Below are 115,343 nucleotides of genomic sequence, written 5' to 3' on the forward strand. Positions count from 1 at the left end.
AATAGGCTTATTTTACCCCTAGTGGGAAGTATGTTTTCGAGCTCGGGAGCTTTTGCCAGTGGGATGTCCGTGGATGGAGGAACAGGCCTTGGGAGTGGTGGTTTAGGGCTGGGTCTCTTCGCCTTTCTGCAAGCTGTGGTGGTGGACTTAGGGAAGCAAGCGCCCCCTGCTGCCTATATGCATTATGTCTTGTATGATCGAGATAGTGTCAAAGTTCGGGAGGGGCGTCAGTTATTGAGCAGCTCGGCACGAAATAAGCATGAGCTTTTGGAAGACAGTGTCCAGGTCACTTCAGATGGTTATTTGGAGTTATATGTTCTAAATGAGACAAGTCAGGATGCTTGGTTCGATGACTTAACGGTCAGTCAGAGTGGCCCTATTATTGTTCAGGAGCGCCACTACTATCCCTTCGGCTTACAGCTCAGTGGACTCAGCTACGATTACCAAGGGCATGATAATCGTTATCTCTACCACGGTAAGGAACTGCTGGACGACCTGAGCCTCGGTTTATATGATTACGGGGCAAGAATGTACGACCCTGCAATAGGCAGATGGAGTGTTGTGGATCCCTTAGCAGAAAGAAATCCTGACAAGACACCGTATCACTATGTCAGCAATAATCCGATAAACAGAATTGATCCCGATGGTAGGGATGATTTTGAAATCAATTCTCAAGGTGAAATTGTAAATCGGATTAAAAACAAAAAAGCGGATAACTTCTATATGGTTGACGGTGATGGTAACCGAATAGAAGGCAAATCAATAAGTTTTAAATATGGTACAATTGAGAGTGTCAGATCTCAAAAAGCTCAATATTCAAAAAGAAATGAAGACGGTAGTCGAGAGAGTGCAGTTACCAATGTAGATATTTATAAAATACGTGGTGATGACAACGGAACACAACTTTTTGAATTTGTAGCCGATAATACAGGGGTTGAATGGAGTCACATTAAAACAGGAGTTGAAGGCGATAAAGGTCTAAACTTTTTAACTACAGGTCATATCGAGTACACAGAGCCAGGGGCTACCGCTTTGTTAAATGGTCAATTACAACATGGTTATACCATTAGAGAAATGAACCATAATCATCCAGGAAATACTCCTCTTCCTTCTGGTGTACCGGGGTTAACTGGTGAGGGCGGTGATATTGGTTTTGCAAGAAGTGTAACAGATTGGTATCAAAGGAAGTATCCAGAAAGAAGTGGGTCGCCAACATTTAATGTTTATGTGCCAAGAGAGAAAAGATATGTTCCCTTTAACAAGAACTCAAAAAAATCTGATTTTGGTTATTAAGTCCATTAAATATGAAACTTCTTATTTTAACATTCTTGATAGCTCATTTTAATGCCTTTTGCCAAAACGAAAATATGGTTGAAGTAAAGATGGATAAATATATAGTCTCGGAAGAACTTGAATCAAAGATTGCAGAAATCTTAAATAAAGTTAAGCCTGAAGACAGTAAATTGACTTTCATAATCAGTGTGAGTAGTAAAGATGCTGAATATCTTATCTCAATTGGGACTGCTTATGATATTGATTTAGCGAATAATAATTATGCGGGATTCTTTTTTGTAAAAGATAAGTCGTTATTAATTTATGAGAATGTCGCAGAAGAGTTTTTTAAATATTGCGGAAAAGGAACTATATCAATAAATAAAAAGAAAAGTAAGAGTCCTGATTTAATCGTTAAACCCTATATAGATGAATTACCAAACTGGATTTTCAAGTATCGTGATGGAGAGTTTATAAATGTCTATTCTTCATATTAAATCAAAAAAACCCGGCAAGTCCGGGTTTTTGTTTTTATTGTCCAAAACAGCAATTTTTGAAGCTGTAAAAAGTTGTTGTATTAGGCAAGAAATAAATTTTAGAAATTTGCTTTACCGTCCAACAAATCCTTCATCCGTTTTTTGGTGAGCATTGAATTAATGATTTTAATCAGTGCTGGCATGATGGACATTATCGGGCTTACCGAGAAGTACATGAAAACCAACACCCATGAGGCAATCATGCATTTAAAGGAGTGGGCAGGTTATCAGCCGACCAATGGCCAATCAAAACTGAAAGAATCAGATACACTTGAACGGATCGCCATCCTAACGAAAGCCTTCAAGTACTTCGAGAACGGGGTAAAGACCAGCTAGAAAAGCAAAGCATACTTGGACAGCCAGGGGCTGATCCTGAACATCAGGAGGAAGTCCATCAGGGCCGATGATATCAATTATCTGATGGAGACTTTTAGGGATCTCTTTACGCCGGAGGGCGCACACGGTCCGGAAAGGAAACTAAACGCCCAAACCATCCAGCAGAGCGTTATCACCAACCTTTTGAAAGAGGGAAAAGATCTTAGAGTTGTCCAGGTGTTCGCCGGCCACATAAATTCAAGCAGTACGGAGAGGTACAGGCAGACGGGATTGGAGGAACTGAAGGCGGCGGTACAGAAACACTATCCGTTGGGTTAGGTTTAAAAATTTTGGAAAATGCAACTAATTACAGTTACTTTGAGTTTATGTCTAAGAAGGAAAAACTCATCGCTAGGTTTTTGGGCATGCCATCCGACTTTCATTATGACGAGATGGTGAAATTGCTTGGATACTTTGGTTTTGTTGAAGTAAAGAAGGGTAAGACCTCCGGTTCGAGGGTGAAATTCGAGAACGGTGAAGGGGTTCCTGTCATGATCCACAAACCCCATCCAAGCGGGATCATGAAGCAATACCAAATGAAACAGGTCAGAGAACTATTGGAGTTATGAAATATCTGGAATACAAAGGTTATACGGGCAGCATTGAGTACAGTCCCCAGGACAGTCTGCTCTATGGGAAAGTGTTGGGGATCAGGGGTTTGATCTCCTACGAAGGAGAGACCGGAAAACATCTGGAAGATGATTTTAGGGAGGCCATTGATGCTTATCTGGCTGACTGCAAGGAAGGTGGAACTCCCCCCGAGAAGCCGTTTAAAGGGAGTTTCAATGTAAGGATACCGGCTACATTACATCAAAGGGCTGCCATATTGGCCATGGAGGCCAAGACCTCCCTAAACAATTTTGTGGCCGAAGCGATCAGGTATAGGGTAGACAAAGAAACTGCCTGATTGTTTTTTGCCGGAATGGGAAGCTGTTCCGAAATAACACCCGGAATAACGATGACGGTCAGTAGATGCCCACCTACCCGCAAGTCCCGCCCAGCGCAGCCTGTCATGTCCTTTGCGCTCCTTCCTCTTCCTCACGGCTGTTCCCGTGTCTGCTTAGGCCGTATCCCGTCTCCGAAATCAAGGTTGGGTGCAAGAAAAAAACAAAAAAAAGAAGAACGAAGTTTGAGATGTGTTGGATGGGCTTGACCTTCTTTAAAAGTGAGTGCGGGGAGTTGGAAAGAGCCGGGAAAAGGTTGTGCGAGAGTATAGCGTTATCTCTATCAGGGCAAAGAGTTTCTAGACGACTTAAACCTAAATATTTACGATTTTCATGCCCGTGGATATGATCCTGTGATCGGCAGAACTTGGCAGTTGGACCCCCATTCTGATAAGTACCCCTCTATGTCCCCTTACAGCTGGGTAAATCATTGATACCGAATTCATCAGCGATGCAATTATTAAAGTTGGGCTGTTTATCAGAAGAAATAATATATCTGACCCGGACGTGATAGAAGATATTCTTGTTGAACTTTCAAGAACCAACAAAAGAAATATCAATAGACTCCCCGCTTATTCGATTGAAAAGGACTAAGCCCCAAACGGGGCTTTTTTCATGCGCCAGTTTCTGCTCAGGCCTTTCGGTGATGAAAGCAGAATCACTAGGTGATTTTTCTCACTTTCTCCCCACCAAAAACCCTCCATATTTGTGACTGAATCATTACCCCCCACACGCACATGCAGCACTCTTACCCTACTCTGGCCCTTCCACCCCTTAGCCTATTCTTCTGGCTGCTACTTGCCGCTTGCACCAGGCCCACCACTCCCCCACCGATTCTAGGAGAGGATCAACACACGGAAAATTTGGATAAAAGTAAAATTTTAGAATTTTTACTTGAAGGCAACACGCGTTTCTCGGAAGAACACCCTATTCATCCCGATCAAACACTGGAGAAGCTTCGCGCACTAAATCAAGGACAACATCCCATAGCTGCTATCGTTTCCTGCTCAGACTCCCGCGTCCCCCCGGAACTACTTTTCGATCAGGGACTAGGTGACCTCTTTGTCATCCGAAATGCAGGCAATATCGTGAGCGACTATGAAATTGGCAGTGTGGAATATGCCATCGACCACCTGGAAGTGCCCCTCGTGATCGTCCTGGGACATACCCAATGCGGGGCCATCGGTGCGTACGTGGCGAAAGTACAGGATACCTCTAGCCATCTCGGTACACAGGCACACCCCACATACAGTACGTACATAGAAAAAATTATTGCCTACATAGAAGCCGAAGATGAGGAAAAGGCGCTGCCGAAAAGTGCTCCCAATTTCTACGAGCAGGCCATCGTAGCTAACGTCATGCACGGTGTTCAAGCCATCCATGACGCGCTTCCAGAAGTAGAGGACAAGATAAAAAGAGGAAAATTGCGTATCATTGGCGCAATTTATGATATGGAAACCGGAAAGGTGCGTACCCTCGAAAAGAAACTATGATAGACATATTTATTTAGAAATACTACCCTCCTTGGGGGTAGTTTTTTTTTGCCCGAAAGGGCCAAAAGCTGCCTTCCCTTCGTGGCAAACATGTCCCGCTACAGTATTCTTTGCCACCGAAGGACTAGCGCTCCCCGATGACTCCTAAACTGAAAAGCGCAAAATCATAACGCACCGGATCCGCAGCGTCCAGTTCCCGTAGCGCCCGCGTCAGCTCCATGGCGGTAGCCCAGTCCGTCTGCTTGCGCTGTATTAATCCCAACCCGCGTGCCACCCGATCCACATGCAAATCACATGGACAGATCAGTTGGCTCGGCTGTATGCGCTTCCATATCCCAAAATCTACGCCCGCATCATCCGTCCGCACCATCCAGCGTAAGAACATGTTTAACCGCTTACATGCAGACTTTCGCGCAGGAGTGGCCACATGTTTGCGCGTGCGCGCTGGCGCAAAAGGATCCGCAAAAAACTGCTCGTGAAATCCGCGCAAAAGCCGCTCCATAATGTCTACCTCCCCTGCCTGATAGCCCTGTAAAAAAGCCTCCTCTAAACTGGAATGCGTCAGATAAAAACGCCTGAAAAAAGCGATAAAATAGAGCGTGTCTGTAGGCGTAAAGGTGCGATGCTTAAACTGCTCGAAGACCTTCAAGTCGCTCTCCTGGTGCTGCAGCATAAAGTCATGGGGGGCATGATCCATCAGCTCCATCCACTGTCGGCACTTGGCGATAATGGTCTTCCTTTGGCCCCAGGCCAAAGTGGCCGCTATAAAACCCGCGATTTCGATGTCCTGCTTCTTCGTAAAAGCATGGGGAATACTTATCGGATCCTCAGGGATAAATTCAGGACGATTAAAACGAGAAACATGCTCCTCTAAAAAATCTTTTAAGGCGAGTCTATTCACGATCCGACACGATTTATACCTGCACCTCTACCGTATCTCCCTGAATGCCATCAAACCACTTGAAGCGCAGCATACTTCCTTCCCGCTCCGAAAGATGCCAGTCAAAACAGGTCATGCGCGTAAGTGTGCGCAGCTTGTCCTCATCGGGGAGATACAAACATAAACTAAAGTCCGGAAGCTCCTTCGGCTCTAAGGTGTTCCACTTTTCGACCAACAAGCCCTCTTCGATGTGGTATACGCGTGCGCCAAATACATATTCTTCTAATACGGATGGTACGCCGTCCGCACGCCGAAACTTGAAGCCCTCAGGACCAAACATAATCTTTTTAAAGAGCTTGGCCTCCAATAATTGTGCGGCCGGAATCGGCCCTACTTCACTAGCTCCATGCGTAATTTCTTCGGTGGAAAGCTGCTGCTCATCGGATAGAAACCCCTGTACCTGTACGCTCTTCCACGGGCCAGCCACCAGCGTAGAAACCTCTTCCTCCCCGCTACGAAAACGAGTCAGCAGGCGCGAAAGACCGGAAAACAAATAGGTGAGCCCGATAAAAAGCAAGCCGAATGTGGCCAAAATCGGGTAAGACAGCACAAAAATCCCATTCCAAATGTACCGAAAGAGATGGTGTATGCCCGTGCTGATGGAGGAAAACTCATTCATAAAGTACAAAAATACAGGGAATGTGGCGCTTATCCAAAAAAATCCACATTCCCTGTAAATTCCTGGCCCCTAAAGGGCTTAATAGGATATCTCTACCGGAAAGCGTGCATTGACGGCCCTCAGCTGATCATAAGCTGCCTTAGAAACCTTAATTAAAAGCTTGCTATTATCCCCCGTATCGGGCAGCTTGCCCACCACGCGCGCGAATATCGTGACATCGTTTTCAGCATTACGCACACTCATGATCGTACCCACCGGTGCATCCCGATGTAGAACCAAGTATTTCTTGTGGTTACCCGTGCCATCGATGACCTCCGCCAAACCGTTTTGCTTCAGATTTTTAAAGCCCGTCGATTTATCTTCCACCTTTTCTACTGAAGCGACCGTGGGCCTATTGTTCGCACGTATAGGAACCTCTGCCTCGATCACCGGCACGCGCTCTACGGGCAGGGCTTCACGACCCACTCGCAGCTCCTGGCCAGAGGCCAAATTATTCGAACTTAAGCCATTCCATCGAATTAAATCATCCACCTTAATGTCATACCGGCTGGCGATAGAAAACAAGGTCTCCCCTTGCTTGACTTGATGGACACGCCAGCCACCGGCGCTGGTGGCCGCTGTCGGTGCAGCTCCCTCTTCACGTACCACCGGTGTCTGCGCTTCCGCTCTTCGGGCGCCACGGGTACTGCTGCGCACCTCAGCAGTAGTTTCCTCCACCTGGCGAATAGGAGCTACCACTTCTCTGCCTGCTCCTTCAGCACTTTGGGCGGCAGTAGTGGCTGCCTGACGCGAGCTTTCCGCAGCTGCAGCACGGCCTGTTTCGGCAGCCTGAGCCACAGGAGAAGTCGGCGCAGCAGCGGCTGCAGCCACCCCTTTTACCACCAGCTGCTGCCCCACACTAATATCATTTCCCACCAAATTATTCCAGCGCTTGAGATCCTCCACCGCCACCTCATAGCGGCGAGAAATCGCAAACAGTGTCTCTCCCGGCTGCACCTGATGTGCCCGGGAATCTGTCGGCAGCTCCGCAGCTAAAATAATAGGTATCCGTAGGCGCTGCCCGATTTTCAAGCCATCCTTTAAGTCGTTTTGCTGCACGATGTCATTCACCGTGGCGCCGTAGCGTCTGGAAAGCCCAAAAAGTGTCTCCTTAGGTTCTACATCATGTAAGACAAAAGACTGATTTCCTTTTCGTTCTATCCCTACAGAGTCCAGAAGTGCCGGGCTATACGCCCATAATGTTCCACTTAAAAATAAGCCGGTCAGCAGGCTAACTATACGCTTTTTCATGCTATTGTTTTGCTCTTTTTGCTCGATTTAACCACAAATATAGAAGGATTCCCCCCAAAATACGGGCCTAGATTAAAAACGTTCCGCGCACGGATTCATTTCACTGGGAGGCAACTCTTCTTTCAACGCTCTTCCTGCGGAGCTGCAGCTACCTTTTTCACCCGCAAAGAGGTGCCTTCCGTGCTGATCACCTGCACCCGTTCCCCACGATCGATAAACTCCCCTCGCGAAAAAGCATCGTATACCTCCCCCTCAATTTCGATGCGACCACTCGGCATCAAGCGAGAAACCACAAGCCCCTCCTGACCCAGCAGCTCATCCGGGTAAGTCGTAGAGGTATACCCATCGGAACGGTTCTGCGTACTCGCCAGCGCGATACTGCGAAAAGCCTGCCAACTATTTACCTTGGGCGCTAAAGTAAAAATCCCTACGATGGCCACGATCGCCGAAACCAGCACCGTAAGAAGAGCCGAGAAAAGGTCTCCCCCGGGAACAAATGTAAAATCGAACACATCATTAGGCAGCATACCTAAGGTTAGGCCCGTCAGTACGCCGATTATGCCGAGAATGCCGAAAATGCCGAATCCCGGTAGGATAAACAGCTCCACGAATAAAAAAAGCACCCCGACAATAAAAACAGCAATCTCCCAGTTGGCCGCCAAACCATTTAAATAATAGGGGATAAAATACAAGACCACCGCCACAATCGAAGCCGCCAGCGGAAATCCTACCCCCGGAGTCTGAATCTCGAAATACAGACCGCCGAGAATGATTAAAATCAAAATCCCACTCACGGCGGGGTTTAAAAACAAGGAAATCACTTGCTCCACGCCCGACTCCTGGTACTGCTCCAGGCTGTAGTCCGTCACCCCGACACGCTCCAGCAGGGCCTCCACAGAGCGTACTTCAGCCTCACAAAAGCCGTTTGCAATCGCCTCCGATACGGAAAAGGTAATGACAGACCCTTTTTCCGTTACGCCCTCGATTTCAAGGCGCTCATCCACCATGGCTTCGGCGATTTTAGGATCACGCCCCTTCGCCTCGGCCGTGCTCCGCATCATCGAACGCATGTAACTCTGATACTTGTCCGGCGCTGCTTCCCCAGAGCCCCCTTGCACCACCGTGGCCGCACCGATGCTACTCCCTGGTGCCATATAAATACTGTCTGTGGCGATGGATATTAGTGCTCCAGCAGAGGCTGCATCCTTATTAATCCACACATATACCGGCGTTTCCAAGTCCAAGAGCATGGTCCGAATGTCGTCCGCATCATTCACCGCACCCCCGTAAGTATCCATCTCGATCAAGATGATATCTGCCTCTTTTCGCTTCGCATCTTCCAGCGCCAAGCGTACCCGTCGATTCATACGCGGATCGATGTTGTCATCAATCTTAAACAGATATACCTGCTTTTTGCCCGCCCTTGCCTCTAAGACTTGCTGCTCCGCCGTCCCCTGCGTCGAGTCCGCTTCTGTCGGGTCCTGCTGCTCTGCATCCACCTCCGCCTGCACGGCCAAGCTGTCCACTACCTCCTTTTCTGCTACCTGACCCGCACTTTGGGCGAAGCCCAAAGCAGGAGCCTGCCCCAGCCCTGCGAAAATGTAACTGCCAAAAATGAAAGCCCCAAACAGGAGCCTACGATGTAGAGTAGATAGCTTCATAGTTTAGTTTAAATTGCAAGTGATCGGTCCTATATAGGTCGTCACTTACAGAACGTATGGACACCAAGTTAGTTAAGAAAAACAAAATTCCCGATATCCACTCCGTAAATTCTTTTGGGAATGGTATCTTCGCAGCATGGAAAAAGGCCAAACTGTCTATGAACACATCGGGGAAGCAGGCATCCGCCGCCTGGTAGCCCTCTTCTATCAAGAAGTACAGCGCCGACCTACCCTGCGTGCCCTCTACCCCGAAGAAGACCTCGGCCCGGCAGAGGAGCGCCTGTACTGGTTCCTGCTCCATGTCTTCGGAGGACCCCACACCTACCTGGAAAAGCGCGGCCACCCCATGCTGCGGAAGCGGCACTTTCAGTGGAAAATCGATGGAGAGATGCGTCGGCTATGGCTGGACTGCATGCTCACCGCCATGGACAAGGTGGACCTGCCGTATGAGGTGCGCGAATACATGCAAAACTACTTTATCAAAGTAGCTAACCATATGATTAACAGCACATGAAGGCCCTAAACATCCTGTACACGGCCTACGCCTTGCTGGTGTTTGCAGCTAGCTTTCTGCTGCTTTTTCCGCTGTTTCTGCTGGCAGCCTCCACCCCGAAATGGGCACCTTTCGGACGACGCGTCAACCAGCACTGGGCGAGGGCTTACTTTCGGCTTATCGGCAAAACAGTGCAACGAGAGGGTTGGGAGCAACTTCCGAAAAAGGGGCCTGCTGTGTATATCGCGAATCATTTCAGCTATCTGGACATCGCGATGATGGGACTGCTGCCTGGTGATGTGGTCTTCGTCGGAAAAAGCGGAATCGGCAAGCTGCCCTTCTTTGGCTACTATTTTAAGAAGCTTCATATCGCCGTAAATCGAGAAAGCTTGCGCAGCCGTGCCGAGGTGATGCGCCGCGCGCAAAGGGCCCTCGAACAGGGTAGCGCACTGGTAATCTTTCCAGAAGGTGGTATCCTGAGTAGTACCCCCCCGCAGATGAACCGTTTTAAAGAGGGTGCATTTCGCATCGCCTGGCAGGGCCAAGTTTCTATCGTGCCCATCACGCTTTCATATAATCACCTGATTTTACCCGATGTTTCGATTCCATTGCTTAACTTTAAGGCCGGAAAAATGGTGGTACATGCACCGATCCCTACAGCAGGCTGTACAGAAAAAGATCTCCCCCGACTGAAGGAGCAAGCTTTTACCTGCATACAGGAGCAACTTTACCGCGATAACGCCGCCCGGAAACCAGAAAAATATGAAAATAGATACTAGTACCATTCAAAAATTAGCCCACCTCTCCCGACTAGAATTTGACGCGCAAGGAGTGGAAAAAATGAAAGCCGACCTCAGCCAGATCCTCGACTGGATGGAACAGCTGAATGAAGTAGACACCGAGGGTGTAGAACCCCTTACGACCATGTCCTCCGAAGTGAATGTACTTCGTGAAGATGTGTTGGGAGAGCATCTGCCACATGAAGAGGGCTTAAAAAATGCCCCGCAGCGTGATTCCGACTATTTCCGCGTACCGAAAGTTCTTGAATAGCATGCCCTACATCGCGCCCGAGCGCAAAAACGTTTTTTTCCCCCTTCCGCTTTTCCCGGGGCTTTTGCTCTTGGTTTTGGGAGGGGGTTTTCTCTTTTACAGTTTCCTGCTAGCAGCGCCCCTGCTCCAGTATGAGCTGCGCTTCGAAACCCTCGCGCTTCCGCTCCACTTCGATGCCTTCGATTTCCCCACAGGCAGGCATCAGCCCGAAGCCATCCATGAACTGCAGCTGCCCCTTTTTAGCCCGAAAGACGCAGCACTGCCGCGCCAACTTTACAGCAGCAGCTTTTGGCTTTTCCTACTTTTCCTCAGCACTGCCCTGGCGCTGTGCACCTACCTAAGGTCTTGGCTATTTTACCTGCCCCCCACCCTACTTATCCTTAGCTTCAGCAGCGCCTCCTTCCTCGGCCTCGAACTGGAACAGTTTCCGGATTCCTACACCTGGCCTCGGAGCATCGCCCTCCTGGCCTGCCTGCTGCCCGTTTTCCTAATCCGCGTCTGGGGCCAGCACTGGACCCTCAGGCAGCGCCTCTTGGTCTGTGTAACAGGCATAGCTTGCCTGCTTTTCGGCTGGTACCTGCAGGCTCCCGAAGCTGCTGGCAGTCAAGTTTTAGCAGCCCAGCAGGGGCTTTTGCTCCTCAGCCTGATCGCCGTCGCAGGCATGTATTTTTACATAGCACCAGGCTTTATTCAAGGACTCAGCCTCCTGCTACTGCGCCTGAATACCGGTGTGGGGACCAACTTAAAGCCCGCCCTTATCCTGATCAGCATCACCTATTTAGGCCTGAGCACCGCCTCTCTCCTAGTGCTTCACGGCACCTACACGCCCATTTTCCCAGTTTTGCCGGCAGGCATCTTCCTCCTCCCCGCCCTCCTCGGCAGCGCCTACTGCTTGTATGAAAAACAAGCCAACCTAAAGGGATTTTTTCAGACACGCCTAGCCGAAACGATGAGCTTCCTCACAGGAGCGGGACTGCTACTTTTGCTTTGGGGCTACGCCCAATGGAGCGCCAACACCCCGCTACAGCGACTGCTCAGCTACCTGCTGCTCATCACGCAAATGGCAGGTACCCTCATGGCTTTTCTGTATGTAGCCATGAACTTTTTTAACTTCATCAACAGTGGCACAGCGCTGCATAAGGTCTTTTATCAACCCAAAATCCTGGAACGCATCCACATGCGACTGGCCCTACTCATGGGCTCCGGTGCGGTGCTGCTTTTCGTGGATCTGGCCCCCGCCATCCAAGCGGAGGTGGCCCTTAGCACGAATGAGGCCGGGAGGTACTGGCTGGACCGCGAGCCAGTGAAAGCAGCCATACTCTACGAAGAAGCGTGGAATGCGTATCGCCAGCACCCCTTTGCGATCCTGGCATCGGCGACCCTGCGGCGCCAGCTCGAAAGCCCACGCAGCTATGAAGATCTTTTATTAAACAGCTTCGATTTCGCTCCCAGCCCTGAGGCGATTTTGCTGCTGGCAGCCCATAAACAAGCGCAAGGAAATGTCCTCGAAGGGCTTTTTTACCTCGAGCAAGGAGTGGCCCTTTTTCCGGAAATAGGACCCCTGCGCATCCATACTGCCAGTATTTATGCGCAGCTGGGAGAGCCCATCCAAGCGGCAAAACTAATCGAAGCAGCAGACGCCGACAGCCCCGGACGCGCCACCTTACTGCCTGCACTGGCAGTCCTTCTGGATAGCGCACGAGCGGCGAGCCTTCCAGAAGTGCACAGCGTCCCGCATGTAGAATCCTCGGCTTACCTCACCAATTCCCTTGTGGCAGCCCCCGGCGGGACAGCCCTCCCCTTGGGTATAGACACTTACGATTCCACCTTGCTGCTGGCAAATCCCCCGCTGCGACGCAATTTAATTTTACGAGGTGCCTTAGAGGAGGCCCTCTTTTTAGCGCCTGCGCTGGACAGCCTGGTCGCACAGGCGACTGATCAGCGGGAGCGGCAGCGGGCGGTAGAGGACAGAATTCTCTGGCACTGGCGCCGTGGGGACATCCAAAAAACCCTTTTCTACCTGCAAGGAAGCATCGGACAAGCCGATCGCCAGCAGGCTGCTCATCGGAAACTCCTAGCGGCCCTTTACATGAGCCGCTTCGACCTGGAGCGCGCCGCCAGTGTCTGGCAAAACCTGCTGCTCGACGACCAGGCCCCTGGTGAACTTCCTTTATATGCCGCCTACCTTTTAGCCGAGCACCTTGAAACTTTAGACCCAGCCCAGCGCTTGCGCGTGAAGCAGACGCTAGCGCAGCGTCCCGAGGGAGAGCGCCAAAAAATAGCACAGCTGACAGCCCTAGCCCACCGGCTATTAGCGGAAATGCCCCAGCCCCTCTATCAGGCCTGGGAAGCACTTCCAGAAGGGGATGCCCAGCACTATCTGGCAGCAGGTCTGTTGCGGCATAAGCCCCATCTCCTGAGTACAGCGCAGCAGAAGCGCCTTTTGGAGACTTTGGGCGAAGCCCAAAGCAAAAGCTTTCGCAGCTATCTCTCCCTGCTGGCACAACCTGCCGATAAAGTCCCGGACGAGGAGCTGAAGCGTTTCGGACAGGACCCTTATCTGACGGCGGCCCAACTGGTACTAGCCGAGCGGGAAACAGATCCTGATGTGCGCTATAGGCTCCTACAGCAGGCCATCAGCTATAACCAAGACCCGCTTTTAAACCTGCGTTATGCCAGGGCTGCGGAAGCTGTAGGCTTAGGGCCTTTCGCGACAGCAGCACGCCAAAGAATCCGGGAAGCCATCGGAGCCGAAGCGCTGATGGAGCTACTAGAACTAGAAATATTCTAAATTTAATTGACCAGTGGCAGGTTTTTTTACAGACGAATGCCTATTTTTAAGTTTTCGGAGTAGAGAGCACTTCTCCGAGAGATAATGACGACAGCGCTATGGGAAAGATAATCGAAACAACAGACATCAGCCGAGAGTACCGCATGGGCTCGGAGGTGGTGCGTGCCTTAAAATCAGTGAGTATCGAGGTGAATAAGGGTGAGTATGTGGCCTTTATGGGGCCTTCCGGCTCCGGAAAATCTACCTTAATGAATATCATCGGCTGCCTGGACACACCCACCGGTGGAAAGTATGTCTTAAACGGCAAAGACGTCAGTGACATGACAGAAAATGAGCTGGCAGAAATTCGAAATAAAGAAATCGGCTTTGTCTTTCAGACCTTTAATCTACTTCCGCGAGCGAGCTGCTTGGAAAATGTGGCCTTACCGCTCGTCTATGCTGGTTTTAGCAGAAGCCGCCGCGAAGATCAAGCCCGGGCAGCACTGGAAAGTGTGGGCCTGGGAGATCGCGTGATGCACAAGCCGAACGAGCTTTCGGGCGGACAGCGGCAGCGTGTGGCTATCGCCAGGGCCTTAGTGAATACCCCCAGCATCATATTAGCGGATGAGCCGACAGGTAACTTGGATACCAAGACCTCTTATGATATTATGGAACTCTTCCATGAGCTACATGCTCAGGGAAATACCATCATCATGGTGACTCACGAAGACGATATCGCACACTATGCCCATCGGATCGTTCGTCTGAAGGATGGCTTGATCGAATCCGACAGGGTCAACCCGAATCCTACACGCGGAAAAAAAGAAGCTATAGCGAATTAGCAATTAAACCCAATAACGAAGTGACGATCTTCTTATCTTGCGTCAGCGGAGAGAAAAGATTGCCGCAGGAGAAATATGAAAATTTACACGAAAACAGGTGACAGCGGCCAGACCTCCTTATTAGGCGGCAAGCGTGTTTCGAAGGCACACATGCGCATCGAGGCCTATGGCACGGTGGATGAGTTAAACGCCTATGTAGGCATGGTGCGTGACCAAGAGGTCAATGCTGGTCGGGCGCCTTTTTTAAAAGAGATACAGGACCGCCTTTTCACCATCGGCGCAGATCTAGCCACGGCTCCGGAAGCAGCTAAAGTTAAAAAGCCGGATCTCCACGAGGAGGATGTCCGGCAGCTCGAACAAGCCATGGACGAAATGGACGCCCTGTTGCCTTCTTTAAAGCACTTTGTTTTGCCCGGAGGGCACCCCGTGGTTTCCTTCTGCCACCTGGCCCGCACCGTATGCCGCCGCGCTGAGCGTGCCTGTATCGCACTGGCAGAAGAAGAAAACGTGAATCCATTAGTTATTACCTATATCAACAGACTTTCCGATTACTTTTTCGTTTTGGGCCGTATGAATGCCCAAGAGTTAGGTGTTGAGGAAGTCACTTGGAACCCCCGCATCGTATGAGCAGTAACACGACCTTTCCGATCCACATCACCCGCACTGAAACGTCGCGGCTGGCAGAAACGGATTTCGATAACTTAGTATTTGGCATGACCATTTCTGACCACATGTTTATCGCTGACTATGAAGATGGCGAGTGGTCGCATGCACGCATAGAGCCCTATGCCCCACTGGCCTTAAACCCTGCGAATGCGACCCTACACTATGGGCAGTCGGTATTCGAAGGCATGAAAGCCTATAAAAATGAGGCCGGGCAGACGCTTTTATTTCGGGCAGATGCTAACCAGCAGCGCCTAAATGCGTCCGCCGAGCGCATGTGCATTCCGGCAGTACCGGAGGAGCTCTTTATGGAAGGGTTAAAGACGCTCTTGGAGGTGGACCAAGACTGGATTCCAAACCGTGCGGGCTACTCCTTGTACATCCGGCCCTTTATTTTCGCTACAGACGATTACCTGGGCATCCGCCCCTCCAAAAAATACTCTTTTATTATTTTCACCTGTCCAGTAGGACATTACTATGCCAAGCCAGTTTCGGTGAAGGTGGAGGATTCCTATGCGCGAGCAGCAGAAGGGGGTACGGGCTACGCCAAAGCCGCCGGCAACTACGCGGGCTCCCTCTACCCTGCCCTTCTAGCCCAAAAAGAAGGTTTCGACCAGTTGCTCTGGACAGATGCCAAGTCCCATCAGCATATCGAAGAAAGTGGCACGATGAATGTGATGTTCCTGATTAAAGGCACGCTTATCACCGCGCCGACGAGTACAGGTACGATCCTAAAAGGCATCACGCGAGACTCCGTCCTTACCTTGGCGCGTGAAATGGGCGTTCCCGTGGAAGAGCGCTTCCTACGGGTGACCGAGCTGGAAGACGCCCTAAAAAGTGGCACCTTAGCAGAAGCCTTCGGGACAGGTACAGCGGCTACGATCGCACACATTAACCGAATCGGCGTAGGCGGAGCGGTCTATGACCTCCCAGAAAAAACTGCTGATGCCTTCTCTAATCGGGTTTTGGCCAAGTTAGACGCGATAAAATATGGTAAAGAAGCCGACACCCATGGTTGGATCATCACACTTTAATGCTCCCGCTTTTAAGGACATGGAAAAGGAAGCCCTTGGATTTGACCGAGGGCTTTGCTTGCTTAATGGAAAGCCCTTTTGTTTCTTGCTACTGACACTTTTTCTCCTCAGCGGAAGCCTTTTTGCCCAGGGGGCACGACCCAAAGTAGAACCTGTCGACAAATTTATACTCATCCAAAAAGGAGCGAAGAAACGGACTGCCATGCGCTTTCGTGTGGGCGAAGATCTCACCTACAAACTGAAAGGAGAGCCTTTTTTCGTCACTGATCGCATCGTCAACATCCAGTCTGACCTGATCGAAATGCGAGAAAATGTCTTGACCGTGGAGCGCATCGAAGCGGTCGACATTTCGAAAAAAGACAGCCGTAACCAGACCATCACGAATGTCAGTACGGTTGCTATCGGAGGCGGGCTACTCTTCCTCGGGGCAGAAACCGTGAACCAGTTGAACCAAGAAGGCCGCCTATCCATCAGCCAAGGCGTTTGGATCAGCTCTGCCGCTATGATCGCCGCAGGCATCGCCATTCGCCGCCTGCGAACGTCTACGGTGGAAATCGGAAAAGCCTACAAGATGCAGCTCATTCTGCTCTACGAAGAGGACCCCATACGCTAAGCCGGAGGTCTGGCCTGTTTACGAAAAATCCGCTACCTTTTTTTTACAGCCGGCGAAGTGGTTTTTCCGGAAAAAAAACGTGGCCGCCCTGAGGCCCTCGAATGCCTCCTCAGGAGAGCAGAATTTCCATAGGTTTTTTGGCTAAAAATATCGACCTTTGCAGGCTTAAACGAAAGAAATTATGACACTAGACCAGTTGAAAGACTTGAAAGCCCGCGTTTCGGCTTTGAGGAGGTATCTTTGACTACGATAAGAAGCGAGCAGAAATAGAAGATTTAGAGCTGGTATCTGCCCAGCCCGATTTTTGGAATGACCCCGAAGAGGCCGAAAAAACCATGAAACAGATTCAGGCCCGCAAGGCCTGGACAAATGCATACGACGCAGTCCATCTAGCCCTTCAAGACTTAGAGGTCCTATACGAGTTTTATACCGCTGAAGAGGTTTCAGAAGAGGAAATCAAGCGAGACTACACGAAAGCCAAGCAAGCGGTAGAAGAACTGGAGCTGAAAAAAATGTTGAGCTCAGAAGAAGATCAGCTCAGCGCCATGCTGGAGATTAACCCCGGGGCAGGAGGTACAGAAAGTAATGACTGGGCCAGCATTCTCATGCGCATGTACATCATGTGGGGCGAAAAAAACGGCTACAAAGTAAAAGAAGTAGACCTTCAGGAAGGTGAAGTCGCCGGCATCAAGTCCGTCACACTGGAATTCGACGGTCCTCTCGCCTATGGCTTCCTGAAATCTGAAATCGGCGTACACCGGCTTGTGCGGATTTCCCCCTTCGATAGCGGTGGCCGCCGGCATACTTCTTTTGCCTCGGTCTATGCCTATCCGGTGGTGGATGATACGATCGAAATCAACATTAACCCGGGTGACATCGAGCTGCAGACTTCCCGTTCGGGTGGGGCCGGAGGCCAAAATGTCAACAAGGTCGAAACCAAGGTGCAGCTGACGCACAAGCCGACTGGGATCGTCGTGGTCTGCCAGGTGGAACGCAGCCAGTTGGCCAACAGGGAAAAGGCGATGCAGATGTTGAAGTCTCGACTGTACCAGATGGAAATGGAGAAGCGAAACGCGGAGCGCAGCAAAATCGAAGCTTCTAAGTTGCGCGTTGATTTCGGGTCCCAAATCCGGAATTATGTCTTGCATCCCTATAAATTAATTAAGGATGCGCGCACCGGCCATGAAACTTCCGATGTGCAAGCGGTGTTAGATGGTGCGGGCTTGAATGAATTTATTAAAGCCTATCTCCTAGCTCAAAGCGAAGAAGAGGCTGGCTCAGAAAACTGATGCGACAGGTGGTGTATGGCTTCCTAGACCGAGCGTCTCTAGCGGTACATCCCCTTTTCGGCCTGCGGCATCCTAGTGGTGCCGCAGGCTTTTCCATTCCTTCCCGCGGCTCCTTTATTCTCTTTCCGATTTCCTAATCGACCTTTTCGAAGTACCTGCATGCGATTCCTGCCCACCTTCTTTACCCTCGACTTTTTCGTGCTCTGCATGAGCTCTTTCTTATTTTTTGCGAGCTTTAATATGATTATTCCGGAGCTACCTGCCTACCTGAGCAGCTTAGGAGGAGAGGAGTATAAGGGCCTGATCATCGCTCTTTTTACGCTGACAGCTGGCCTCTCGCGCCCTTTTAGTGGCAAGCTAGCCGATAAAATCGGGAGAAAACCTGTTATGGTGGTGGGTGCAGCCGTATGCTTTGGCGTCAGCCTATTCTACCCCCTGCTGACGACGGTGGCGGGATTTCTGCTACTTCGCTTCATCCACGGATTTTCGGCAGGCTTCACCCCTACAGGCACCTCCGCCTATGTGGCCGACATCGTACCCTTTCAGCGCAGAGGGGAGGCCATGGGCATTCAGTCGCTTTTCGGATCGCTCGGCATGGCGGCCGGCCCGGCAGCAGGTGGCTATATCGCCGCTGCCTTCGATATCAATACCCTCTTTTATGCTTCTGCCGCCACGGCGGTGCTGTCCATCCTGATTATTTTAAGGCTGAAGGAAACGCTGCCAGATAAACAACCGATGCGTCGTGCCTATCTAAAGCTGAACCGGACGGAGCTGATCGAAAAACGAGTCTTGGTACCCTCGCTGGTACTTTTTTTGACCGTCTTTTCCTTCGGTACCATCCTGACGATCATTCCGGATTACTCCGAGCATTTGGGCATTCAAAACAAGGGTCTATTCTTCGCCGTTTTCACCCTTTCCTCCTTAGGCATACGCATCATAGCGGGCAAAACCTCAGATCGCTATGGCCGTATTCCTGTGATGAAAGTGGCGACTAGCTCGATGGCAGTGGCGATGATGGTCATCGCTTTTTCCACCACCACTTGGCAGCTCATCGTCGGAGGCATCATCTTCGGTGCTTCGGTGGGCATGAACTCCCCAACCATCTCGGCATGGACAATCGACCTCTCTTTAGATGAAAAAAGAGGACGGGCGCTGGCGACTATGTACATCGCCCTCGAAGCCGGTATCGGCATAGGAGCCCTGGTAAGTGGATGGCTTTTTAACAACCGTGTCGAAAATTTCCCGCTGGTCTTCTCCATCGGCGCCATTACCGCTAGCATGGCCTTTATTTACCTCTTCACCCTCCCAAAAGATCAAAAAGAGCTCGTCCCCGTAGACGAAAAGGAGGCGCACTAAAACAGCAAAAGCCTCCATCTAAGGAAGCTTTTGTGGTAGGGTATTTTGTCCGGTAGGACGTTCTCGTACTGGAACCAGCCCCTTACGGCACTTCCTCTGTGGATGCCTCTGTCGCTCCCTCTACGGGGCCACTACCATCCATCCATAATTCTAAGGGGCGAAAGACCTCAATAAAGCGCTCGTTTTGGCGATATGCCTCAAAGCTCAGGTCCGTTAGCGCCCGCTGGCGCAAAGCATCCGAATAGGCGACGGCTTTCTGCAGATAGGCGAGTGCCAGGTCCTCATCCTTGCCCACCTTCGCATTTACGAGTGCCAAACCATAAAATCCGTAGCCATAGGAGCGATTCTGCTGCACACTTTCCTCAAAGGCCACCTGCGCCTTCTCATATTCGCCCGAGAGAAAATAAGCCAAACCCAAGTTGAACAAGTGCTCCTCCGTACGCGGAGCTTGGTTTAAGCGGACCGTAGCCAGACGGTAATCCCCGTTTATGATGTCGATAGCACCTCTTAAGGCTTCGTTTTCCTTCAGGAAAGGATTGTTCAAATTACGTTCCATAGAAGAAGCCTGCGAAACCGCCACATACGCCTCGAAATAATCGTTTAACATCAGATAGGCCCTGCCTAAATTATGGTAAGCGATTGGATTTTGCTGCATGTTGGCACTTGTCTTAAACTGCGCGATAGCATTCGTGATCAAAATGTTACGCTCTCTACGATCGAGGGAACGCTGCGCTTGGTTGAGAAACACCACCCCCAGATTATTCGTGGCGGTAGCGGATGGGAAATGCTGCTCCATGTATCGATAGATGGCCTCCTTTTCACTCAGCTGGGGGGCATCTTGGGCAGCGGCCAACAGGTCTCCCTCGCTGAGGTTCCGCAGCACTTCTCCATTTCGAACCGCCGCATAGACGCGAGAGGCGATGGCCGCTTTCGTTTGGTCCGAGGGTTCGGTGTAGAGGGTAACCTTGGCCGAGGCCAAAAGCGGGAAAAGGTCGCGCTGGACAGCGGCATATCCAGGGAGCTTACGCAGCTCTGCAATTTGATTTTCATAAGCACTTTCACTCAGCAGCACCTCATAGAAAGCAGCTTTTTGACGATCATTAAGCCCTTTATAATCGGCGATCAGCACCCGAAGGTCAAACAAGTCAGCATTTCGATGATTGACCTCCACGGGCACATCGAGTCCACGCAGCTGCTGACGGATGCGCTGCTCGGTTTCGGTGGCACGCATACGCGCCAGGTTCGCATCACGACGATCCGCATCTAAAGGGGCATGCGTGCCCAGGATGCTTACTTTGCGTAAGGTTTTTCCAGGCTGTAGCAGCGAAGTAATGGGCCCGGACTCTGAACTTGTCAGGCGATTTCCCGTGAGCTGCGCACTTCCATAGGCAAATTTTATCGTGTGAATTTTTTCTTCCAGGTAGGCCTCTGGGTTCAAGTACGTTTCCATGTACATGCCCACGACGGGGATCGGTTCATCTAGGATCACCTGCCCGAAGCGCGCAAGCAGGGGAAGCGTGATTAGCCCCTTGCCCACTTCCTTTTCAGGAATGGTTTTTAAGCCCTTCGCATCTTCAGCAAGTCCCTTTAAGACCAGCCTGCCCTTTTCCATGCCCGGCAAATAAGGAAAGGTGAGTTGGAGCGATACATCCACCCGTCGATCGGTAGGCGTAAATTTACCATTAAACACCTCGAACTCGCCGAGTCGGAGCGCTCCTTGCCCATAGTGGTATTCCGGATACAAGGTGATGGCACGGTCTTTGGCAAGGACCTCAAGTGGAAGTGGGCCCTTTATTTCCACGCGGATAGAATCACGGTGTAGCGTTAACAGCTCTGGATTGGCCTCTATCCCATCGAATGCCGAAGAGTATAGTGATTTTTGAGTGCTACAACCATAAAATATGCTGGCCGTGAGCAAAAAAACGAAAAAAACTACCCTTGAATTAAACATTATTCTATTGATTAGCTTATGAATTTATCGATTTTATTCCTTACATTAGGTCACCTTTAAACGAAAAAGCGTCATGAATCAAGTAAAACATTTCTTTGAAGACCGGGCTTTTGGCGTTTGCGCTAAGCTGGGTGAACGTTTACGCTTCCCTATCGACAGTATTCGTTTATTTTTCATTTACGCCTCTTTTGTCACGCTGGGCTCCCCGATCATCGTTTATGTAAGCTTGGCGATGATGATGAAAGTACGAAAATACATCCGAAAGATGAATAATCCGGTACTTTTCGATTAAGCCCATCCCTTACAGTTCTGGGTATGTGCGGCTACCTTTCAAATAACGCGCCAAAATAATCGAGCGCAGCACGGGTTCACGTTGGCTGATAGGCCCTCGCAGGTGCTTGGGGGGCGCTGGACGTTTTTGGAGAAGCTGAACAGCAGCTTTGCGGCCTGCCCGCACCGCATCCGCCTGCGCCCATTTTCCCTGAAAAAGGAAATGTACCATGGCCAGCAGGTCAAACAGCTGGCGTGCCCGCCAAAGTCTCCGCTGTGAAGCGATAGAACTGCGATCCATAAGCATCAGTAAGGAATTCCGGATGTTTAAGAACGTCTTTTTAGGATTCGCCACAGCTAAGGTAGCCCCTCCCTGATGGTAGACCCGCACGGCGGGCAGACACCAGAGCACCAGTCCGGCATTTCGCGCTCGCCAGCAGAGGTCGATTTCCTCCATGTGGGCGAAGTAATCTGCATCAAATCCCCCCAGCGAAAAAAAGCTTGCTGCCTCCACCGCCATACAGGCTCCTGAACACCAGTCCACGGTGACGGGATCGGCATACTGCCCCAAGTCCTGCTCGCAGTGTGTCAGGACACGTCCCCGACAAAAGGGAAAGCCATACTGATCTAAATATCCCCCCGCTGCACCAGCGTATTCAAAATAATCGGGCTTTTTCGCGTCTAAGATTTTCGGCTGCACGGCGAAGGCTTGAGGCCCCTGCTGCTCTAAAAATTGTAGCAGCTGCAGGTCCCAGCCAGGGGTGACGCGCACATCTGTATTTAATAGTATAAAGAAGCGGTACTGCCCTTTTAACTGTGTCAGGCCTTGATTATAGCCTTCCGCGAAACCAAAATTATCGGCTAAGGGTAAAACCGTTAAACGTCCCTCTGCCTCATACATGCGCAGGTAGGCCCCTGAGCCATCTGAGCTCCCATTATCGATCACGTAAATGGGCAAGCTGCTCTCCTGTAAAACAGAAGGGAGAAAATCCGGCAGCACTTTCTCCCCATTAAAATTCAACAATACGATCGCTCCTGGTTTCATCCAAACATATCGCTCAGATTCATGCCTGGAATATTCGGAAGCATGCCCTGCGTGGCTTGTTTCATCTCCTCCTTAATTTTTATCTCCACAGCAGCAAGGGCATGATTTACGGCTGCCACACTTAAATCCTGTACCATCTCGCGGTCTGCAGGATTTAGTAAAGACGCATCTACCTCTAAACTAAGTACCTGCCGCTTGCCATTCACTACAGCGCGGACCATGCCCGCACCAGCTTCACCTTCTGCCTGCACATGAACAAGGTTATCCTGCACTTCCTTCATTTTGGCCTGTGCTTCCTTTACCTTATTCATCATGCCCATCATATCAAACATAGCTCTTCTCGTTTATCATTTACGTCAGTAAAAATACATAAAATCCCCTGTTTTCGGAACTATGGTGAAAGAAAGCGCGTCCACCGGGAATAGAATAGATACTTCTGGCAGGCCTTGGGCGCTGAGCGCCAAAATTTACGCTACTCCACTCCCCTAAAAACCTACCCTTAATGCCCTATAAGATAAGGACTTAAGCTTTAGGGTAAAATAAACTATCTGCCATAACCCTAGTTGCCTTATAAGATTTGTGAAAAGTGGCGACCTCCAATACAAGTAGTAACACAGAATTTTATTCTGAATGGACCCGATAAAAAAGCTATTCTACCAAATATCCGATTTTTTCGAAAAATTCGCTTAAAAATAGGAACTTTAGGGAAAGATATCATGTATATATGTCTCGAACCATTAAACAACAAATGCCATGAAAACGGTAACAGCGATTGAGAAAGAGCAAATCACAAATTTAAAATTTAGCGCCAAGGAAGTACTGCATACAGTGGAAGAAAGAAGCCTCCGCAGAGCGGATTTAGAGCGTGCCCAAGCGCTAGGCAACCTGCTGCAGAATAAAGTACGCATCCGTTTTGAAGCTGTGGACGGTGAGCATTATGAAGTGTATACCACCGTGTGGGCAGTGGGAGAGCAGTTCATTAAACTGAAAGGCGGCGTGCACATACCTGTCCACAGCATCCTGAAAATTGTATGAAGAGCCGGGGGGCTTCACGCACCTCCGTACACCTTTAGCACACACCGCTACCGACGGTCGGATATGCCCGACATAGCACTTTCAGCTAAAAGTAGGCTCCACTTTGGCATATAGCCCGTAGGCATAAACAGTCTGCGGGCTTTTCTGTGTGCCGCCACTTCCTCAACAGTTTCCCGACAGCCTTCCTGCAGCCCACCCTACTGCAGGATCACTAGGGAACGGTCATACCGGCCATCCAAACCAGGATTACGGGTAAAGTACCGCACCCGCATCGGATAAACCCCTGACGGAAGGCGCTCTCCGTTTACTTTGCCGCTCCAGCGGCAAACCGGAACAAGCTCTCCCGCATTCGTGGCTGCGCAGGAGAAGACCAGCGCTCCAGTGGAAGAAAAAACCTCAACTTCTATTCGTAGTACATCCGCTCGCATCCAGAAAAGCAGCTCCGAATCAGCCTGATCGTAGCGCAGCGCATTCGGGAAAGCCACAAAAGGAGCACAATCGTCGAAAACTAGAAATTGCTCCTGCCGGACACAGCCAAAAGCATTGCCTACCGTCAGCGTGTACAAACCCGTGCGCGAAGGACGAAACGTGGACGAGGTGGCCAGCAGCTCCCCATCCAACTCCCAACGATAGGTTTCAAAAATCCCGGGGTTAATCAAGGGGCGACGTCCATTCCGCTCACAAAAAGGATACATCGGTTCCAGACTCGGCGACAGCGGCTGTTCCAATGCCATCACCAGTACTACATCACGACCAATTTCACAGCGCTGTCCGCCTAGAAGCTGACGGAACCAAACAGCTTCATAGGTGCCCGCTTCGCGTATAGTTATGGCACGCTGGTTCGCAAAGGCAGTGAGCTCCTGCACTTCGCCGTCGGCATCGAAAAACTGCCAGCGAATTTCATCTACACCTTCCGCGTCTTCCTCTATCAAAAGATCGATGCTGCCTTCCAAGTCATTTTCACAAAAAGCGCTGACTACTAACTCGCCGGCCACACGACTTAAAATAGGGGCAACGTCCAAAGGCACGCGACCATCCGGGCAAGCCGTAACCCCGCTACGGAGTGCCTCCATGGAATAGCTGCCCGGACGTGTGATGAGCAGCACTTGTTCCCTGCCGATAATGGCGCCGTCGGCATCATACCAGCGGAAGTTTAGGTTTTCGGACGCGAGGGCTGGATCCTCGACCTGAGCTTCAAAGAATAGATTACCCGAACAGTCTTCCTCGATCAAAACGGGATTAACCGGGACGGGATCAAAAATAAATACTTGTATGTTTTGGCTCCTTGGGCAGCGTGTGTCATCCGCTGCTAGAGGCCGCCCTGTGAGGACATACTGTCCCTCTTGTGTAAGCGGAATGTCTTCAGAAAAGGCCTGGACACTGCCATCGGGGAAGCGGATGCTGTAGGCAAGGGGTTCATCCGCCGCGGGTACTAAAAGAGCTGGCCCACAGCTGCGAAGTGTGGTAGGAGCGCTATACTGCACCTGGTCCGGCATATCTACTTCCAAGATGCTTTCTTCCGGAAAGGCACATCCACCAGAGGGGCTATCGGCGATAAAATTCAACTGATACGCTCCAGGCGGAAGACGCACGAGGATGGCATCCCCCTGTCCCTCCAGTCGTCCTTCGGCTACCTCCTCCCCTGTGGTTCGGGATGTCAGGCTATAGATTCCCGGGATATCCTCCGTCAGCGCTAAGCGAAATCCACCATTTTCTACGCCAGCTTCAGTACAGGCGGGCGGCTCAGGGCTCCAACTTAGCGGACTGGGTGCCTCATTCGGGACCGTGAGCACCAGGGCGGAAAGACAGAAATCATTTTCCACAGAAAAGGTGTATACCCCAGGCGCCAAACCATCCAAAAGTTGAGGACTTCCCGGTAGTAGCTCAAAGGTAGGAAGCTCTGGGTTGGAGGTACTCCGCACTTGCAGCGGTGTATCGGTGGCGCTCAGGCGCAATTGGCCCGTGGCCGCTTCACAGGAAGCCCCCTGGAGCACCTCCGCCTCGAGCTGAGGTGCGGGTAAAATCGTCAGCGAAAACTGACCGCTGACCAGACAATTTGGATTATCGGGGTTTTGAACCTCTTGGATAATCGTGTAGCTGCCGGGCCCCGGGAGCTGGACACGCGGATTCAGCGTCAGGTTGACACCACGGGGAAGCGCCTGCCTTGTGCCCGCAGCATCTAGGAAAAACCAATTGCCTGCAAAAGGGCTGTCGCTCTCGATGAGCACCGTCTGGTCCTCACAGACCTCCTCATCCGGAAAGGTAAACTGAATGTCACCGAAATTTCCTACAAAGGTTTCCAGTTGATTCGCACAGGAACTGCCACTGTCTGAAGCTAAAAAATACCGAACGGAAAACCTCCCTTCGTTTTGTACGGCAAGCGTATTTGCATTCCCGATAACATTTCCGGCTTCATCACGCCATTCGAATGTAAAGGCATCCAGGCCCTCTGTGCTGGGATCGACAGCTTGCAACGTGACAGTTTCGTTTGCACAAAGCGTAAAATCAGGACGCAGGATAGGGGCGGGCACCTGCACCGCACGCACCTGCTGGGCTCCGGTAAATACCGGCAGCTCGAAGGGACCTCGAAGAACGCGTAAACTCACCGTAAAAGTACCCGTATTCGTGAAGGCAAAGCGCAGCTCTTGTAAATCCTCCCCTCCGGAGCGACTCGCTAAGGTATCCCCCGCAGCATTTTGGACAGTCCAAAAATAGCGATCTTGCTGGGGCTCACCCCCACCAAAAAAGCTCACCAGCTGCCCGGACTGCGCACACACTACCTCCGGACCTGTAAGGGCAGGCACAGCTTGCCCGAATCCTGTGGTAGATGTAAGGCAGAAAAGGGATAAAAAGAGCAGTAGTGCCCAAGAGTTAAAGAAAGAGGACCTCATCGCATAAGGAATAAAAAAGCATGTGAAATTTAAATAATACCACATGCCTCTTCCTATAACTTCATCTTTTCCTCGAATGTTAGGAACAGTCACCCAGAAGTCGATTTTTATAATCGCTGGATGCGAATACGTTTACACTATTCCTATCCACGCTGTCTGAGGAGAGCTTCTAATGGAAGCATTTCCTGCGTGCCTGCCTCGAGATCTTTCACTGTCACCTGACCTGCTGCGATTTCATCGTCTCCTAAAAGTAATACCTTACGTATTCCTTTTTTGGTGGCATAGGCCAGCTGCTTTTTCATCTTCGTCAGCTCGGGATAGAGTTCTACGGCCAGACCTGCAGCACGAAGCTTGGCCAGTAAGCTGAGCCCGTACTGAAAGCCCTTCGCATCAAAGTGCACCAAGAGGTAATCACTTACCTCTACGGCTTCTTCTGGAAACAGCTGCAGCACTTCCAGTACATCATACAGGCGATCCACGCCAAAGGAAAAGCCCACCCCGGGCACTCCTTCCCAGCCAAACACGCCGGTCAGGTTATCATAGCGGCCGCCCCCACTAACAGAACCAATGCCTGTATCTGGGACCTGCACCTCAAAGATAGCTCCCGTGTAATACGAAAGCCCACGAGCGAGCATAACATCCAGTACAACTCCTTTGGGCGAAGCCCCATAGGTCTGCAGCAGGGAAAACACCTCGCGCAGCTCCTCCAGACCCTCCATTCCGATCGCTGAAGGCGCTAAATAGCTGCTTAAAAAGGCCAAAGTCTCCTCCACGTCACCACTATGTGCCACCAGCGGCGCGAGAGCTGCACGCGCTCCCTCCTGAAATCCACGCTCTGCCAGCTCTTCCTGGACCTTTTCCCAGCCGATCTTGTCCAGCTTGTCGATCGCCACACAGAGAGCCGATTCTTTGCCTGCTGCACCGATCACCTCGGCGATACCGCTAAGGATTTTGCGATTGTTTAGTTTCAATTGATAATTTTCAATCTTCAAGTTAGCGAAGACTTCCTGGATCATGGCGATGATTTCAACCTCACAGAGCAAACTCTCCGTTCCGACCACATCGGCATCGCACTGGTAAAATTCCCGGTAGCGGCCACGCTGCGGACGGTCCGCACGCCAAACAGGCTGCACCTGGTACCGCTTAAAAGGAAAAGCGAGCTCGTTCCGATTCATCACGACATAACGCGCGAAAGGCACCGTCAGGTCGTAGCGTAGCCCTTTTTCCGCCACCTTCGGCAGGATATGGGCGGGGCCTTCGGCCAAATCAGACGCGGCAACCTGCTTCAAAAAATCGCCACTGTTTAAAATTTTAAAGAGCAACTGATCCCCTTCGTCTCCATATTTCCCGGTAAGGGTACTCAGGTTTTCCATGGCAGGCGTTTCCAGCGCTTGAAAACCGAACTTTTTAAATGTCTGAGTAATGGTGCGCAAGATGTAGGCGCGCTTGGCCATTTGTGCAGGACCGAAATCTCGGGTACCCTTAGGTAAACTAGGTTTTTGCATGGGGAGTATCGCGAATCGCTTCTTTTTAGTGGCGCAATTTACGCCTATTTTTTGGAAGGCGCTATCTTTTCATGTGGAGAGCCCGCCTCTAGCTGCCCGCTTACCCCGTTTTTTGAAATAAATCACCTCAGATTAAGGCATCCTGCATGGTTTTCAAAAAATATTTCCTATTTTTGCAGTCCTTTAATAGATAGCATTTAACAGATAAAATTAATAGAGCCATGGCCGTTACTACGCTAAAAAGAAAACTAAAGAGAAGAAGACAAGCAGCTACTTCACGCGTTGCGAGAATTAAACAACTTACAGCAAAGCCCGTGATTAAAAACGTGGACGTAGAGGAGTTAAAAAAATCTTTTGATAAGTAAACAGGACTCTCCGTGTATACGGAGGGTATGTAACTGAAAATAGAGCTTTCGTGGAGAGCTCTATTTTTTTATCCCAACTGTAATTCTTTAGCGGGTGCTGCACGCAGTCCGAGCTCGATCACCTGCATGTGGGACACTTTTCCTGCATCCAGGCGAAAGCGCATGAGCGTTCTCACCCGGTGAAAGCCTTTTCTGCCAGCAGCACCAGGATTCACATATAACAGGCCGAGTCCATCGTCTTTTTGGACGCGGCAAATATGGCTATGTCCGCAGACCAACCAGTCCGGCTGCTCTTGCTTTAAGATCGCTTTTACTCCTTTCGCATAGCGCGGCGGCATACCTGCGATATGCACGAGAGTAACCTTAAGGCCTTCTACCTGAAAGTGCAAAAATTCTGGATAGCGGAGGCGAATTTTTTCATCGTCGATATTTCCATAAACGGCACGTACCTGCACATGCTTGGGCACTAGCGCCTCCAGCTGCAGCTCGCCGATATCCCCAGCATGCCAGAGCTCATCCGCCTCTTCGAGATAAGCGGCAATGCGCGCATCCCAGTAGCCATGTGTATCGGATAGTAAAACAATATTTTTCATTTGGCTTAGTAATTCCTATTTTCAATAATCAAATATACCTATTTTCCTGAGAATATTCGCCTTTCGACCTGTTAAATCAGTGAATGAGAGGGAGTTCAGCAGCCCTTTCGTAGGGACACCATCCAAACAAGTTTTGCCTTCATTTTCATTTACAAGAGAAAAGCTGTAAATTGAAGCTTAATCCTAAAAAAAGAATGCGAAAACAGTGTTTTGCAAGCTGAGAAACATTCTAAAAAAAACTCGCACCCTATGCACCGACTACCTATTTCACCGCAGCTGTCTCTCTTTTTATTGGGACTGACCTTCTTTTTTGCGGCCTGTTCACAGGCGCAAAACGAAAAAATTATTCGTTTAGATGCGGAAGAATTCGCCTCTTATCTGGCCGCCGAGAAGCCAGAGGATATCATTCTCTTAGATGTACGTACGGAGCGGGAAATTCGCGAGGGCTACATCGCTGGTGCTGCATTCGCCGATGTACTTGAGGACAGTTTCGAAGAAAAAGTTGCGAAACTAGACCGAACGAAAAAATTTTACGTCTACTGTCGCTCGGCAAATCGCTCACAGCCTGCTACTGAACTGCTAGCAAAACTAGGCATAGCTGAAATTTACGAGCTCAAGGGAGGCATGATCGCCTGGGAAAAAGCAGGAAAGCCTGTGGAAAAACCCTAGCATTTTCGCTAAAAGCATAAGAGCGTGCCGAAAAGCGATTTCGGTTTTGTAATTGAGGGAGAGTTTCCTATTTTTACGAGCTGTAAACCGAAACTAAAATGAGAGTCATACAATTTAGAGAGGCCCTTCGAGAAGCCATGACAGAAGAAATGAGACGCGATAAAAACGTGTTTCTCATGGGAGAAGAGGTGGCGGAGTATAACGGTGCCTATAAAGTTTCCCAAGGCATGCTAGATGAATTCGGGCCAGATCGTGTATACGACACCCCTATTGCGGAGCTGGGTTTCGCTGGACTAGGTGTTGGCGCTGCCATGAACGGTTTAAGACCTATCATCGAGTTCATGACCTTTAACTTTTCGCTAGTAGCGATAGATCAAGTTATCAACTCGGCTGCTAAAATGCTCGCCATGTCTGGTGGGCAGTACGGTGTACCGATTGTCTTCCGTGGTCCCACAGGTAATGCAGGACAACTCGGAGCGACTCACTCTTCTAATTTTGAAAATTGGTTCGCGAACACCCCTGGCTTAAAGGTAGTCGTCCCTTCTAATCCTTACGATGCAAAAGGGCTCTTAAAATCTTCGATCCGTGATAATGATCCCGTCATTTTCATGGAATCTGAGCTCATGTATGGAGATAAAGGAGAAGTTCCAGAGGGTGAATACCTGCTTCCTATTGGCGTAGCCGATATCAAGCGTAAAGGCAAAGATGTCACCATTATTTCCTTTGGTAAAATGATGAAAGTCGCCCTGGAAGCAGCAGAAGAATTAGCAAAAGAGGGCATAGAGGCGGAAGTAATCGACCTGAGAACAGTGCGCCCGATCGACTATAAAACTTGTTTAGACTCGGTAAAAAAGACAAACCGCTGTGTCGTGGTAGAAGAAGCCAATCCTTTAGCTGCCATTTCTTCTGAACTAACCTATTCTATTCAGCGAAATGCTTTTGATTACTTAGACGCCCCTGTGATTCGTGTAAACTCCATGGATGTACCACTGAGCTATGCGCCTACCTACATCGAAACCACCATTCCAAACGTGAAAAGAACCATCGATGCTGTCAAGCAGGTGATGTATAAAAAATAAGCTGTTTTCTAAAGAACATGAAAAGACCTTTGCCCTAAGCATCGGTCTTTTTTTATGCACAACAAACAGCGATCTACCCCACCAGTTGTGGCTGCTTGTTCTACACGCTTGAGGCGACATCAAGAGTAAGAAAAAAAGACCCCATACAGGGTCTTTTCTCAACTTCTCTTTTTAGCTTACCTTTTCTCCTCCAGTGCTGCTATCCGCACTTCTACTTTTCGGTCGGCGTCATTTGTCCCAGACTGACGCCCACGAACAACTAAGCCACCCACTTCTTTTTCTACCCGATCAGCTGGTACATCGAACTTTTCGATCAGCTGCTCACGAATAAACGCGATGCGGTCTTCTATCAGACGAAGGTTATAGGAAATGTTTCCTGTATTATCTGCAAAACCCATTAACTGCAGGCGATACCCTGGACGCTCCTTCACAAAGCGGGCGATATCCTCCAGCTTTTGGATTTCTTCCTCACTCGCTTGGCGCTGATTAATCCCAAAGAATACCTCTACCTTGCTGTTTAACAAACGGACCTCCGTACGATCCAAGTTGGCCGTAGCCTCACGCGCAGCGCGTAGACTGGCTAATTCCGCTTCCGTTTCCGCTAGACGCTTTTCTACTGCTGCTAAAGCTTTTTGAGTTTCTGACGTAGGCTGTTGCCCCCCTTGTGTAAACCGAGGCGCCGCTACCTGCTCCGCCTCCCCTACCGCTACAGAAGTCAGCTGCTCAAACTCTCTTCGCTCGCTATCTTCCATGATCGGAAAGCGCAGCACACTTTCTGACAAGGTGTACAGCGCGAGCTGCTGTCTACGCAGCACTTCCTGTTCGTAGGCGGCAGCCTCTAGGCGTTCCTCTAGCGTTCTCGGCTCGGAAGCTACGACATTACGTGCTCCCACTGTGGTCGAAACGCCACTCTGCTGGGTGCCAGCTCCATTAGATGCAGCCGAACCTACAGCCACGCCGGTCGCTAGCCCTCCGGCAAAAGGCCACCAAGGGCTTGGACTGGCCGTGGCCGCTGCTGAGCCGTTATATCCAGCCCCCTCCCCTACACCCGCGCCCGCGGTCGAGCGCACTGCTCCCGCTCGGTTTAACGTCCCCATCGCTTGCTGTTGCTGCTGCCGCTGCGTCGCTAATGCTTCTCGCTCCTCGCGTAAGGCTCGCGACTCCCGATCCAGCTGATCCATCCTGCGCTGCATACGCTCATCTTCCACATAACGTTCGCGCTCTACACGTTCCACGCGAGTAGGCTCCTGGGCCTCATTCCGTATGTAAAGGGTGTCGATACGACGCTGTAAGGCTTGCTGCTGCACAGAGTCAGCCCGCATATCAGAAGAGGAAAATTGCCTCCTGGTTTGCCCATCAGCCGCTAGTCGCTCCTGACCAGCCGAATCTTTGACCGCTTCTTCTTGACTAGACTGTTCTACAGCCTCTCTTCGCGATCGAGCACTGCGCTCCTCCTGCAGCTGTACAGAACGATTCCCTACTGTATCGGAACTTGAGATAGGCATTAACAGGGCTTCTTCTAGGCTGCGCGTCGTCTCCGGATCCCACTCGAAACCCTCGCGCAGCATATAGGCCTCCATTTCTTTCGCCAGAGCGCGACGATCCACAGCAGTTGCTTCCAGCCGCGTCCGTGAAGCGCCACTAGCCAAAGGAGTAACGGGACCTACCGCTAAGGTGCGTAAGCTATCGATTTCAGCATCTAAACGAAGTTCCTCTTGTTCGAGACGGTATTGCGCGTAGCGCAATTCCAGCACTCGATCCTCTGTCGCTTTTAAACTGGAGTCCCGCTCTTCCGCCACTAAAAGCGTGTCCCTGCGCAATAGCTCGCGCTGCGCAGCAAACGTGCTGAGCAAGGCGCTATTTTGACTGGCTGCCTGCTTATTGGCAAGCTTTTGCCGCTCGCGGCGATCGATTTCCTGCTGCCAGAGCAAGCGCTGCATCTGTTCATCCATCCGGTCCAGCTGAGCGTAGTCCGGTGTCTCGATATAAAAATGATTCACCACGCGCTCCTGCTGACCACGGGAGGAGGCCACCCGCTCTAGTAGCTGAAGCCTTTCCAGAGAATCTGCTGCCGCTTTTTCGCGCTCACGACGCGCCTGGGCTTTTTCAGCCTCCTCGCGCGCACGTTCGATATCTCCTCTCGCTTCCAAATAAGAAGGACGAGGGGTAGAAAGCTTGGCCGCCTTGAAATCATTGCGCTGCGCGCCAAAACTATATTTCAGTCCAATACCATGAAAAAGCACCCAGTCCTGACCTGAGGAAGGATCTCCGCGGCGGGCACCTGGTTCGATGCCCGCACCGCCTGTGCCCGGGGATGCTAAAAAGGCTTCGAAATCACTCGCATAGCTCTCCCGAAAATTACCCCCCACACCATCCAGCTGATCCGAAAATGCATGCATGATGTCCGTCTGTGCGAACAACTCAAAACGTGCATTCAGCCGAAAACGTACTCCTAAACCTGCATTCAAGTAAAAGGCATACCCGTCATTCGGCCTCTCCTCGGTCTGAAAATCCAGCAGGCGCGTTTCAAAAACACGATTTTGTACCAGGCTAGGGTCGGAAAAAACATAGGGATTCCCCGCATCGTCTCGCATGTCGGCCCGCAAATCGTAGAGCATCAGCCCCCCACCTAAAGTGAAATAAGGCGCTATAAAGGCACGCTCACTGAGGAGACGTCCATTATCGGAACGAAAAACGAAATTAAAGCCCAAGTCGTAGGTGTCGCTACGGAAATTAAGCGCCCGATCGAAATTCGGTGCATCTAGCTGTAAACTGCCATCAGGACGTACGAAGCGGTCATTCATCCCGAAACGGTACTGCCCATAATGCAGCTGCACACCCAACCCTGGAGACAGCGCACGCTCCAGGCTTATCCGGAAAGAGGGCCTATCGGCGTAATGCGGATTATAGGTGAGCAGATGACGCATAGCCTCCCGCTCGAAAGGGCCACTAAAGCGTACAGGAGAAAGATCTCCATAATACGTGCTAAAACCACCTGAAAACCCCAGGCGCCAAGCGAAGTCGGCCTGCTGGGCGCTCGAAAAACGAGGAAGAAACAGAATCAGCAGACCTATAAGTACATAGCTGCTTTTTTTCATCGTTTCTTTTGATTAAATCCTAACCATAAATTCAATTCCAAACTCAAGCCCACAAATGGCTGTGCGTAAATAGTTCCAGAACCACCATTTTCCATGTCGATCAGCACGGCGCCCGCATTAAAGCGAAGCACATTAAAGGCGCGGTATCCAAGACCTACATAGATCGGTAAATTCACGAAAGGCCCTGAAATCTGCATTCCCTCCGCTTCGAAGTTCTGCACAAAAACACCCGCTGATAGAGAAGCATTACCTAAAAACTTGGTAAAAGTCGTATTGCCTAGCGGCAAGCTCAAGCCCACATAGGGCCCATTAAAGTACTGCGTGCTGCCTAGCGAGCGCCTCACGGCAAAGGCCCCATAGCCTACATTCAGCGGAAGGCTGTTTTGTAAGCGCTCAGTAGGGTAGTTGCGTACACTGCGGATGTCTACCAGGGTAAGTAAAGAACGGCTGAGATACTGTTCTAACTCATTCTCGACTAAATCGAAAAGCTCTTCCATGTAGGTGGCAGCGTAGACAGCTTTGTCCTCCTCTTTTTGTGTTCCGCGTTCGGAGCGGATGATATTAAAGCGGGCTCTTCTAAGGCGAATTTTATCTTTTTGGGCTAGTTTATGCTTGACCACATCCGAAAAACCCTGAAAATCACGATCCAAGTAATGGCGATAATCCGTCAGGCCCTGCTCCACGATCGCATCCAGCTGACGTAAAATCACACGATCCGATCGGAAAGAACGTATGCCTGAAGCGGTCACCTCTAAATTAGCCTTCAGGTAAGAGCGTAAGTTTTCTCCCAGTAGCGTCTTCACCTCTTTCATGTCCTCTTTCGAAGCCAGTTCGTAAAAGGCAAATTCAAAATCATAGCGCTCATTACTTTTTAAAGGTTCTGATACGAACAACTCATACTGATCTGTTCGGAAATCAAATGCTGTCTTCCAGTTGTAGTGGTGGGCGGTAGCCGTACGTCGATCGCTGGGTTTGACCTTCACCTCTACAAAGTGAATATCCTTTGGCAGGGCGCCTCGAATAAAAAAGGCCTCCTCCGCAGGAAGGAGATTGCCCTCATTTAGGTCGTTTTTGACCACGTTAAAGTTTACGTTTGGAATTTGGGCCTGTAAAGTGCTGCTTAATAAAAAGACTGGCAGTGCCACGTACAGTAATAGGAAAATCTTCTTCATCTGATTTACTTTTCGTGAAAAACGAATTATGTTAACAAAATTTAACAAATACCATTCCATATTCGGTAGTTCTCGGAGATTCCAGCTACCCCAGAACGTTTATAGATGGTTTCTAAATTAACAGCGCTATTAACAGAATGTTCTTATTTATACCTGCTATCCTCACATCTATCACGTATTTTTCCTAGCGCTAGACGAAAAAAAACGCCAAACAGAAGTCCGTTTGACGTTTTAATTTCCCGTAGGGAATAAAATCGGCTAAACTGCAGGAAATGAATCTCCTGTTTTTACAGGCTCTAGACGCGCTAACTCTTCCATCGTAAATACGCGGGAACGAATCAGAAAGCGTACCCCTAGAGGAATCTCCACCGAAAAACTACTCCCTCTCCCTGGCGTAACGTCTAGGGTGAGTTCGGTATGCTTCCAGTAGGCAAACTGATCTGCACTCATAAAGAAGTCGCAGCCATAAATTTCCCCCAACCACACATCGCTGCTGCCGATCTTAAAGTCTCCTTTCTCGAAACACATCGGCGAGGAGCCATCGCAGCAGCCACCACTCTGATGAAACATCAGTCCATCCGGATAGCGCTTGCGCAGTGTATCGATCACCTCCATGGCGGCTTCTGTGATCAGAACCCTACGCACGCGCGGCTCTTTTTCTTCCATCATCCTGTATCAGGAACAGGCCTACGGCCTAGAAGAAGCCTAATTTATCCTTGCTGTAAGAAATCAGCATATTTTTAGTCGCTCTGTAATGATCGAGCATCATCAGGTGATTCTCTCTTCCAAAGCCGGACTTTTTATAGCCACCAAACGGCGCATGAGCAGGATAGGCATGGTAGTTATTTACCCAAACACGGCCTGCCTTAATCGCACGCGGAACGGTATACAGTTCATGCGCATCTCTGGACCAAAGTCCCGCACCTAAACCATACATGGTATCGTTTGCGATTTCAATCGCCTCCTCTACTGTCTTAAAGGTAGTGACAGAAGTTACTGGACCGAAAATTTCCTCTTGGAAAATCCGCATCTTATTATGGCCCTTAAAGATGGTAGGCTGAATGTAATAGCCTGTTTCCAAACCTGAATTTAGATGCATAGCACCACCACCACAGAGCACCTCAGCACCCTCCTGCTTTCCGATGTCCAGGTAGGAAAGGATCTTCTCGAACTGATCATTAGACGCCTGCGCACCCATCATGGTATCTTCCGCTAGAGGATGGCCCATTTTGATCGCCTTCGTACGCTCCACCACGCGCTCCATAAATTTATCGTAGATATCTTCATGCACGAGGATACGTGAAGGACAGGTACACACTTCCCCCTGGTTTAAGGCGAACATTACTGCACCTTCGATACACTTATCGAAAAAGGCATCATCTTCATCAGCGATCGACTTCATAAATATATTCGGCGACTTACCTCCCAGCTCCATGGTTACAGGAACTAAGTTCTCAGAAGCATACTGCATGATCAAGCGTCCAGTAGTCGTCTCCCCCGTAAACGAAACCTTCGCCACACGAGGAGAATTCGCTAATGGCTTTCCGGCCTCCGGCCCAAAACCCGTCACTACATTAATAACCCCTGGAGGAAGTACATCTGCGATTAACTCCATCAGCACCATGATGCTCGTCGGCGTCTGCTCCGCAGGTTTTACGACCGTCGTACAGCCTGCCGCCAGCGCAGGCGCTATTTTCCACGTAGCCATAAGCAGCGGGAAGTTCCATGGGATAATTTGCCCCACCACGCCGAGTGGCTCCTTTAGCGCGATCGATACCGTATGCTCATCATGCTCCGATATCGTGCTCTCATCCGCACGAATTACACTTGCAAAATAGCGGAAATGATCGATACATAAGGGTAAATCTGCCGCCCGCGTTTCCCTTAGAGCCTTGCCATTATCGATCGTCTCGATACGTGCTAGCATCTCTAAATTCGCCTCCATAACATCAGCGATTTTGTTCAGCACCCGGCTCCGCTCCGTCGGAGAAGTTTTCGACCAGGTTTTAAATGCCTCATGGGCCGCATCGAGCGCACGATCGATGTCTTCCTTGTTGCCACGCGCTGCCTGAGAAAAGGGCTTGCCATCTATAGGAGAAATATTATCAAAATACTCCCCACTCGCTGGAGCTACAAACTTACCCCCTATAAAATGATCGTAACGCGCCTTGATTTCCGGACGCTCCACTGGCGCCGTCTGTGATAATGTTTGTGTTGACATATGGATTCTTTGGTTATTTTGGTTTAGATCAAATATCCCACATCTTTATTGATAAAAATCCACCAAATCGATCATTGTATCCACCTGATCTGACATATACCCTTTTTATATCTCTTGAAGGCCCTAACCGGGCCAAAGGACATGCTCCATAGGCCACTTTCCTGCTCCAAAACGCCTCTGCAGCAGACAGCGCTGCTAAATCCCGAAAACACAATAAGATAAGCGGCAAAAAACTTGATTTTTCGAAATAAAAACAGTAAAATTATTGGATTATAGAGTTACCCAAAATACCAACTTATGCAGCATGAATTCATCGCCGGCGTCCCCTGGAGAAATGAGCGCGACCTAAAAACGCTCGTAGAAAACCGCACCACTTTCACTTTAAACGACTGTGAATTAAATATATTTGAGACCTATAAAGAAGCGAAAGCGGTCAACTTGGTCTTTGGAGATCTCGTGCTTACCACCATGCTAAAAGGTAAAAAAGTGATGCACCTTTTCGATAAGCCCGGATTCGACTACGTCCCCGGAGAGTCCGTCATCGTCCCACCGAACGAGGTCATGAAAATCGACTTCCCCGAAGCAGCCATCCATAGCCCCACGCAGTGCATCGCCCTGTCGATCTCGAAGGAAATGATCGAAAATACCTTCCATATGCTGAATGAGCGCTACCCCGAAAAAATGATCACCCAAGACTGGGGGCTCGATCTATCGTACTTTCACCTCAGTAACAACCAAGAGCTCAGCGAAATTATCAACCGCTTCATCCGGATCGGCGTTAAAGAACGCTCGAAAGAAAAAGACCTCATCGCTAATCTTGCCCTGAAAGAACTCCTCATCCGCCTGACCCAAACGCAAGCGCGCGATATGCTGGAGAAAACCTATAAAACCCAAAGCAGCTCAAATCGCCTCGCCTTTATCCTTAGCTATATTCGCGATAATATCCGCGAAAAACTGACCGTGGAAGCACTCAGCGAAAAAGCCTGCATGAGCACCGCTCATTTCTCCCGCTGCTTTAAACAGGAACTGGGGCTTAGCCCCAAAGAATTTATCCTGAAAGAACGCCTCAAGCTCGCCAAAAACTTACTGAAACTCGGCCAACACCAAATTCAAGAGGTGGGCTTCATGTCCGGCTTCCAAAATAGTACCTACTTCATCCGTGCCTTTAAACAGGAATTCGGTCAAACTCCGAAGCATTACCAGCTACAGCATACGGCCCGTCTACTCGAAAACGATTGAAAAGCATATGGCCCTTTATTTTTTTTTACAATTAACCACAAGCAGATTAGGTAGTTTGAGCAATTTTGTATAAGTTTAGAAAATTTTGGTAGCGTAAAAAGGACAGAAGTAAAACATTTACCAAAGTTTATATGGCTGAAGTCAGTTACAAATAAACCCACCTCAGGAGTCTTTTACGAAAGACTCCTTTTTTTTGGTTTAAAATTTAACCCGCATTCCCTGATTTGATGTAATTTTCTTAAAAACAGGTTAAGATTTGAACCCGTATTTTTGAGAACCCCTGTTAAAAAATGAATGCCAACTATTTTTTAGCCGGGTTTTTAGGCACGGGATCATGCCCCGAAGTACCCCAGGGATGGCAGCGCCCAATACGCTTCAAGCCCAGCCAGGTGCCACGAAAAGGCCCCCACTCCTCCACCGCCCCCAACATATAATGCGAACAGGTAGGACTATGCCGACAGTTAGGGCCCAAAACAGGAGAGATGAACCACTGATAGATTTTTACAGGAATGATGATGAGATACTTGATCATTTACTCAGCTAAAGCTTGGTCTAACATACGCTGCATCGCCAGGCGTTCTAAACCCTTGCCGATGAATACCAGGGCACTTTGACGCGGAAGCGTCTCCGGCCAAGGGCCCATATCGACGAAGGTCAACTTCTTACCCGTAGACTGCAAAAGCCAGCGATGGGCCTGCCCCTGAATGTCCACAAAGCCCTTCACCCGATACAGCTGCGCATAGCTCACAAAAAGCCGCATGCTCAGCACGGCACTTAGTTTATCCCGATCGAAAGGCTTTCGGAACCCAAAAACCATGCTTTTTAAACCCGGCGTATGGGCCTCCTCCTCCGCTAACGGCTGTTGCAACAAGCGCTCACGGGAAACCTCCTGGCTTAAAAATGTGTCCGGAACCTGCCCGTACCGGGCAAATGTAAAGGAGGCGATCGGATTAATGCGCGCCAGCTGCCGCTGTACCTCCACCAAATAATCCGGATGCACAGCATCGCACTTATTGATGATAATGCCATCAGCAGCCACCAGCTGCCGCCCCGCCTCCACGGTTTCTTCCAGGCGATCCGCGACATTCTCCGCATCCGCCAGTGCGATAATCTTTTCTAAATGAAAGTACTGCAAAACATCCTCCCGCTTGAAAATGGCGCCCACAGTTCCCGGATCCGCCACCCCCGAAGCTTCTATGACCAAGATGTCCGGACGACTTTCCGGCTTGATAAGCTGAGCTAATACTTCGACTAACTCATGATCCAGGCTGCAGCAGATACAACCGTTCGCCAACTCATAGACCTGATTCACAGCCGCACTCACTAAGGCACCATCGATGGAGGTGCTGCCAAACTCATTTTCAATCACCACCACCCGCTTGTCCTCCCAGCGCTGTAAAAGCGTGTTTAAAAAGGTGGTCTTGCCACTACCTAAAAATCCTGTGAGTAAATAGACAGGGATGCGCGGTAAAGAAGTTGCGGAATTCATTTATTGATATTGATTAGATGCAAATTTGTTGCAAAAATAAAGAAAAAACTGTCCCCATCCTATCCTTACAAGACAGAAATCGGCCTGCGCGCTTCATCCACCGCCACGAAGGTGAAATTACCTCGAATCGCTCGCTCCCTTCTTTCCGAATACATTTCTTCCACATAGATGCCGACCTCGATTTCCAAGCTCGTGCGCCCTACGCGGAGCACCTCTCCCACCAGCTCGATGATGGTACCCGCGGGAATGGCATGATTGAAATCAATCTTACCTGTGGAAACGGTTACCACCTTTTTCCTACAGAAACGGGTCGCCGCGATAAAGGCCACCTCGTCCATCAGCTGCAGCGCATTTCCGCCGAAAAGGGTGTCGTAATGATTGGTTGTATTCGGAAAAACCGCCTTGAAAATAGACGTACGAGCCGCTGCTTTGCGCTCTTCTAAAGATTGTGCTTGGTTCATTTGGAGTAGGGACAGTGGCGACAGCCGTTCGTACAACAGTACCCGCGCAGCAGGTGATACTTTTCCGTAAAAACCATGTATGGTCCCTCAAAATAATAATGCTCGCCTTCCTTTAAAGCAGTGCGCGGGGGGAGCTTCGTCCCTTTTGTCTTCGGCATATTCCGTATGGATTTAAGTCTGAAAAACCCAAAACAGGAGACCTCAGGCCAGAGACGACAGTCGTACTTACCCGCTGGCAAGCACAAGCATCCTCCCCGACAAATTCCTCCGATTTTAGGGTGGCACGAACAGGCAGGTCTCCTGGCTCCTTCCACTTTTATGGCCTTCCCACCCCGAACCCGGGACAGTGGCATCTGCATAAAAGCATGACGGAAGTTACAGTTTCGGGGAAAGCTCCGGATTCGCACCGGATTCCCTTTTCATTTTCCGAAAGGAAAAACCTAAACGTGTACACAAAGATACACCTATAAGCCAATAAACCTGCCGCTTGGTTCCGGCACTTTGCCCTTCGGGCAAAAAAAAATCAAAACGAAAAAAACCCCGACAGTGTCGGGGTCTTTTCTCATCACCTAAATAATCAAAAAAAAATACTACTTATCGACCGCCTTCGCCGCCACCGCCCACAGCACCTTCACTGCTGCTGCTTCCGGATTTTAAATCATCATTTGTCACCCCTCGGCGCTTACGACGCGATGGACCCTCCGTGCTCAGCTTCCCGATGCGGTAGGAAAAGTTGACTTTAAAATTCATATTACGCAGACCGACAGTAGAATTCTGCATAATCGTGGGGGTGCGTAGCTCATTACGGATGATAAACTCAGAGGTAAAGAAGTTCTCCGCACCGAAGCCGATACTTCCCCGGCGCTCATTAAACTGTTTGTTCAAGTTCAAACCGTACACTCCGAAGCCGCCGGCAGTCCCCTGCAGCTGCACCTGACGGCCGCGAGCGAAGGTAAACAACTGGATCTGCCAGTCTTTCGGCAAGGTATAATTTCCAAAAAGACGTCCGCTAAAAACCCAGCCCGTGTTCGAAGCAGCGAATAAGGGATCTTCTAAGCCATTATCCAACATGGCGTAGTATCCTTCCACACTTCCGTTTAAGCTAAATTTTCCAGACAGTTGAATGTTACTAAAGATACTCAGACCTACAGCCTGCTCGTTTCCGATATTTTCAAAAGTGGTGAAAATGATATCATCGGCTAATGTGGTCCGCACCGCCTGTATAGACCCCGTCGTGCTGCGGTAGAAAGAAGAGAAATTCAGCGAGCTACCCTTGATAAAGGTGCTGTAGCCCAACTCAAAATTATCGGTCAATTCCGGATCCAGAAGCGGGTTCCCTTGAGAAATTTGCAGCGGATTCGCATCGTCAATATTCGGGTTAAGGAAGTTTAGAGAAGGGCGCTGAATACGGCGGTTGTAGGCGGCCTTAATCATGTTGCCATTTTTTAGCCTACGGCCAATGTTCACCGAAGGCACGAAGGTCCCGTAAGAAGGGATATCTGCCTCTAATTCTGAATTTCGGAAGTCCGCAGAGATCGTTGTGTACTCGTAACGCAAGCCAGCCTTTAAGGTATAGTTGGTTAAAAAGGCCGTCGTGTAGGAAGCATAAGCAGCCGTCACATTTTGGTCGTAGCGCAGCTCATTGTTAAAGTTGATGCCCTCGATAGGCTCGAAAGGACCTTCACCTACCGAGCGGAAGCGCTGGAAGTCCGAAGTCACACGGCGCAAAATATTTTTCGCTCCATATTCTAAAATTTGACCGGACTTTTTGCCCAGCGGGCTCACATAGTCCAGCTGCACGGTAAATTCTTCATTGATACCCGAGTTTTCATTTTTCACGCGGCTGACGATATCTGTGAGTGTACCATTATAGAGTGCCTGCACGAAATCATTTGTTCGGTTATTTCGGCTATAAAGACCGGAAATACTGAACTCCTTCTGCGGTTTTTCGAAGGTTTTCGTGTAATTATAATTCAAGTCGATGTTATTCGACAAGTTATCCGTACGCACATCCTGAACGATGCTGTTTTGCAGCATATCCTCTAAAAAGGTATCTGAGCGCAAGCCATCCTGGAAGCTACGGAAATCCCGCACCCCAAAACTGATGGAGGCCGTCATAAAGTTGTACTTGTCGATGTCATAATCCCATCCCAAATTATACCTCCCGAAAAGTCGGCTGTTGCGCGTGTCTGCTTGCTGCTGGATGGTGGCGGTCTCATTTCCCTCTGCATCGCGCAGCTGCTGCGTATTCTCGAAGCTTCCGAGAATGTTATAGCCGGCGCGCCCGAAGCCCCCCAAGGTCCAGCTCATCTTGCCTCGCTTTAAGCTGGCATTTACCCCTAAATTAGAGCCCCGAAGTCCTGCGCTGGAGTTTACATTTAAAGAGGCCCCCTGCAAATTATTTTTCTTGGTGATAATGTTAATCACCCCGCCGGTACCCTCGGCGTCATATTTGGCCGAAGGCGAGGTAATCACCTCCACCGTTTTTATTTCTTCTGCCGGAATCTGTTTCAGCGCCTCAGCGATATTCGTCGCGACGATAGCCGACTGACGGCCATTAATCAAAACGAGGATATTTCCACTTCCTCGCATGGAAACATTTCCGTCGAGATCCACAGACAGCATCGGCACACGACGCAGCACATCGGTCGCATCCCCTCCGACTGTAGTTTTATCGTTTTCTGCATTAAAAATGGTGCGGTCCACGCGCTCTTCGATCAGGTTACGCTGCCCCTGCACCACGACTTCATCCAGTTTCACAGCATCCTCCTGTAGGGCGAGCACCCCGAGATTTACCTCTGGATTATCCGGCCCCACTAAAATTTCCCCAGAGTTAAAGGTCTCATAGCCCAGCAGGCTTACTTGTACCGTATACGCCCCAGCACGTACCCCGCTGATGATAAATTTACCATCCAGATCAGCCACAGCCCCCGCGATCGACTGTCCGTCTTCCTTGCGGATAAGTGCCGCCGAAGCATAAGGAACACCTTCTCCAGAGCCCCCCTCGGTAATGATCCCGGAAATGGTATAGCTGGCCCGAGAAGCTGCACTGCTCTGCTGACCTGCCCCCTGGGCAAATAATCCCGCAGGCAGGCAAAAGGTTACCATAAAAAAGTAAAAGAAAATCTTTATAAACGAATGATAGTTGGGTCTTTGATTCATAGGAAGTAATTTTCGTCTCGAAGCATTAACACAAAGCTGCGGGATAAGTTGCGCTTAAAAAAATCAAGTAGACTGTTCGCCCTTTTTAGCCGACGAATCCCCCCTTTTTGCAGACTAAATCTGCTGGCCGGCGAAAATGACGTTTAACGTGAAAAATGGCCCATTCTGCCGACAGAAAAGGCCTGCTCAGCGATATTTTATGGTTTTACCGTAGGAAAGTAGTTTATTTGTTTTCGCTCTAAATGAGGATTCGGGCCCAAGGGCCAAAGCAAATTGCTTTGCGCCAGCGCCCCCCTTACGAAAACACAACTATGGAAAGCTCCCTATCCATTCCCACCCAAAAAAGCCGCCTGGTCAGCCTGCTCATCCATGTGCTGGGATGGGCGTCCTTTGGTTTTGTGCTCTTCTTGGTGACACCACTCTCCTGGAAAGTGGACCTACCCGATGCCTTCTGGGGCAAGCAGGCCTTTATCCTCGTGCTCCTGGTGCTGGCCTTCTATTTTAATATGCTGTACCTGGTACCCAAGCTGCTGTTTAGCAAGCACAACTACCTTTTTTTACTGATCATCCTACTGGCAGGAGCTGGCTACTTGGGCCTGCTGCTCATCTACGATGACTGGGTGGACATGCAGCGGCAGATGCATCAGGCCTTTCGCCCCGATGTACCCTACACGCCGAAGCCCAGAAACCTATTTTATTTTCTAAATAACCTATGGATCTTCTTTTTGGCCGTAGGCACCAGCACCGCCGTAGCCGCTGTCCAAAAGTGGCAAAGTGATGAGCGCCAGCGTCGGGCCATGGAACGGGAACGCGTGAACTCAGAGTTGAGCTACCTAAAAGCCCAGATCAATCCACACTTTTTCTTCAACACCCTAAACAATATATATGCCCTGACCAACATAGAGGTAGATCGGGCCAAGCAGGCACTGCTCAAGCTCAGCCGCATGATGCGCTATGTGCTCTACGAAACCCAAAAAGACCTAACGCCCCTGCAAAAAGAGATCGACTTTCTCCATGATTATATCGAGCTTATGCAGCTGCGACTTACCGACAGCGTCAGTGTGGAGATGGACATCGCACCGCTGGATCGCCATGCGACTATCGCTCCGATGCTGCTGCTCCCGCTGGTAGAAAACTGCTTTAAACATGGCATCTCCACGAAGGAGCCCTGCACCATCCATATCAGCTTAGCACTCACCGATCAGTCCCTGACCTTGCGCACCCAAAACCAGATTTTCACAGCCAACAAAGACACCCCCGAGGGGAAGGCCAGTGGCATCGGCATCGCCAACACCCGCCGACGCCTGGAGCTCCTGTACCCCGACCGGTACAAGTTGACCCAAGAAGCGCGCGAGGAGACCAATACCTTTATCGCCACCCTAAGCTTGAAACTCTCATGACCATTACGTGCCTGATTATCGACGACGAACCTTTAGCCATCGGCCTGCTCGAAAGCTTCGTTCGTCAGACCAACTTTTTACGTCTGAAAAAGACCTTTTCGAATGCGGTGGAGGCCCTCACCTTCCTCAATCAGGAGGCTGTGGACTTGGTCTTTTTAGATATTCAGATGCCCGAACTGAGTGGCATGGAACTGGCCCGCCTGCTGGATGCGAAGCCTGCTGGCCAAAAGCCCAAAATCATCTTCACCACAGCGTATAATGAATTCGCGGTGGAAGGCTATAAAGTAGAAGCCATCGACTACTTGCTGAAGCCCTTCAGTTACGAGGAATTTCATCGGGCAGCAGGTAAGGTGTACCAGTATTTCGAGGAGCGAGAGGTGCCCGCTGCGCAGGCCAAAGGTGCCGCTGCAGTTCCTTCTTCCCCAGATTATATCTTTTTAAAGGTAGAGTACCAGGTCATTAAGGTCAACAAGTCCGCCATCACCCATATCGAGGCCTATAAAGACTATGTAAAGGTACATCTAAAAGAAAAATCCGCCCCGATCCTGTCATTAACCAGTATGAAAAACATGGAGGATTTACTCTGCCAGGACAACTTTATGCGGATCCATCGCTCCACGATATTAAACTTAGACCACATAGATGCCGTGTCGAAAAACACCGTGCATGTGGGCGAGCATCGCCTGCCTGTGTCAGACCTCTACAAAGAAGCATTTATGGATTTCCTGACAAAGTGGATGGGCTAATCGAACAAAAAGGATACTTTTCCCGTATTAGTGGTATAGAAATTTTGTAACCTAAACTACAGGTTTTAAACCCTTTTTATCACGAAATTCTGCTTCACACATGGAACAGTCACACGCGTACTTCTTGGAGAAGGCGATCGCTTTATCGAAAACCGGCATGGAAGCTGGTAAAGGAGGGCCCTTCGGTTGTGTTATCGTGAAAGACGGCGAAATCATCGGAGAAGGATCAAACTCGGTCCTAGACCAGCTGGATCCGACGGCCCATGCAGAGGTAGTGGCTATTCGTGCCGCCTGTAAACATCTCCAAAGCTTCCAGCTGGAAGGTTGTACGCTGTACACCTCCTGCGAGCCCTGTCCGATGTGTCTGGGCGCCATTTACTGGGCACGACCCGAAGCGGTGTACTATGCGAATACGAAAGCAGATGCAGCAGCCATCGGGTTCGACGATCAGTTTATCTATGAGGAGCTGGATAAACCTCATGTAAGTCGAAAAATCCCATTTAAGCGTTTAGCTTTGCCGCAGGCAGGAGAAGCCTTCCGCGCCTGGGCAGAAAAAGAAGATAAAAAAGTCTATTAAAAAACTATAACAATGAAAACGACCATTTTAAGTGTAGGAGTATCTGTTTTACTGCTTTTCGCCTGCGGCAAAGAAATGTCGGTAGAAGAGCGTTTTGTGTATGAAGGAAACAAAATAGTCGATGTAGAAACCGGCGATGAGTATGTCATGGTGGATAATGAAGAAGTCTTCGTGGTCACCCATGAGGATGGGTCGAAAGAGGAAATTCCCGTAGATGAAACCCCCTTCTATGAGTCCGTCCTGACAGAGGATTACATCAGTGCCTGGAAAGCAGACCTAGCCAAACAGGAAGAAGCCCTACTGACAGAGAAGAAAAATATGTTGAGAGCCGCACGTGCCGAGCGCTATGCCAGCTACGACGATGATGCGCTGCTGAAGGCCTTCCAGAAAGCCCATAAAGAAGAGGCTGACCTTAGCAGACAGCTAGATCTAATGGGTGAACTGATCGCGCGAGGCGTGGTTTCCGAGGATGAAGCTCCCGAGCTGCTGGAAATCGAAGAGCCTATTTTGGATTTTGATATCGAGCTAGAAGAGCCGGTAGAAGATCCGGTATAAACATGCTTGGAAGCTGTTTAGAAAAAAGTTTTGGCCTGCGGCCAAAGAGTATAAAAAGGATAAGAACAAGTTTCTTATCCTTTTTTTTATATCTCTACATTTAGAACGATTGCACAAAACAAAAAGCGGAAGGTGACCTTTGTCACAGGAAAAGCAAAGGAAAACGGGGATATTTAGGAAATTAAGTACAATAAAATAACCCAGAAACCATGAAGCATGCACAAATTCTCATCATCGGCGGTGGCACAGCCGGCATTACGGTAGCTGCACAGCTCAAACAAAAAGACAAAAATCTCCAGATAGCGATCTTGGAGCCCTCGTCTAAGCACTATTATCAACCTGCATGGACTTTAGTCGGTGCTGGAGCCTTTGACTTTAAAGCCACTGAGCGAGAGACTGCCGCTTATATCCCGAAAGGGGTGACGTGGATACAAGATAAAGCGACGAACATTCTCCCGGAAAAAAATACTGTCACGACCGCCGCTTCCGGTGATCTCACGTATGATTACCTCGTAGTAGCGCCAGGCTTGGTCATGGCGCCTGAGCTCCTTCCAGGACTTTCAGAGGCCCTCGGGAAGGATGTGGTGTGCTCGAATTATACAGACCCCGAGCATTCTTGGGAAGTCATTCGCAAGTTCAAAGGCGGAAATGCTGTCTTCACACAGCCCACTACGCCCATTAAGTGTGGTGGTGCCCCCCAAAAAATCATGTACCTCGCAGAAGAACATTTCCGTAAGGCAGGCATAAGGGAAAAAACGAATGTTGTCTTCGCCACACCGGGCTCGGTGATCTTCGGCGTAAAGGACTTTGCCCGCACCCTAAATAAAATCATTCTGGAGCGCGACATCATCCTGAAAACCTTCTACGCCCCGACGAAAATCGACGGCCCTAATCGAGAGATTTATTTCCGCTATGCGCAGCCGGGGGATAACAACTGTGTGCTGACAGAAGATAACCGCATCGGAGAAAACATCATCGGCGACTCCGAGATCAAGCTTTCTTTCGACATGCTTCACCTGGCACCGCCCCAGCAGGCACCGGACTTTGTGCGCCAGTCTTCCGTGTCCGCACAAGAAGGTCCGAGCAAGGGGTGGATCGATGTAAATATCAATACCCTGCAGCATGCCCGCTATGCGAACATCTTCTCGCTGGGGGATGTGGCCGCTTTGCCTACGGCAAAAACAGGGGCCGCCATCCGGAAACAGGCGCCGGTGGTGGTGGAAAACCTCCTACAGCTTATCCAAACGGAAAAAATGGGTACTGCCAGCTATGAGGGCTACTCCTCCTGTCCACTGGTAACCGGCTATAGCAAGATGGTATTAGCTGAGTTTAAATACGATAATGTGCGGGACTCTGATCCCCTTATCTCGAAATTTGTCGACACGACGAAAGAGCAGTATAGCATGTGGCTGCTTAAAAAATACGGCCTTCCCTTCATGTACTGGAACATGATGCTACGCGGGAAAGCTTAACACATGAATTGATTCTTGTAAACCGGGGAATCCTATTTTCATGAAATAGGATTCCCTCCACCATCTACTAAGAACTTCTGTCCTATATATGACGTTACCCGATACGAAGTCTTTATACGTAAGTCCCGGCACTACAACCAGCCAAAACATCTTTTAACCACACGGCTTGCACGTGAAGACTTTTCCCCGCTAGTTTCTAGCGGGGATTTTTTTTTCCTGCCTACGGCTTCCGTATTAGAATTTAGCTTTGCTCTTATTCATCAGAGCCTCACGCTCAGCGCTTGGGATCAAGAGATGCGCCTCGCGCGCTAGGTTCCAGGCGTTTTCAAAATCCTTACGCGCATAGGCCGCTTCGGCTTCTTCCGTAAGGCGATGCACACGCTGGCGCAGCTCATGGGGATAGCGGGATTCTTCCTCCTTATCGCTAGGCGCCAGCTCCACACGCAGCCCTTCTACGAAATCGCCATCCGCTAAGGCCCGAATCGTAAAAACTGCATTCGAGTTGGCCTCATCGAAAACACGCATCATATACGCGAGCTGCTGCTCGTCAGGTCGTAAGCGATAGGTGCCAGGACGCAGGTTGTAGGTATAAAAAGAGCCATCCGAGAAAGTTTTCAGCGTTTCGGTCAACTCCCAGCGCAGCCCATCTTCTTCATCCATGAGCGCACGCTCTACGCGAAGTCGCATCCCTCCTTTCGGCTTCATTTCCCCTCCTTCCTCATTTAGCAACACGCCTTCGATGACTCCTGTTCGGTAGAGGGGAATATCGATCAGCTGTATATGGTTCGGTGGCGCGATAAAGGCGAATCCATCCTGCTGGGCTGCGAGCGTCGGATCGGCGAAGAACTTTTGATCCAGCGTCACCTGATACTTCCAGTAGCTTTGCAGCTGCGTGACGCGTAAGATTCCATCCTTCCCTAAGGCTGCATTGGCCGATAGATTCAACCGGACGCCTTTAGCAGGCACTACCTCTTCCCCTTCATCGTAGACGCCGTTATCATTTTCATCGATGAACATGCGGAAAGCTGCACCCGAAAGGCCGATTTGTTCTCGGTTGGTAAAATAAGGCTGCCGATTGCTCGGATCATAGGCCACCGATCCGAATACGCTCGTAGAAGTGGACACCTGCTTACCCCGCACAGTACTTTGGTTGATAAACCGCAGGGGCGTAAAATCATAGAAAAAGCTCACCTGCCAGAGGTTGGAACCCGAAGCAACCTGCCGGTCATAATTCAGATTTAGCCGTCCCCGCTTGAAGAGTGTCTGCGACAGTGAGGCGCTTAAATTCAGGGGTACCCTTTCGTCTGCGCTGTAGATAATTTGCCCTCGGAGAAACATGCCGCGTACAAAAACGGGAAAGCCTGGAAGGCGCGGCAGCGTATACGTGAGCGAGGAGTTAATCAAGTGCCGCGCTACCCGGCCACCAGTCTCCACACCCAGCCCGATTCCCCGATAGCCTATACGTCCGATAACCCGTCCCACACGGCTGTTAAAGTCGGCATTAATCCCCGTCACATGATCCCCCATCGGTCGCCAGAAGCGATTGGCACCCAGCCGAATACCCGACTGCTGCTTACCGATTAAAAAAGGATAAAACGTGTTCGCATTGGCTTCCCGGAGGAGCCCGCCTGGATTAAACATAGAAGCTCCATCGTATTCGGTGAACTGTAAGTTGACACTCGCATTCGAAGGATAAAAGACAGATGCAGCGGCCTGATACAGGCGGCCAGGCTGCACGTCCACATTCAATAAATACTGATCGTAAATACGCGCCGAAAATCCAGCGTAGGGGTTCATCTGTTGGCCCAAAGTATCCAAGTTGGCCTCCGTTCCCACGCGAAAGGTTAGGTGATCTCGTACGCCATAAGCCAGCACCGAGCTAAACCCAAGCCGATCCGTAAACGTTAGCGACTGCGGATCCTGAAGAAAGCCACTCTGTACATTATAGGAAAGAAAGCCTTTCGGCAAAAAATTAAATGGGATCTGGATTTGCCGTTCCTCTGTGAAGATCTCCCCTTGTGGCGTAAAAAACCGCAGTAGTACGCGCACGGAACCATAAGTCAGCGGCATATCAAATTTAAAATACCCGTCCTCCTGGGCGCGCTCAAAGGCCAAGAGCTGGCCATTTACGAACAGTTCCACCTCCGAGTCAGGCTCCGTAAAGCCATCGACGAGGTAGGTGCCAAAGTTTAGCCGCGGAATAACTGGATCGTTGGATACCGCCACGCCAAGCACCTGTGCCGCTGTGATGCCCGTAGTGGGAATGACCCCCAGACTGGCCGTAGCGATCTCCACATTGTCATCTGGCCGCATGCCGCCTTCGAATACATAGCGCCAGCGTGCCTGCTGCAGAAAGCCACGCATGCCCTGATCGCCTTGGAATCCGGAAGCGGCCAGAAGAACATCGCCCCCTAAAAGCTCTGCCCCGAACCCCAGTCGCGCAAAGTTCAAAAAACCTTCCGTACTAATGGTCGAGGCCAGTTGATAATCTACCATACCGCCACGAAACAAGTCGCGACGTAGCGGATGGCTAAGGACATAGTCTTCCTTTTGCCGCTGCCCCAGCTGCCCGAGCCTGCGGTCCCGCTCCGCATCGCGTTTCCGCTTTTGCAGCACAGGAAGTGCCCGCTGCGCATTCAGAGAGAGCTGTAAGTTGAGCGGGTTTACTGTGAATACCAACCCAAAATGTTGCTCGAAGCGCGCTGGGTTCAAGTAAAAGTCCGTTTCGCCTAAAAAAACCTCTTCTGCCTCCAGGCGAAAGGTTTGGCCCTCCACCCAGATCGTCTGTCCGACAGGATCTATTCGCCAGGTAGGCTCCCACTGCTCGAATCCCCCTTGAATACCGAAACCTTCCGGCATACGCTCATAAAAGAAGCCCAGCACATTAAATAACTCTCCTACAGGTAAAAGTACCCGATCCCCTTTAAACTGAGCTGAAATGTAATAGCTCCCCACGCCAGGATAGGTGAATACCAGCAGCGTTTCCTCATAGGTGTTCCCTTGGATCCGCTGGGCTTGCGTCAAAGGGATAAAAAACAAGAAAGAAGTAGTGAGGAGTACAAACAAGACGAGTCCAAAAAAACACTTTTTGGACTTATTTACGTAATAAATATTACTATTGCAGTATTTATTGACTAAATACAAGGACGTCTTCTGAAGAAAGAGGAGAAAATTCGCGAGGAATTAAGCTTAACGCAGCTGCACGGGATGCTCGAATACGAGCGGCTGTGCCAGCTGCACGATTTGCTTTCGCTCCATATCCGAACGCTGCGATTCTAGCTGCACCACGACACGGTAGTCGCCTGCCGAATTTAGCGTCAGAGATTCCGGAAGTGGAATATTCACATTTCGAGTACCTGAAAAATAAAGCGCCTGGGTGGATGCAAACTCATGAAGGAGTGCGTCAGATGCATCGCGCAACTGTACCCGCATGGAACCCAAAAACGGAGCGGGGCCTTCCACTTGAAAGGACTGGCGGAGTTTCAAGTTGCGCGCTGCTACATCCAATTCTACGGCTTCATTTTCGAAAGAGAGCTTTATTTCAGGATTTCCACGTTTGTAAAATACAGGAATCACTTGATCGAAACGAAAGGATAGTTGCGTGACGATTTCATCGGCAGCTTGTTCACCTACTTCAGCAGCTTGAGGAACGGAGGACACCTTTACGCGTGTGAAGTAAAGTCCATCACCCGCACTGGCGGGGGGCCTTGCCATCACGCGCACCGTTTGCTGTTGACGAGGAGGGAGAACCAATGCGCGGGGAAATGCCCGCACATTGTTATCCAATGCCAAGACTTGATCAGTAGCCTCTTCGTAGCGCATGCGCATCTCCCCATTTTCATCGTAGTACGGATACCCGAACTGAAAGGAAACGGTTACTTCCATCGGCTCATCTGCCGTATTCGAAAGGAACAAGCTTCCCACACCACTCTGATCTAAAAAAACAGAAGTCGGTGCTATGGAGACTTGAGCCACTAGCGGGAAATGGCTGCAAAGCACAAATCCAACTAGAAAGCATGCGCGAATAAGAAGTTTGCTTACAAGCATTTAAGAAAAATTAATTGTAAGCCGCCTCGAGCGTTATTACGCCTGTATAGGTACCTGTCGCCTGTGCGGCGGCTGCGCTTACCGTGCCACCGATCAGCACGAAGAAACCGTTAGAAAAGCCTGTAAGTGCATTGGTACCCACAGTATGCGTAAAGGCATTTACGGGACTGAATGCCGTAAGAGCTCCCCCTATAGCGGTCTGTAGGTTGTCGCCCACTGCTATAGCCGCGAAATCTACCGGGTCACCAGCTGCATTAGTAGCAAAATTGATAGGTAAGGTAGCACCTCCAGGACCGTCTAATACCGCGGGTAAGGTAAAGGTCAGCTCTACTGAAGACCCTGCAGTAGCTTGCACCATGAAAGCTCCTGACTGTACGTTAGCTGTAAACAGTGATCCACCATTTACTGTAGGAACACCTGCCGGCGTAACGGATTTTATTTGGTCCGCAAGCATAGCTCCAAATAACAAATCCCGGCTATCTCCGCCTCCAACTAATAAATCATCGAGTACCCGCGCTTCCGCATTGATAGTTCCCGTAAGGGCAGTCTGCGCCATGGCGCCAAAGGATAGGAAACATGTTGCTACAACAAGAATCCCGAAAGTAAAGATCGTTTTCATATGGTTCATTTTAATTACTCTGCAATATACTGGATACGCCTCTATTTCGTTACCCCCTCTATTCAACTAATCTCCATTTAGTGAAAAAATGTAATCATATAACCTTTTTTTGTCAGAATTAAGGCGATTTTTGTTACCGAAAAACATAATAGAAATAGAATTAATCAAATATTTAATTTACCAAAATCAACCCCTAAAAAATTGGCATGAAAATCCTCCAAACCACTCAAATGACAAAACTTCCATACATCCAAAAAAATCAGGGAATTTCGATAAGCACACGCGCCGCACGGCCATAAGGAAGTCCAATAAATGCAAAAAAAGAGTAGCGTTCCGGCAGGCGATCGCGGAGTAAAAGTGGGTCCGCGTCCAAGCGTAAAAGCTGCGGACCGGCACCGAGAACCTGGGCCTCAGCGGTATCGAAAGAGCCGGATGGCAAGAAGCGCACAGGATGCCTAAAGCCAGCCGCTTCCAACTCTTCTAAAAACTCCACCAGCAGTAAAACATCGATATTCTCCTGGGCCAGCACCCGATACCAGACATACTCCCCTGCCGCGATGGCAGGGTTGCCGGAGAGCTCCGGACTGTACTGCAGCAATAAAGAGGCGGGCAGTTCAATTTCCACATTTACCCACTGTGCCTGTGTAGCAAAAGGCCGCCAGCATACCCCTAACAAGAAGAAACAAAACAAGGCTTTTTTCATGGTGTGCTATCTAAGGTAAAGGTCACCACTATGTCTCCGGTGTAGGTTCCTGCGGGGACATTGCCCACAGGGCCTACCTCCCCATAGAAAAAGAAATGAATGAAGGTCTTCGGTCGCGTAAAGCCGCCATGAAGAGGCGTCGGCGGAGGACCCGGAGCGCCAGAGGTACGACGACGGGCAGGAAGGGTGAAGACCTGCGTTCCCGGCGGAAGCTCCTGTGCACCCGTTCGGGCTAACTCGACCTCTCCATTCGGAACGCCCTGATTATTGTAAGCCACACGCAAACGAAAGGGCAAGGCATCTGTTCCCAACACAAGTTCTGAGGGAGCATCTATCAAAACGGTGACATCAAACTCACTTGGCACTTCTATCACCAGCGGCGTAACCAGTGGATTATTCAGGCGTAAAACTGCTGTACGGCCACTGCCACGCACCAGGACGGCACCATCCACGTCTCGCTCAAACAGCAGCTCTGGAAGCGTGCCCGGCATAAGCTGAATCTCGTCGGAAGTGGTAAAGGCCCCGAAGTTAATACGTTGGGCAGAGGCTGTAAGTCCCACCCACAGTACTGCCAGTAAAAGTCCCATACCTCTCTTACGCATCAGATATATTCGATTTCCATGATAAATTCAGACGCATAGACGCCCGGCACAGCGCGCCGCAGGTCCATAGAAGCCCCTAACCAAAAATACAGCTCTCCTTTCGGGCTGAGCCGCAAGATCGCCTCTCCCACGTCCAGCTGCAGGCTTTGGGGCTGCGTATCCTCCTCGGCGAAGGAGAGCAAGTAAGTTATCCCTATCTCGCCGATCCGCTCCTCGCGCTCCTCCAGTCGCTCATCGAGGATATAGGTAATGCGAATTTGCGCATCCGGGAGGCCCGTAGCCAGCATTAAGGCGGCCTGCTCACTCCGAATGGGCGAAATCAGTACCACGGAATCCCCCAGTGGCGGCTGACTGATGTACAGATCCCGAATGGTCAGCAGCTCGATATTATCCACCACGGTGGCGGTAGCGCGGATCTCGGCCCGAAAGCGTCCGCCCCCCTGCTGCCCCTGCACGGCGCTGACAGATAGCCAGGCTAAAAATCCTAGCAGCGCTAAGCGATATTTCCGCACTACTTTTTCCATAATTTCTTCGTTTCGATGTGACGTCCGCTGCGAATCCGCAGCACATACATGCCCGCACCCCACTGCTCGGCCGGAAGCTCGAGACGGTGCATGCCTGCGGCAAAATCCTCTTCCCAGGCCACCAGCTTTTGGCCGGCAGGCCCGAATAGCTCCAGCGCCACCGCGCCCGCTTCCTCCTGGAAAAAGCGGACCGTTAAGCGATCGCTAAAGGGGTTCGGAAAAGGCGCAAATAGCGTAAAATCTCGCGGCTGATAGCCCGCATCCCCCTCTTCTACAGGCCCGATGCGCAGGGTAAAGGGCGCCACAGGGACTTCCCGCTCGCGCAACAATCGCACCTGAGGTCCAGCCCCCTGCGGCGCATTAGACGCTTGCATAGCAGGACGCGTGGGCAGCTGAAGGGCAGCCCAAGCTCCACCCGCTTGCCGTTCTGCCGCAGCCTGCACGAGGTCTGGCGCCCGGTAGCGCAGCCCATAATTTTGTTGGCGCCGCATATTTACGGCTCGCCGCTGGGCATGATCCATCAGTTGCACGGCTAGGTGTTCTGGCCAGTCCCCTTCTAAAGACCAGGAGAAGGTGAAATCCCCGGAGAAACTTTGGAACTCCCGGGCGGCGGCCAGGTACAGGGGAATGCTGATGCCCTCCTCCCGTGCCGCCAGCGGCAAATGGTTGATGGCCAGCGGGGAGAGATGTCGGCTGCTGCTGCGCGTGTAGGGCACCAGCCAAGAGCTCCCCAGCGGCTGTAGCTGATAGGCATCCCACACATCAGCCCCGATCAAGCCATAGGGGCTGAACTGCAGGCGTGTGCTTCCCTCCATGCCAGCACCGCGGATTTCTAAGACGAGGACAGGATCGCTCCGCTCAGGTCCGAGGAAGGCCTGACGCGCGATAAAAGAAGCCGAAGCCGCCGTTTTAGCTGCATTCGATACAGAGAGACTGGGGTTGGCCGCATTTGCCTTCACCCAAAACCCTTGGAAGGGAGCCAAACGCCCATCGAAGTCCCCTGTGCTGCCATTGGTCACCCGAAAAGCACCCTCCACTCCCGGCGTACCCCCGGTTAAAGTGGGATCCCACACGTAAATGCTGCCATCTAAATTCGTGCGTGTCCATCCAGGCCCCATCCAGTCCAGCACGGAGGCGGTGGGATTAGCCACCATATTAAATCCCTCATCGGCTAGGTTGACCTCCACGACGGCGAGACTATCGGGTGGCCCTGTACCCACGAACAGAGTATCGCGCTGCGTAAAGGTCAGGGAAGGAAAAGAAAAGGGTGTGCTGAGGTTGGGCTCTTGGCCCTGCACGGCCATCAGGCGAGGCAGCGCATCCGGATAAGGGGTGCTCGGCGCATCGGGTCGGGTGGCTCCGCCAAAGACAAAGAGGTAGTGCCCCCGCCCACCGGGAACGATAGCGCTGGCCTGGCTCGGCTGCCGCCAGGCTTGGTTCGTGGTCCCGATGTCGGTCTCATCGAACCAGAGCAGATTGGGCTGTAAGGACGGGAAGGTGGAGCCCGGAAAGCCCTGTGTCACCATGTTGTCAGTAAAGGCAGCATAGCTGGCACCTGTTACGGGCACGCCGACCATCCGCCAGCCACGGTTGCCTTGAATGCGCTGCTGCACCTCTAGGTTTGGGTTTTCCGTGCTGAGGTTTTGGTAATTCGCCCCTGGGGCAATGCGGATGAAGCTGCCGGCATCTTGGGTAACGCTGACCGTCCCCCCCTCAAGAATAAAGCCTCCCTCCACGGTAAGAATGGCATTAGGGTTTTCAGGCGTCCCCATGATCAGCTCACCGACGCTCGTAAGCGTGAAGCTGGAATCAGCTGGGATGGTGGGCTGGTTCGGTCGCTGCGGAATGATGATACGTGAATTCGAAAAAGGAACTATGCCGGTAGACCAGTTGCCGTCCGTAAACCAGTCTGTATCCACATCTCCTGTCCAGATAAAGGCGCGATCCAGGCGGACATCGTGGATGCGTAGGTCTCCATTAAGAAGTCCTAGGTTCAGTACATTACTGGCGCGCACAGCCACCCGATCGAAGGGAACGCCTAAATTCGCTGCTACAAGTCCTCGATCACCGCCTAGATCCAACAGACGCACCGAGATTAAATTGCCGATAGAATTTCTGCTTGTCTCTGCCCCATTAAAATAGGTAACCAACTCGAGTGAATTTAAAAGCTGTAAATTAAGGAGACCACCCGAGTTACTAAAAGTAATACGCAGAAGATCATTTTCCGCAGCAGGCATCCCCCATTCGAAGGATTGTTCGATAAACTGACCTACACTAAAGCTTAGGAGATTGTTAGGGAAACTGGAAAAAGTATTCAAGTTATCGTCTATAGCTCGATTGATGTTATTCACCCGAGTAGAGCCTATTACGTTAAGCCCACCCCCATCGAATGACGTAAAATTCGCGACAGAGGAAAGGTCTAAATTCCCAATTCGGTAAGCTTCAAATACACTGAAATTATGGCTGGCGCAAGCAAGGCCTAATAATGCGCCTATCACATCATTGTTGATAATAACTCCATTGTAATTAAACTCTGGAGAAATACCCAAGTGAAAATCTCCATTGCCACTTTGTAGCACTCTAAAATTACTCGGATTACCCCCAAGGTTGTTTCCGGTAGTGTACAGTCCATTCGTTCCCGAGGGATTGATTACTTGAAAGCTAAGAACCGGGGAGCCATTCAAAAGAAACCCTAAAACCCCCAACAAATTTTCAACTAAACTACCTGCAGTTAGATTATTTAAAATATCAGAACCTGCTGCAACCTTCACATAACTCGAACTACGCGAAGGAAACGTTGCATTAAAGTTGATCTGAATATTCCCATCACTTGTTGATCCAATACACAGCCCTCTTCTTGCATTGATTAAAGCAGCTGTATTTAAATTAGCATCTACTGCTCTTTCTGGAAAATTGTTTCCAATACCTCTTACATTAGTAGGAGGACTAATACCTATTGGTATTATGTTTTGCTGCCCGAACACACTTCTCCCCGGAAGGCATAGCCAAAAAATCATCAGAACCGCTAAGGTTCGGACGCAGAGTCTTGATGCGCGCGCTGACATGAAAGGTATTCGTTTTTATATGGTTAGTACAAAGATATCAATTTCCACCTATCCTCCGAAAACCTTCTTTAAAAAAATATTCCTTGCCCCTTCTCCGGCCTCCTGTGACTTACATCACCTAATTCCCGCCCCATGTGCACTACATTGAAAAAAATTTCCCTAAAGCTCATGCGCTTCTTCCTGCTCTTACTCCCTATTTTTCTCGGCTCCTCTTTGGGCTTCGCCCAAAACCCCGCTGACACCCATAAAATCGTCCTCCACTACAGCGAAGGAGATCCTGCCACCCACCCCAAACTGCTGCGTAATCTCGAAAATATCCTCGCGGCGGCGCCCGATACCGAGCTGGTTCTCGTCACCATCGGCATGGGCGTAGACCTGATGCGCAGGGACATCCCCCAGCCCCTTCAGGAGAAAATGCAGGCCCTCCAGGGCCGAGGCGTGCGCTTCGAGGTTTGTGAGAACACGCTCAAACAGCGCGGACTGGAAAAAGCCGAATTTTTACCTATCAGCAGCTATGTCACAGCGGGCATCCTGGCGCTCGTTGAGCTCCAAAAAGCTGGATTTATTTACATTAAAGCGGGATAGGACCGAGAATAGCCCGAAAATGCGTACCTTGCAGCCGCACGTGCCCGTCTTTTTTCGCACGCCCCGCTCATGATGCAAGAACTCGTTGCCTTTGCCGAACGCATCGGCCCCGTTTATGCGGCACTCATCGCCACCACCTTCACCTGGATGCTCACCGCAGCAGGTGCCGGCATCGTCTTCTTCTTTCGCACCATAAACCGCGCGGTCTTCGACACGCTCCTCGGCTTTACTGGGGGCGTCATGCTCGCCGCCAGCTTCTGGTCCCTGCTGCTGCCCAGCATCCACCATGGTGCCGAACAGTTTCCGAACACCCCCTGGCTGCCTGCCGCCATCGGCTTCCTGCTCGGAGGTCTCTTTATTTTTAGCTTGGACAAGTTGCTCCCCCACATGCATGTCAACTTCCAGCGCACCGAGGGGGTAAAAACCGACTGGCAGAAATCGACCCTGCTCGTGCTGGCCATCACGCTCCATAACATCCCAGAAGGACTGGCCATCGGCATTCTCTTCGGTGCAGCCGCCCAGGGGGTCGCTGGAGCATCTACCGCAGCCGCCATTGCCCTAGCCATCGGTATCGGGATCCAAAACCTCCCAGAAGGCATGTCGGTCTCCATGCCTCTCCGCCGGGTGGGCTACAGCCGCAGCAAAAGTTTTTGGTACGGACAGCTGTCTGCCGCAGTGGAACCCATCGCGGGCGTCATCGGTGCCATCGCCGTAAGCCATACCCAGAGCTTCCTGCCCTTTGCCCTGGCCTTTGCCGCAGGCGCCATGATCTTCGTCATCGTGGAAGAGGTCATCCCCGAAACACAGCGCGATAAGTATACCGACCTGGCCGTCCTAGGCTTTATGGCAGGATTTACTCTGATGATGATTCTGGATGTCGGGCTGGGCTGAAGCCCAAAAGGCACAGGTCTAGCCTGCCGCTTACTGAGGAGCTAAGAGGGTCACCGCATTCCGTCCCACACGCACCACACCCCGCTGCTCCAGCTTTTTCAGCAGGCGCGAAATCACCTCACGCGAGGAATTTAACTCCAGAGCGATCTGCTGATGGGTAGCATGCACGGTGCTGCTTTGATTCGCCTCCACGGATTTCTGCAGATACTCGATAAGCCGCTCATCCATTTTTCGGAAAGCGACCGAATCCACCACCTTCAGCAGCTCGTCGAAGCGATCCTGATAACTATCCATAACGAAAAAATACCAAGACTTGAACTTGAGCATCCACTCGTCTAGCTTGGCGATAGGCAAAATAATCGCCGTGGTGTCTTCCATCGGGATGGCCTTAATTTTCGAGTATCCGGTGCGTTCGGAACAGATCAGCGTGATGGCGCAGGCCTCCCCTGGCTCTAGGTAGTATAAAAAAATCTCGTGGTCTTCCTCGTCCTCACGAAAAACTTTTACCGAACCCTCCACGATAAGCGGGATAACCTCCACCCGCTGGCCGATGTCCATCAGCAGCTCGTCCGCAGGAAAAAGCACGAGCTCTCCTATCGAGGCGATCTCCTGCTGTAATTCGGGTTCAAAATGTGCAAAATGCGTGGTCAAATACTTTTTTAGGTTGTTCGGACTTCCCATCATGGCGCTAAAGGGTGATACTGGTCACTGTTTGTTCTTATGGTACACGTAATTTTACAGTATTGTATGAAAAAAGTAAAGCATTTCACTAAAAATTTATGCCACAGCGACGCGCACAATTCCTCTTTCTTTTAGGACTCGGCCTGATGATAAGCTATCGGCTTTTGGTGAAATTGCCTTTTCTTCCCGAGCAGCTCATCGGTTTCGATACGCCGAAATTACTTAAAATTCTGATCGGCCTGCTCTTCATCAGCCTAACCCTCGCACATTACAAAAAATCCTTTAAACACTAGCCTATGCTTTGGGACGTAGAAACACTCTCGCGCATTCAGTTCGCCTTTACCATCATGTTTCACTACATTTTTCCGCCGTTTAGCATCGGCCTGGGACTGCTGTTAGTGATCTATGAATCGCTGTATCTGATTACGAAAAAGAAAATTTATGAAACCATCACCCGCTTTTGGGTGAAGATTTTTGCAGCTAATTTCTCCATCGGGGTAGCTTCCGGCATCGTGATGGAGTTCGAGTTCGGCACCAACTGGTCCGCCTATTCCCGTTTCGTAGGAGACATTTTCGGTTCACCACTAGCAGCCGAGGGCATCTTTGCCTTTTTCCTGGAGTCGGGCTTCCTGGCCATCTTGCTATTTGGCTGGAACCGCGTTCGCCCAGGCATGCACCTGTTTGCGACCATCATGGTGGCTTTCGGAAGTATGATGTCGGGCTTCTGGATCGTGGTTGCCAACAGCTGGCAGCAGACGCCCGTAGCCTATGAAATCGTGGAAGATTTCGGCATCCGCCGGGCAGTCATCACGGATTTCTGGGCCATGATTTTTAATCCCTCGGCCATGATTCGTTTCACCCATGTAATCGTGGGCGCGTGGGTCCAAGGGGCCTTTCTGGTCCTTTCCGTTTCGGCTTACTACCTGCTGAAGGGAAAAAATATCGAATTTGCCAAGCGTTCCTTTGCCATCGCATTGGGCTTAGCGGCTATGGCCTCTTTGGCGCAGCCCTTCCTCGGCCACACCCATGCCCAGGTGGTAGCAGAGTGGCAGCCAGCTAAATTAGCGGCCTTCGAGGGGCTCTACGAAACCCAAAAGCAAGCACCGCTTTATCTGGTCGGCTGGACGAATCCCGAGACCCGAGAGACGAAAGGCATCGCCATTCCAGGCATGCTGAGCTTCCTCGCTCATGGTGATATAGATGCAGAGGTCACAGGCCTAGACGCCTTTCCTGAGGAGGACTGGCCACCCGTAAACGGGGTCTTTCAGTCCTACCACATGATGGTGGCACTGGGCATGCTCTTCATCGGCCTGACCACGCTGTCGCTCTTTTTACTGTGGCGTGGCACGCTCTTTCAGCAGACCTGGCTCCTGAAACTGTATCTGCCTGCTGTGGCGCTACCGGTCTTAGCGAATCAGCTGGGCTGGATCTCCGCCGAAAGGGGCCGACAGCCCTGGATCGTGCAGGGGCTCCTCCGCACCAGTGAGGGCGTCTCCCCATCGATCACCGCTCCGGAGGTAATGATTTCTCTCTTCCTCTTTTTCGTCGTATACGTCCTGCTCTTCTTCGTCTGGCTTTATGTGCTGGACCGCGAAATCAAGCATGGCCCGGAGCACGTGACCGAGCTGATGGAGAGCTACAAGAAGAAAAACGAAAAAATAGACGCTTTAACCTCGGATAACTAATGGATTATAACGTTGTTTGGTATATTTTGGTGGGCATTTTACTCATCGGATATGCGATTTTAGATGGCTTCGATCTGGGCGTAGGGATTTTGCACTTACGTGCCAAAACCGATGAAGACAGACGGATTCTCATGAATGCGATCGGCCCAGTTTGGGATGGCAATGAGGTGTGGCTCATCACTGCCGGTGGGGCGCTTTTTGCCGCATTCCCGAATGTATATGCCACGGCCTTCTCGGGCTTTTACCTGCCTTTTATGCTCCTGCTGATCGCACTGATCTTCCGCGCCGTATCGATCGAATTTCGTGGAAAAGAGGACAGTCGCGCCTGGCGTAACTTCTGGGACCGCGGCTTCTCTATCGGCTCCATCGCCGCAGCGATTCTTTTCGGAATTGCTATCGGAAATGTGGTGATGGGCTTCGCCATAGAAGAAAATATGGAGTTCCAGGGGACCGTCTTCGACCTCCTGAACCCCTATGCACTGGGCGCTGGCTTATTTTCGCTCAGCATGTTCTCCCTACATGGCAGTATTTACCTGAACATGAAGACGGAGGGCAAGCTGCAAAAGCAAATTCAAGGCTGGATTCGCATTAATTTCTGGGTATTTCTCCTTGTTTTCCTCGCATTCTCTGGATTCACCCTATACCTGAAGCCGGAAATGATTGCCAATTTTTCCTTTGGGATGCTCGAGCTGCCCGGTAAAAAGCATGCACTCATCACGAATAACGAGACCTTTATTTCCCTTTTCGCCTGGACAGTGGTGGGCCTGACGGCTTTGGCTATCGCCAATATCCCCCGCACACTGGCTAGAGGCTCCTACGGGTGGACCTTTGTTTCCTCTGCCGCCACCATCGCAGCAGTGGTCATGCTGTTCGCGCTGGGCATCTTCCCGAACATGATGCTTTCAACTATCGATCCGATCTATAACATCGACATTTATAACGGGGCCTCCTCCGCCTATACCTTACGGATTATGGCGATTCTCGCCTTCATCGGCATGCCCTTCGTAGTGGCGTACACCTCAATAATTTACTGGACCTACCGTGGAAAGGTGCGTATCGATGAAAATTCGTATTGACATACTGCGCAGTGGCACACAAGGTACTTCCCTGCCTGCGGTTTTCTAGTCTGTAAAAAAATCTCTGACGAGAAAAAAAGGAGGCCTGCTTGCTTCAGGCAGGTTTCCTTCCCCTTTATTTTTGCGCCCAGGCGCACTCCCCCTAGCCCCTCTCAGACAGCGTCCTATTTCCCGAGCGCAATCCCTACTTTCAAGCTAAAAAGCACCGTATCGGGGGTAAAGCTAACGCGAGCCAGACCCGACGTGTCCCCAGACTGATAACGAATAAACTGGGTGACTCCTGTGCCGACATCGAAAAACTGCTCAACACCCAGCTGGAGTGTATAGCGCTCTTGGAGCTGATAACTAAAGGCGAGACCCATAGCCGCTCGGAGGCCTATTCGCTCCTTCGACAGCTCGGGCCATAGCTGTACCCTCCCCCCGGCACTGTCGCGTACCTCGCCAGAGCGGAGGGCTGCCCCATCGATTTCACCCTGGAATAAGGCGGGATAGGCTACCGCCTCTACTCGGAGAAAAAAAGGACGATAGAGACTGAGGGGAAGTTGATACCCATAGCGGAGCGAAGCCAGGAGACGCGTCTGATCGAGGCGCATCTTTGCTGTGACGCGTGTACCTGAGGCATTTTGCCCTATCGCTATAGGAATACTGAAATGAGAGCGTTCCCAAAGCAGCCCAAGGGCGAACTGATGCGTTTCCCCCTGCCAGGCCAACTCCAGGGAAGGACTAATCCCTCCATGTGCTGTATGTCCACGCAGCGGATCCCGCTGCAAAACCTGATGCCGCGTGGAAAAGATCTGTACTCCCGGGCGTAGAAAAAACCCCCGCACAGGACTGTTCCACTGACTGTACATGCCCGAGTGGGCAGTGGATACGTTCACCTGAGCAAAAAAGCAGGTGAGGAAAAGAAAGAAGGCCAAAAAGCGATGCATAAAAGGGATACTTTAGCATCGCAAGTTGGGAGAATTATACGTAATTCACAAGTAAATATCTGATTTTCAGTATTTTAAATAATCTACTTATTTTCTTAATTTAACTTAATACCTTAAGCATGTATAAGATGAATCCAAGTATGAATCGATTAATAGTACAGCTTACTTCCTGCTAATGGCATCATTTCAAGATGAAAAATACGCCTACAGACAGTTGGACAGCTCCGACTTAATCTAGCCGGTATTTCAGCAGATGAAAAAGACGCTTGCTGGTTCTAGGCCTCTCCTAAAACACGCATGACAGGGCTTAACTCTATTTTTACTACTTTTTCCTCACGCACACTGGAACCGTAGAGTAATTTTTTATCCCAATCGATAACATAAGCATTTAGGGCTACGGGAAGCGACACACGTACCTGTGGCTTTCCATCTAAATCGTAAAATCTCAACTCATAATTTTTGGGTTCATCCCCATCAAGCGATTTAAACTTTTTCAATACGACGATGTAATCCTGAACCAAACTAGGGCGAACGAAACCTTCTTCTTGTTGCAACAGCTCAACCATAGCTTCTTCAAACTCTCTGGCATCATAATAATTATCCGACCAGTTCTCTCCTTCTACCACCGCAAATTCAGGAATTAACTCCATGGATAAAAAATCAAGGCGGGCCATCAAAACATTGGTTCGCAACACCCTATTTTTATCGGGTATATGAAGCGTGGCTCCGGGATAAAATCCAAAAAAGACATCGCTGCTTACTTTGGTGATATTTTTAACAGCAGGAAACATTCCAGACGCATACAGTTGCCCTGAATTCAGGTCCAAGCCTTTTAGTATAGAGTACGAATCATCGAATAAATCACGATCCAATAGTAAAAAATCATCCTGCACATAGTAAATGGAATTATAAGGATACTTACTCGGTGAGACTTCTATGTAAGTAGAATAAATGGGCATTCCGTCCCCCTTAGCTAGTGTTTGTAGGATATCAATTTTTCCGATGAAACCAATCTTATCGTTTGATACCCACATGAACTGCCCTGTTTCATCTTGTTCTGTTTGTCTATTGAAAAGGGTACTAGCAGGAGGCCATTCTCCGGGTCCTTCTCCTATTAATCCTATAGCCCCTAAGGAGTCAAAAGTCTCTTTATGGTAGATATAAAATTGATGAGGTGTCTTGTATGGAGAAACAATCAATAGCGAATCGACAGCATAAAGATCAAAAATAGCGAGTGGCACATTTTCCAGTATTTCCTCATATGCCTCGAGGGTGATGTGAGTGAAATCAGTTTCATTCACTTCAATCGTAGGAATTTCAGTGTAGCTAAGCTCAGCCTCCCCATCGCCACAAGCTGCCATGAGCAAGAGTAGGAGTAGATGATAATAGTTTTTCATATGGTTTGTCTTTTCAGATTATATGGAAAAGTTTCGGGCAATTTTACTACCCGAAACCAACCTTATTCAATAAGATATATCACTTACCACTACCACAAGGCCCCTTTTCTGATCCAGTACCCATGCTTTCCGTACAAATCATCTCTGAACAGAAATTTGTTTTTCTGTTATCATCTTTTGCACTTGTAACATTGTGGAAACAGGAGGCTCTCTTGTCATCGCTTCCAATCAACTTCGCTAGAAATTTTCCCGGACCAGCGTTTACCGCAGCAATAGGCGAAATTGCGCATGCAGAAGCTAGCAACACGCCTGCAAATAATGACTTGTTTATTCTCTTCATTTTTATTTTAGATTAATAATTTTGACTTTAATTAATGTTTTTTGGCCAAAAAATCATATCCAAATCTAAAAAAAAATAAAATTAGTCAAGAAAAAATCGAGAAAAATATTAAAAAAAATATTAATCACCTGATTACCAATTACTTAAATTTCAATAAGCCAGCAAGACACATACCTAACCCCCAAAAAAAGCGTACAAAATCACCAAGGAATCGCACGAAAAAGCCCTCTTCGCCTAAAGAAAAGCAAAGAGGGCCTGCATGGTGTGCAAAAAACGACTCGAAGAACCTAAAAACGCTACTTACGCTGTAAAAGCTGGCGCACAAAGTTCGGCAAGGCCAGTGAGGCCGTATGGATACTACTATTATAGTACCTCAAGCCCTTGGCCTGAACGAAGGCCTCCACCTCTGCCGCATCGACGTGCCCAAAATCAGTGGCCGAAGCCTTCGTCCCAATCTGGAAGGACCACATGCCCGTAGGATAAGTAGGCACGTAAAAAAGACTGACATAGGCATTTCCCTTACCGAAAAGCCCTTCGATCGTGTCGTGCAAGTCCGTAAAAGCAGCCTCATTAAATTTGGGCGACTCGCCCTGCGCCACCAAAATACCCTCCGGCTTAAGTGCCTTGTAACAATGATTATAAAAGCCCACAGAGAACAAGCCCTCCGCAGGGCCTACTGGGTCGGAGCCATCTACGATGATCAGGTCATAACTGGAATGGGGGGCCTGCTCGGCAAAGGAGATACCATCTCCGACGATCAACTCTAAGCGCGGATCATCGAAAGCTGCCGCTATTTGGGGAAGATGCTGCTTGCAGGCTTTGATCACCTCCCCGTCGATTTCCACCATGGTAACCTTCTCGATCCCGGGATGCCGCAGCACTTCACGTACCGTTCCGCCATCACCACCACCGATAACGAGGACATTTTTTACCCTACCATGCGCGAAAATCGCCGGATGACTGATCATCTCATGGTAATGAAATTCATCATTCTCCGTTGTCATCACCATATCGTCTAGCGCCAGGAACTTGCCGTACTTCGGCGATTCTAAGATCCGCACCCGCTGATACTCCGTGGTGACATCGTGATACACTTCGCCCGTGTAGCGCAGAGAAAGCGCTTGGAACTCATCCTTATCCGTAAACCAAACATTACGGGTATACATCCCCGGATTCACCCACTCCTCCGCCTTTTGTCGGGAAGAGCTGATGTCGAAGTCGATGCGCTTCAACAGATTTTTCGACCCGCGCTTCATTTCGATCGCCGAGTAAGAGTCGGAACGAAACGCTTCTTTTAGAAAGTCAAAAGAAATCCAGGCATCCATCTCCCCGCAGGTGAACAGATCCACTGCAGCGTACCCGTACTCCGGCCAGGTATGGATGGCCAAATGGCTCTCCTCGATGACCACCACTCCCGACACCCCATAAGGGGAGAAATGGTGAAAGGTGGAATTAATCACTGTGGCTCCCGCCTTGCGTGCTGCCTCTACCATGTCCCGCTCGATGCTCGACACATCGTTTAAAACATGTGGATCGCATCGCATAAACTCTACCAAAATGTGGTTTCCTAAAGCTCCCATCGCCTTTTTTTTATCGTTTTAACCCTACAAAAGTACGCTTTTCCCCGTCCACCAAAAGCATTTTTTTCAGAAATCCTGCGCAACACCCTTTGGGCCGTGGCCCCACAAACCGATACCGCCCACATAAAATACGGCCCTTACCTACCAAGAAAAGTGAATTTCCCACCAAGAAAGCGAACATGTGCCCGCCTAAATCGGTTAAAATCTAAAAATTAGCTTACATGAAGTACCCTTTACTCCTAGGATTCTTTGCCTTTTTTTTGTTTTCCTGTGGCATCTCCGAAGAGCAGCAGCTCCAGTCCCCCTCGGGCCTTATTCGCGTGGAGATAAACCTGAAGGAGGGCACTCCGCATTATGCCTTACAAAAAAACGACGAAAAACTCATCCTGCCCAGCCCCCTCAGCCTGGCATTTAAGGACTTTTCCATAGGTGAAAATGCCCGACTCGTGGCCGTCAGAAACTGGGAAGAAGAGGAGCCGTGGGACGCCGTCTGGGGCGAAAAAAGCAAGTTCCTCGCCCACTATAAAGGAAAACTGCTGACCTATGAAGAAGAAAATGGCCTGCAGTTCCAACTCGAATTCCGTGCCTATGACGATGGCATCGGCTTCCGCTACATCATTCCCGAACAGGAGGGACTCCCGGACAGCCTATTCCTGCTAAATGAAAAAACATTTTTCCAACTTCCCGAAGATTACACTGCCTGGTGGATAGAAGGCAATTACGATACGTATGAATTGCTGTACACCAAAAGCCCCGTCAGCGCCATCGGAGAGGTAGAAAATGAGTTCAACACCCACACCCACTCCATCGGGGGCTTCCCTAAAAATTCTGCCCATACCCCGCTCACGATGAAAACAAGCCAAGGCAGCTACCTGTCCATTCATGAGGCTGCCCTGATCGATTACGCTGGCATGACGCTAGAGCGTCTGGATGGCTATCGGCTAAAATCGAACTTAGTCCCTTGGCCCGACGGCATCCTGGTACGCAGCGCTGGTGCCTTAACTAGCCCTTGGCGCGCTATAATCGTAGCGGACAGCCCGGGAGAGCTGGTGGAGTCAGAGCTTATCTTGAGCTTGAACACCCCGCGTGATCGCAGTAAAAACTACAGCTACATCGAGCCCATGAACTATGTGGGCATCTGGTGGAGTATGCACCTGGGCATCGAAACCTGGGGCATGGAAGGGGGACGACATGGCGCCACCACGGAAAACACCAAGCGCTACATCGACTTCGCGGCGGCGAATAACATTCGCGGCGTGCTCGTGGAAGGTTGGAACACCGGATGGGAAAGCTGGTATCAGGACGACAATTTTGATTTTCAAACCCCTTACCCGGATTTCGATTTGGAAGAAGTGGCGCGCTACGCGCAAGAAAAGGGCGTGGCGCTCATCGGCCATCATGAAACAGGCGGGCAGGTGCTTTCTTATGAAGAAAATTTAGAGGCCGCCCTCGATCTCTACCAGTCCCTCGGCATAAAAGCCATCAAGACCGGATATGCCGGGCAGATGCGCCCCGAAGGCCACTTTCACCAGGGGCAGTTTATGGTCCGCCACCACCAGCGTGTCGTGGACGAAGCAGCGAAAAGAGGCATCATGGTAAACATCCATGAGCCCATAAAAGACACCGGCCTGCGCCGCACCTATCCGAACCTGATGACCCGGGAGGGTGTCCGCGGCATGGAATGGAATGCCTGGTCACGCGGAAATCCACCCTCCCACACACCGACGCTGGTGTTCACACGCATGCTTGCCGGGCCTCTTGACTACACACCCGGTATTTTCGACCTAAAATTCGAAAATTTCCGTGAGCAAATGACGCTTTGGAACGAGCTCGACGGCCTCGAAACGGAAGGGCGCATGTACAGCACCCTCGCCCGCCAGCTCGCCCACTATGTTCTCTTGTATAGCCCACTGCAAATGGCCGCAGATATGATCGAAAACTACGAGGACCAGCCTGCCTTCGAATTTATTCGCCAAGTTCCCGCTGACTGGGATGAAATCCGCGTACTAGACGGTGAAATCGGCGAGTATGTCATCATCGCCCGCAGAAAAGGAGAGCAGTGGTTCCTCGGCGGGATCACGGATGAGCAGGAGCGCCAGGTAGAGGTCCCACTGGACTTCCTGGGCCCACGCAGCTTTATGGCCACCAGTTACGCCGACACAGCAGATACGGACATGGATGAAAACCCTACCGCCATCGCCATCGAAACACGCGAAGTAAATAGCCGCCAATCCTTGGTATTCACGATGAAGCCTGGCGGCGGATTCGCCGTGCAGTTTACTCCTTAAATGAATTTTAGGCACAGATTTGGCCGGGAAATAAAAAGTCTCGGCCTTTTTTTTGCGCCGGGGCGCAAAACCCCCTCCCTAAAAACACGATCTTCTAAGTGAAATCCACCATGACAACAGACTACGCAGACCTGATCCAAACCGTATATACCCGAGTTAAAAAAATGGACCTCCGCGGGCAGGTGGCCAATTATATCCCGGAGCTCGCGCAGGTGGATCCGGAGCAGTTCGGGATCGCACTGGTGGACACAGCAGGAAAGGTCTACGGCGCAGGAGACTACCAGAAGCCCTTTTCGATCCAAAGCATCTCGAAGGTTTTTACCCTCATGATGGTCTTTCATGTGTTTAAACAGAAGCTCTGGCAGCGTGTAAATGTGGAGCCGAGCGGCAATCCCTTTAACAGCATCGCCCAGCTGGAGTTTGAGGGCGGCATCCCTCGGAATCCCTTCATTAATGCCGGCGCGCTGGTGATTACCGACGCTCTCTACGGCAAATATCCGGATGCACTACAGGCCATCGTGGACTTCGTAAACGAGCTGGCGGGGAAGAATTGTGTCAGTATAAATGAAGCTGTGAAGCGCTCCGAACTGGCACATGCACAGCGGAATAAGGCCCTTGCCTACTTTTTAAAGGCCTATCAAAATTTCCATCACGAGGTGGAGGAGGTGCTCGAAACCTATGTGGCGCACTGTGCCATCGAAATGAGCTGTGAAGACCTAGCCAAGTCCTTCACCTGTTTTGCACTGGATGGCTACTCCCCTTTTGCGCAGCGCCGCATCCTCTCCGAAAGCCATACCCGACGCCTAAATGCCCTAATGCTAACCTGTGGCTTCTACGATGAGGCCGGTGAGTTTGCCTTCCGCGTGGGACTACCCGGAAAATCGGGCGTGGGAGGAGGAGTGGCCGCCGCCCTGCCGGGCAAATTCTCCGTCGCGGTCTGGAGCCCAGAGCTAAACGTGCGGGGCAACTCGATTCGGGCCATAAAGGCTCTGGAACTGCTCACCGATGAGCTCGACTTCTCCCTATTTTAAAGACTGCCAACGGAATACCTGCTGAAATTCAGCGGACTACTTCTCCTATTTTCATCATGAAAGCAGTCCGCTTAGAAAATATGCAAAAAAATTTGGCTACCTTTGCACTTTAATTCAATTTCAACATGCAGCATATTCGGAACATCGCGATAATCGCGCACGTAGACCACGGCAAGACGACCTTGGTAGACAAGATTATCCACGCGTCAAAAATTTTTCGCGAAAACCAACAATTTGATGACCTCATCCTCGATAACAATGACTTGGAAAGAGAGCGAGGCATCACCATTCTTTCTAAGAACGTATCTGTTCGTTATAAGGACCATAAGATTAACATCATCGATACCCCGGGTCACGCCGACTTCGGTGGTGAGGTGGAGCGTGTCCTGAAAATGGCAGATGGTGTTATCCTTTTAGTGGATGCTTTCGAAGGTCCGATGCCGCAGACGCGTTTCGTGCTAAGCAAAGCGCTTTCTTTAGGCCTTACTCCGATCGTCGTCGTTAATAAAGTAGATAAAGAAAACTGCCGCCCGGACGAAGTGCAAGAGGCCGTGTTTGAGTTGATGTTCAACTTAGACGCTACCGAGGAGCAGTTAGAATTCAAGACCCTGTACGGTTCGGCGAAAAACAACTGGATGGGGGAAGACTGGAAGGTGCAGACAGACAGCATCCTGCCTTTACTCGATGCGATATTAGAACATATCCCCGCACCGAAAATCGATGAGGGAAGCTTACAGCTGCAGGTGACCTCTTTAGATTATTCGAGCTTCGTGGGTCGTATCGCCATCGGCAGGGTACGAAGAGGAACGATTAAAGAAGGGCAGCAACTCTCCCTTTGTAAGGCGGATGGTGTGATCAAAAAGGTGCGTGTTAAAGAACTTCACGTGTTCGAAGGCTTAGGCAAGCATAAAGTAACTGAAGTAGGCGCTGGAGATATCTGTGCGGTGACGGGCATCGAAGATTTCGAAATCGGAGATACCATCGCTGACCTAGAAAATCCTGAGGCGCTGCCGCGTATCGCTATCGATGAGCCGACGATGAATATGTTGTTTACGATCAACAACTCTCCTTTCTTCGGTAAAGAAGGAAAGTTTGTGACTTCCCGTCACTTAAGAGATCGTTTATTTAAAGAAATGGAGAAAAATCTGGCCCTCCGCGTGGAGACGACAGATAATGAAGATAAGTTCCTTGTGTACGGCCGCGGTATTCTACACTTGTCTGTACTGATCGAGACCATGCGTCGCGAAGGCTACGAGTTGCAAGTGGGCCAGCCGCAGGTGATCTTTAAGGAAGAAGACGGCGTGAAGTTAGAGCCGATCGAAACCTTAGTGGTGGATGTACCGGAAGAGACGGCAGGTAAAGTGATCGAATTAGCTACGCAGCGAAAAGGCGAGCTACTGATCATGGAGCCGAAGGGCGACTTGCAGCATCTAGAGTTCCGCATTCCTTCACGCGGTCTGATCGGTTTACGGAATAATGTATTGACAGCTACACAGGGTGAAGCGATCATGAACCACCGCTTTACGGCTTATGAGCCTTTTAAAGGCAATATCCCGGGAAGAATTAACGGTTCCCTGATTTCGATGGAAGCTGGACAGTGTACGGCTTACGCGATCGATAAGCTGCAAGATCGTGGGGTATTCTTCATCGAGCCGGGTGACGAATTATACGGTGGACAGGTAATCGGCGAGCATTCTCGCGATAATGACCTCGTCGTGAACGTTCAAAAAGGGAAGAAACTAACCAACATGCGCGCTTCCGGCTCGGATGACAATGCACGTATTGCACCACCGAAGCGTTTTTCCTTAGAAGAGGCCATGGAATACATCCAAAAGGATGAGTACTTGGAGATCACACCGAAGTCGATTCGTATGCGTAAGATCTACTTGGATGAAAATGAAAGGAACCGTCTCGCTAAGAAAGAGGCTGCGGTTTAAGAGCGATAGAAAGGAGGCGAGCACATCGCCTCTTTTTTTATGGTAATCCTTTTTCAGTACGAAGCATGATCCACTTCTCCATGAGGAAATAAAAAAACGAGCTAGCTTTTCGGCTGGCTCGTTTTTTTACTGTACCGATCGCTTACAGCTTACTCCCCTTGAGAGAGGGAATACGCACGCTGACCGTCGAAAGTATATAAATTTTCTGTTTTGATAAAGTCACAGCCGAGGCCCTCCACTTGCTTGAGCAGGTCTAGAATCTGTGCATGCGTCACGGCAGACTGACCGGCATTTTGGAAGCGGCATCTCCAGTGGTCTGTGCAGAAGGTCTCCTTCATACCGCCCGGGAACACTTTCACACCGCGGTTAGTGATGAGCTGCAGCTGCAAGCCATCCGCATCTAGCTGGCGTAATTTTTCCCCGAGAGCGTTCGGATCACGACCTTCCTCATCCCACTCGAGGAAAACATCCACCCCGATTAATTCTTTGGCTTGCTTGACGGCAGGCTTCAGCTTGATGTTCATCGGCTCGGTAGCCTCTTTGCCGAAGGCGACTGGCTCCATGTTCGCTGGTCCCTGCCCTAGGCGCTCGATGATGGCATCGGCAAAAGCCTGTGTGCCTACGCGCTCCTTAGAGAGACCTTCCTGATAGATGTCACCAGTATGGTAGCCATCCTCCAGGGTTTTCATCCAGGCATTCGCGATTTTTTCTGCTACTTCTGGCTGGCCGATATGTACGAGCATCATGATGGCACCATTTAAAAGTCCAGAAGGATTAGCGATATCCATGCCGGCGATATCTGGCGCGGAGCCATGGATGGCCTCGAACATGGCGACCTCTTCCCCTACATTGGCGGAGCCACCAAGCCCTACAGATCCGGTCACCTGCGCGGCGATGTCCGAGATGATATCTCCATATAAATTAAGCGTCACGATCACATCGAAGATCTCTGGGCGCTCTGCGATCAGGGCAGAACCGATGTCGATGATTTTATGGTCCGTTTCGATGCCAGGGTATTCTTTCGCGATTTCGTCGAAGGTTTTATGGAAAAGGCCGTCGGCCAATTTCATGATGTTATCCTTCGTCATGCAGGTCACTTTTTTACGACCATACTTTTTCGCATATTCGAACGCATAGCGGATGATTTTCTCCGATCCAGGCTTAGATATTAATTTTAAAGACTGCACCACCTCTTGCGTCTGGCGATGCTCGATGCCAGAATACAGATCCTCCTCATTTTCGCGGATGATCACCAAATCAGTTTTCGGATAATGCGTTTTAATGAAAGGAGAGTAGGCCTTACATGGGCGGACATTCGCAAAAAGACCGAAAGAAGTACGTGTGGTCACGTTTAAGCTCTTAAATCCACCCCCCTGTGGTGTGGTGATCGGTGCTTTTAAAAACACTTTGGTTTCTTTTAGCGACTCGAAAGCGCTGGCGTCCATCCCCGAACTAATCCCCTTTAAATACACCTGCTCCCCGATTTCGATGACCTCAGGCTCGATCTGGGCGCCCGCTGCATCTAAAACTCTGAGCGTGGCTTCCATGATTTCCGGCCCGATTCCATCGCCGTAGGCTACGGTAATTTTTCTTTTTGATGACATATCTGCTACTGATTTGTTTGGTTTTCTAGTCGTGGACAAAAATAGAAAAAATAATGTGTTAAAAAGACCCTAACTACATCATTTTTGCAGGGTAAAAGGCTTTTACACCCCACTTTCCCTACCTTCTTTCTTTACGGAAAAGTCCCACGATAGTTTTTCCAATTAAAAAGCTTGGGGAATCTTAAAGGGTCTTGTATATTTGATGCTTATTACTGAAATCAGGTATGGCTGAACAACAAAATATTCTTTCGGAAGAAAAAGAAGGTATTCTTTACCTCACCATCAACCGAGAAAGCAAATTAAATGCCTTGAACATCGCTACGATCGAGGAATTACGTACGGCATTCGAAGAGGTAGTAGATAATAAAGGCATTAAAGGTGTCATCCTTACGGGTAGCGGAGAAAAAGCTTTCGTAGCAGGTGCTGATATCAGTGAAATCGCCGAACTCACAGAACTAAACGCTAGAAAATTCGCTGAAAATGGTCAAGACGTTTTCAGCCTTATCGAAAACTGTCCGAAGCCAGTCATCGCGGTAGTAAATGGCTTCGCCCTAGGGGGCGGTTGTGAGCTAGCCATGGCTTGCCACATGCGCATCGCCACAGCAAACGCTAAATTCGGACAGCCGGAAGTGAACCTCGGCATCATCCCAGGCTATGGAGGCACACAGCGCCTCACCTACTTAGTGGGTCGCGGAAAAGCGCATGAGCTGATGATGACTGGCGATATGATCTCCGCCGATGAGGCACGTCAGCTCGGGCTCGTCAACCATGTCATGCCTACCAAAGACGAGGCCATGGACAAGGCCGAGCAGATCCTAGAGAAAATTATGAGCAAAGCTCCTCTGGCTATCGGCATGATCGTAGACTGTGTGAATGCGGTATACAACTGTGACGAAAACGGGTACCAAACAGAAGCAAATGGCTTCGCGCGCTGCGTGAAATCAGGCGACTACAAGGAAGGTACCTCCGCATTTTTAGAAAAACGTAAGCCCGTTTTTAAAGGAGAATAATCTACCCGCTACACGCAGTACCGCCTCATGGGCCGAATGAAACAACTCTTGGGCCAAACGGCCCTGTATGGTGTCAGCAGTATTTTAGGCAGAAGCATAAACTTTCTGCTTATCCTCCTCTATGTCCGCTATTTAAGCAAAGAAGATCTCGGTGCCTTCACCGGGATCTATGCGCTTATGGGATTTTTAAACATCCTGTTTACCTACGGGATGGAAACCACCTATTTCCGTTATGCCACTGGGAAGGGGCTGGACCCCGAAGCCGTTTATCGCTCGATTTTCACGCTCATCCTAAGCAGCTCCTTACTCCTGAGTGGCCTGCTCTTCGCTCTAGCCCCCTTTCTGAGCCAGTGGCTCGACTATCCGGGTCAGACCTATCTATTCCGCTGGATGGCACTTATCCTCTGCTTTGATGCCATCCTCGCCATCCCCTTTGCGCGACTGCGCCTCGAACAAAAAGCAGCCTACTTCGCTGGTATTAAACTCTTTAACATACTTCTAAACGTAGGGCTGAATATTTTTTTTATTCTTTACCTCCGTGAAAACTGGCGCCTCCTGGCCCCGGAGACACTTCCTTCCTGGGCCAGCTACATCTACCAGCCCGACTGGGGGGTGGAATATATCTTCTTGGCTAACCTGATCGCGAACGGCGCCATCCTCCCGCTAATGTTCGTCGTGCTCGGTAGGCCCACCTTTCGTCTGGACTGGGAGCTGCTCCGACCCATGTGGCCCTACGCCCTCCCGCTCCTATTTATGGGGCTGGCAGGTGCCACAAACGAACTTCTTTCCCGCCAGCTTTTTGAGTACGTCCTGCCGGACAATTTCTATCCAGGCCTCAGCCAAAGGGAAGCTGCCGGTATCTTTGGCGCCAACTTTAAGCTGGCCATCCTGATGAGCCTCATCATTCAGGCCTTTAAATACGCTGCTGAGCCTTTCTTTTTCCAGCAGGCGACGGACCAGCAGGCCCCGGAGACTTTTGCACACGTCATGCACGGCTTCATCCTTTTTTGCACCGCCCTGATGGTGGCGCTTTCGGTGAATTTATACTGGTTAGGGCCCCTAATCCTTGGAAAAGAAGGGTATCTGGAAGGCCTATCCATTGTGCCCCTCTTGCTCTTGGGCTATCTGTTTTTAGGTATTTATTACAACCTCAGCATCTGGTTTAAACTTACCGACCAGACGAAATATAGCCTATACCTCACCCTTTTAGGAGCAGGCATCACGCTAATAACAGTGCTGCTCCTAGTCCCTAAGCTCGGCTTCATGGGCGCCGCCTGCAGCACTTTATTCGCTTACATGAGCATGAGCGCCCTCTGCTACGCACTGGGACAAAAATATTATCCGATACCCTACCAAACCGGGAAAGATTTAGCATATTTGTTGGTCGGTGCAGCCCTCAGCTACGCCGGATATTACCTGCCCGTGGCAGAAAGTACCGCTCCCCTGCTGCGCTTTCTTTTTCATAATAGCCTTTTTTTGGGTTATATGGTCCTCCTCTTCTGGCAGGAGCGCCGCTGGTTTGCGACATTTAAACGATAAAACGCATGAAAATACCTGTAATCAATACTTCCGGTCACCCGCTTCCGGCCTATCAGACGGCTAAAGCCGCAGGCATGGACTTATATGCAGCCTTAGAAGAACCGATAATTCTGAAACCTATGGAGCGCCGCCTCATCGGCACAGGCCTTTTCGTAGAAATTCCCGAAGGCTATGAAGGACAGGTGCGCCCGCGCAGTGGACTAGCTTTTAAGCATGGCCTTACCGTACTGAACAGCCCCGGCACCATCGATGCCGATTACAGAGGCGAAATCCGCGTACTGCTGATAAACCTCTCCCAAGAGCCCTTCACCATCATGGACGGGGAGCGCATCGCGCAGCTGGTGATCGCCAGCCATGCACAAATCGACTGGCAGCCGGTAGAAAAACTCAGCGACACGCATCGCGGCACCGGAGGCTACGGCAGTACAGGGGTCTGAAAAAACATTTGCCGCTTTTCCGCGTAATAAAAGGGCATAAAGAGCCATTTGAGCCCTTTCCAACAAACTTTGGCTAAATAGTTGTACCTAGCCATACCACATTCATCTTTATTATTTACCTGCATGCGTACGCCCCTTCTTCGATTCGTTCCTTTCCTGTTTCTCATCTTCTGCCTGGTAACGGTGGAGGGCTTCGCCCAAAGTAAACTGAGCAGAAAGCAACAGAAGCGTGCGCTCGAGAACAAGCGTGCCGACCGCCTCTTCATAGAGGGTCAGAAATACATGATGCTGGAAGATTTCGAACGCGCCTACTTCTACTTGAACAAGGCACGTGAAATTAAACCTCAGGAGCCGGCCATCAACTTTAAGCTCGCTGAAATCTTGCTGCGAGCAGGAAACACGGAGGAAGCGATGGAATTTGCGCGAAGCGCGCGAAGCGCCGATCCGGAAAATAAATACTATGCCCTGATGATGGCCGAAGCCTATACACAGATCAATCAGCCCCTTCGTGCTGCAGAGATTTTAGAAGATCTCATGCGCGATACGGACGAAAATGATCAGTATATCCTCGACCTGGCCTCTATCTACCTCAGCTCCGGCATGTTCACCGAAGCCCTAAAAGCCCTTGACCGCGCAGAAGATTACTACGGCATCGTAGAACAGCTCATCGTGCAGAAGCAGCGCATTTACCTGCGCCAAAACAACCTTGACGCTGCGATCGCCGAGGGCCAAAAACTCGTGGATGCTTTTCCCGGGAATGCAGACTATGTGATTAATCTCGTCGAAATTCTTTTCAACAATGGCCGTACCGAGCAGGCCCTAGAGGTCATCGATGGGGCTTTAGCGCAGTATAACAATCAGCCCGAGCTAGACTTGGCGGCCTACGCCATTTTCCGTGAACAGGGCAAGCCTACGAAAGCCGAACCACTCCTTTTTAAGGCCATGGAAAATCCTGATTTGGATGCAGCCGTGAAGGCGGAAGCTTTTGAGGACATCATGCGTGAAATCCGCACGGAGGCCCGCGAGGCCAAATTAGACAGCCTGGAAGGTATCCTAGAGAAGCTACACCCCGATAGTCCAGAGATACTAGGGGTTTTGGGAATGCGCCACATGCAGCGTCGCCAAACTGCTCAGGCTCTCCCCTATCTGAAGCGCAGTGTACTGTTACAGCCGGAAGATGAAGATTTGATTTTCAACTTACTGAGTGGTCTATTCGAGCAGCCGGATGATTTCGCTGAAATCGAAACCTACAGTAGCATCGCCGTAGACGCCTATCCTGAGCGTCCTGATTTCTGGTTCTTTCACGGTGTCGCACTCCTAGCACAGAAGAAGGGCACGCCTGCGGTAGAGGCATTGGAAAAAAGCCTTGCGCTAAATGCGGGCCAAAACAGCCAGCTGGACCTGCTGCTCTTCGGACAGCTGGGCGATGCCTATCACCAGGCGGGAAAAAAAGAAGAAGCCTTCGCGCACTATGAAAAAGCGCTGGCGAAAAGTCCCGATGATGAGCATGTCCTGAATAATTATGCCTATTTTCTTTCGTTAGACAAGCGTGACCTAGAGCGCGCGAAAAGCATGTCCTCCAAGTTAGTAAAAAAACACCCGAAAAATGCTACCTATTTGGACACCCATGCTTGGGTGCTTTTCCAGCTGGAAGAATATGCGGAGGCCAAAGTCTTCATGGAGCGCGCACTGGCAGAGGAGGAAACCCCGAGTGGTGTGATGCTGGAGCATTACGGCGACATTTTATACCACCTCGGCCAGCGTAACGAGGCGATCAGCTTCTGGAAAAAAGCAGAGGGCGGTGATGAAACTTCAGAGCAGCTCAGTAAAAAAATTCGAGACCGCAGATATTATGAATAAGGCTATTGCACTTTTTCTCCTTATGGGGCTTTTTGTAGGGGGCTGCGCCAAAAGGGCTTCGCTCTTTACAGCAGATCAGGCGATGGAAACCTTTAATCCTGCTACACTAGACTATACCTACCTGAGCGCCAAAGGCCGATTCGTGATCGAAGAACCGAATGGCAAGACCACGCGTGGGGCCATCACCATTCGCGCTGAAAAAGACGAGAAATTATGGTTTAGCCTAACGCCAGGCTTAGGGGTAGAAGCGCTGCGCGGTTTGATCGATGGAGACCGTATCTTTATTCGTGACCGGCTAAATGGTGAAAACATCGCCATGTCTTTCGAGGAATTTGCGGATCGCTATGGTCTACGCCTTTCACTCGAGCTGTTCCAAAACATTCTTTTCGCGAACATCCCCTACCCCTTTTCGTTCGAAGATCGCCTTATACGATTGAGTAAAACGTTCGAACTGACACAGGTGCGCGATAAGGTACGCTACCATACCCGAGTAAATACGCTACACGGAAAGGCCGAAGAAATTAGCACTACCTCCCTAGAAAATAAGGGCTCACTCCTGGTTTCCTACAAACGGATCGAAGAACTGGAAGGACAGCCTTTCCCGGGAGAAATGCTTCTCAAGCTCTCGCTGCGACTCGATGGGCAGCGTCAAAACAGCATTTTTCACCTCGATATCACCAAGGTCACCTTGGAAACTGAACCTCTGAGCTTTCCTTTTCAATATTGATCCTTTCTTCGCTTATGCAGCAGCGCTCCCTTTTCTTCTTGCTCTTTTTCCTTCTGATCGGTACGACGGAGCTGCTCGCCCAAAGTGGCGGCACCTCACGAACCCGTGCACAGCTGGAACGAGAAAAGGCAGATCTCCAAAAACGCATTAACGAGTTCGATCGCATCCTGCAGCGCACCACCGCCAGCCGACAGGCCAGTATTTCGGAGCTGAACCTCGTCAACCAAAAACTACAGGCGCGCTTGAGTTTGATCAACAATCTCAACAAAGAAATCAACCTCATCAATGCTGAGGTGCGCGAAAAGGAACAGCGTATCCGTGAGCTGGAAAAGGAGCTAAAAGCCCTGAAAGAGGAGTATGCCCGCATGATCTACTACAGCGCCAAGTTAAATCAAGGCAGAACGCTCACGGCCTTTATTTTTAGTTCCAACTCTGTAAAACAGCTTTTCCTGCGGCTGAATTATCTGCGGCAGTATGCTGCTGCCCGCAAGCGGCAAGTGGCCCGCATGGAAACTCTTAGCTTAGAGCTCAAGGAGCAAAAAACAGCTATCGAACAGCGCTTAGAACAGCGTAAGCTCGTCCTAAAAGAGGAAGAGGCGCAGCGTAAGGCTTTGGCGGACGCCAAAAAAGAACAAGAGCGCATGGTCGCTAGCCTGCGCCAGCAGGAGGATAAGATCAAAAAGGATTTGGCCGCGGCCAAAAAACAACAAGAAAGCCTGAACCGCCTCATCCGAGATGCCATCGCCGAGGAGATTCGACTAGCAGAGGCGAAAGCCAAGAAGGAGGACGTCCCTGTAGCGAAGGCCCCTCCCGGAAATATGCCGATGACCCCTGAGGTGGCTGCGCTCAGTGCGAGCTTTGCAGGAAATCGCGGTAAATTGCCATGGCCCGTTGCTTCGGGTTTTATTTCGCAGAAATTCGGTTCCACGCCACATCCCACCCTGAAGGGCTATACGATCGATAATGATGGCATCGATATTCAGACTACCGCAAATGCCGATGTACGCGCCGTATTCGATGGCGTCGTGATGAAGGTGGCCACAGTACCCGGGTATGGGGGTACGGTGCTCATCAAGCATGGGGAATACTTTACGATGTATAGCCGGCTGAAAACGATAAGCGTAAAAAGTGGGCAGACGGTGAAGGCACGTGATGTAATCGGAAAGGTCGCCACCAACAAAGATGGCATTTCAGAGGTGCATTTTGAGACCTGGAAGGGGCTTACGCCCATGAATCCAGCCAGTTGGCTTGCAGGCAAATAAGCTGAAAAACAAAGCCTTCCATAAAAAAGTCAGTAGAACTAAGGGCAGATGCTTTGTGTTAGCCCTGTACATGAGTATCTTTGTCCAAAATAAATAAAATGATTATGATGACATTAGGTTTCTTACCGAACGTGGGTGGAGGGTCCCTTATCCTGATTATACTGGTGATCCTTCTGCTTTTCGGTGCCAAAAGAATCCCTGAACTGGCCAGAGGTTTAGGCAGAGGCATCCGAGAGTTTAAGGACGCCACGAAAGAGATCCAAGAGGACCTGGAAGAAGGCCTTAACGATAAGAAAAAGAAAGATTAATTTAAGCAGACGTAGATTTTGGAAAGATTTCTTTCATTTGACGCGATCCAAAAAGCACTGGAAAACAAACAAGCTACCTGTGTGGAGATCGTGGAGCATTACCTCGGAAATATTCAAGAACGTGCTCAGCTAAATGCCTTCGTGGAGGTCTACGCTGAAGAAGCCCTCGAGGCGGCACGTCGTATCGATGAAAAACTGGAAAAAGGAAAGGCAGGCCGCTTAGCCGGCATGGTCGTCGGCATCAAGGACGTCCTCGTCTATAAAGGACATACCGTAAATGCCTCCAGCAAAATTCTAGAGGGCTTCGAATCCCAGTTTACCTGTACGGCCGTAGAGCGGCTTCTACAGGAAGATGCGATCATCATCGGTCGGCTGAACTGTGATGAGTTCGGCATGGGAAGCTCAAATGAAAACTCTGTCCATGGAAAGGTCTTAAATGCTGCCGATGAAAGCCGTGTCCCGGGAGGTTCTTCCGGTGGATCGGCGGTAGCGGTGCAGGCTAACCTCTGTACGGTTTCGCTAGGAACCGATACGGGAGGCTCTGTGCGCCAGCCGGCCGCCTTCACAGGAATAATCGGCATTAAACCTACCTATAGTCGCGTCTCACGCTGGGGGCTTATCGCATATGCCTCCTCCTTCGATACGATCGGTATTTTTTCCCGTGAGGTAAGCGATAATGCGCTGGTAATGGAGATTATAGCAGGGCATGATAAACAGGACAGTACCGCTTCGCGCAAAATGGTTCCCGCCTACTCCACGCTCCTACACTTCGAAAAACGTGCACGCGTGGCCTACCTGAAGGAATCGATCGATTCCCCGGCACTGCAGCCTGAAATAAAATCACAGACCTTACAGGTTTTAGAGAAACTGAAAGCAGAAGGTCATACAGTGGAAGAAGTTCAGTTTCCCCTACTGAAATATGTACTCCCTACCTATTACATCCTCACCACAGCGGAAGCATCGTCCAACCTTTCACGTTTCGATGGCGTAAAATACGGCTATAGAAGCCCACATGCGCACAACCTGGAAAGTATGTACAAGCTGACGCGCTCCGAAGGCTTCGGTGACGAAGTGAAACGTAGAATCATGCTCGGAACCTTTGTGCTTAGCGCCAGCTACTACGATGCCTACTTCACAAAAGCCCAGAAAGTGCGGAAGTTGATCCGGGACTTTACCGAAGACCTTTTAAACAAGTACGACTATATCGTACTCCCGACGACGCCGAGTACTGCCTTCAAGTTTGGTGAGCACTCCGGTGATCCGGTAGCGATGTATTTAGAAGACTTGTTTACAGTACCTGCCTCCGTATCGGGAGTCCCAGCCATCTCCATCCCGAATGGCAAAGACGCTCAGGGACTTCCTATCGGACTTCAGATTATGGCCAATGCCTTTAAGGAAGCTGAACTCTACGCCTTTGCGGCCTATGTATTAAAACTTAACCCATAACCCCTCTTGCCCATGAAGTGGACAGCGTATACCTACATGTTGTTGATCGTTAGTGTAGCCAGCATCCTGGTAAAACCGCACACCAGTCAGGGGCAAGAGTTATTTTTATTCGAACAAGGCCTGCAGGAAACACTGATTGAGCCTGACTACAGCGTAGATTTTATTCCAGATTTCACCTTTGATGAAGTGGCCGAACGTATTCGAGCCATGGAAACGGACATGCCCTTTACCTTAAATGACAGGGTATACAGCTTTATAGACTACTTCGCCGTACGAAATAGAGACTATGTGCGCATGATTCTGGAGCGCGAGGTGCAGTACTTCCCGCTTTTTGATGAAATATTACGCCAGCACGACATGCCAGAAGACATCAAATACCTGGCCATTATCGAATCGGCATTAAATCCAGCTGCTCGCTCTCGAGTAGGTGCCATGGGACTCTGGCAGTTTATGCCCGCCACGGGCAGAATGTACCAGCTAAACATCTCCATGGATGCAGATGATCGAAGAGACCCCTTGGCAGCGACAGAAGCAGCAGCCAAGTACCTCAAGTCGCTCTATCGCATGTTCGACGACTGGGAAGTGGCGCTAGCTGCCTACAACTGCGGGCCTGGAAATGTGCGTAAGGCCATCCGCCGTTCCGGGGGAAAAAAAGGCTTTTGGGAAATCTATCCCTATCTGCCACGAGAAACGCGTGGATATGTACCGCAGTTCCAAGCGATGATGTATGTCATGCGCCACAAGGAGCTGCATGGTTTAGTGCCAGATCAACCCGCTTACCCTATCGCGCTGACGAAAATTAAGCCCGGTATGGCGGTTGACTTCGAGCAACTAGCGGCAGTAACTGGTGTTAAAGCGGAGGATATCATGCAATTCAATCCTGCCTACCCTAATGGATTCTTGCCAGAGTCCCATCAGCATAAAGGGATACAACTTCCGGCTGCCGCCGTGGCTGAGTCGCAAGATTGGGCAGCCTTAACCGAAACCCTTCAGCCCGATAATGAGCGGATAATGGCGCTACGGGCTACCTACAATCCGAATGTCCGCCTGGTAGCAGGTGGAGGTCCCGCCTATGAAGTCAAGTATCGTGTGCAGGCTGGAGATGTTTTAGGTAAAATCGCCCAGCGTCACGGCACCACTGTGGCCAATATCAAGATGTGGAATAATCTCCAATCGAATACTATCCGCGTAGGGCAGCAGCTCACCCTTTATACCGCTGCACCGACTGCCGCTAGCTCGGGGGGTGCTTTAGTGGCACAGTCTACCGTTAGCATCACCGAAAAAGGAGGGAAGAAGTTGTATACCGTTCAACCGGGAGATTCTCTTTGGCTTATTTCGAAAAAGGTGGAAGGACTCAGTGTCGAACAGATTAAAAAATTAAATAATCTTCAAAATAACCAAATAAAGCCGGGACAGCAGTTGATTATTGGCTAAAAGTCTTTTTATAGCTATAAAATTACGGTATCTTTAATGGCTTTAAGCTAAACAAGAAGATTATGAAAAACATCACCTCACCTTTCTCCCTGACTTTCTTTCTGTTTTTTGTTGGCCTACTTTTCTACTCCTGCGCTGGAGATCAAGAAAGTAAGGAGGGTTCTATCTTCGATAACAAGCCAAAAGCCCGCGGTCAAATCGGTGAAATTATTCTAGCCATAGACAGTGCGAAATGGGCGGGTCCCGTAGGAGATCAGTTGAAAAAAATCTTCCAAGAAGAAGTCCCAGGCCTTATTCGTCCGGAGCCCATGTTTTCGGTAAAGCGGGTGGAACCGAAGTCCATGACTCGTATTTTACGAATGGCGACGAACTTGGTCTTTGTAACCACTTTCGACGATAAAAAACCCGGGAGCCAATCGATAAACGCGCAGTTCGCACAGAATTTAAAAGATAAGGCGGCAGAAGATCGTGACTTTCATATGTATCGGGCGAATGATGAGTTCGCTAAAGGCCAGGAAGTGATCTATTTCTTCGGAAATAATGAAGAGGAGCTTGTGAAGAATTTGGAAAACAATCGGGCGCGTATCCAAAATATCTTTCGCCTTCGTGAAAAAGAGCGTTTAGAGAAGTTGATTCTAAACCGAAAAAGTGGTGATGCCCGTGCGGGAGGAGAGTCTTTAGGGCTGAACATCAACCTACCGGCCTCATATCAGGTGGCGAAAGCCGAGTCTGACTTCCTTTGGCTGCGCCAGCCTACGCCCAACACGAATCGTGCAGATATCAGTCTGTTTTATCATGTCCAGAATTATGTTTCTGAAGAGCAGCTGAAGCCGGAAAACATTATGCGCATGCGGAACAGCATCACCCGTCAGCACATTTATGGAGACCCTTCAAACAGAGATTCCTTTTTAACATTAGAATACGAGTATCCTGAGCCCGCTTTCTTTTACACCCAAGTCGATGGCAACTATGCGATCGAGATGCGAGGAGGATGGAAGACGAACACCAACAGTATGGGAGGTTCTATGCTCGGCATCGCCTTCGTAGACCAAAAGGAGAACAAGCTATACTACATGGAAGGCTTCGTGTACTACCCGAATGAAAAGCACCGTGAGGCCATTCGTGAAATAGAAACCCTACTGACGGGGACGACATTGCTGCGGGAAGCAGCAGAGTAAGCTGTAGAAACTCGATAGAGGCGCTTTAACCACACGGCCGCATCAGACCTATTAAAACAATCAATAGTTTACCTATATGGCTATTAAAATCAGAAAAGAAGACGCCTTAAATTACCACACCCAAGGTAGCCCGGGGAAGATCGAAGTGATCCCCTCTAAGCCCTTATCTTCCCAGTTAGACCTGGCCCTCGCCTATTCACCCGGCGTGGCAGAGCCCTGTAAGGAAATCGCCGCGGATAAGGAAAATGTTTACAAATACACGGCAAAAGGCAATTTAGTCGCCGTTATCTCGAATGGTACGGCTGTTTTAGGCCTCGGAGATATCGGCCCTGAGGCTTCCAAGCCCGTGATGGAAGGTAAAGGAGTCTTGTTTAAGAAATTTGCAGGTATCGATGTCTTCGATATCGAGATAGATGAAAAAGACCCAGAAAAACTCATTCAGATTATTCGTTCGCTGGAGCCGACCTTCGGTGGTGTGAACTTAGAAGACATTAAAGCGCCTGAGTGCTTTCTTATCGAAGAGCGCCTCAAGCGTGAGATGCATATTCCGGTGATGCACGATGATCAGCATGGCACGGCGATCATCTCAGGTGCAGCCCTTCTGAATGCCTTAGAAGTGGTAGGAAAAAAAATCGAGGACATTAAGTTGGTCGTAAGCGGCGCAGGGGCTTCTGCGGTTTCGTGTACACGCTTTTACATCAGCCTCGGTGTTCGCCCGGAAAACATCGTGATGTGCGATCGGGAAGGTCCCATCACGGTAGACCGCCCGAATGTGGATGAGATCCGTGCGGTATTTGCTACCACACGTGACATCAAAAATTTGGCAGATGCCCTGGTGGGTGCCGATGTGTTTTTAGGCTTATCGGCTGGAAATATCGTGAGTGCCGAGATGATTCAGAGCATGGCCGAAAACCCAATCGTCTTTGCGCTAGCGAACCCTGATCCGGAGATCGCCTACGAGACCGCCATTTCCTCGCGCCCCGATGTGATCATGGCGACGGGAAGGAGCGATCACCCGAACCAGGTGAATAATGTTTTAGGATTCCCTTACATATTCCGCGGCGCACTGGATGTGCGTGCCACGGCGATAAACGAGGAAATGAAGCTGGCAGCGGCACATGCGATAGCCAAACTGGCCAAGGCTCCCGTTCCTGAAATCGTAAACCGTGCCTATGGTAGCTCCAAAATGGTTTTCGGACCACAGTACCTCATCCCCAAACCTTTAGACCCACGCCTGATCACCACGATCGCACCTGCAGTAGCGAAGGCGGCCATCGCCTCAGGTGTGGCTAAAATCGAGATCAAAGACTGGGACAAGTATGAGTTAGAACTACAGGAGCGCATCGGCATCGACCAGAAGTTGATGTCGCGCGTAATCACCAAAGCCAAGCGTAATCCGAAGCGAATCGTTTTCGCGGAAGCAGATAATGTAAATATTCTTAAGGCAGCACAGCAGGTGCGGGATCAAAAAATCGCTACGCCGATTCTGTTAGGAAATAAGGAGCGCATCCTACATCTTATCGCCGAGCATCAGCTGGACCTACTGGACGAGGCCATCATCGATCCCTTTATGGAGGATGCTAAGCGGGAGGCCTATGGCCATGTTTTGTTCGAAAAGCGTCACCGCAAAGGGCTTACCTTGCAGGACAGCATCCGCCTGATGCGCGACCGGAATTACTTCGGAGCTGTTATGGTGGAGCTAGGTGAGGCCGATGGATTTATCTCCGGATTAACGAAGGACTACCCGAAAACGATCATCCCTTCCCTACAGATTATTGGCCCGCGCGAGGGAGTTAAGAAGGTTTCTGGGATGTACATCGTCAATACCGATCGTGGTCCTTACTTCTTTGCGGACACCACGGTGAATGTGGATCCGACGAAGGAAGAGCTCCTGGAAATCATCGAAATCGCCGCCCAGGGTGTACGCTTTTTCGATTTGGAGCCGAAAATTGCCGTGCTTTCCTATAGTAATTTTGGCTCCGCCAAAGGTGCTATTCCAGAGAAAACAGCTTGGGCCACAGCTGCTGCGAAAGCCAAATACCCCGACCTTATCATCGAAGGTGAGATGCAGGCTAACGTGGCCCTAAACGAAAAACTTCAAAAAGAACTGTACGGATTCAGTAAGTTGATCGATAATAAACCGAATACCCTCATCTTCCCGGATCTGGCCAGTGGAAATATTGCGTATAAACTACTAGCAGAGATGGGACATGCCGAGGCGGTAGGCCCCGTGCTACTCGGCATGAAGAAGCCCGTGCATATTCTGCAGCTGGGAAGCTCCATTCGGGATATTGTCAATATGGTGGCCATCGCCGTGGTGGATGCACAATTTAATGAAGAACATAATTTATGATCGCCTATTTAGCCGGTACGTTTAAGCAGCTGGATCCTACCCATGTCTGGATCGATGTCCAGGGGGTAGGCTACGAAGTAAAAATCTCGCTGCAGACATACAGTGAAATTAAAGGTAAGGAGCAGGGTATGCTCCTTACCTATTTACATATAAAAGAAGATGCCCATACGCTCTATGGGTTTACCCATGCGGAAGAAAAAAACCTTTTTTTACAGCTCATCAGCATCTCCGGAGTAGGACCCAATACGGGCCTGATGATTCTATCTTCCCTAAAGACACAGGAGATTATCGAGGCTATTTTGTATGGAGACCATAAAACTATCCAACAAGTAAAAGGAATCGGACTAAAAACAGCACAGCGTATCGTTTTAGAGCTGAAAGATAAGGTGAACAAGGCAGCCGGAAACGAGCTCCAAAGCAGCCTACAACAGGCACCTGACAGTAGCAATAAAACCAAGGAGGAAGCGTTACAAGCACTGATGACTTTAGGTTTTGCGAAAGCGGTGGCTGAAAAAAATATCCTTGCTGTACTGAAAAAAAGCGGGCCAAATATTTCGCTAGAAGATTTAATTAAAGCATCTTTGAAGATTAATTAGCGTCTCATTTCACCCAGTTTAATGGCTTGTAATCTGCACTTTTTTACGACTACGAAAGCCAATTGCACGCTCTATTTATGGGTGCTGCCCCTTTTGCTTCTCTGTGCACTCCCTTTCCGAAGCGGTGCACAAGTGGTAGCACCCGAAACTGTAAGCGGCCTATCACAAACCGCCGCTAAGGACACCCTGCCTTCGAAATTAGATAGCTTAGACCTTCGACGCAAGCTGCCCTCCTTTCTCATTTGGCCCGACCGCCAAACACAGCCGCTATACCCGCAGCAAAGCCTCCCGCGTAATCGCGTCTACTCCCCTTTCGATCTCGTGCCACCGAGTAGCACCGATATCCAAGTGGAAATCGATACCGCCCTCCGCTACCGGGTGCGCCAGCCGATCGACAGCACGGATGTGCTTCCCGGTCAAATTTATGATTTCGAAGAGTTTTCTAAGATTCAAGAGTACCGCGTCCGACAGGAATATTGGCGCAGCCGCTCCCGTGGTCTGGATGGAGAATCTGCCGTTAGCGGTAGAGGGATCATACCTCCGCTAACGGTAAGCCCAGGCCTGGACCGCATCTTCGGCGGCTCTGACTTTAACATTACCCCTACAGGCTATGTCGACCTAGATCTGGGGGCCATCTTCCGCCGCACTGATAACCCCGCTATCCCGATCCGGCAGCAGCAAAACGGAAATTTCAACTTCAACCAGCAGATTCAGATGAGCGTAAACGGAACGCTGGGGGAGAAGATGCGGCTGGGCGCCAATTTTGACTCAAACAACTCTTTTGACTTTCAAAACCAGCTCAAATTAGAATACGTCGGTTACGAGGAAGATATCATCAAATCGATCGAAATCGGTAATGTGAGCATGCCCATCCAGAATAGCTTGATCCCGGGAGCTCAAAACCTCTTTGGCGTACGCACACAGCTGCAGTTTGGGAAATTATTCGTTACCGGTGTGGCCTCCACCCAGCGGGGACGCCGCGATGAGCTCATCATCGAAGGCGGATCGCAGGGGCGCCCCTTCGAAATACAAGGGCATAATTACGATGAAAACCGGCACTTCTTCCTCGGTCACTTCTTTCGGGAAAATTATGAGCGCTGGCTGCGAGGAATCCCTCAAATCCTATCCGGAGTGAACATCACCCGCGTGGAAGTGTATGTCATGAACCGAAGCAATACCACCGAAACACTCCGGAACTTCTCCGCATTTATGGATCTAGGCGAGGGACGGCGCCTGCTTAACCCCGAAAATAGTGCTATCGGAAGCCCTAACCCCAGCTCTCCTACTGCCAATGAGGCGAATGGACTCTTCCGAAACTTGGTAAACAATCCAGCCTTTAGAGCCTTTGATACAGGTGCACGCGCCATTGAAGCGGAATTCAACCTAACCCGAGGGGCTGACTTCGAGCAGATCAACAGTGCCCGCCGATTAAATGATAATGAGTTCGTCTTCCACCGGGAGCTCGGTTATATTTCCCTCATCCGAAAGCTGCAAAACGACGAGGTGCTCGCTGTTTCTTTCGAATATACCTTTAATGGACAGACCTTCCGTGTAGGGGAACTCTCCGAGGACTACCAAAACCGCCCCGAATCTGAGGTGATCTTCTTGAAAATGTTGCGCCCCGCACGAATCAATACCCGCGTGCCCACCTGGGACCTGATGATGAAAAATATCTACAATCTAAACGCGAATCAAATTCAACGTGAAGGTTTTCAGCTACAAATCATCTACCGCGACGATAGAACGGGGCAGGATAACGTCAGCTTGCTGGAAGGCGAAAACGTTCGGAACCGACCCCTTATCCGCTTACTAGGTTTAGATCGGCTAAACCCCCAAAATGACCCCGCGCCAGATGGTAATTTTGACTTTGTGCCAGGCATTACTATCTTCCCTGAGCGCGGCATGATCGCGTTCCCGGTACTAGAACCCTTCGGCAGCACCTTGCGCGAGCAGTTTCTTCCGAACGAAGCGCAGCTCGTCGACCGCTTTGTCTTCGACACCCTTTATCGCACCACCCGGGCGAATGCGGAACTGGTCACACGGCTTAACAAGTTCTTTATTCGCGGGCGCCTTACGGCAGGCTCCGCCTCGGAAATCATGCTTCCCGGGCTAAACATCTCTCCCGGATCGGTCATCGTGCAGGCAGGAAATATCCCCCTCACCGAAGGGGTGGATTTTACCGTAGATTACAACCTAGGGCGTGTCAGCATCATAAATGAAGGTATCCTTCAATCTGGAAAACGCATCAGCATCAGTTTCGAAAAGGCCGATCTGGTCTCCTTTCAGACGCGAAGCCTTCTTGGCACCCGCTTGGATTACCTCGTGAACGAAAATCTAAACATCGGGGGTACTTTTATGTACTTAAACGAGCGTCCGAACATCACCCGCATCGCCACTGGGAATGAAACGCTCCGGAACAGCATGTGGGGACTGGATGTAAATTACGACGACGAATCCCGCTGGCTCACCAAACTGGCCGATGCACTACCTTTTACAAATACGAAAGAAAAATCTTTTCTTCAGTTTAGCGGGGAGTTCGCTCAGCTCATTCCCGGCACCTCGAACCGAGTAGCCGGAGAAGCCGCTTCCTACATAGACGATTTCGAAACCGCCATTACACCTTTTAATCTTGGTGGCGCTGCCGCGCAAAATTGGAGCTTAGCGGCTACGCCTGTCACGCCAAGCAATGCCTTCGACGAAAGTCAAACCACAGGAGAAGAGCTAGGGCGTGCTTACCGCCGCGCTCGTGTCGCTTGGTATAACATCGATAATATCTTCTATCGAGAGACAGGCCCTGGGGTGCCTCCAAACATTACGCGCGAAGACCGTCGCAACCACTACGTACGTCGCGTGCTGCCGCAAGAAATTTTCCCGAATCGGGATCGCGATGTGATTATCGTGCCGGAGCCTCTTTTCGAAATGGCCTACTTTCCGAGTGAGCGGGGGATGTACAATTACAATCCGCGCTTAACACCAGAAGGACTACTTCCGAATCCGCGCCAAAACTACGGAGGGGTCACCCGAGCGATAACTACTGAAGTGGATTTCGATCGAAATAACGTGGAATTCATCGAATTCTGGTTGTTAGACCCCTTTATTGAGGGGGAAAATGGACGGGTGATCGATGGGCGCTTTAACGAAAACAACCGCACCGGTGGTATTCTTCGCTTTAACTTGGGCGATGTCTCCGAAGACATCATCCCAGACGGTCGCCATGGCTTCGAAAATGGACTTCCTGCGGATGGGGATGCCTCACGGGCAGGCACGACACCTTGGGGCAGAATCACACGAGAGCAGTTTTTACTTCCTGCTTTCGATAACAGCCCAGAAAGCCGTCGAAATCAGGATGTGGGGTTGGATGGACTGCGTAACGAAGAAGAAGCAGACTTCTTCCGCAGCACCTTTATTAACCGCCTCAGCGTCTCGCAAAACGCCCTGCAAGAAGTTCTGCGCGATCCGAGTAACGATAATTTCCGCTACTACCTGGATGAAGAATACGATCAGCGGGACGCCAAAATATTAGAGCGTTACAAAAAATTTAATGGCATGGAGGGAAACACGCCGATTACGGCGAATAACAACTTGCCCTTCACTCCTTCCAGCTCCAACTTCCCCGATAATGAAGATCTGAATAACGATAACACGATTAATGAGTTAGAGAGCTACTACGAATACGAGATCGATCTGCGCCCTGGCAACTTGGAGGTAGGAAGAAATTACATCGTGGACCAGCAAACCGCCAATGTCGCCGGAGAAGAAGTCAACTGGTACCTATTCCGCATCCCTGTGCGTACTCCCGATCGAACGATTGGTGATATTACTGGCTTTAACTCCATCCGTTTTATGCGGACCTATATGACCGATTTCGAGCAGCCGGTGGTCCTGCGGATGGCCAACTTCCGCCTAGTCGGTAGTCAGTGGCGGGTCTTTCAGGAATCACTTTTTGAGCGCGGCTTCTTCCAGGTTCCCGAACCCGATGTGTCGAATTTGACCGTAGGTGTCGTAAATATCGAAGAAAACAGTCAGGGTGGTCCGGACAGAAGTCCCTATGTCCTTCCCCCGGGCATCGTTCGGGATCGGGACAATCTCGCCACTGTAGAGCGCCAGTTAAATGAGCAGTCGCTCTCCCTTTGCGTCAGCGAACTAGAACCTCGGGACGCGCGTGCTGTCTTTAAAAACACTCCACAGCTGGATCTCGTGCAGTTCGAACGGATTCGCATGTTCTTCCATGCCGACAGTGATGATGCCGAAGACGGAGAGGTGACCGCTTTTTTACGCATGGGAACGGACTACACCGATAACTACTACGAAATCGAGGTTCCATTAACGATAACCCGTAGGGGCACACGAGACCCACGCCAAATATGGCCTGAGGAGAACGAAATAAACCTGGCCATTCAGGAAATCGTGGGGGTAAAAGTGGAACGTGACCGTAGGAGCCATCCGATGAACCTGCCTTTCACACAGGACATCGCACAGTACAAAGTCACCGTAGTGGGAAGACCTGAGCTCTCCATGATTCAGGGGATGATGATAGGGATTCGAAACCCCGGTCGTACCGGCACAGCTTCGCGCAGTGTGTGTGTGTGGGCGAATGAGCTGCGTGTGACAGGCTTTACAGAATCCTCCGGCTGGGCGGCGAATGCGATCTTAAACGCGCAGATAGCAGATATCGCCACTATTTCCGCCTCGGTTCGCCATAGTACGATCGGCTTCGGAGGGTTGGAAACTCGCCTATCACAGCGCGCCCGAGAGGCGGCTACGCAGTTTGATATTTCTGCTAATGTGGCCGTAGATCGCCTGCTCCCTGAAGGTCTAAATGTGAGTGTCCCCATGTACTTTAGTATAGAAAATGCTTTTGTGACACCGGAATTTGACCCTCTGAATCCAGACGTACCCTTTGAGCTGGCGCTCTCCACCTTCGAAACGCAGGAGGAACGAGACTTCTATCGCAGTCAGGTGATCGATAGAAGCAGACGGAGGAACATCGGCTTTACGAATGTTCGAAAGCTGAAAAACCCTGAAAACACAAGGAATAGGCCCTATGACCTAAGTAATTTTGCCGTTTCGTATGCCTTCGGTTCAGTAAACCAAAGTAATATCCATACAGAAAGCTTCGTTTTCGAAAGTTATGTCGGAAACCTAGCCTATGCCTACTCGCCGGACCCCGCCATCGTGGAGCCATTTAAAAGCTGGTCCTTCTTAGACGGGAAGTATGGCAAAGCCATTCAGGATGTCAACTTCAACTTTAGCCCTAGCTCAGTGGTGGCACGCTTAGATGTCGACCGCAGGTTTATGCGCACACAGTTCCGAAATGATCAGTTGACGACAGATGGAGTAGACCCTCTCTTCCAAAAAAGCTTTTTTATCAACCGAACCTACGGCGTCAACTGGGACCTTACCCGAAGTCTTCGTGTGGACTTTAACAGTCGCGTCATGGCGATAGTAGATGAACCTGAGGGCGATCTGGATACAGAGGCAGCGCGCGATTCGGTGCTGGTGAATCTGAGAAACTTCGGCCGTACGACGAATTACAACCATCAGATAAATGTCAATTATAAAGTCCCACTCAACAAGATCCCCGCGCTGGACTGGATCAGTATGGATACCCGCTACGGAGCGAATTTCAACTGGCAAACGGGAGCCATCGGGCAGCGAGACACCCTGGGTAACGTGATCAACAATACCCGTGATCGCTCCGTAAATGGAAAGTTGGACTTCGTTAAACTGTACAATAAAAATAAAAAATACAAGGCCCTAAATGCGCCACGAAGACCGAGCATTCCGGGTCGAGGACAGAAAAGCGCAGAGGACACCATCGGAACCCCTTTTACCCGACGCTTAGTGCGTTTTGCGACGATGTTAAAAGACATCAACTTCCGCTATGCGATCGTGGAGGGCACCTTTTTGCCCGGTTACATGGCCGAAACAGGCTTGCTGGGACTGGATCGAAGCTTTTTAAACCCGGGCCTTGGCTTTATCATCGGGGCACAGGATCCCGGTATTCGGAATGACCTGGCAAACCGAGGCCTAATCGCGCCGAGTCCGGAGCTCACGCAGGCCTTCCGCCAAAATCAGGCGGTAAACATTCAGGTAAATGGCCTCTTAGAGCCTTTTAAAGATTTCCGCGTCACACTGGAAGCACGAAAACGCGAAACAGGGGAGTTCAGCGAGATATTCCGAAATTCGATGGATAGTCCTGGTGATTTTGTAAGCCTAAGCCCGAATCGAATCGGCGCTTACAGTATCTCCTTCAGCATGCTGCGGACGACTTTCGTCCGAGATAATGCCGGTGGAAGTGACAGCCGACTGTTTGAACGCTTTGTCAGCTATCGCGAAATTATTCAAAGCCGCCTGAATACAGAAAATCCGGGAGGGGAATTTGCCCTTAACGGGCAAACGGTCCTCGGTCTATCCTTCCTAGCTGCCTATTCCGGAAGGGACCCGAACACGATCGCGCTAAACCCTTTTCCAAATATTCCCATCCCGAACTTCCGCGTAGACTATGCTGGACTGTCGAAGCTACCTGTGTTCTCGGATATTTTCTCCAGTATCAACATCACACATGCTTACAATTCGTTCTATGAGGTAAGTAATTTCTCTAATTCCCTACTCTATCAGGATGGCTTAGAGTTGTTTAACCGCATTCAAAACATCCCAGGAGCCACACTTACGAATGAATTTGGAGAGTTTATCCCCGTGTTTGTGCTGAACCAAGTGATTTTGGCAGAGCGATTTGCACCCCTTATCGGGATAAATCTTTTGACAAAGGATCGCTTAAATATCGGCTTAGAGTACAATACAGAGCGCAACTTAGGCCTTAACTTTTCGAATGCGCAGATCACCGAGCAGCGCAGTAGAGATTTCGGATTTGATCTCGGCTACACGAAGGCGGGAGTGAAGATTCCATTTAAAATTCAAGGGAGACAAGAAGTACTCAATAATGATTTGACAGTACGGCTGACCACGCGTATCGTAGACACGAACCAGCTGCAGCGCAGAATCGGCGAGGCGAGTACGGTTACGAATGGGAATATCAACATTCAGTTACGGCCTACAGTGAGCTATGTGGTGAATCAAAATCTAAATTTGACCCTTTATTTCGATCGGACGATTAATGAGCCGCGTGTCACGACAGCCTTCCGTAGGAGCGCTACTGCCTTCGGGGGACAGCTGCGATTTAATTTAGCCCAATAGGTTTCCATATTGGCCGAAAGCTTGTATTTTTGATCTCTATAAAAGAAACGCTATGAACTTCCCAAAGGAACTAAAGTACACAAAAGACCACGAGTGGGTCCGAATCGAAGGTGATGTCGCTACTGTAGGCATCACGGAATTTGCGCAGCGTGAGCTCGGCGACATTGTTTATGTAGAGGTAGAAACAGTAGGCGAAACCATCGAAGCAGGTGAGGTTTTCGGCACTGTGGAAGCAGTAAAGACGGTGTCTGATCTGTTTATGCCTGTAAGCGGTGAAATTTTAGAGTTTAATGAAAACCTAGAGAGTACTCCCGAGTCTGTAAACGATTCCCCGTATGAAGACGGTTGGATGATTCGCATTAAAATCACAGGTGGCACAGAAGAGCTTTTGGATGCTGATGCCTACACTGAACTCATCGGCGAATAAAAATGAAAAAAAGATTTTTCCCGGTATTAGTACTGCTGGTGGGGATTTCCATCGCATTGCTAATGCCGGGAGAAGCCATCCCCTCAGAAGGACCTGAACTTCCTTACGTCGATAAAATCGCACATTTCACGCTATTTTTTCTACTTGGATACAGCCTAGGGTTCGCCAGTGTAAGCGAAAAAGACCAGCAAAAAGCATTAAGAAAGAGATATTTATTCACGATTTATTTGCTTTTTGGGGTAATATATGCGATATTTATAGAGTATTTGCAGCAATTGGTGCCCAATCGGAGTTTTGAATACGCTGACATCTTCGCGAATCTTTCAGGTAGTGCCGTCGGTGTAAGTATATTTTACTTCGTATATAAGCGAAACCGAAAATTTGCGTAAGTGAATTAATTTGGTTAAGATTGTTGAATCAAAACGGTAATTAAACCATCAACCTTAATAGTTAATCACACATGGAAGCTAAAAAGACGCCAGGAGCTGATTTAACCAAGAAAACAGGCATGTTCCTGAATATTGGTTTGGCAGTATCTGTTGCTCTCGTCCTTGGTGCTTTTGAGTACAAGTTTTACGATGACTTGGGCCTAAAAGACTTAGGGACTCTTACAGATGACTTCGAGGACCTCCTCGATATTCCGATCACGGATCAGCCACCCCCACCACCACCCCCGATGGAGCAGCCGATCATTCAAGAAATTCCAGATGAAATCGAAATCGAAGATGAGATCGAGGTGAATTTTGATGTGGATATTCAGGAAGAGACCGTTATCCAAGAAGTGGTGATTTCAGAAGCACCTCCTGTAGAGAAAGCAGATGAGATTTTCGACGTGGTGGAGTCCCCGCCAATGCCTCCAGGTGGAATGGAAGGTTGGATGAAGTACTTGAACTCCAACTTAAAATACCCGACCCAAGCGCGAAGAATGGGTATCGAGGGGACAGTTTATGTGGTGTTCGTCGTTAACACAGATGGCTCGATCCAAGATGTTGAACTTCTTCGAGGTATAGGTGGAGGTTGTGATGAAGAAGCCGTTCGCGTAGTTTCTAACGCACCGAAATGGGAGCCTGGTAAGCAGCGTGGTCGCCCAGTACGGGTACGTATGCGCCTTCCGATCAAATTTAAACTAGGATAAAAATACCTATAGAGAAAAAGGAACACATTTTCATGTGTTCCTTTTTTTTTGTCATTTTCGATTCTCCATTTCCCCTTCCCTGAGTGTCAGCCTGTACCTAAACCATAAAAGGGAGCACGCCCCCTTTTATGGTTTAGGTACATCGTAGCAGAATGTCTACAGAATATTTAGGCTTTGCTCCTTAATCTTTTCTAACTCATCCTTCATCAGAATTACGTGCTTCTGCATCGCTGCATCATTTGCCTTAGAACCAATCGTATTGATTTCTCTACCGATCTCCTGACTGATAAAGCCAAGCTTCTTGCCCTGGCCATGTGACGCTAATAGTGTTTTCTCGAAGTAGTTCAAATGCGTTTCTAGGCGTACAATTTCCTCCGTGATATCTATCTTTTCAAAATAATAAATCAGCTCTTGTTCGAAGCGATTTTCATCAAATTTCATATCCCCCAGCCAGTCACTCACATTCGTCGTAATTCTGGAGCGCACCTTCTGCCTACGAATAGGCTCTTCTCGGCGTACCCCCTCTAGCTGTTCGCGGAGCACCTGCAAACTCTCCTGAAACTTCTCCATCAGAGATGCACCTTCATCCTCTCGAAAACCATTACACTGACGTAACGCCTCTTCTAGTACAGGTACTAAAAGTGCCCAATCCTGCTCCTCTGAATCAGACTTCTCCGACAAGGTATGCATTACACCGGGCGCTTGCAAAGCAAGCTTGATCAGTTCCTCGCTGTGCGCACCCACAGACAGCGCCATGGTGGAGAACTCACGATAAAAGCGCTCAAACAAGGCCTTATTTAAGATTACCGGAAGCTCGTCGGTTTGTTTTTTTACAAACTCCACCGAAAGCGATACCTTCCCACGCTCCAAATGCTGACTGACCAGCTGACGTATCTCCAACTCCTTAGCAGAAAACTGCTTGGGATATCGCATCGATAAATCTAAAAACTTAGAGTTTAAGGTCTTCACCTCTACATGCACAAAGGCCAGCTCATTTTCAAAGCTGGCCGTGCCAAATCCCGTCATGGATTTAATCATCTTTCTTCTCTTTAGAAATTATACCCTAAGGTCACATAAAGCCTTAAATTCTCAGGCTGATTGTTGCGTATCGGACGCGCTACATCCATCTTGACATAATAGTTTAATAAGACCGTACGGATACCCGCACCGTAACTCTGCAACCATGGGTTGTTGAAATTATTTAATGTTATCGTAAAAGGTGAGGCCGGTGTGCGGATCACCTCTGTATTCTGATCATTTACACGCTCCCAAGGAGCCGCCTCGTTCCATGCAGAACCGATATCATAGAACCCTACCATCTGGAAATTACGTAAGAAATTGCTCGTCAAGTTCCCACGTGACAAGAAGGAAAATATCGGTACCCGAATCTCCGATGTGAACGTAATTACATTGTTCCCTCGGATTTCATCCAAGTCATAGCCCCGAAGATCCACAAACTCCGCAAAAAGGATATTCGAATTCTCCACCCCCGTGGGATTACGCACAGGAGAAGGTTCATTGCGATTGGCCGCAGGCTGACTGAATCGATTAAATACCCAGTTGTCCATACCCCCCACCAGATAGGTCTGCGGATTATTCCCAAAGAAACTCCCCACAAACAGTCTAGAAGCAAAGGTAATGTTCTTCACCACCTTCTGGTAGTTGCGCACGTCCAGATAAAAATTAGAAAACGACCTGTCTGCTGCATTCAATCCCTGAAAGTGCGCGAAACCCGCCTTTGCCTTAAACCCTTGCTGCATGTACAAGCCTAACTGTGTGGTCTTATCCACTACAAACTCCGCACGCGCACCCGCATAATTTACCATCAAGCTATTCGCCTCTCGGTCCGTGGCACGTAATAAAGAATCTGGGTTCAAATTAAAATACTGTGTGTTCGCATAAAAGGGCGCCAAGGTCAAGCGACTATGTACATTTAATGGATAGGAAACCCCTAACTCTGCTTTGTTCAACACATAACGCTGAAACGTTTCGCCTTCTGACACTTGCAAAGCGCTACGATCGTAGCGGAAACGGAAATCCAACCTTCTTTTCAGATACTCATAGTCGAAAAACACATCTGAGCCTGAACGAAAATCTAATGCCGCCATTATCCCGCCCTTAATCCGATGATTGTCGAGTAAATCATTCATCTCGCCATTCAGCGCGATACCAAATCCACGAAGCGGATCGATAACAAAGTTCGTGCGGAAGCTAGAGGTCATAAACTGAGGCGTGATTCTGCGCGGTCCGGTAATACGCCGCTGCAAGCCTTGACGTCTGAAATTTTCTAACAGTGCATTGCGTCCCGCTAAATTTCTTCTCGGCTCCTGCTGAAAATCCTGAAGCGCCGGAATCGTGTCAAAGGTATAATTTTCATAATCGATACCTCCTCTTCCCTCAAAACGTAATCCCTGTGTGTCGATTCGTCCACTTCCTCCTGTTCGTGGAGGAACGGTGTCCGAAACATCTCCAAGCATCACTTCCGGAAGACGCTCAAAAGTAGGCGACTGCATACGTCTAAACTGATCGAGGACGCCGCCCTGCGGAGCAGGTCCCTCTCCAGCCTGCGCGGCCGCCTGGCCCGCAGCACCCTGCGTGGCTGCCCCCTGCGTGGCTGCGGCACGCGGAGTCCCTGCACGACTTGGGGCACCGATAAGTAGCTCTTCTAAATTCACCCCCGCCGGAGGACTAGTCCCTGCCCTGCGCGTGGTATCCGACTCCACTGTTTCCCGCTCTGTTCTTCTAAGTGCCTGAGCTTCTCCTTCTGCTGTCTCCTCCGTAGAAACTGCTTCCTCTGTGCTGCTTTCCACCTCCTCAGCGATTACTTCTAACACTTCCTGCACCTGTTCCTCTAGCTCCTCTTCACGCACCTCCTGCTCTGTCTGCACTTCGGCTTCCACCTGCACCTGCTCTGTTTCTTCGCGCACGCCTTCTGCTTCCGCCACCTCCCCTTCCGAGGTGCTAGAGATACGCTCTGGAAGCACGATCAATTCCGTCTCGGAAACCTCTTCCTCCTCCTGCTCACGGCTCGTCCGCCGCTGAGCACCTGACTCGGCAGCATTCATCCGCTCATTTAATTGTTTGGCTTGCGCCAATTGCATCCGCGGAGTAGAAGGCGTAAACTGGTCTGAGTTCGAATACGGCTCATATACTAAGCGGGCTTTATTACCATCCCGAACCGCATAAGCGATCCGGTTTAACTGTGAAGAATAATCGAACACCTCGATACTCTTATTTAAAGCCGAAACCTGACTACTCACAGTGGAAGCCACCGACATCCGGTTTAGGTTCGTGATCCCACTCTGGTCACTTAAATACAAGATGTTATCCGAATTTAAACGCATCGGGCGCACATTTCTGTAATTCACATTTGTCAGACGCTCGAAGGTCACCACCGAGTCCACATCCGCCTTCCAAAGGTTAAAATAGCCTGGCAACTTATTCGCATCCGGCGTACGGGTCAGCACCGAATCCGGTAAGTCCACCTGATTCGATGAGAAAATAATCGTGCTATCATTTAACCACATCGGCGTCAAGTTATCGAACACATCATTTGTTACCCTTCTTCCCTGACCACGCGCGTTTAAGGTATAAATATCCGATCTCCCCGCAGAAATGACCGACATGACGATATTTCGGCCTGAAGCATTGTAGTCCATATGCGTTATCTGCGTGATATTTCGCAAATAAATCTTGTCATTCGACGAGCCATCGATCGCACGCTGCCGAAGTGTCGTCACCCCGCCACGGAAAGTGGCGATGGCTAAATTTAAGGTATCCCGCCAAGCGATCACCGGAGAAGTCGTATTCACCGGCTGATCCTTACTCACCGAGCCCCCCGTATACAAGGTAGTCTCACGCTCAGTAGCTAGCTCCCGTACCTGCACCCGATAGCGCCCCCCGTTATTAATCACATAAGCCAAATGCTTGCTGTCCGGACTAAACTTGATATCCGTAATCGCACCAAACTGCCTGTCTGAGGTCTCCGCGATAATAGAAGTCTCCTTAACCGCCTTAAATACATCAAAAACAGGCTTATTGACACTCGTATAAAAGGTCTGCCACTGCGTCATGACATTTTTATAGTCCATCCCGATTGTGTTGGCGATGCTCGCCTCCTCATTTCGATTGATACGACTTAAGTTTAAAATCGAACTGATGTAGCGCTTGCCATAACGCTCCCCTATAAAATTCCAGATAGACTGCCCCACTAAAGCGGCCTCTTGCTCCTGCAACTTATACAGACGCACCTTTTGGCCCTCACGCTTAAAATAATGTCGAATGTAATCATCCATTTCCCGACTCCAGCCATGTGCTAAATACATCGCCGCACCATCTACATACCAATCCGGAAAACGATTCACCAAGTTGGACTGAAAAGCATCTACAATAGAAGAACCGTACAGCATTTCCTCGATGATTACCTTCGAGGTCACATAAATCAAATCCTTTTTGAAATCATCCCAATTTCCCGGAAAAGCCACCTCTCCCAACAAACGACTAAAAAACGTCTGCCCGTCGATCGTGTACTCATCCTTATTTAAATTTAAATTGCTCTGTAAAATTTCCTCCGGAGAATTGTAAATAAAAATTTTTGGCTTGGTGTAGGCGACATAACCGATGGACTGCGTCAGACGATCGAATTCAGACTCTAAAAAATCTATGGCCATACGGGCATTATTCATCCCCTGATCGTAATAGTACACCTCGAAATTATTACTGCTGTAGTAAAACCACTGCAGCTCCTTATGCTGTACCCTGTTTTTCCCGAACCGTTCTCGGTCGAAACGCTGTGCCCATCCCACCGATGCCTGGAGGATAAACACCATCGTTAGGAGTACAAAGTATGTATTTTTCATGTTGAGTTTAGCTATAGCCTCTAAATATACTTAAAAAAACGATTGATGTTTACTTCTTTTGGCACTTCCTTCCCCTCCAGCATAAAATCCATCAACACCTCACTGAAATAAGGCGCCAAAGACACTCCTTTGGCACCCAATCCATTCAGTACATAAACACCAGATGATTCGGGATGTTTACCTAAAATCGGTTTTCTGTCTTTCGTCGCCGGACGTAAGCCATGCCGATGCGCGAGCAGCTCATCCACAGGCGCTTGGACGAGCTTTTCCAGCTTTTCCAGCAGCTCCTTTTTCGCCCGCTCCGTCGGCCCCTCTTCCAGATCGAAATGCGTATACGTACTGCCCACACGGACACGATCCTGCCCCAGAGAAATACGAAAAACACCCCTATTCACGATGTAAGATAGCGTGGGCTGCTGGCGCAAATCCAAGATCTCGCCCTTCACTGGCGCAAAACCCGGAACCGAAAAGCGGCTGGCCTGGTGGGCACCCAGCCCGGTGCAGAGCACCAAAGCACGCGCCTGCACACCTTCATACAAAACAAGCCCCTCCTCTTCCCGGACCTGATCGAGCTGAAAGGCACTTTGGCGCAAAGCGCCTCGGGCTGAAAAATAAGCCGCCGCAGCATCTAAAAAAACAGGAATATCTACATACCCCGAGCGCTGTAAGGCCACCCCTCCATGTGGATCCCCCAGTGTCCTGTCGCGAGAATGCTGATAGACCTGCCGAATATAGGATGTATAATGGGGCTCGGCAGACTTACCCATCCACTCATTCTGCTCCTCCAAGCTCCAAAAAGGCCGATAAATCTCCATAGGGCGCAAGAAATCCGCCCCAAAGTCCACGGCACAGGCACTGTAAAAAGCCTCCAGGTCAGCAAAAAGAGCGTCAGCCATCCACGTCTTCACCATCTGCCTACCCGTGATCGGATTATACAAACCCGCAGCGATACGACTGCTGCGATTTTCTTCCGGACTATCGTAAATGAGTACCGAGTAGCCCCTTTTAAGCAACTTATACCCCAACACCGACCCGGCTAGGCCCTGCCCTACTAATAAAAAGTCAACTTCCATACCCAAAATTACAGCCTTTATTTTTAATTTTGATGTCCCCAAGAAGAGATTCCCCTATGCTGAAGATAAAAAAATTTACCTTTAACGCCTTCCAAGAAAACACTTACCTCGTCTACGACGAAACCGGAGATACACTTATCATCGACCCCGGCTGCTACGAAAAACGCGAACGAGATCAGTTGGCAGACTTTATCGCACAGCATAAGCTTCAGCCGAAAGCCCTCCTAAATACCCACTGCCACATCGACCATGTCCTCGGAAATGCCTGGGTGATGGCGCAGTATAAGCTCGGACTGGCGATCCATGAAGCGGAAGTGCCTGTGCTGAAAGCAGTAGAAAGCTATGCTGCCAACTATGGATTCCCGGCCTTTGCGCCCAGCAGCGCCACAGAATTCCTCAGCCCCGGCACAGACGTCCCGATCGGGAATACCCGATTAGAGGTACTTTTCGTCCCCGGACATGCCCCTGGACATGTGGTTTTTTACCATCCAGAAACGGCCCAACTCATCGCTGGGGATACCCTCTTTCAGGGCAGCATCGGTAGAACAGATCTCCCGGGGGGCGATCATGCCACCCTGCTCCGCTCCATCCGACAAGAGCTCTTTCAGCTTCCGGATGAAACGATCGTCTACTGCGGCCATGGCCCTGAAACCCGCATCGGTGTTGAAAAAATCCATAATCCCTTCGTAGGGGAACGTGCCTAACTTCCTCCCCTTGCCTAGCCCTGCTGTCATGTCCATCAAACGCCATATCCCGAATACCGTCACCTCGCTCAACCTGCTCACCGGCATCATCGGCATCCTGACCGTCGCCGGCGGAAATTACCTAGCAGGGCTTTATTTTATTTTGATCGCGGCAGTTTTCGACTTTTTAGATGGTTTTCTGGCGCGGATCCTTGGCGTGCACAGCGAAATCGGCAAGCAGCTGGACTCACTGGCGGATATGGTCACCTTCGGCGTGCTTCCCGCTTTGATCTTGCAGCAGTTTCTGGCTGCCTGCTGGCCTGAAGGAGGCTACTGGACCTATATTCCTTTTCTCATCGGCATTTTCTCCGCCCTCCGCCTGGCTAAATTCAATATCGACACGCGCCAAAGCGACCAGTTTATCGGCCTACCCACGCCGGCAAATGCTCTTTTTATGGGCAGCTGGCCGTTTTTGGTGGCTGCCAGCCCGGAAGCAGTCGCCACTGTCCTCGGCCATCCCGCCCTGCTGATCGCCCTAGCCCTGCTCTTTTCCTACCTATTGGTAGCCGAACTGCCCCTTATCGCCTTAAAATTTAAAAATTTCGGCTGGCGCCAAAATGCCTTTCGCTATGCCATCATCGCACTGAGCATCCCCGCTCTCCTGCTCGGCCAGGCTGCCGGTTTTCCTTTTATAATTTTATCGTATATTGGCCTGTCAGTAGCAGCGAATTTACGTCATGAAAGGAAGCAGGGTTAGGAAATCTATCGGCGGCATACCACGCAGTGGGCCGTTTTTCCGTGCCCTACTTTTGGCCATCGGCCTACTCCCCTTCTGCCCTTTACAGGCTCAGAACGTCTACCGCTTTCCCGTCACCGAGACCGGGGTCATCGCTATACCGGGAGCGCAGCTGCGCAGCCTGGGGTTTCAGCCCGAGACAGTCCGCATCATGGGGCGGGGCGGTATGCTACCGCAAAGGCTGGACAGTGGCCAACACTTTACGCTCAGCGAAAGTCCGAGCCTCTGGGAGGCCGACACCCTCTTCGCGCTGGTGGAAGGACCTCATCTCTGGCAAAGTAGCCCCATGGGTGAACTGCGTTACCAGCATCACCTCTACAGCGATACCCTCTATTATGAACTTCGCGCAGGTCTTCCCCTGCACCGCTTGACGCTGGAAAGGGGTGAAGATGTAGCACCGGCATCGACGGAAGCTGTAGCGAGCAGCAGCGAAATACCACGCTTTTGGCTGCACTTACAGACGGTGAAAGAGGAGCGCTTCAACTTGCTCTCTTCAGGTAGAAACTGGTACAGCGATGCCGTCTTTTCGGGCAATCGCTATACATGGAGCAGACAGGATCAGCCTGCGGCTAGCCCCGCTGCTACGAGGCGCTACCTGCTGCAAGCCCGCTGGATGGGGGCCGCCTTCAGCCCCTTGAATGTGGAGATCAGCAGTGATGTGGGCCCCGTGGGCAGCGGTCAAATCCCGGCTATCGTCAGCAGCCCCTTTGGCGTGCAGGGGCGGGAGCAGGTGGACAACTGGGAATTTAGCGCAGCAGCAGCCCCCTCAGAAATTCGACTGCAGCCCCAAAGTAGCCATGCGAATGCAGCGCTTTATGTCGATCATCTCGGGCTATTTCAAGAAGTAGCTCTGCAAGCCGGCCTCGAAGGGCTACTTTTTCCCAAAGATGTAAGGAATCCGCTGCGCGGAAATCTCGCCATGGGGCAGCGACTCTGGATACAGGATTCCACGGGACGCTGGCAGGTTTTCAGCAAGCACTTTACGGTGTCCGCGATGCAAAAGGCCTTCTTGCAGGTCTCTGGCCGCGCCCAGCTTTTGCCCGAAGGGCGTCGGCTTCCAGCGGCTCCAGATGTGCTGCAGGGCAGACCTGCATTGATTATCGTGACCGCCCCGCGCTTTCGTGCGGCAGCGGAAAGGCTGGCCCAGTTTCGGCGGAGCCAAGGTCTTCAGGTGCAGGTCATCAGTCCCCAGGAGGTGTACGAAGCCCTGCATGCTGGCACGCGGGATATCACTGCGCTCCGTAATTATTTGGCACATCACTTCCAGGCCGGCCACCTCCGGCATGTGCTTTTCTTCGGGAAGGGCACCTTTGATTATAAAGGTCGCCTGGGTGGCTTTCCGAATACCGTGCCCACCTACACCTCACGCAATAGCCTAGAGCCGCTGGCCACCTACAGCTCAGATGATTTTTTTGCCCTTTTGGCCCCGGGCCAAGGGGAATGGACGGAGGGAGCAGCAGCTACGCCGGAAATGCTGCAAATAGGTGTGGGCCGCTTGCCCGTCGTCACGCAGGCAGAAGCCGATGCGGTGGTGGAGAAGTTGATCGCCTACAGCAGCAGCGCGCCGGAAGGGGCATGGCGTAAGCAGCTGGCCTTTCTGGTGGACGATGGCGATAATAACATCCACTTGCAAGATGCCGAGCAGCACAGCCGTTTCTTGGGGGAGCAATTCCCCGGATTCGTCCAGGAAAAGATCTACCTCGACCGCTTTCCGCTGGAGCGCAGAGCGGGGGGGCGTGCCCGTAGTCCGGAGGCGCAGCGTGCGCTCTTAGCGCGCTGGGAGGCAGGGATGCTCTTGCTTAATTTTATCGGCCACGGAAATGAGAGTACGCTGACGGAGGAGGAAGTTTTTTCGGTTAATGACTTGCCTAGGCTTCCTGCTGGAGCGCCCCTGCCGATCGTGGTGACGGCCACCTGTGCGTTTGGCCGGATGGACAGTCCCTTCCTGCGCTCCGGAGCGGAACGTCTGCTTACCTTACCAGAGCGGGGTGCGGTGGCGCTTCTCAGCACAGGCAGGCCTGTGTTTAGCAGTGTGAACTTCACCTTAAATGAGGCCTTTATGCGCAGCGCCTTTTCCCGAGACGAAGGGGGCCGGCCTCAGGAGCTGGGAGAGATCTACAAAGCCACCAAAAATCTGAGCCACAGCGGTGTGTTAAACCGAAATTTCAGTTTGATCGGTGACCCGAGCATGCGCATCGGCTTGCCGGAGTATGCGGTGCTGGTCGAGGAGCTTACCGATCCGGGGGGAGCGGCGCTGGACACCTTACGTGCCTTCCAGCGCTTCCATTTACAGGGCAGCGTGGTGGATCCGCTAACAGGAGCCACCCTCAGCCTGCGCGGCGGAGAGGTCGAGGTGAGTTTATTTGATAAGCCCAGCACCTTGCGTACGCTGGGGCAGACCAGCAGTGTCACCTCCTTTTCAGACGATCAAAACCGCCTGTTTCGCATTTCCTCACCGCTGGTGGATGGGCGCTGGAAGGCGAGCGGCATGATGCCTCAGCAGATGGATTACCGGGATGGGGCAGGGCGCTTTCGTTTATTCGCGCAGCTAGAGGAGGGCAGCACAGCTTGGGGAGCTACTCGTCCGACCGTGGGCGGCAGCTTAGCCCCGCCGGAGGATCGAGAACCTCCACACATACGTCTGGAGATCCTAGCCGATGCGGATGAGAATGGCCGGTATGGTCTCGGCCAGCTCCCTTACCGTCTGCATTTTCGTGACAGCAGCGGCATAAACAGCAGCCCTGTTCAGCTGGGGCAGGACCTGCTCCTCCAGCTCCATGAGGGGGAGCCAGAGGTGCTAAATGCCCGCTTTCGCTCTATCGGCGGCGATATGCGGCGTGGGGAGCTGCAGGGGAACCTGCTTGGCTTAGTAGAAGGAGAAAACCGCATACGTGTCGAAGCTTGGGACATCGTAGGCAATAAAGGGGTTTTGGATACCAGCATTTTCGTGCAGGACATTCGCCAGTTTCGGATCCTAGCGCAGCGACTTTACCCGAACCCGGGGGCAGGACGGCGGCAGATGGATTTGCAGCATAATCGTCCTGGTGAAAACCTTGTGGGGACATTTCGGGTTTTTAGCCTTACGGGTCAAATACTACTCGAAAAACAATTACGTTATCCTTTGGCTGAGGCGCAACTTCAAGGCATTCCATTGAATTTTTTAGACGAGAAGGGGCGAATAAATGCAAAAGGAACTTATATTTACAAGATAGAGCTCCGTTCAGAAAAGGATGGAACCTCTGATCAAAGAAGTGGAAAACTGATTATCGAATGAGATTAAGGAAAAAAAGCTGTGTATCACTCCTCATCGCAGGTGCCCTTTTCGGGTTAAACCACTTCGCGAATGCTCAGAACTCCATCGTGCTTTCTGGGCAGGATCAAAACGGCAGAAGGGTCATTACGACAGCAGTCCCTTTCTTGAACTTTGCACCTGACAGTCGGCACTCGGCTATGGGTGATGTAGGAGTAGCGACAAGTGCGGACGCGAACGCCGCACACTGGAATGCGGGGAAGTTGGCCTTTAATGAGCAGCCGATGGCCGTGGCACTCTCCTACTCTCCTTGGCTGGGAAGACTAGTAAACGATATGTCCGTCAGTTACCTGGCTGGATATAAAAAAATAGATGAAAACTCTGCCTTTGGCTTTGACTTGCGTTTCTTTAACATGGGTGACGTACAGCTCACAGATGAGATGGGAAATGAGCTGGGGGAATTTAATCCACGCGATATCGCTATCGGGGGCACCTACTCCCGAAAACTTTCTGAGAAGTTCGGCCTTGGCATTTCGGCACGCTTCATCCATTCTAATCTCTCCGGAAATCTTTCCTCAGCGGGAGGCAGTGAAGCACGTCCCGGCACCTCAGTAGGGGCGGATATCGGTGTATACTATCGAAACGCTTATACGACAGAGGCAGGAAAAGACCGCGTATTTTCTTGGGGGGCCACTATAACGAATATCGGACCACGAATCACCTATAATAGCGCCGAAGATTTAGATTATATCCCGACTAACCTCCGCGTGGGTGCGGCCTATCAACTCTTCTTGGATGCTGACAATAGCCTGACCTTTGCGCTTGACTTGAATAAGCTGCTAGTGCCCACACCGCCCGTTTTCGAGCGGAACGAAGACAATACCATCGTGACAGACACGAATGGAAATCCCATCATCGCAGCAGGTCGCGATCCGAACCGTCCGCTGTTAAATGGGATGTTTACCTCCTTTTTCGATGCTCCAGATGGTTTCGTGGAGGAACTGCAGGAAATCACCATTTCCACCGGTGTAGAATACCTGTATAAGAACACCTTTGCGGTACGCGCAGGATACTTTTACGAAAATCCGAGAAAAGGCGGAAGGCGTTATTTTACGATGGGCGTCGGCTTTAATTATCAGCGATTAGGTTTTGACTTCTCCTATTTGGTTCCACAAACGCAAAATCATCCGCTAGCAGAGACACTTCGTTTAACGCTTGCCTATCGATTCAACTAATCTGACCATGTCATTATTACGTGCTGAGGCACCTCCTTTACATGCGCCCGAGGCCTTACGCCTGGAAAATCCACAGTTTTTCACCCTTCCGAACGGGTTAAAAGCCTACTACATGCCCACTCCGGGCATCGAGGCGGTAAAGCTAACGGTGGTAGCTGCTGTACCTGGCGACATTTCCTCTCCTAAGCTTAACCGGCTAAGCGCTTATTTCACGTTAAAGATGCTCTCTGAGGGCACCACCGCGCAGAGCGGTGAGCAGCTCGATCAGTTTTTTGACTTCCATGCCAGCGAGATCGAACACATCCAGGGACTGGAGCAGATCGGGCTAAGCCTGCTGAGCACGAAAAAACATTTTGCCCGCGTACTCCCGGTCTTTCGCTCCTTGTTTACGGAGGCCAACTTCCCAGAGGAGCGCTTAGACAAGCTGAAGAAGCAGAAGCAGTTGAGTTTAAAATTGCGCTTTCAACGCAATAACCAATGGGCCAGTCAGCGCTTCCGCTCCCTGCTTTTCGGGCCTGAGCACCCCTATGGAGAAATCAGCACCGCAGCAGATGTGGACGCGATCACCCGGGAGGACTGTGTCGCCTTCTTGCAGCAGCACCTTTGGGCGGAGCCCGTACTTTACCTCAGCGGCCAATTTGATGAGCTTAGCTTGCGCCAGGTGATGGATGCCTTCGTGGACTTGCCTGTTAAAGCTGCGGAACCTATCGGCCAACATTTTCCGACCCTCTTTCCGGAAAAAGTATATGAGGTCCGGGAGGAAGCACTCCAGAGTAGCATTCGCATCGGGACACATCTCATGCACAAAGCGCATCCCGACTATCTTCCCTTCTACGTTTTTAACGTGTTTTTAGGGGGCTACTTCGGCTCGCGGCTGATTAAAAATATCCGTGAAGACAAGGGGCTTACCTATGGAATCTACAGCAGTATCGGTAGCTTAAAGAGCCAAGAATACTGGGTGCTGATGGCGGATGTGGAGAAGTCGCAGCTGCCGCTCGCCCTTCGCGAAATTTATTTGGAAATCGAGCGCATGCTGGAAGAACCTCTCCCTGCCGATGAGGTGGAGGTGGTTCGCAACTATCTCGCCGGAAGCTTTTTGTCTAAATTTAGCAATGCCTTCGACCTGATGGAACACTATAAAGCAGTAGACAAGCAGGGTCTGGACATGCGCTTTTATGAGGCGCAGCTCCAGTATGTGAAAGATTTTCGGCCAGCAGACATCCAGGCTGTGGCCAAAAAATACGTACAACTTCCGCGTTTGCTTGAGGTGGTCGTCGGATAAGTGTCTGCCTGCACCGGGAAGCACCCGGTGGCATTTTTTTTTAACCCAAATCTTATAACGTGAAAAAAATTAACGTCATTCTTTCAGGCGGAGTCGGCAGTCGGCTTTGGCCCCTTTCCCGAGAAAAACAACCTAAGCAGTACTTGCCCATTTTTGAGGGCCATACGCTTTTTCAGCATACCGCACTGCGGAATCAGCGTCTCGTCGATGCACTTATGGTGGTCGGAAATCAAGAAAATTATCAGCTCTCGCGCCAAAATTTAGAAGCTATCGGGCTAGAGGCTGCGTATGAGTTGATCGAATCCACGCCCCGTAATACCGCTGCGGCCATCGCATTTGCGGCGCTTCAGGCGGCACCGGAAGATTTACTTTTCATCACCCCATCCGATCACCTCATCGAAGCGGGGCCGCGATACGATGCTGCCGTCGCCCGGGCCTTCGAGCTGGCCGAAGAAGGGGCGATCGTGACCTTTGGGCTGCAGCCCGACAGTCCGGAGACGGGCTATGGTTACATCCAGGCCGTAGGCGAAAAAGTGATGGGCTTCCGCGAAAAGCCGAATAAAGAAACCGCAGAAAATTTCTTGAAGCAAGGCAACTATTTCTGGAACAGCGGCATGTTCTGCTTCCGTGCGGGGGTCTTCTTACAGGAGTTAGAGCGGCTGGAGCCGGAAGTACTGCGTACAGCCGAGCAGGCCTTAGCACAGGCAGCGGATGGATTTCTGCCCCTAGAGGCCTCCTTAAAAATCCCCTCCATCTCAGTGGATTATGCTGTCATGGAGCGTACGCGGCAGATCAAGATGGTGGGAGCTGCCTTTAACTGGTCCGATATGGGCTCTTTTCTTTCTATTTACACCTACTTTAAGGCAAAGGGCCACCCGGTAGATCGAAATGGCAATATGGTGTTCGGCACAGCGCTACACACCGAATTTTTAGGCCTCTCCCACTGCATGTTGGTTCACACGCCGGATGCACTTCTGGTCCTGGCGCTCGAGCATGCGCAAGACGTGAAAAAAATCTATGAACGCCTCGGCAAGGAACGGCCCGAGCTGGTGAAAGGGTAAGGATAGAGCGGGTGCCCCGTAAGGAGGGAGTTTTACAGGTAGAATCGGATAGAAAGTCCAGTAAACTAGCGCGTAATTGATATCTTTGTACCATGTCAGAAGCGCCCCCTACAGATGCCTATTGGACCCTTGCTGCCCCTGCTGAAGCTTTTTTAAAGGAAAAAGGAAGCAAGTTCCTCGCCTACGCCTTTCCAGTGCAAGATAAAGAGGACGTAAAAGTGCGGCTCGAAGAGCTGCGAAAAGTGCACTACGACGCACATCATCACTGCTATGCCTATCGCCTGGGTGTGGCGGGGGAAGAGTTTCGTGCCCATGATGACGGGGAGCCCCACCACAGTGCGGGGGATCCCATCTTGGGACAAATACGCTCTTTTAACCTGAGTCATGTGCTGGTCGTCGTCGTGCGCTATTTCGGAGGCACCAAGCTCGGTGTGGGTGGCCTGATAACTGCGTATAAAGAAGCCGCCCGCATGGTTTTGGCAGAGGCGACCTTGGAAGAGCGCCTGGTGAAGACGCATTTCCACGTACACTTCGACTACCCGCTGATGAATGAAGCCATGCAGCTGGTGAAAAGTTTAGAACCAGAGGTGGTCAATCAAGATTTCGGGCTGAGCTGCACCTTACACCTGGCGATTCGCAAATCCCGCGAAGAGGAACTCCTCCAAGCTTTCCAAGACATTCACGGCATCCGTGTCCAAACAGATTCACTCGAATAAATCATCTAAGTAGCCTGCATCGAAGAGGCGATCGAAAATAGCCAGACAAGCCCAAGCATCCGTAGCTGCATATAAAAGTTGCTTATCCGTAAGGGTATCCGCTTCCCAGTTGGAAACCTGCTCGGATTTAGAGATTCGGATGTTCAGCACCATGGCTGATAGGTTGCGCACGCCCACATTATGGAAGCCCACGCGCTTCAGTTCCTCGTTTAGGTCGAAGAAATTTTGCTCTAAGAAGGTGGGGTCTATTTTGCGCAGGGCGCGCAAATCATCCAAAACGGCCGCCCCTACCTTTAGAATATCTTGATTTTCGAGGAGCCCTTTTATCTGAGGGGGGAAACCCACATGTTGGAGGCGAAAAAGAAAGGCTTCCTCCGAGGTGGACAGCTGGAGCAGGGACACCTTATACTGCGTGCCTTTCCGAAACGAGGGACGTGTCTCCGTATCGAAGCCAATCACCGTTTCTTCACGCAGCCGCTCGAAAGCCTCCTGTACCTGTTCAGGCTTATCGATCAGATGAATTTTCCCTTCAAAAGCCCCGAGGGGGAGTTCATTAACTGCATCTTTACTGATGCTCATCGGTATCATACCTGCAATTCCTTTTTTATTTCTAAAAGCTCTTCTTCCGTGTAATAGTTTATGCCCAGCTTAAAATACCCATATAAAATCGTCATAAAAGGGCTGATGATATTAAAGAAGCAGTACGGCGCATAGGTAAGCGTGGCCACTCCCAGCACGGACGCTTGCGTGGCGCCACAGGTGTTCCATGGGATCAGCACTGAGGTTACCGTAGCACTATCTTCCAGGGTACGGCTTAGATTTTCCCCCTTTAGGCCGCGCTTCTTATAGATGTCTGCATACATACGTCCGGGCACTAAGATGGCCAGGTACTGGTCCGAGGTGGTCACATTAAAGAACACACAGGTGGCCGCCGTGGATGCGATAAGTGAACCGATGCTGTGCACACGTCGAATGACCGCTTCGGCTAACACCCGGAGCATGCCGCTTTCCTCCATGATTCCACCGAAGATCATGGCGCAGATGATCAGCCAGATCGTATTCAGCATCCCGGCCATCCCTCCAGTCTGCAGGAGCTCGTTCACCACTTCATTTGAGGTGCTGACCGCGATTTCCCCATAAAGTGCCTGCATGACACTTCGGAAACTTTGGTAGGCGAAACCCGCATCCGGTGCCTCGCTGATTAGGGCGATGATTTCAGGCTGAAAAATGACGGCCGCTACCCCGCCGAGTAGCGCCCCTACCAGAAGGGCAGGAACTGCTGGAGTTTTTTTGATGATCAGGAAAAGCACCACGGCGGGTACGAGGAACAACCAGCCAGTGATGGTAAACTTCTCGGCGATCACTTCGCTGATTTCACGCACCTGATTCACCGAACCTGCCGCATCGGTGTAAAAACCGATGACAAGGAAAATGAGGATCGTGATACTGATGGAGGGCACTGTCGTTTTCGTCATGTGTCGGATATGGGTGAACAGATCCGTTCCGGCCATGGCTGGCGCCAAATTCGTGGTATCCGAGAGCGGAGACATCTTATCCCCGAAGTAGGCCCCCGAAATAATAGCCCCACCGATAAGCCCTTCACTAAAGCCTAATGCCTTACCGATTCCTAAGAGCGCCACCCCTACTGTGGCGACCGTCGTCCAGCTGGAGCCCGTAGCGATGGCCACGACCGCACCGATGATGCAGGCCGCCACCAGGAAAATACCCGGAGTTAGGATTTTAAGCCCATAGTAAATCATCGCTGGCACGATACCACTCAGCAGCCAGGTCCCTGCCAGCGCTCCGATAAGCAGTAAAATCAGAATACTTGACATAGCCGAGCTGATACTGTTAATGACCCCATCCTGCAGCTGCTCCCAGCGATACCCGAGGCGAAGGACCGCTACCAGACCCGCTACTGCCGCACTGAGAATCAGTACAATTTGGTTCGATCCGCTCAGCCCCTCATCGCCAAAAACGGAAATATTTATCACCAGTAAGACGATCAAAAAGAGAATCGGGAAGAGTGCCTCTAAGATGTTTGCCTCACGGACAGTTTGTTTCATCATACTTATAACTCACACAAAAATTCTTGTAAAAAAGGAAAATTAGTAAAAATTTGACCATTTCCATAACCTAAGCCGAAATACGGTCTCAGTTTTTTTCCGTAATTTGCCTATTAATCGAAAATGAACTAGCTACTATTTTATGACTGGATTAATACTTGCAGCCGCAGAACTGCCCATTTTATCGGATTTGGTCATTATTTTCGGCTTAGCTACAGGGGTAATTTTGCTGTTTACGCGCTTTAAACTTCCTACCATCATCGGCTTTTTACTCACAGGCACGGTAGCAGGACCCTTCGGCCTTTCTTTAGTAAATGACTCCAGCGTCGTAGAAACTTTATCAGAAATAGGAGTCATTCTCTTACTTTTCGTGATCGGCATGGAATTCTCCCTAAAAAACCTGTTCTCCATCCGAAAAGCGGTGCTACTGGGTGGAGGTCTCCAGGTCCTACTAACCATCGCTGCCACCGCTGTTTTAGCTAACTTCCTTGGCTTCGACTGGAATATCGCCGTATTTTTAGGCTTCCTTTTCGCTCTCAGTAATACCGCTATCGTCCTCAAGCTGCTACAGGAATCAGGCGAGATGGCCACTATCCCCGGAAGAACCACGCTGGCCATCTTGATCTTTCAAGATATCATCATCGTTCCGATGATGCTGCTCACGCCTATGCTAGCAGGACAAGCTGATAATGTAGGATTGGAAATTACACTTATGCTCCTAAAAGGATCGGCTGTCATCGGACTTACTATCGTGACTGCTCGATACATCATGCCCGCGATTTTATACAGAATCGTTAAAACTCGAAACGAAGAACTCTTCTTACTGAGTATCATCGTCATATGCTTCGCCGTTGCCTATCTAACCTCCCTACTTGGACTTTCCATCGGCTTAGGGGCTTTCTTAGCAGGATTGATTATTTCTGAATCCGACTATAGCCATCATGCCACAGGCCTGGTACTTCCTTTCCGAGAAATTTTCCTAAGCTTCTTCTTCGTTTCTGTAGGGATGCTCTTCGATATACAGTTTTTGTTCGAGAACTTTCTGGTCATTCTAGGCTTTACCCTAATTACCTTTGTAATCAAGTTCATAATCATTAGCATCTCTGTAAAAAGTATAGGCCAGGGAGCAAAATCAGCCTTTATGGTCGGCTTTAGTATCTTCCAAATAGGTGAATTCTCCCTGCTGCTAGCGAAAGAGGGGGTTCGCTTTTCCCTACTAGATGATACGAGCTACCAGTACTTTTTAGCCATCTCGATTCTGACCATGGCCCTTACTCCTTTTGTGCTAAAAGCGAGAGAAAATCTCGCCTGCCGCTTATTGGCCATCCCGCTCCCAAAGCGAATTAATGACCGCCTAAAGAAAAACAAAGAGGTAATCCCCGCTCCTGAAATCAAAAACCTACGTGACCACTTGGTTATCATCGGTTTTGGACTGAACGGACGAAATCTAGCGAAAGCCGCGAAATCAGCAGATATCCCCTATGCAATCATCGAAATGAACCCCGAAACCGTAAAGGAAGAGGGCGCAAAAGGTGAACCCATACTCTATGGTGACGCAGCGAATAGCGTGGTACTCGAACATGTGCATGCAGGA

96 protein-coding genes and 1 riboswitch (1 of these 97 running past the window's edge) are annotated in these 115,343 nt (G+C 50.2%); of the genes, 60 read left to right on the forward strand and 36 right to left on the reverse strand.

All coding sequences use genetic code 11. From position 1 onward, the window contains the following. The 7 genes from ACXIT9_RS00330 to ACXIT9_RS00360 all read left to right on the forward strand — a co-directional run. On the forward strand, nt 1–1,293 hold a 1,293-nt coding region (locus tag ACXIT9_RS00330; RefSeq protein ID WP_458054256.1), incomplete at its 5' end, for a JAB-like toxin 1 domain-containing protein. Nucleotides 1,294–1,304: 11 nt separating this feature from the next. Further along, complete coding sequence (locus ACXIT9_RS00335) at nt 1,305–1,769, forward strand: hypothetical protein (RefSeq protein ID WP_458054257.1); 465 nt, start codon at nt 1,305–1,307, stop codon at nt 1,767–1,769. A gap of 180 nt (nt 1,770–1,949) precedes the next feature. Further along, nucleotides 1,950–2,144: a hypothetical protein gene (locus ACXIT9_RS00340; RefSeq protein WP_458054258.1), complete on the forward strand. Its 195-nt coding sequence runs from the start codon at nt 1,950–1,952 to the stop codon at nt 2,142–2,144. Between the two features lie 15 nt (nt 2,145–2,159). Then, complete coding sequence (locus ACXIT9_RS00345) at nt 2,160–2,462, forward strand: hypothetical protein (RefSeq protein ID WP_458054259.1); 303 nt, start codon at nt 2,160–2,162, stop codon at nt 2,460–2,462. A 47-nt stretch (nt 2,463–2,509) separates the two neighbouring features. Then, complete coding sequence (locus ACXIT9_RS00350) at nt 2,510–2,752, forward strand: type II toxin-antitoxin system HicA family toxin (RefSeq protein WP_458054260.1); 243 nt, start codon at nt 2,510–2,512, stop codon at nt 2,750–2,752. Next, a complete protein-coding gene (locus tag ACXIT9_RS00355; RefSeq protein ID WP_458054261.1) occupies nt 2,749–3,090 on the forward strand; it encodes a type II toxin-antitoxin system HicB family antitoxin in 342 nt (113 codons plus the stop codon). Before ACXIT9_RS00350 ends, ACXIT9_RS00355 begins: the two co-directional genes overlap by 4 nt. 774 nt (nt 3,091–3,864) lie before the next feature. Further along, nucleotides 3,865–4,620: a carbonic anhydrase gene (locus tag ACXIT9_RS00360; protein WP_458054262.1), complete on the forward strand. Its 756-nt coding sequence runs from the start codon at nt 3,865–3,867 to the stop codon at nt 4,618–4,620. A 124-nt stretch (nt 4,621–4,744) separates the two neighbouring features. Here the strand turns inward: ACXIT9_RS00360 and ACXIT9_RS00365 are convergent, their stop codons facing one another. The 4 genes from ACXIT9_RS00365 to ACXIT9_RS00380 all read right to left on the reverse strand — a co-directional run bounded on the left by ACXIT9_RS00365 (nt 4,745) and on the right by ACXIT9_RS00380 (nt 9,130). Next, a complete protein-coding gene (locus ACXIT9_RS00365; protein WP_458054263.1) occupies nt 4,745–5,521 on the reverse strand; it encodes a TIGR02757 family protein in 777 nt (258 codons plus the stop codon). 13 nt (nt 5,522–5,534) lie between these two features. Then, the gene (locus tag ACXIT9_RS00370) at nt 5,535–6,179 is read right to left on the reverse strand and encodes a hypothetical protein (RefSeq protein ID WP_458054264.1); all 645 of its coding nucleotides are present in this window, start codon (nt 6,177–6,179) and stop codon (nt 5,535–5,537) included. A gap of 78 nt (nt 6,180–6,257) precedes the next feature. Next, nucleotides 6,258–7,469, reverse strand: a complete 1,212-nt coding sequence (locus ACXIT9_RS00375; RefSeq protein WP_458054265.1) for a LysM peptidoglycan-binding domain-containing protein — start codon at nt 7,467–7,469, stop codon at nt 6,258–6,260. A gap of 122 nt (nt 7,470–7,591) precedes the next feature. Continuing rightward, entirely contained in the window at nt 7,592–9,130 is a 1,539-nt protein-coding gene (locus tag ACXIT9_RS00380; protein ID WP_458054266.1) for an NfeD family protein, read from the reverse strand. 136 nt (nt 9,131–9,266) lie between these two features. Here ACXIT9_RS00380 and ACXIT9_RS00385 point away from each other — a divergent pair, with 136 nt between their 5' ends. From ACXIT9_RS00385 to ACXIT9_RS00435, 11 genes are all read left to right on the forward strand, one after another. Continuing rightward, nucleotides 9,267–9,644, forward strand: coding sequence for a globin domain-containing protein (locus tag ACXIT9_RS00385; protein ID WP_458054267.1), 378 nt, complete (start codon nt 9,267–9,269; stop codon nt 9,642–9,644). Next, nucleotides 9,641–10,402 carry a lysophospholipid acyltransferase family protein gene (locus ACXIT9_RS00390; protein ID WP_458054268.1) on the forward strand — a complete coding sequence of 254 codons (762 nt, stop codon included), beginning with the start codon at nt 9,641–9,643 and terminating at the stop codon, nt 10,400–10,402. The genes ACXIT9_RS00385 and ACXIT9_RS00390 overlap by 4 nt, the downstream gene beginning before the upstream one ends. Beyond that, nucleotides 10,386–10,673 carry an Asp-tRNA(Asn)/Glu-tRNA(Gln) amidotransferase subunit GatC gene (gene gatC / locus ACXIT9_RS00395; protein WP_458054269.1) on the forward strand — a complete coding sequence of 96 codons (288 nt, stop codon included), beginning with the start codon at nt 10,386–10,388 and terminating at the stop codon, nt 10,671–10,673. Before ACXIT9_RS00390 ends, gatC begins: the two co-directional genes overlap by 17 nt. 1 nt (nt 10,674) lies before the next feature. Further along, nucleotides 10,675–13,464, forward strand: coding sequence for a hypothetical protein (locus ACXIT9_RS00400; RefSeq protein WP_458054270.1), 2,790 nt, complete (start codon nt 10,675–10,677; stop codon nt 13,462–13,464). Between the two features lie 98 nt (nt 13,465–13,562). After that, nucleotides 13,563–14,285, forward strand: a complete 723-nt coding sequence (locus tag ACXIT9_RS00405; RefSeq protein WP_458054271.1) for an ABC transporter ATP-binding protein — start codon at nt 13,563–13,565, stop codon at nt 14,283–14,285. 75 nt (nt 14,286–14,360) lie between these two features. After that, nucleotides 14,361–14,912 carry a cob(I)yrinic acid a,c-diamide adenosyltransferase gene (locus ACXIT9_RS00410; RefSeq protein WP_458054272.1) on the forward strand — a complete coding sequence of 184 codons (552 nt, stop codon included), beginning with the start codon at nt 14,361–14,363 and terminating at the stop codon, nt 14,910–14,912. Then, on the forward strand, nt 14,909–15,982 hold the full coding sequence (locus ACXIT9_RS00415) for a branched-chain amino acid aminotransferase (protein WP_458054273.1): 1,074 nt from the start codon (nt 14,909–14,911) through the stop codon (nt 15,980–15,982). Before ACXIT9_RS00410 ends, ACXIT9_RS00415 begins: the two co-directional genes overlap by 4 nt. Then, nucleotides 15,960–16,595: a hypothetical protein gene (locus ACXIT9_RS00420; protein WP_458054274.1), complete on the forward strand. Its 636-nt coding sequence runs from the start codon at nt 15,960–15,962 to the stop codon at nt 16,593–16,595. Before ACXIT9_RS00415 ends, ACXIT9_RS00420 begins: the two co-directional genes overlap by 23 nt. Before the next feature lie 181 nt (nt 16,596–16,776). Further along, a protein-coding gene (gene prfB / locus ACXIT9_RS00425) for a peptide chain release factor 2 (RefSeq protein ID WP_458054275.1) occupies nt 16,777–17,884 on the forward strand; the annotation gives its coding sequence in 2 pieces (ribosomal slippage) (nt 16,777–16,836 and nt 16,838–17,884; 1,107 coding nt in all). Next, nucleotides 17,884–18,021: a hypothetical protein gene (locus tag ACXIT9_RS00430; RefSeq protein WP_458054276.1), complete on the forward strand. Its 138-nt coding sequence runs from the start codon at nt 17,884–17,886 to the stop codon at nt 18,019–18,021. The genes prfB and ACXIT9_RS00430 overlap by 1 nt, the downstream gene beginning before the upstream one ends. Nucleotides 18,022–18,043: 22 nt before the next feature. Then, nucleotides 18,044–19,240 carry an MFS transporter gene (locus ACXIT9_RS00435; RefSeq protein WP_458054277.1) on the forward strand — a complete coding sequence of 399 codons (1,197 nt, stop codon included), beginning with the start codon at nt 18,044–18,046 and terminating at the stop codon, nt 19,238–19,240. Between the two features lie 82 nt (nt 19,241–19,322). Here ACXIT9_RS00435 and ACXIT9_RS00440 read toward each other — a convergent pair whose 3' ends face one another. Then, a complete protein-coding gene (locus tag ACXIT9_RS00440) occupies nt 19,323–21,191 on the reverse strand; it encodes a tetratricopeptide repeat protein (RefSeq protein WP_458054278.1) in 1,869 nt (622 codons plus the stop codon). A gap of 73 nt (nt 21,192–21,264) precedes the next feature. Between ACXIT9_RS00440 and ACXIT9_RS00445 the strand changes: the two genes are divergently transcribed. After that, complete coding sequence (locus ACXIT9_RS00445; protein ID WP_458054279.1) at nt 21,265–21,483, forward strand: PspC domain-containing protein; 219 nt, start codon at nt 21,265–21,267, stop codon at nt 21,481–21,483. Nucleotides 21,484–21,492: 9 nt separating this feature from the next. Here the strand turns inward: ACXIT9_RS00445 and ACXIT9_RS00450 are convergent, their stop codons facing one another. Next, nucleotides 21,493–22,506: a glycosyltransferase family 2 protein gene (locus ACXIT9_RS00450; RefSeq protein ID WP_458054280.1), complete on the reverse strand. Its 1,014-nt coding sequence runs from the start codon at nt 22,504–22,506 to the stop codon at nt 21,493–21,495. Then, nucleotides 22,503–22,838 carry a YbaB/EbfC family nucleoid-associated protein gene (locus ACXIT9_RS00455; protein ID WP_458054281.1) on the reverse strand — a complete coding sequence of 112 codons (336 nt, stop codon included), beginning with the start codon at nt 22,836–22,838 and terminating at the stop codon, nt 22,503–22,505. Before ACXIT9_RS00455 ends, ACXIT9_RS00450 begins: the two co-directional genes overlap by 4 nt. A 421-nt stretch (nt 22,839–23,259) precedes the next feature. Here ACXIT9_RS00455 and ACXIT9_RS00460 point away from each other — a divergent pair, with 421 nt between their 5' ends. Next, a complete protein-coding gene (locus tag ACXIT9_RS00460) occupies nt 23,260–23,541 on the forward strand; it encodes a hypothetical protein (RefSeq protein ID WP_458054282.1) in 282 nt (93 codons plus the stop codon). A gap of 197 nt (nt 23,542–23,738) precedes the next feature. On the opposite strand, the gene ACXIT9_RS00465 is transcribed toward ACXIT9_RS00460, so the two are convergent. The 3 genes from ACXIT9_RS00465 to ACXIT9_RS00475 form a co-directional block, all read right to left on the reverse strand. Next, a complete protein-coding gene (locus ACXIT9_RS00465; RefSeq protein ID WP_458054283.1) occupies nt 23,739–26,432 on the reverse strand; it encodes a hypothetical protein in 2,694 nt (897 codons plus the stop codon). Nucleotides 26,433–26,575: 143 nt separating this feature from the next. Next, on the reverse strand, nt 26,576–27,937 hold the full coding sequence (gene hisS, locus ACXIT9_RS00470; RefSeq protein WP_458054284.1) for a histidine--tRNA ligase: 1,362 nt from the start codon (nt 27,935–27,937) through the stop codon (nt 26,576–26,578). Nucleotides 27,938–28,370: 433 nt separating this feature from the next. Beyond that, nucleotides 28,371–28,895 (reverse strand): metallophosphoesterase family protein, encoded by a 525-nt coding sequence (locus ACXIT9_RS00475; protein WP_458054285.1) that lies wholly within the window; start codon nt 28,893–28,895, stop codon nt 28,371–28,373. Between the two features lie 249 nt (nt 28,896–29,144). On the opposite strand from ACXIT9_RS00475, the gene ACXIT9_RS00480 reads away from it, so the two are divergent. Further along, nucleotides 29,145–29,564, forward strand: coding sequence for a rhodanese-like domain-containing protein (locus ACXIT9_RS00480; protein ID WP_458054286.1), 420 nt, complete (start codon nt 29,145–29,147; stop codon nt 29,562–29,564). A 98-nt stretch (nt 29,565–29,662) separates the two neighbouring features. Next, complete coding sequence (locus tag ACXIT9_RS00485; protein ID WP_458054287.1) at nt 29,663–30,643, forward strand: pyruvate dehydrogenase complex E1 component subunit beta; 981 nt, start codon at nt 29,663–29,665, stop codon at nt 30,641–30,643. A 176-nt stretch (nt 30,644–30,819) separates the two neighbouring features. Here ACXIT9_RS00485 and ACXIT9_RS00490 read toward each other — a convergent pair whose 3' ends face one another. The 4 genes from ACXIT9_RS00490 to ACXIT9_RS00505 form a co-directional block, all read right to left on the reverse strand. After that, on the reverse strand, nt 30,820–33,741 hold the full coding sequence (locus ACXIT9_RS00490) for a hypothetical protein (protein WP_458054288.1): 2,922 nt from the start codon (nt 33,739–33,741) through the stop codon (nt 30,820–30,822). Further along, nucleotides 33,738–34,913, reverse strand: a complete 1,176-nt coding sequence (locus tag ACXIT9_RS00495) for a hypothetical protein (protein WP_458054289.1) — start codon at nt 34,911–34,913, stop codon at nt 33,738–33,740. The genes ACXIT9_RS00490 and ACXIT9_RS00495 overlap by 4 nt, the downstream gene beginning before the upstream one ends. Before the next feature lie 258 nt (nt 34,914–35,171). Next, complete coding sequence (locus ACXIT9_RS00500) at nt 35,172–35,579, reverse strand: DUF779 domain-containing protein (protein WP_458054361.1); 408 nt, start codon at nt 35,577–35,579, stop codon at nt 35,172–35,174. Nucleotides 35,580–35,607: 28 nt separating this feature from the next. Next, nucleotides 35,608–37,134: an aldehyde dehydrogenase family protein gene (locus ACXIT9_RS00505; RefSeq protein ID WP_458054290.1), complete on the reverse strand. Its 1,527-nt coding sequence runs from the start codon at nt 37,132–37,134 to the stop codon at nt 35,608–35,610. A 297-nt stretch (nt 37,135–37,431) separates the two neighbouring features. Between ACXIT9_RS00505 and ACXIT9_RS00510 the strand changes: the two genes are divergently transcribed. Next, nucleotides 37,432–38,373, forward strand: a complete 942-nt coding sequence (locus tag ACXIT9_RS00510; protein ID WP_458054291.1) for an AraC family transcriptional regulator — start codon at nt 37,432–37,434, stop codon at nt 38,371–38,373. Nucleotides 38,374–38,674: 301 nt separating this feature from the next. On the opposite strand, the gene yidD is transcribed toward ACXIT9_RS00510, so the two are convergent. The 5 genes from yidD to ACXIT9_RS00535 form a co-directional block, all read right to left on the reverse strand. Continuing rightward, nucleotides 38,675–38,905: a membrane protein insertion efficiency factor YidD gene (yidD, locus tag ACXIT9_RS00515; protein ID WP_458054292.1), complete on the reverse strand. Its 231-nt coding sequence runs from the start codon at nt 38,903–38,905 to the stop codon at nt 38,675–38,677. Beyond that, nucleotides 38,906–39,862 carry a CobW family GTP-binding protein gene (locus tag ACXIT9_RS00520; RefSeq protein WP_458054293.1) on the reverse strand — a complete coding sequence of 319 codons (957 nt, stop codon included), beginning with the start codon at nt 39,860–39,862 and terminating at the stop codon, nt 38,906–38,908. A gap of 65 nt (nt 39,863–39,927) precedes the next feature. Next, on the reverse strand, nt 39,928–40,323 hold the full coding sequence (locus ACXIT9_RS00525) for an acyl-CoA thioesterase (RefSeq protein ID WP_458054294.1): 396 nt from the start codon (nt 40,321–40,323) through the stop codon (nt 39,928–39,930). Then, nucleotides 40,320–40,481, reverse strand: coding sequence for a DUF5522 domain-containing protein (locus tag ACXIT9_RS00530; RefSeq protein WP_458054295.1), 162 nt, complete (start codon nt 40,479–40,481; stop codon nt 40,320–40,322). The genes ACXIT9_RS00525 and ACXIT9_RS00530 overlap by 4 nt, the downstream gene beginning before the upstream one ends. 115 nt (nt 40,482–40,596) lie before the next feature. After that, nucleotides 40,597–40,782, reverse strand: a riboswitch (cobalamin riboswitch). 135 nt (nt 40,783–40,917) lie between these two features. After that, complete coding sequence (locus tag ACXIT9_RS00535) at nt 40,918–43,485, reverse strand: TonB-dependent receptor domain-containing protein (RefSeq protein ID WP_458054296.1); 2,568 nt, start codon at nt 43,483–43,485, stop codon at nt 40,918–40,920. Between the two features lie 311 nt (nt 43,486–43,796). On the opposite strand from ACXIT9_RS00535, the gene ACXIT9_RS00540 reads away from it, so the two are divergent. From ACXIT9_RS00540 to ACXIT9_RS00560, 5 genes are all read left to right on the forward strand, one after another. Then, the gene (locus tag ACXIT9_RS00540; protein WP_458054297.1) at nt 43,797–44,885 is read left to right on the forward strand and encodes a sensor histidine kinase; all 1,089 of its coding nucleotides are present in this window, start codon (nt 43,797–43,799) and stop codon (nt 44,883–44,885) included. Then, nucleotides 44,882–45,631: a LytR/AlgR family response regulator transcription factor gene (locus tag ACXIT9_RS00545; RefSeq protein ID WP_458054298.1), complete on the forward strand. Its 750-nt coding sequence runs from the start codon at nt 44,882–44,884 to the stop codon at nt 45,629–45,631. The genes ACXIT9_RS00540 and ACXIT9_RS00545 overlap by 4 nt, the downstream gene beginning before the upstream one ends. Before the next feature lie 100 nt (nt 45,632–45,731). Further along, nucleotides 45,732–46,208 (forward strand): nucleoside deaminase, encoded by a 477-nt coding sequence (locus ACXIT9_RS00550; RefSeq protein WP_458054299.1) that lies wholly within the window; start codon nt 45,732–45,734, stop codon nt 46,206–46,208. A gap of 12 nt (nt 46,209–46,220) precedes the next feature. Continuing rightward, nucleotides 46,221–46,763, forward strand: a complete 543-nt coding sequence (locus ACXIT9_RS00555) for a hypothetical protein (RefSeq protein WP_458054300.1) — start codon at nt 46,221–46,223, stop codon at nt 46,761–46,763. A 209-nt stretch (nt 46,764–46,972) separates the two neighbouring features. Then, nucleotides 46,973–48,235 (forward strand): FAD-dependent oxidoreductase, encoded by a 1,263-nt coding sequence (locus tag ACXIT9_RS00560; RefSeq protein ID WP_458054301.1) that lies wholly within the window; start codon nt 46,973–46,975, stop codon nt 48,233–48,235. A gap of 234 nt (nt 48,236–48,469) precedes the next feature. On the opposite strand, the gene ACXIT9_RS00565 is transcribed toward ACXIT9_RS00560, so the two are convergent. The 7 genes from ACXIT9_RS00565 to ACXIT9_RS00595 form a co-directional block, all read right to left on the reverse strand. Next, nucleotides 48,470–51,259: a hypothetical protein gene (locus ACXIT9_RS00565; protein WP_458054302.1), complete on the reverse strand. Its 2,790-nt coding sequence runs from the start codon at nt 51,257–51,259 to the stop codon at nt 48,470–48,472. Between the two features lie 165 nt (nt 51,260–51,424). After that, entirely contained in the window at nt 51,425–52,282 is an 858-nt protein-coding gene (locus ACXIT9_RS00570; protein WP_458054303.1) for a fimbrial biogenesis chaperone, read from the reverse strand. A gap of 10 nt (nt 52,283–52,292) precedes the next feature. Beyond that, complete coding sequence (locus ACXIT9_RS00575) at nt 52,293–52,901, reverse strand: hypothetical protein (protein ID WP_458054304.1); 609 nt, start codon at nt 52,899–52,901, stop codon at nt 52,293–52,295. A 259-nt stretch (nt 52,902–53,160) separates the two neighbouring features. Continuing rightward, on the reverse strand, nt 53,161–53,604 hold the full coding sequence (locus tag ACXIT9_RS00580; RefSeq protein WP_458054305.1) for a hypothetical protein: 444 nt from the start codon (nt 53,602–53,604) through the stop codon (nt 53,161–53,163). Further along, nucleotides 53,601–54,206, reverse strand: coding sequence for a hypothetical protein (locus ACXIT9_RS00585; protein WP_458054306.1), 606 nt, complete (start codon nt 54,204–54,206; stop codon nt 53,601–53,603). Before ACXIT9_RS00585 ends, ACXIT9_RS00580 begins: the two co-directional genes overlap by 4 nt. Continuing rightward, nucleotides 54,206–54,730, reverse strand: a complete 525-nt coding sequence (locus ACXIT9_RS00590) for a hypothetical protein (RefSeq protein WP_458054307.1) — start codon at nt 54,728–54,730, stop codon at nt 54,206–54,208. The genes ACXIT9_RS00585 and ACXIT9_RS00590 overlap by 1 nt, the downstream gene beginning before the upstream one ends. Continuing rightward, nucleotides 54,718–57,501 carry a T9SS type A sorting domain-containing protein gene (locus ACXIT9_RS00595; RefSeq protein ID WP_458054308.1) on the reverse strand — a complete coding sequence of 928 codons (2,784 nt, stop codon included), beginning with the start codon at nt 57,499–57,501 and terminating at the stop codon, nt 54,718–54,720. Before ACXIT9_RS00595 ends, ACXIT9_RS00590 begins: the two co-directional genes overlap by 13 nt. Before the next feature lie 462 nt (nt 57,502–57,963). Here ACXIT9_RS00595 and ACXIT9_RS00600 point away from each other — a divergent pair, with 462 nt between their 5' ends. Together ACXIT9_RS00600 and ACXIT9_RS00605 are read left to right on the forward strand one after the other, a co-directional pair. Next, the gene (locus ACXIT9_RS00600; protein ID WP_458054309.1) at nt 57,964–58,380 is read left to right on the forward strand and encodes a DsrE family protein; all 417 of its coding nucleotides are present in this window, start codon (nt 57,964–57,966) and stop codon (nt 58,378–58,380) included. 69 nt (nt 58,381–58,449) lie between these two features. Beyond that, on the forward strand, nt 58,450–59,271 hold the full coding sequence (locus ACXIT9_RS00605; RefSeq protein WP_458054310.1) for a ZIP family metal transporter: 822 nt from the start codon (nt 58,450–58,452) through the stop codon (nt 59,269–59,271). Nucleotides 59,272–59,301: 30 nt separating this feature from the next. On the opposite strand, the gene ACXIT9_RS00610 is transcribed toward ACXIT9_RS00605, so the two are convergent. Further along, entirely contained in the window at nt 59,302–59,955 is a 654-nt protein-coding gene (locus ACXIT9_RS00610) for a Crp/Fnr family transcriptional regulator (RefSeq protein ID WP_458054311.1), read from the reverse strand. Nucleotides 59,956–60,050: 95 nt separating this feature from the next. Between ACXIT9_RS00610 and ACXIT9_RS00615 the strand changes: the two genes are divergently transcribed. From ACXIT9_RS00615 to cydB, 3 genes are read left to right on the forward strand one after another with little or no spacing between them, the layout of a single operon-like run. Further along, nucleotides 60,051–60,245 (forward strand): hypothetical protein, encoded by a 195-nt coding sequence (locus tag ACXIT9_RS00615; protein WP_458054312.1) that lies wholly within the window; start codon nt 60,051–60,053, stop codon nt 60,243–60,245. Nucleotides 60,246–60,248: 3 nt separating this feature from the next. Then, complete coding sequence (locus ACXIT9_RS00620) at nt 60,249–61,637, forward strand: cytochrome ubiquinol oxidase subunit I (RefSeq protein WP_458054313.1); 1,389 nt, start codon at nt 60,249–60,251, stop codon at nt 61,635–61,637. Beyond that, a complete protein-coding gene (gene cydB, locus ACXIT9_RS00625; protein WP_458054314.1) occupies nt 61,637–62,713 on the forward strand; it encodes a cytochrome d ubiquinol oxidase subunit II in 1,077 nt (358 codons plus the stop codon). The genes ACXIT9_RS00620 and cydB overlap by 1 nt, the downstream gene beginning before the upstream one ends. Nucleotides 62,714–62,877: 164 nt before the next feature. Here cydB and ACXIT9_RS00630 read toward each other — a convergent pair whose 3' ends face one another. The 3 genes from ACXIT9_RS00630 to speE form a co-directional block, all read right to left on the reverse strand. Beyond that, nucleotides 62,878–63,642: a hypothetical protein gene (locus ACXIT9_RS00630; RefSeq protein ID WP_458054315.1), complete on the reverse strand. Its 765-nt coding sequence runs from the start codon at nt 63,640–63,642 to the stop codon at nt 62,878–62,880. A 275-nt stretch (nt 63,643–63,917) separates the two neighbouring features. Further along, entirely contained in the window at nt 63,918–65,039 is a 1,122-nt protein-coding gene (locus ACXIT9_RS00635) for a hypothetical protein (protein ID WP_458054316.1), read from the reverse strand. 636 nt (nt 65,040–65,675) lie between these two features. Further along, nucleotides 65,676–66,959 (reverse strand): polyamine aminopropyltransferase, encoded by a 1,284-nt coding sequence (gene speE, locus ACXIT9_RS00640; protein WP_458054317.1) that lies wholly within the window; start codon nt 66,957–66,959, stop codon nt 65,676–65,678. Nucleotides 66,960–67,180: 221 nt separating this feature from the next. On the opposite strand from speE, the gene ACXIT9_RS00645 reads away from it, so the two are divergent. From ACXIT9_RS00645 to typA, 3 genes are all read left to right on the forward strand, one after another. Continuing rightward, on the forward strand, nt 67,181–69,247 hold the full coding sequence (locus ACXIT9_RS00645) for a glycoside hydrolase family 97 protein (protein WP_458054318.1): 2,067 nt from the start codon (nt 67,181–67,183) through the stop codon (nt 69,245–69,247). Between the two features lie 110 nt (nt 69,248–69,357). Next, nucleotides 69,358–70,278, forward strand: coding sequence for a glutaminase (locus tag ACXIT9_RS00650; protein WP_458054319.1), 921 nt, complete (start codon nt 69,358–69,360; stop codon nt 70,276–70,278). 125 nt (nt 70,279–70,403) lie between these two features. Then, complete coding sequence (gene typA / locus ACXIT9_RS00655) at nt 70,404–72,215, forward strand: translational GTPase TypA (RefSeq protein ID WP_458054320.1); 1,812 nt, start codon at nt 70,404–70,406, stop codon at nt 72,213–72,215. Between the two features lie 149 nt (nt 72,216–72,364). On the opposite strand, the gene ACXIT9_RS00660 is transcribed toward typA, so the two are convergent. Next, nucleotides 72,365–73,819 (reverse strand): NADP-dependent isocitrate dehydrogenase, encoded by a 1,455-nt coding sequence (locus ACXIT9_RS00660; RefSeq protein ID WP_458054321.1) that lies wholly within the window; start codon nt 73,817–73,819, stop codon nt 72,365–72,367. Between the two features lie 224 nt (nt 73,820–74,043). Here ACXIT9_RS00660 and ACXIT9_RS00665 point away from each other — a divergent pair, with 224 nt between their 5' ends. The 16 genes from ACXIT9_RS00665 to ACXIT9_RS00740 all read left to right on the forward strand — a co-directional run bounded on the left by ACXIT9_RS00665 (nt 74,044) and on the right by ACXIT9_RS00740 (nt 96,728). After that, a complete protein-coding gene (locus ACXIT9_RS00665) occupies nt 74,044–74,829 on the forward strand; it encodes an enoyl-CoA hydratase/isomerase family protein (protein WP_458054322.1) in 786 nt (261 codons plus the stop codon). 27 nt (nt 74,830–74,856) lie between these two features. Next, nucleotides 74,857–76,368 carry a lipopolysaccharide biosynthesis protein gene (locus ACXIT9_RS00670; RefSeq protein WP_458054323.1) on the forward strand — a complete coding sequence of 504 codons (1,512 nt, stop codon included), beginning with the start codon at nt 74,857–74,859 and terminating at the stop codon, nt 76,366–76,368. A 5-nt stretch (nt 76,369–76,373) separates the two neighbouring features. Continuing rightward, entirely contained in the window at nt 76,374–76,805 is a 432-nt protein-coding gene (dut, locus tag ACXIT9_RS00675; RefSeq protein WP_458054324.1) for a dUTP diphosphatase, read from the forward strand. Between the two features lie 123 nt (nt 76,806–76,928). Continuing rightward, nucleotides 76,929–78,665: a tetratricopeptide repeat protein gene (locus tag ACXIT9_RS00680; protein WP_458054325.1), complete on the forward strand. Its 1,737-nt coding sequence runs from the start codon at nt 76,929–76,931 to the stop codon at nt 78,663–78,665. After that, nucleotides 78,658–79,392: a DUF4292 domain-containing protein gene (locus tag ACXIT9_RS00685; protein ID WP_458054326.1), complete on the forward strand. Its 735-nt coding sequence runs from the start codon at nt 78,658–78,660 to the stop codon at nt 79,390–79,392. Before ACXIT9_RS00680 ends, ACXIT9_RS00685 begins: the two co-directional genes overlap by 8 nt. Before the next feature lie 14 nt (nt 79,393–79,406). Then, the gene (locus ACXIT9_RS00690) at nt 79,407–80,654 is read left to right on the forward strand and encodes a murein hydrolase activator EnvC family protein (RefSeq protein WP_458054327.1); all 1,248 of its coding nucleotides are present in this window, start codon (nt 79,407–79,409) and stop codon (nt 80,652–80,654) included. A gap of 104 nt (nt 80,655–80,758) precedes the next feature. Then, nucleotides 80,759–80,962, forward strand: coding sequence for a twin-arginine translocase TatA/TatE family subunit (tatA, locus tag ACXIT9_RS00695; protein ID WP_040669912.1), 204 nt, complete (start codon nt 80,759–80,761; stop codon nt 80,960–80,962). Nucleotides 80,963–80,980: 18 nt separating this feature from the next. Continuing rightward, complete coding sequence (gene gatA / locus ACXIT9_RS00700; RefSeq protein ID WP_458054328.1) at nt 80,981–82,408, forward strand: Asp-tRNA(Asn)/Glu-tRNA(Gln) amidotransferase subunit GatA; 1,428 nt, start codon at nt 80,981–80,983, stop codon at nt 82,406–82,408. Between the two features lie 12 nt (nt 82,409–82,420). Continuing rightward, nucleotides 82,421–83,842, forward strand: coding sequence for a transglycosylase SLT domain-containing protein (locus ACXIT9_RS00705; protein ID WP_458054329.1), 1,422 nt, complete (start codon nt 82,421–82,423; stop codon nt 83,840–83,842). Nucleotides 83,843–83,904: 62 nt separating this feature from the next. Then, nucleotides 83,905–85,020 (forward strand): DUF4837 family protein, encoded by a 1,116-nt coding sequence (locus ACXIT9_RS00710; protein WP_458054330.1) that lies wholly within the window; start codon nt 83,905–83,907, stop codon nt 85,018–85,020. Nucleotides 85,021–85,096: 76 nt separating this feature from the next. Further along, nucleotides 85,097–87,373, forward strand: a complete 2,277-nt coding sequence (locus ACXIT9_RS00715) for an NADP-dependent malic enzyme (RefSeq protein WP_458054331.1) — start codon at nt 85,097–85,099, stop codon at nt 87,371–87,373. After that, nucleotides 87,370–87,969: a Holliday junction branch migration protein RuvA gene (gene ruvA / locus ACXIT9_RS00720; RefSeq protein ID WP_458054332.1), complete on the forward strand. Its 600-nt coding sequence runs from the start codon at nt 87,370–87,372 to the stop codon at nt 87,967–87,969. The genes ACXIT9_RS00715 and ruvA overlap by 4 nt, the downstream gene beginning before the upstream one ends. A 21-nt stretch (nt 87,970–87,990) precedes the next feature. After that, nucleotides 87,991–95,166 carry a T9SS outer membrane translocon Sov/SprA gene (gene sov / locus ACXIT9_RS00725; protein WP_458054333.1) on the forward strand — a complete coding sequence of 2,392 codons (7,176 nt, stop codon included), beginning with the start codon at nt 87,991–87,993 and terminating at the stop codon, nt 95,164–95,166. Nucleotides 95,167–95,218: 52 nt separating this feature from the next. After that, the gene (gene gcvH / locus ACXIT9_RS00730) at nt 95,219–95,593 is read left to right on the forward strand and encodes a glycine cleavage system protein GcvH (protein WP_458054334.1); all 375 of its coding nucleotides are present in this window, start codon (nt 95,219–95,221) and stop codon (nt 95,591–95,593) included. A 2-nt stretch (nt 95,594–95,595) separates the two neighbouring features. Next, on the forward strand, nt 95,596–95,982 hold the full coding sequence (locus ACXIT9_RS00735) for a VanZ family protein (protein ID WP_458054335.1): 387 nt from the start codon (nt 95,596–95,598) through the stop codon (nt 95,980–95,982). 71 nt (nt 95,983–96,053) lie between these two features. Next, complete coding sequence (locus ACXIT9_RS00740) at nt 96,054–96,728, forward strand: energy transducer TonB (protein WP_009053505.1); 675 nt, start codon at nt 96,054–96,056, stop codon at nt 96,726–96,728. A 156-nt stretch (nt 96,729–96,884) separates the two neighbouring features. Here the strand turns inward: ACXIT9_RS00740 and ACXIT9_RS00745 are convergent, their stop codons facing one another. From ACXIT9_RS00745 to ACXIT9_RS00755, 3 genes are read right to left on the reverse strand one after another with little or no spacing between them, the layout of a single operon-like run. Further along, nucleotides 96,885–97,766 carry a YicC/YloC family endoribonuclease gene (locus ACXIT9_RS00745; protein ID WP_458054336.1) on the reverse strand — a complete coding sequence of 294 codons (882 nt, stop codon included), beginning with the start codon at nt 97,764–97,766 and terminating at the stop codon, nt 96,885–96,887. An 11-nt stretch (nt 97,767–97,777) separates the two neighbouring features. Beyond that, nucleotides 97,778–101,587 carry a biopolymer transporter Tol gene (locus ACXIT9_RS00750; protein ID WP_458054337.1) on the reverse strand — a complete coding sequence of 1,270 codons (3,810 nt, stop codon included), beginning with the start codon at nt 101,585–101,587 and terminating at the stop codon, nt 97,778–97,780. 20 nt (nt 101,588–101,607) lie between these two features. Beyond that, on the reverse strand, nt 101,608–102,660 hold the full coding sequence (locus ACXIT9_RS00755) for an NAD(P)/FAD-dependent oxidoreductase (RefSeq protein WP_458054338.1): 1,053 nt from the start codon (nt 102,658–102,660) through the stop codon (nt 101,608–101,610). Nucleotides 102,661–102,716: 56 nt separating this feature from the next. On the opposite strand from ACXIT9_RS00755, the gene ACXIT9_RS00760 reads away from it, so the two are divergent. The 7 genes from ACXIT9_RS00760 to ACXIT9_RS00790 all read left to right on the forward strand — a co-directional run bounded on the left by ACXIT9_RS00760 (nt 102,717) and on the right by ACXIT9_RS00790 (nt 111,683). Next, the gene (locus ACXIT9_RS00760) at nt 102,717–103,364 is read left to right on the forward strand and encodes an MBL fold metallo-hydrolase (RefSeq protein ID WP_458054339.1); all 648 of its coding nucleotides are present in this window, start codon (nt 102,717–102,719) and stop codon (nt 103,362–103,364) included. Between the two features lie 28 nt (nt 103,365–103,392). After that, entirely contained in the window at nt 103,393–104,100 is a 708-nt protein-coding gene (pssA, locus tag ACXIT9_RS00765; protein WP_458054340.1) for a CDP-diacylglycerol--serine O-phosphatidyltransferase, read from the forward strand. Continuing rightward, nucleotides 104,081–107,413 (forward strand): type IX secretion system sortase PorU, encoded by a 3,333-nt coding sequence (gene porU / locus ACXIT9_RS00770; RefSeq protein WP_458054341.1) that lies wholly within the window; start codon nt 104,081–104,083, stop codon nt 107,411–107,413. The genes pssA and porU overlap by 20 nt, the downstream gene beginning before the upstream one ends. Beyond that, complete coding sequence (porV, locus tag ACXIT9_RS00775) at nt 107,410–108,624, forward strand: type IX secretion system outer membrane channel protein PorV (protein WP_458054342.1); 1,215 nt, start codon at nt 107,410–107,412, stop codon at nt 108,622–108,624. Before porU ends, porV begins: the two co-directional genes overlap by 4 nt. Before the next feature lie 7 nt (nt 108,625–108,631). Beyond that, the gene (locus ACXIT9_RS00780) at nt 108,632–109,906 is read left to right on the forward strand and encodes a M16 family metallopeptidase (RefSeq protein WP_458054343.1); all 1,275 of its coding nucleotides are present in this window, start codon (nt 108,632–108,634) and stop codon (nt 109,904–109,906) included. A gap of 59 nt (nt 109,907–109,965) precedes the next feature. After that, nucleotides 109,966–110,967: a mannose-1-phosphate guanylyltransferase gene (locus tag ACXIT9_RS00785; RefSeq protein WP_458054344.1), complete on the forward strand. Its 1,002-nt coding sequence runs from the start codon at nt 109,966–109,968 to the stop codon at nt 110,965–110,967. 92 nt (nt 110,968–111,059) lie between these two features. Next, entirely contained in the window at nt 111,060–111,683 is a 624-nt protein-coding gene (locus tag ACXIT9_RS00790) for an IMPACT family protein (protein ID WP_458054345.1), read from the forward strand. Here ACXIT9_RS00790 and ACXIT9_RS00795 read toward each other — a convergent pair. Further along, on the reverse strand, nt 111,672–112,271 hold the full coding sequence (locus ACXIT9_RS00795) for a 3'-5' exonuclease (RefSeq protein ID WP_458054346.1): 600 nt from the start codon (nt 112,269–112,271) through the stop codon (nt 111,672–111,674). The genes ACXIT9_RS00790 and ACXIT9_RS00795 overlap by 12 nt on opposite strands. Next, nucleotides 112,268–113,749: a Na+/H+ antiporter NhaC gene (gene nhaC, locus ACXIT9_RS00800; protein WP_458054362.1), complete on the reverse strand. Its 1,482-nt coding sequence runs from the start codon at nt 113,747–113,749 to the stop codon at nt 112,268–112,270. The genes ACXIT9_RS00795 and nhaC overlap by 4 nt, the downstream gene beginning before the upstream one ends. Nucleotides 113,750–113,891: 142 nt before the next feature. Here nhaC and ACXIT9_RS00805 point away from each other — a divergent pair, with 142 nt between their 5' ends. Further along, nucleotides 113,892–115,343: the 5' portion of a cation:proton antiporter domain-containing protein gene (locus tag ACXIT9_RS00805; protein WP_458054347.1), read on the forward strand. 564 nt of this gene lie beyond the right edge of the window; 1,452 of the gene's 2,016 nt are visible here — the first part of the coding sequence; its start codon is at nt 113,892–113,894; its stop codon lies off the right edge, out of view.

It is taken from the genome of Nitritalea sp. (genome assembly GCF_054166705.1).

Excerpts from the sequence above, each read along its gene's own strand:
- ACXIT9_RS00610 (WP_458054311.1), bottom strand. The coding sequence starts at position 59,955 with ATGATGGGAAGTCCGAACAACCTAAAAAAGTATTTGACCACGCATTTT.
- ACXIT9_RS00635 (WP_458054316.1), bottom strand. The coding sequence starts at position 65,039 with ATGAAAAACTATTATCATCTACTCCTACTCTTGCTCATGGCAGCTTGT.
- ACXIT9_RS00705 (WP_458054329.1), top strand. The coding sequence starts at position 82,421 with ATGAAGTGGACAGCGTATACCTACATGTTGTTGATCGTTAGTGTAGCC.
- ACXIT9_RS00590 (WP_458054307.1), bottom strand. The coding sequence starts at position 54,730 with ATGGAAAAAGTAGTGCGGAAATATCGCTTAGCGCTGCTAGGATTTTTA.
- ACXIT9_RS00790 (WP_458054345.1), top strand. The coding sequence starts at position 111,060 with ATGTCAGAAGCGCCCCCTACAGATGCCTATTGGACCCTTGCTGCCCCT.
- ACXIT9_RS00380 (WP_458054266.1), bottom strand. The coding sequence starts at position 9,130 with ATGAAGCTATCTACTCTACATCGTAGGCTCCTGTTTGGGGCTTTCATT.
- ACXIT9_RS00450 (WP_458054280.1), bottom strand. The coding sequence starts at position 22,506 with ATGAAACCAGGAGCGATCGTATTGTTGAATTTTAATGGGGAGAAAGTG.
- ACXIT9_RS00455 (WP_458054281.1), bottom strand. The coding sequence starts at position 22,838 with ATGTTTGATATGATGGGCATGATGAATAAGGTAAAGGAAGCACAGGCC.
- ACXIT9_RS00710 (WP_458054330.1), top strand. The coding sequence starts at position 83,905 with ATGAAAAACATCACCTCACCTTTCTCCCTGACTTTCTTTCTGTTTTTT.
- ACXIT9_RS00540 (WP_458054297.1), top strand. The coding sequence starts at position 43,797 with ATGGAAAGCTCCCTATCCATTCCCACCCAAAAAAGCCGCCTGGTCAGC.
- ACXIT9_RS00680 (WP_458054325.1), top strand. The coding sequence starts at position 76,929 with ATGCGTACGCCCCTTCTTCGATTCGTTCCTTTCCTGTTTCTCATCTTC.
- ACXIT9_RS00405 (WP_458054271.1), top strand. The coding sequence starts at position 13,563 with ATGGGAAAGATAATCGAAACAACAGACATCAGCCGAGAGTACCGCATG.
- ACXIT9_RS00410 (WP_458054272.1), top strand. The coding sequence starts at position 14,361 with ATGAAAATTTACACGAAAACAGGTGACAGCGGCCAGACCTCCTTATTA.
- ACXIT9_RS00335 (WP_458054257.1), top strand. The coding sequence starts at position 1,305 with ATGAAACTTCTTATTTTAACATTCTTGATAGCTCATTTTAATGCCTTT.
- ACXIT9_RS00460 (WP_458054282.1), top strand. The coding sequence starts at position 23,260 with ATGAAAACGGTAACAGCGATTGAGAAAGAGCAAATCACAAATTTAAAA.
- ACXIT9_RS00350 (WP_458054260.1), top strand. The coding sequence starts at position 2,510 with ATGTCTAAGAAGGAAAAACTCATCGCTAGGTTTTTGGGCATGCCATCC.
- typA (WP_458054320.1), top strand. The coding sequence starts at position 70,404 with ATGCAGCATATTCGGAACATCGCGATAATCGCGCACGTAGACCACGGC.
- ACXIT9_RS00670 (WP_458054323.1), top strand. The coding sequence starts at position 74,857 with ATGGGCCGAATGAAACAACTCTTGGGCCAAACGGCCCTGTATGGTGTC.
- ACXIT9_RS00510 (WP_458054291.1), top strand. The coding sequence starts at position 37,432 with ATGCAGCATGAATTCATCGCCGGCGTCCCCTGGAGAAATGAGCGCGAC.
- ACXIT9_RS00660 (WP_458054321.1), bottom strand. The coding sequence starts at position 73,819 with ATGTCATCAAAAAGAAAAATTACCGTAGCCTACGGCGATGGAATCGGG.
- ACXIT9_RS00480 (WP_458054286.1), top strand. The coding sequence starts at position 29,145 with ATGCACCGACTACCTATTTCACCGCAGCTGTCTCTCTTTTTATTGGGA.
- ACXIT9_RS00355 (WP_458054261.1), top strand. The coding sequence starts at position 2,749 with ATGAAATATCTGGAATACAAAGGTTATACGGGCAGCATTGAGTACAGT.
- gcvH (WP_458054334.1), top strand. The coding sequence starts at position 95,219 with ATGAACTTCCCAAAGGAACTAAAGTACACAAAAGACCACGAGTGGGTC.
- ACXIT9_RS00605 (WP_458054310.1), top strand. The coding sequence starts at position 58,450 with ATGATGCAAGAACTCGTTGCCTTTGCCGAACGCATCGGCCCCGTTTAT.
- nhaC (WP_458054362.1), bottom strand. The coding sequence starts at position 113,749 with ATGAAACAAACTGTCCGTGAGGCAAACATCTTAGAGGCACTCTTCCCG.
- ACXIT9_RS00360 (WP_458054262.1), top strand. The coding sequence starts at position 3,865 with ATGCAGCACTCTTACCCTACTCTGGCCCTTCCACCCCTTAGCCTATTC.
- ACXIT9_RS00420 (WP_458054274.1), top strand. The coding sequence starts at position 15,960 with ATGGTTGGATCATCACACTTTAATGCTCCCGCTTTTAAGGACATGGAA.
- ACXIT9_RS00490 (WP_458054288.1), bottom strand. The coding sequence starts at position 33,741 with ATGAAAAAAAGCAGCTATGTACTTATAGGTCTGCTGATTCTGTTTCTT.
- ACXIT9_RS00580 (WP_458054305.1), bottom strand. The coding sequence starts at position 53,604 with ATGAAAAAAGCCTTGTTTTGTTTCTTCTTGTTAGGGGTATGCTGGCGG.
- ACXIT9_RS00535 (WP_458054296.1), bottom strand. The coding sequence starts at position 43,485 with ATGAATCAAAGACCCAACTATCATTCGTTTATAAAGATTTTCTTTTAC.
- ACXIT9_RS00385 (WP_458054267.1), top strand. The coding sequence starts at position 9,267 with ATGGAAAAAGGCCAAACTGTCTATGAACACATCGGGGAAGCAGGCATC.
- ACXIT9_RS00615 (WP_458054312.1), top strand. The coding sequence starts at position 60,051 with ATGCCACAGCGACGCGCACAATTCCTCTTTCTTTTAGGACTCGGCCTG.
- ACXIT9_RS00415 (WP_458054273.1), top strand. The coding sequence starts at position 14,909 with ATGAGCAGTAACACGACCTTTCCGATCCACATCACCCGCACTGAAACG.
- ACXIT9_RS00755 (WP_458054338.1), bottom strand. The coding sequence starts at position 102,660 with ATGGAAGTTGACTTTTTATTAGTAGGGCAGGGCCTAGCCGGGTCGGTG.
- ACXIT9_RS00600 (WP_458054309.1), top strand. The coding sequence starts at position 57,964 with ATGCGCTTCTTCCTGCTCTTACTCCCTATTTTTCTCGGCTCCTCTTTG.
- ACXIT9_RS00500 (WP_458054361.1), bottom strand. The coding sequence starts at position 35,579 with ATGGAAGAAAAAGAGCCGCGCGTGCGTAGGGTTCTGATCACAGAAGCC.
- ACXIT9_RS00440 (WP_458054278.1), bottom strand. The coding sequence starts at position 21,191 with ATGTTTAATTCAAGGGTAGTTTTTTTCGTTTTTTTGCTCACGGCCAGC.
- ACXIT9_RS00495 (WP_458054289.1), bottom strand. The coding sequence starts at position 34,913 with ATGAAGAAGATTTTCCTATTACTGTACGTGGCACTGCCAGTCTTTTTA.
- ACXIT9_RS00780 (WP_458054343.1), top strand. The coding sequence starts at position 108,632 with ATGTCATTATTACGTGCTGAGGCACCTCCTTTACATGCGCCCGAGGCC.
- ACXIT9_RS00760 (WP_458054339.1), top strand. The coding sequence starts at position 102,717 with ATGCTGAAGATAAAAAAATTTACCTTTAACGCCTTCCAAGAAAACACT.
- ACXIT9_RS00690 (WP_458054327.1), top strand. The coding sequence starts at position 79,407 with ATGCAGCAGCGCTCCCTTTTCTTCTTGCTCTTTTTCCTTCTGATCGGT.
- ACXIT9_RS00370 (WP_458054264.1), bottom strand. The coding sequence starts at position 6,179 with ATGAATGAGTTTTCCTCCATCAGCACGGGCATACACCATCTCTTTCGG.
- ACXIT9_RS00435 (WP_458054277.1), top strand. The coding sequence starts at position 18,044 with ATGCGATTCCTGCCCACCTTCTTTACCCTCGACTTTTTCGTGCTCTGC.
- ACXIT9_RS00735 (WP_458054335.1), top strand. The coding sequence starts at position 95,596 with ATGAAAAAAAGATTTTTCCCGGTATTAGTACTGCTGGTGGGGATTTCC.
- hisS (WP_458054284.1), bottom strand. The coding sequence starts at position 27,937 with ATGCAAAAACCTAGTTTACCTAAGGGTACCCGAGATTTCGGTCCTGCA.
- dut (WP_458054324.1), top strand. The coding sequence starts at position 76,374 with ATGAAAATACCTGTAATCAATACTTCCGGTCACCCGCTTCCGGCCTAT.
- ACXIT9_RS00520 (WP_458054293.1), bottom strand. The coding sequence starts at position 39,862 with ATGAATTCCGCAACTTCTTTACCGCGCATCCCTGTCTATTTACTCACA.
- ruvA (WP_458054332.1), top strand. The coding sequence starts at position 87,370 with ATGATCGCCTATTTAGCCGGTACGTTTAAGCAGCTGGATCCTACCCAT.
- ACXIT9_RS00650 (WP_458054319.1), top strand. The coding sequence starts at position 69,358 with ATGACAACAGACTACGCAGACCTGATCCAAACCGTATATACCCGAGTT.
- ACXIT9_RS00560 (WP_458054301.1), top strand. The coding sequence starts at position 46,973 with ATGAAGCATGCACAAATTCTCATCATCGGCGGTGGCACAGCCGGCATT.
- ACXIT9_RS00620 (WP_458054313.1), top strand. The coding sequence starts at position 60,249 with ATGCTTTGGGACGTAGAAACACTCTCGCGCATTCAGTTCGCCTTTACC.
- pssA (WP_458054340.1), top strand. The coding sequence starts at position 103,393 with ATGTCCATCAAACGCCATATCCCGAATACCGTCACCTCGCTCAACCTG.
- ACXIT9_RS00630 (WP_458054315.1), bottom strand. The coding sequence starts at position 63,642 with ATGCATCGCTTTTTGGCCTTCTTTCTTTTCCTCACCTGCTTTTTTGCT.
- ACXIT9_RS00750 (WP_458054337.1), bottom strand. The coding sequence starts at position 101,587 with ATGAAAAATACATACTTTGTACTCCTAACGATGGTGTTTATCCTCCAG.
- ACXIT9_RS00430 (WP_458054276.1), top strand. The coding sequence starts at position 17,884 with ATGCGACAGGTGGTGTATGGCTTCCTAGACCGAGCGTCTCTAGCGGTA.
- ACXIT9_RS00555 (WP_458054300.1), top strand. The coding sequence starts at position 46,221 with ATGAAAACGACCATTTTAAGTGTAGGAGTATCTGTTTTACTGCTTTTC.
- porV (WP_458054342.1), top strand. The coding sequence starts at position 107,410 with ATGAGATTAAGGAAAAAAAGCTGTGTATCACTCCTCATCGCAGGTGCC.
- ACXIT9_RS00545 (WP_458054298.1), top strand. The coding sequence starts at position 44,882 with ATGACCATTACGTGCCTGATTATCGACGACGAACCTTTAGCCATCGGC.
- ACXIT9_RS00400 (WP_458054270.1), top strand. The coding sequence starts at position 10,675 with ATGCCCTACATCGCGCCCGAGCGCAAAAACGTTTTTTTCCCCCTTCCG.
- cydB (WP_458054314.1), top strand. The coding sequence starts at position 61,637 with ATGGATTATAACGTTGTTTGGTATATTTTGGTGGGCATTTTACTCATC.
- ACXIT9_RS00340 (WP_458054258.1), top strand. The coding sequence starts at position 1,950 with ATGATGGACATTATCGGGCTTACCGAGAAGTACATGAAAACCAACACC.
- ACXIT9_RS00585 (WP_458054306.1), bottom strand. The coding sequence starts at position 54,206 with ATGCGTAAGAGAGGTATGGGACTTTTACTGGCAGTACTGTGGGTGGGA.
- speE (WP_458054317.1), bottom strand. The coding sequence starts at position 66,959 with ATGGGAGCTTTAGGAAACCACATTTTGGTAGAGTTTATGCGATGCGAT.
- ACXIT9_RS00375 (WP_458054265.1), bottom strand. The coding sequence starts at position 7,469 with ATGAAAAAGCGTATAGTTAGCCTGCTGACCGGCTTATTTTTAAGTGGA.
- ACXIT9_RS00645 (WP_458054318.1), top strand. The coding sequence starts at position 67,181 with ATGAAGTACCCTTTACTCCTAGGATTCTTTGCCTTTTTTTTGTTTTCC.
- gatC (WP_458054269.1), top strand. The coding sequence starts at position 10,386 with ATGAAAATAGATACTAGTACCATTCAAAAATTAGCCCACCTCTCCCGA.
- ACXIT9_RS00525 (WP_458054294.1), bottom strand. The coding sequence starts at position 40,323 with ATGAACCAAGCACAATCTTTAGAAGAGCGCAAAGCAGCGGCTCGTACG.
- ACXIT9_RS00445 (WP_458054279.1), top strand. The coding sequence starts at position 21,265 with ATGAATCAAGTAAAACATTTCTTTGAAGACCGGGCTTTTGGCGTTTGC.
- yidD (WP_458054292.1), bottom strand. The coding sequence starts at position 38,905 with ATGATCAAGTATCTCATCATCATTCCTGTAAAAATCTATCAGTGGTTC.
- ACXIT9_RS00715 (WP_458054331.1), top strand. The coding sequence starts at position 85,097 with ATGGCTATTAAAATCAGAAAAGAAGACGCCTTAAATTACCACACCCAA.
- ACXIT9_RS00745 (WP_458054336.1), bottom strand. The coding sequence starts at position 97,766 with ATGATTAAATCCATGACGGGATTTGGCACGGCCAGCTTTGAAAATGAG.
- ACXIT9_RS00795 (WP_458054346.1), bottom strand. The coding sequence starts at position 112,271 with ATGATACCGATGAGCATCAGTAAAGATGCAGTTAATGAACTCCCCCTC.
- porU (WP_458054341.1), top strand. The coding sequence starts at position 104,081 with ATGAAAGGAAGCAGGGTTAGGAAATCTATCGGCGGCATACCACGCAGT.
- ACXIT9_RS00665 (WP_458054322.1), top strand. The coding sequence starts at position 74,044 with ATGGCTGAACAACAAAATATTCTTTCGGAAGAAAAAGAAGGTATTCTT.
- ACXIT9_RS00505 (WP_458054290.1), bottom strand. The coding sequence starts at position 37,134 with ATGTCAACACAAACATTATCACAGACGGCGCCAGTGGAGCGTCCGGAA.
- ACXIT9_RS00475 (WP_458054285.1), bottom strand. The coding sequence starts at position 28,895 with ATGAAAAATATTGTTTTACTATCCGATACACATGGCTACTGGGATGCG.
- ACXIT9_RS00390 (WP_458054268.1), top strand. The coding sequence starts at position 9,641 with ATGAAGGCCCTAAACATCCTGTACACGGCCTACGCCTTGCTGGTGTTT.
- ACXIT9_RS00465 (WP_458054283.1), bottom strand. The coding sequence starts at position 26,432 with ATGAGGTCCTCTTTCTTTAACTCTTGGGCACTACTGCTCTTTTTATCC.
- ACXIT9_RS00575 (WP_458054304.1), bottom strand. The coding sequence starts at position 52,901 with ATGAAAACGATCTTTACTTTCGGGATTCTTGTTGTAGCAACATGTTTC.
- ACXIT9_RS00740 (WP_009053505.1), top strand. The coding sequence starts at position 96,054 with ATGGAAGCTAAAAAGACGCCAGGAGCTGATTTAACCAAGAAAACAGGC.
- ACXIT9_RS00685 (WP_458054326.1), top strand. The coding sequence starts at position 78,658 with ATGAATAAGGCTATTGCACTTTTTCTCCTTATGGGGCTTTTTGTAGGG.
- ACXIT9_RS00550 (WP_458054299.1), top strand. The coding sequence starts at position 45,732 with ATGGAACAGTCACACGCGTACTTCTTGGAGAAGGCGATCGCTTTATCG.
- ACXIT9_RS00570 (WP_458054303.1), bottom strand. The coding sequence starts at position 52,282 with ATGCTTGTAAGCAAACTTCTTATTCGCGCATGCTTTCTAGTTGGATTT.
- ACXIT9_RS00530 (WP_458054295.1), bottom strand. The coding sequence starts at position 40,481 with ATGCCGAAGACAAAAGGGACGAAGCTCCCCCCGCGCACTGCTTTAAAG.
- tatA (WP_040669912.1), top strand. The coding sequence starts at position 80,759 with ATGATGACATTAGGTTTCTTACCGAACGTGGGTGGAGGGTCCCTTATC.
- ACXIT9_RS00485 (WP_458054287.1), top strand. The coding sequence starts at position 29,663 with ATGAGAGTCATACAATTTAGAGAGGCCCTTCGAGAAGCCATGACAGAA.
- sov (WP_458054333.1), top strand. The coding sequence starts at position 87,991 with ATGGCTTGTAATCTGCACTTTTTTACGACTACGAAAGCCAATTGCACG.